The 94,364-nt window shown below is 70.4% G+C and carries 83 protein-coding genes, 2 tRNA genes and 1 pseudogene; 16 read left to right on the top strand and 70 right to left on the bottom strand.

Annotation, left to right across the window (positions count from 1 at the left end):
- Nucleotides 1–394 precede the first annotated feature (394 nt).
- The 7 genes from ABZT93_RS28170 to rpe form a co-directional block, all read right to left on the bottom strand.
- Nucleotides 395–796 carry a hypothetical protein gene (locus ABZT93_RS28170; protein WP_356109872.1) on the bottom strand — a complete coding sequence of 134 codons (402 nt, stop codon included), beginning with the start codon at nt 794–796 and terminating at the stop codon, nt 395–397.
- Between the two features lie 15 nt (nt 797–811).
- A complete protein-coding gene (locus ABZT93_RS28165; RefSeq protein ID WP_356109869.1) occupies nt 812–1,327 on the bottom strand; it encodes a GNAT family N-acetyltransferase in 516 nt (171 codons plus the stop codon).
- Nucleotides 1,328–1,395: 68 nt separating this feature from the next.
- A complete protein-coding gene (locus tag ABZT93_RS28160) occupies nt 1,396–2,838 on the bottom strand; it encodes a GuaB1 family IMP dehydrogenase-related protein (protein ID WP_356109933.1) in 1,443 nt (480 codons plus the stop codon).
- Nucleotides 2,839–2,970: 132 nt separating this feature from the next.
- Nucleotides 2,971–3,285: a barstar family protein gene (locus tag ABZT93_RS28155; protein ID WP_356109866.1), complete on the bottom strand. Its 315-nt coding sequence runs from the start codon at nt 3,283–3,285 to the stop codon at nt 2,971–2,973.
- The gene (locus ABZT93_RS28150) at nt 3,282–3,650 is read right to left on the bottom strand and encodes a ribonuclease domain-containing protein (protein WP_356109863.1); all 369 of its coding nucleotides are present in this window, start codon (nt 3,648–3,650) and stop codon (nt 3,282–3,284) included. Before ABZT93_RS28150 ends, ABZT93_RS28155 begins: the two co-directional genes overlap by 4 nt.
- Nucleotides 3,651–3,690: 40 nt before the next feature.
- On the bottom strand, nt 3,691–4,734 hold the full coding sequence (locus tag ABZT93_RS28145) for a sugar-binding domain-containing protein (protein ID WP_356109861.1): 1,044 nt from the start codon (nt 4,732–4,734) through the stop codon (nt 3,691–3,693).
- 78 nt (nt 4,735–4,812) lie between these two features.
- Nucleotides 4,813–5,499 (bottom strand): ribulose-phosphate 3-epimerase, encoded by a 687-nt coding sequence (rpe, locus tag ABZT93_RS28140; protein WP_356109858.1) that lies wholly within the window; start codon nt 5,497–5,499, stop codon nt 4,813–4,815.
- A gap of 158 nt (nt 5,500–5,657) precedes the next feature.
- On the opposite strand from rpe, the gene ABZT93_RS28135 reads away from it, so the two are divergent.
- A complete protein-coding gene (locus ABZT93_RS28135; protein WP_356109856.1) occupies nt 5,658–7,814 on the top strand; it encodes an MMPL family transporter in 2,157 nt (718 codons plus the stop codon).
- A gap of 1 nt (nt 7,815) precedes the next feature.
- Here ABZT93_RS28135 and ABZT93_RS28130 read toward each other — a convergent pair whose 3' ends face one another.
- Together ABZT93_RS28130 and fmt are read right to left on the bottom strand one after the other, a co-directional pair.
- Nucleotides 7,816–9,234, bottom strand: coding sequence for a transcription antitermination factor NusB (locus ABZT93_RS28130; protein ID WP_356109854.1), 1,419 nt, complete (start codon nt 9,232–9,234; stop codon nt 7,816–7,818).
- Between the two features lie 125 nt (nt 9,235–9,359).
- Nucleotides 9,360–10,292: a methionyl-tRNA formyltransferase gene (fmt, locus tag ABZT93_RS28125; RefSeq protein WP_356109852.1), complete on the bottom strand. Its 933-nt coding sequence runs from the start codon at nt 10,290–10,292 to the stop codon at nt 9,360–9,362.
- Nucleotides 10,293–10,561: 269 nt separating this feature from the next.
- Between fmt and ABZT93_RS28120 the strand changes: the two genes are divergently transcribed.
- Nucleotides 10,562–11,113 carry a hypothetical protein gene (locus ABZT93_RS28120; protein ID WP_356109850.1) on the top strand — a complete coding sequence of 184 codons (552 nt, stop codon included), beginning with the start codon at nt 10,562–10,564 and terminating at the stop codon, nt 11,111–11,113.
- 212 nt (nt 11,114–11,325) lie between these two features.
- On the opposite strand, the gene ABZT93_RS28115 is transcribed toward ABZT93_RS28120, so the two are convergent.
- The 14 genes from ABZT93_RS28115 to pyrR form a co-directional block, all read right to left on the bottom strand.
- The gene (locus ABZT93_RS28115; protein WP_356109847.1) at nt 11,326–13,488 is read right to left on the bottom strand and encodes a primosomal protein N'; all 2,163 of its coding nucleotides are present in this window, start codon (nt 13,486–13,488) and stop codon (nt 11,326–11,328) included.
- A gap of 127 nt (nt 13,489–13,615) precedes the next feature.
- On the bottom strand, nt 13,616–14,824 hold the full coding sequence (gene metK, locus ABZT93_RS28110) for a methionine adenosyltransferase (protein ID WP_356109845.1): 1,209 nt from the start codon (nt 14,822–14,824) through the stop codon (nt 13,616–13,618).
- Between the two features lie 240 nt (nt 14,825–15,064).
- Nucleotides 15,065–16,267, bottom strand: coding sequence for a bifunctional phosphopantothenoylcysteine decarboxylase/phosphopantothenate--cysteine ligase CoaBC (gene coaBC / locus ABZT93_RS28105; protein ID WP_356109841.1), 1,203 nt, complete (start codon nt 16,265–16,267; stop codon nt 15,065–15,067).
- A gap of 128 nt (nt 16,268–16,395) precedes the next feature.
- Nucleotides 16,396–16,668 (bottom strand): DNA-directed RNA polymerase subunit omega, encoded by a 273-nt coding sequence (rpoZ, locus tag ABZT93_RS28100; RefSeq protein WP_003988945.1) that lies wholly within the window; start codon nt 16,666–16,668, stop codon nt 16,396–16,398.
- A 65-nt stretch (nt 16,669–16,733) separates the two neighbouring features.
- Nucleotides 16,734–17,327 (bottom strand): guanylate kinase, encoded by a 594-nt coding sequence (gmk, locus tag ABZT93_RS28095; protein WP_356109838.1) that lies wholly within the window; start codon nt 17,325–17,327, stop codon nt 16,734–16,736.
- Nucleotides 17,328–17,386: 59 nt separating this feature from the next.
- A complete protein-coding gene (locus ABZT93_RS28090; protein ID WP_003977346.1) occupies nt 17,387–17,710 on the bottom strand; it encodes an integration host factor in 324 nt (107 codons plus the stop codon).
- Nucleotides 17,711–17,989: 279 nt separating this feature from the next.
- On the bottom strand, nt 17,990–18,826 hold the full coding sequence (gene pyrF / locus ABZT93_RS28085) for an orotidine-5'-phosphate decarboxylase (RefSeq protein WP_356109836.1): 837 nt from the start codon (nt 18,824–18,826) through the stop codon (nt 17,990–17,992).
- Nucleotides 18,823–19,932, bottom strand: coding sequence for a quinone-dependent dihydroorotate dehydrogenase (locus tag ABZT93_RS28080; RefSeq protein WP_356109833.1), 1,110 nt, complete (start codon nt 19,930–19,932; stop codon nt 18,823–18,825). Before ABZT93_RS28080 ends, pyrF begins: the two co-directional genes overlap by 4 nt.
- A 51-nt stretch (nt 19,933–19,983) precedes the next feature.
- The gene (carB, locus tag ABZT93_RS28075; protein WP_356109830.1) at nt 19,984–23,292 is read right to left on the bottom strand and encodes a carbamoyl-phosphate synthase large subunit; all 3,309 of its coding nucleotides are present in this window, start codon (nt 23,290–23,292) and stop codon (nt 19,984–19,986) included.
- Nucleotides 23,285–24,454, bottom strand: coding sequence for a glutamine-hydrolyzing carbamoyl-phosphate synthase small subunit (gene carA / locus ABZT93_RS28070; RefSeq protein WP_356109828.1), 1,170 nt, complete (start codon nt 24,452–24,454; stop codon nt 23,285–23,287). The genes carB and carA overlap by 8 nt, the downstream gene beginning before the upstream one ends.
- Complete coding sequence (locus ABZT93_RS28065) at nt 24,451–25,029, bottom strand: hypothetical protein (protein ID WP_356109825.1); 579 nt, start codon at nt 25,027–25,029, stop codon at nt 24,451–24,453. The genes carA and ABZT93_RS28065 overlap by 4 nt, the downstream gene beginning before the upstream one ends.
- Nucleotides 25,026–26,312 (bottom strand): dihydroorotase, encoded by a 1,287-nt coding sequence (locus ABZT93_RS28060; RefSeq protein WP_356109822.1) that lies wholly within the window; start codon nt 26,310–26,312, stop codon nt 25,026–25,028. The genes ABZT93_RS28065 and ABZT93_RS28060 overlap by 4 nt, the downstream gene beginning before the upstream one ends.
- Before the next feature lie 5 nt (nt 26,313–26,317).
- Entirely contained in the window at nt 26,318–27,295 is a 978-nt protein-coding gene (locus ABZT93_RS28055; RefSeq protein ID WP_356109820.1) for an aspartate carbamoyltransferase catalytic subunit, read from the bottom strand.
- An 81-nt stretch (nt 27,296–27,376) separates the two neighbouring features.
- The gene (pyrR, locus tag ABZT93_RS28050) at nt 27,377–27,952 is read right to left on the bottom strand and encodes a bifunctional pyr operon transcriptional regulator/uracil phosphoribosyltransferase PyrR (protein ID WP_356109817.1); all 576 of its coding nucleotides are present in this window, start codon (nt 27,950–27,952) and stop codon (nt 27,377–27,379) included.
- Between the two features lie 253 nt (nt 27,953–28,205).
- Between pyrR and bldD the strand changes: the two genes are divergently transcribed.
- A complete protein-coding gene (gene bldD / locus ABZT93_RS28045) occupies nt 28,206–28,706 on the top strand; it encodes a transcriptional regulator BldD (RefSeq protein ID WP_030607052.1) in 501 nt (166 codons plus the stop codon).
- A 193-nt stretch (nt 28,707–28,899) separates the two neighbouring features.
- Here bldD and nusB read toward each other — a convergent pair whose 3' ends face one another.
- The 16 genes from nusB to ABZT93_RS27965 all read right to left on the bottom strand — a co-directional run bounded on the left by nusB (nt 28,900) and on the right by ABZT93_RS27965 (nt 45,787).
- Nucleotides 28,900–29,334: a transcription antitermination factor NusB gene (gene nusB / locus ABZT93_RS28040; protein ID WP_356109814.1), complete on the bottom strand. Its 435-nt coding sequence runs from the start codon at nt 29,332–29,334 to the stop codon at nt 28,900–28,902.
- A 2-nt stretch (nt 29,335–29,336) separates the two neighbouring features.
- Complete coding sequence (gene efp / locus ABZT93_RS28035; RefSeq protein WP_057614159.1) at nt 29,337–29,903, bottom strand: elongation factor P; 567 nt, start codon at nt 29,901–29,903, stop codon at nt 29,337–29,339.
- 52 nt (nt 29,904–29,955) lie between these two features.
- The gene (locus ABZT93_RS28030) at nt 29,956–31,068 is read right to left on the bottom strand and encodes an aminopeptidase P family protein (RefSeq protein ID WP_356109811.1); all 1,113 of its coding nucleotides are present in this window, start codon (nt 31,066–31,068) and stop codon (nt 29,956–29,958) included.
- Between the two features lie 148 nt (nt 31,069–31,216).
- A complete protein-coding gene (locus ABZT93_RS28025) occupies nt 31,217–32,122 on the bottom strand; it encodes a Pro-rich N-terminal domain-containing protein (RefSeq protein WP_356109810.1) in 906 nt (301 codons plus the stop codon).
- Nucleotides 32,123–32,413: 291 nt separating this feature from the next.
- On the bottom strand, nt 32,414–33,505 hold the full coding sequence (gene aroB / locus ABZT93_RS28020) for a 3-dehydroquinate synthase (protein WP_356109807.1): 1,092 nt from the start codon (nt 33,503–33,505) through the stop codon (nt 32,414–32,416).
- The gene (locus tag ABZT93_RS28015; RefSeq protein ID WP_356109804.1) at nt 33,502–34,014 is read right to left on the bottom strand and encodes a shikimate kinase; all 513 of its coding nucleotides are present in this window, start codon (nt 34,012–34,014) and stop codon (nt 33,502–33,504) included. Before ABZT93_RS28015 ends, aroB begins: the two co-directional genes overlap by 4 nt.
- Nucleotides 34,011–35,195 (bottom strand): chorismate synthase, encoded by a 1,185-nt coding sequence (gene aroC / locus ABZT93_RS28010; RefSeq protein ID WP_028807670.1) that lies wholly within the window; start codon nt 35,193–35,195, stop codon nt 34,011–34,013. The genes ABZT93_RS28015 and aroC overlap by 4 nt, the downstream gene beginning before the upstream one ends.
- A gap of 229 nt (nt 35,196–35,424) precedes the next feature.
- On the bottom strand, nt 35,425–36,264 hold the full coding sequence (locus ABZT93_RS28005; protein ID WP_356109801.1) for a shikimate dehydrogenase: 840 nt from the start codon (nt 36,262–36,264) through the stop codon (nt 35,425–35,427).
- Nucleotides 36,245–37,969, bottom strand: coding sequence for an endolytic transglycosylase MltG (gene mltG, locus ABZT93_RS28000; RefSeq protein WP_356109798.1), 1,725 nt, complete (start codon nt 37,967–37,969; stop codon nt 36,245–36,247). Before mltG ends, ABZT93_RS28005 begins: the two co-directional genes overlap by 20 nt.
- A 122-nt stretch (nt 37,970–38,091) precedes the next feature.
- Complete coding sequence (ruvX, locus tag ABZT93_RS27995) at nt 38,092–38,556, bottom strand: Holliday junction resolvase RuvX (protein WP_007380695.1); 465 nt, start codon at nt 38,554–38,556, stop codon at nt 38,092–38,094.
- Nucleotides 38,556–41,228: an alanine--tRNA ligase gene (gene alaS, locus ABZT93_RS27990; protein ID WP_356109795.1), complete on the bottom strand. Its 2,673-nt coding sequence runs from the start codon at nt 41,226–41,228 to the stop codon at nt 38,556–38,558. Before alaS ends, ruvX begins: the two co-directional genes overlap by 1 nt.
- Entirely contained in the window at nt 41,228–41,554 is a 327-nt protein-coding gene (locus ABZT93_RS27985; RefSeq protein ID WP_356109793.1) for a hypothetical protein, read from the bottom strand. The genes alaS and ABZT93_RS27985 overlap by 1 nt, the downstream gene beginning before the upstream one ends.
- Before the next feature lie 8 nt (nt 41,555–41,562).
- Nucleotides 41,563–41,988 carry a DUF948 domain-containing protein gene (locus ABZT93_RS27980; protein WP_356109790.1) on the bottom strand — a complete coding sequence of 142 codons (426 nt, stop codon included), beginning with the start codon at nt 41,986–41,988 and terminating at the stop codon, nt 41,563–41,565.
- Nucleotides 41,989–42,812: 824 nt separating this feature from the next.
- On the bottom strand, nt 42,813–43,427 hold the full coding sequence (gene rpsD / locus ABZT93_RS27975; protein WP_250076706.1) for a 30S ribosomal protein S4: 615 nt from the start codon (nt 43,425–43,427) through the stop codon (nt 42,813–42,815).
- A gap of 295 nt (nt 43,428–43,722) precedes the next feature.
- The gene (locus tag ABZT93_RS27970; protein ID WP_356109788.1) at nt 43,723–45,078 is read right to left on the bottom strand and encodes a replication-associated recombination protein A; all 1,356 of its coding nucleotides are present in this window, start codon (nt 45,076–45,078) and stop codon (nt 43,723–43,725) included.
- Between the two features lie 46 nt (nt 45,079–45,124).
- Nucleotides 45,125–45,787 carry a vitamin K epoxide reductase family protein gene (locus ABZT93_RS27965; RefSeq protein WP_356109786.1) on the bottom strand — a complete coding sequence of 221 codons (663 nt, stop codon included), beginning with the start codon at nt 45,785–45,787 and terminating at the stop codon, nt 45,125–45,127.
- 145 nt (nt 45,788–45,932) lie between these two features.
- On the opposite strand from ABZT93_RS27965, the gene ABZT93_RS27960 reads away from it, so the two are divergent.
- From ABZT93_RS27960 to ABZT93_RS27945, 4 genes are read left to right on the top strand one after another with little or no spacing between them, the layout of a single operon-like run.
- Nucleotides 45,933–46,799, top strand: coding sequence for an ABC transporter ATP-binding protein (locus ABZT93_RS27960; protein WP_356109784.1), 867 nt, complete (start codon nt 45,933–45,935; stop codon nt 46,797–46,799).
- The gene (locus ABZT93_RS27955) at nt 46,796–47,641 is read left to right on the top strand and encodes an ABC transporter permease (protein WP_356109781.1); all 846 of its coding nucleotides are present in this window, start codon (nt 46,796–46,798) and stop codon (nt 47,639–47,641) included. Before ABZT93_RS27960 ends, ABZT93_RS27955 begins: the two co-directional genes overlap by 4 nt.
- Nucleotides 47,599–48,834, top strand: a complete 1,236-nt coding sequence (locus ABZT93_RS27950; RefSeq protein WP_356109778.1) for a sensor histidine kinase — start codon at nt 47,599–47,601, stop codon at nt 48,832–48,834. Before ABZT93_RS27955 ends, ABZT93_RS27950 begins: the two co-directional genes overlap by 43 nt.
- Nucleotides 48,831–49,457 carry a response regulator transcription factor gene (locus tag ABZT93_RS27945; protein WP_356109776.1) on the top strand — a complete coding sequence of 209 codons (627 nt, stop codon included), beginning with the start codon at nt 48,831–48,833 and terminating at the stop codon, nt 49,455–49,457. The genes ABZT93_RS27950 and ABZT93_RS27945 overlap by 4 nt, the downstream gene beginning before the upstream one ends.
- 244 nt (nt 49,458–49,701) lie before the next feature.
- Here ABZT93_RS27945 and hisS read toward each other — a convergent pair whose 3' ends face one another.
- Both hisS and ABZT93_RS27935 read right to left on the bottom strand, forming a co-directional pair.
- On the bottom strand, nt 49,702–50,964 hold the full coding sequence (hisS, locus tag ABZT93_RS27940; protein WP_356109774.1) for a histidine--tRNA ligase: 1,263 nt from the start codon (nt 50,962–50,964) through the stop codon (nt 49,702–49,704).
- Between the two features lie 11 nt (nt 50,965–50,975).
- Nucleotides 50,976–51,683 (bottom strand): MBL fold metallo-hydrolase, encoded by a 708-nt coding sequence (locus tag ABZT93_RS27935; protein ID WP_356109771.1) that lies wholly within the window; start codon nt 51,681–51,683, stop codon nt 50,976–50,978.
- A gap of 180 nt (nt 51,684–51,863) precedes the next feature.
- On the opposite strand from ABZT93_RS27935, the gene ABZT93_RS27930 reads away from it, so the two are divergent.
- Together ABZT93_RS27930 and ABZT93_RS27925 are read left to right on the top strand one after the other, a co-directional pair.
- Nucleotides 51,864–52,682, top strand: a complete 819-nt coding sequence (locus ABZT93_RS27930) for a peptidylprolyl isomerase (RefSeq protein ID WP_356109768.1) — start codon at nt 51,864–51,866, stop codon at nt 52,680–52,682.
- A gap of 135 nt (nt 52,683–52,817) precedes the next feature.
- Nucleotides 52,818–54,047: a DUF349 domain-containing protein gene (locus ABZT93_RS27925; RefSeq protein ID WP_356109765.1), complete on the top strand. Its 1,230-nt coding sequence runs from the start codon at nt 52,818–52,820 to the stop codon at nt 54,045–54,047.
- 92 nt (nt 54,048–54,139) lie between these two features.
- On the opposite strand, the gene ABZT93_RS27920 is transcribed toward ABZT93_RS27925, so the two are convergent.
- From ABZT93_RS27920 to pgsA, 15 genes are all read right to left on the bottom strand, one after another.
- Nucleotides 54,140–56,677 (bottom strand): bifunctional (p)ppGpp synthetase/guanosine-3',5'-bis(diphosphate) 3'-pyrophosphohydrolase, encoded by a 2,538-nt coding sequence (locus ABZT93_RS27920; protein ID WP_356109763.1) that lies wholly within the window; start codon nt 56,675–56,677, stop codon nt 54,140–54,142.
- A 224-nt stretch (nt 56,678–56,901) separates the two neighbouring features.
- A complete protein-coding gene (locus ABZT93_RS27915; RefSeq protein ID WP_356109760.1) occupies nt 56,902–57,441 on the bottom strand; it encodes an adenine phosphoribosyltransferase in 540 nt (179 codons plus the stop codon).
- Nucleotides 57,438–58,544, bottom strand: a complete 1,107-nt coding sequence (gene secF, locus ABZT93_RS27910) for a protein translocase subunit SecF (protein ID WP_356109757.1) — start codon at nt 58,542–58,544, stop codon at nt 57,438–57,440. Before secF ends, ABZT93_RS27915 begins: the two co-directional genes overlap by 4 nt.
- A 2-nt stretch (nt 58,545–58,546) precedes the next feature.
- Complete coding sequence (gene secD / locus ABZT93_RS27905; RefSeq protein ID WP_356109754.1) at nt 58,547–60,313, bottom strand: protein translocase subunit SecD; 1,767 nt, start codon at nt 60,311–60,313, stop codon at nt 58,547–58,549.
- A 131-nt stretch (nt 60,314–60,444) separates the two neighbouring features.
- Nucleotides 60,445–60,954 (bottom strand): preprotein translocase subunit YajC, encoded by a 510-nt coding sequence (yajC, locus tag ABZT93_RS27900; protein WP_356109751.1) that lies wholly within the window; start codon nt 60,952–60,954, stop codon nt 60,445–60,447.
- A 173-nt stretch (nt 60,955–61,127) separates the two neighbouring features.
- The gene (gene ruvB / locus ABZT93_RS27895; protein WP_356109749.1) at nt 61,128–62,198 is read right to left on the bottom strand and encodes a Holliday junction branch migration DNA helicase RuvB; all 1,071 of its coding nucleotides are present in this window, start codon (nt 62,196–62,198) and stop codon (nt 61,128–61,130) included.
- A 10-nt stretch (nt 62,199–62,208) separates the two neighbouring features.
- Nucleotides 62,209–62,814, bottom strand: coding sequence for a Holliday junction branch migration protein RuvA (gene ruvA, locus ABZT93_RS27890; RefSeq protein ID WP_356109746.1), 606 nt, complete (start codon nt 62,812–62,814; stop codon nt 62,209–62,211).
- Nucleotides 62,811–63,350 (bottom strand): crossover junction endodeoxyribonuclease RuvC, encoded by a 540-nt coding sequence (gene ruvC / locus ABZT93_RS27885; protein WP_356109743.1) that lies wholly within the window; start codon nt 63,348–63,350, stop codon nt 62,811–62,813. The genes ruvA and ruvC overlap by 4 nt, the downstream gene beginning before the upstream one ends.
- Nucleotides 63,351–63,481: 131 nt before the next feature.
- Nucleotides 63,482–64,234, bottom strand: a complete 753-nt coding sequence (locus ABZT93_RS27880) for a YebC/PmpR family DNA-binding transcriptional regulator (protein WP_020117485.1) — start codon at nt 64,232–64,234, stop codon at nt 63,482–63,484.
- A gap of 49 nt (nt 64,235–64,283) precedes the next feature.
- Nucleotides 64,284–64,889, bottom strand: a complete 606-nt coding sequence (gene pdxT, locus ABZT93_RS27875; protein ID WP_356109740.1) for a pyridoxal 5'-phosphate synthase glutaminase subunit PdxT — start codon at nt 64,887–64,889, stop codon at nt 64,284–64,286.
- 6 nt (nt 64,890–64,895) lie between these two features.
- A complete protein-coding gene (gene pdxS, locus ABZT93_RS27870; protein WP_352247992.1) occupies nt 64,896–65,801 on the bottom strand; it encodes a pyridoxal 5'-phosphate synthase lyase subunit PdxS in 906 nt (301 codons plus the stop codon).
- 419 nt (nt 65,802–66,220) lie between these two features.
- A complete protein-coding gene (locus tag ABZT93_RS27865) occupies nt 66,221–66,763 on the bottom strand; it encodes a hypothetical protein (RefSeq protein WP_356109737.1) in 543 nt (180 codons plus the stop codon).
- Nucleotides 66,764–66,993: 230 nt separating this feature from the next.
- Complete coding sequence (locus tag ABZT93_RS27860) at nt 66,994–68,163, bottom strand: glycosyltransferase family 4 protein (RefSeq protein WP_356109734.1); 1,170 nt, start codon at nt 68,161–68,163, stop codon at nt 66,994–66,996.
- On the bottom strand, nt 68,160–69,077 hold the full coding sequence (locus ABZT93_RS27855) for a phosphatidylinositol mannoside acyltransferase (RefSeq protein WP_356109731.1): 918 nt from the start codon (nt 69,075–69,077) through the stop codon (nt 68,160–68,162). Before ABZT93_RS27855 ends, ABZT93_RS27860 begins: the two co-directional genes overlap by 4 nt.
- A complete protein-coding gene (pgsA, locus tag ABZT93_RS27850; protein WP_356109729.1) occupies nt 69,074–69,826 on the bottom strand; it encodes a phosphatidylinositol phosphate synthase in 753 nt (250 codons plus the stop codon). Before pgsA ends, ABZT93_RS27855 begins: the two co-directional genes overlap by 4 nt.
- Nucleotides 69,827–70,099: 273 nt before the next feature.
- Between pgsA and ABZT93_RS27845 the strand changes: the two genes are divergently transcribed.
- Both ABZT93_RS27845 and ABZT93_RS27840 read left to right on the top strand, forming a co-directional pair.
- Nucleotides 70,100–72,298 carry an elongation factor G-like protein EF-G2 gene (locus ABZT93_RS27845; protein ID WP_356109931.1) on the top strand — a complete coding sequence of 733 codons (2,199 nt, stop codon included), beginning with the start codon at nt 70,100–70,102 and terminating at the stop codon, nt 72,296–72,298.
- Between the two features lie 206 nt (nt 72,299–72,504).
- Nucleotides 72,505–74,166 (top strand): hypothetical protein, encoded by a 1,662-nt coding sequence (locus ABZT93_RS27840; RefSeq protein ID WP_356109726.1) that lies wholly within the window; start codon nt 72,505–72,507, stop codon nt 74,164–74,166.
- A gap of 133 nt (nt 74,167–74,299) precedes the next feature.
- Here the strand turns inward: ABZT93_RS27840 and ABZT93_RS27835 are convergent, their stop codons facing one another.
- On the bottom strand, nt 74,300–74,860 hold the full coding sequence (locus ABZT93_RS27835; RefSeq protein ID WP_356109723.1) for an HIT domain-containing protein: 561 nt from the start codon (nt 74,858–74,860) through the stop codon (nt 74,300–74,302).
- 655 nt (nt 74,861–75,515) lie between these two features.
- Between ABZT93_RS27835 and ABZT93_RS27830 the strand changes: the two genes are divergently transcribed.
- Nucleotides 75,516–76,166: a potassium channel family protein gene (locus tag ABZT93_RS27830; RefSeq protein ID WP_356109928.1), complete on the top strand. Its 651-nt coding sequence runs from the start codon at nt 75,516–75,518 to the stop codon at nt 76,164–76,166.
- A gap of 28 nt (nt 76,167–76,194) precedes the next feature.
- Here the strand turns inward: ABZT93_RS27830 and thrS are convergent, their stop codons facing one another.
- The 3 genes from thrS to ABZT93_RS27815 all read right to left on the bottom strand — a co-directional run bounded on the left by thrS (nt 76,195) and on the right by ABZT93_RS27815 (nt 80,111).
- Entirely contained in the window at nt 76,195–78,171 is a 1,977-nt protein-coding gene (thrS, locus tag ABZT93_RS27825; protein ID WP_356109720.1) for a threonine--tRNA ligase, read from the bottom strand.
- A 90-nt stretch (nt 78,172–78,261) separates the two neighbouring features.
- A complete protein-coding gene (locus tag ABZT93_RS27820) occupies nt 78,262–79,548 on the bottom strand; it encodes a hypothetical protein (protein ID WP_356109717.1) in 1,287 nt (428 codons plus the stop codon).
- Entirely contained in the window at nt 79,545–80,111 is a 567-nt protein-coding gene (locus ABZT93_RS27815) for a DUF4365 domain-containing protein (protein ID WP_356109715.1), read from the bottom strand. Before ABZT93_RS27815 ends, ABZT93_RS27820 begins: the two co-directional genes overlap by 4 nt.
- 191 nt (nt 80,112–80,302) lie before the next feature.
- On the opposite strand from ABZT93_RS27815, the gene ABZT93_RS27810 reads away from it, so the two are divergent.
- Nucleotides 80,303–81,028: an exonuclease domain-containing protein gene (locus ABZT93_RS27810; RefSeq protein ID WP_356109713.1), complete on the top strand. Its 726-nt coding sequence runs from the start codon at nt 80,303–80,305 to the stop codon at nt 81,026–81,028.
- A gap of 33 nt (nt 81,029–81,061) precedes the next feature.
- Here ABZT93_RS27810 and ABZT93_RS27805 read toward each other — a convergent pair whose 3' ends face one another.
- The 3 genes from ABZT93_RS27805 to ABZT93_RS27795 form a co-directional block, all read right to left on the bottom strand.
- Nucleotides 81,062–82,807 (bottom strand): DUF2207 domain-containing protein, encoded by a 1,746-nt coding sequence (locus ABZT93_RS27805; RefSeq protein WP_356109711.1) that lies wholly within the window; start codon nt 82,805–82,807, stop codon nt 81,062–81,064.
- A gap of 138 nt (nt 82,808–82,945) precedes the next feature.
- Nucleotides 82,946–83,017 (bottom strand) — tRNA-Val (locus ABZT93_RS27800).
- A gap of 39 nt (nt 83,018–83,056) precedes the next feature.
- Nucleotides 83,057–83,503: an SRPBCC family protein gene (locus tag ABZT93_RS27795; RefSeq protein WP_356109708.1), complete on the bottom strand. Its 447-nt coding sequence runs from the start codon at nt 83,501–83,503 to the stop codon at nt 83,057–83,059.
- Between the two features lie 84 nt (nt 83,504–83,587).
- On the opposite strand from ABZT93_RS27795, the gene ABZT93_RS27790 reads away from it, so the two are divergent.
- Nucleotides 83,588–85,939 carry a hypothetical protein gene (locus ABZT93_RS27790; protein ID WP_356109705.1) on the top strand — a complete coding sequence of 784 codons (2,352 nt, stop codon included), beginning with the start codon at nt 83,588–83,590 and terminating at the stop codon, nt 85,937–85,939.
- A gap of 69 nt (nt 85,940–86,008) precedes the next feature.
- Here the strand turns inward: ABZT93_RS27790 and ABZT93_RS27785 are convergent, their stop codons facing one another.
- The 7 genes from ABZT93_RS27785 to ABZT93_RS27755 form a co-directional block, all read right to left on the bottom strand.
- Nucleotides 86,009–88,744: a Tat pathway signal sequence domain protein gene (locus ABZT93_RS27785; protein WP_356109702.1), complete on the bottom strand. Its 2,736-nt coding sequence runs from the start codon at nt 88,742–88,744 to the stop codon at nt 86,009–86,011.
- A gap of 92 nt (nt 88,745–88,836) precedes the next feature.
- Nucleotides 88,837–89,430, bottom strand: coding sequence for a hypothetical protein (locus ABZT93_RS27780; RefSeq protein ID WP_356109700.1), 594 nt, complete (start codon nt 89,428–89,430; stop codon nt 88,837–88,839).
- 10 nt (nt 89,431–89,440) lie between these two features.
- A complete protein-coding gene (locus ABZT93_RS27775; RefSeq protein ID WP_356109697.1) occupies nt 89,441–90,313 on the bottom strand; it encodes a carbohydrate ABC transporter permease in 873 nt (290 codons plus the stop codon).
- The gene (locus tag ABZT93_RS27770; protein ID WP_356109694.1) at nt 90,310–91,266 is read right to left on the bottom strand and encodes a sugar ABC transporter permease; all 957 of its coding nucleotides are present in this window, start codon (nt 91,264–91,266) and stop codon (nt 90,310–90,312) included. Before ABZT93_RS27770 ends, ABZT93_RS27775 begins: the two co-directional genes overlap by 4 nt.
- A 14-nt stretch (nt 91,267–91,280) precedes the next feature.
- Complete coding sequence (locus tag ABZT93_RS27765; protein ID WP_356109691.1) at nt 91,281–92,570, bottom strand: extracellular solute-binding protein; 1,290 nt, start codon at nt 92,568–92,570, stop codon at nt 91,281–91,283.
- A 383-nt stretch (nt 92,571–92,953) separates the two neighbouring features.
- Nucleotides 92,954–93,025: transfer RNA gene (locus ABZT93_RS27760), tRNA-Val, on the bottom strand.
- 77 nt (nt 93,026–93,102) lie between these two features.
- Nucleotides 93,103–93,564 (bottom strand): TIGR02611 family protein, encoded by a 462-nt coding sequence (locus ABZT93_RS27755; protein ID WP_356109688.1) that lies wholly within the window; start codon nt 93,562–93,564, stop codon nt 93,103–93,105.
- Nucleotides 93,565–93,755: 191 nt separating this feature from the next.
- On the opposite strand from ABZT93_RS27755, the gene ABZT93_RS27750 reads away from it, so the two are divergent.
- Together ABZT93_RS27750 and ABZT93_RS27745 are read left to right on the top strand one after the other, a co-directional pair.
- Nucleotides 93,756–94,169 (top strand): SsgA family sporulation/cell division regulator, encoded by a 414-nt coding sequence (locus tag ABZT93_RS27750; RefSeq protein ID WP_356109684.1) that lies wholly within the window; start codon nt 93,756–93,758, stop codon nt 94,167–94,169.
- A 92-nt stretch (nt 94,170–94,261) separates the two neighbouring features.
- A pseudogene (locus tag ABZT93_RS27745) lies at nt 94,262–94,364 on the top strand (diacylglycerol kinase); the annotation flags it as partial.

Raw genomic sequence — 94,364 nt, 5'->3', positions numbered from 1 at the left:
ACCCCCGGCCTCGGCCGTGTCCCTCTCGCCGAACCCCACCTGCCCGGCCGTGCCTCAACCCGCGCCCGGGCGCCGACGCGCACGCCCCCACCAACCCCCCTCAGCCCTCCTCCGGCTCCCCGCCACCGCCCGCGCCTCGGCCGCGTCCCTCTCAGCCGTCCCCCCGGCTCCCCCGGCCTCGGCCGTGTCCCTCTCGCCGAACCCCACCTGCCCGGCCGTGCCTCAACCCGCGCCCGGGCGCCGACGCGCACGCCCCCACCAACCTCCCTCGGCCCCCCTCAACCGTCCCCCGGCCACGACCACGTCCCTCTCACCGAACCCCACCTGCCCGACCGTGCCGGGCCGCGACCCGGCCGTCGCGACGCCCGCCCCCGCCGGCCCCCTTGAGCCCTCCTCAGCCGTCCTCCGACTCCCCCGCCACCACCCGCATCACGACCACATCCCTCTCGACGAACCCCACCTGCCCGGGCCTGCCGTGGCCGGCCGCAGCATGGGTGTCGATCCAGCGTGTGTGGGCCTCCCACGCGGCCTGCTTGCTGGTGACCAGCGCGGCCCCGATCCGGGACCAGGAGGCACCGGTCTCGCGGGCCGCGCGCACGGTCAGCTGACGGCCGTAGAACGCCTTGCGGGCCACGACCTCGCTCAGCGCGAGGAGTTCGAGCAGTTCGGCCCGGTCGGGGGCGTCCGTGGCCCCGCCCCCGCAACCGCCCATCGACTCGCGCATGCGCAGCTCGTCGAGCCGGGAGACGGCGGTCAGCGGGGTGTACCGCGGCTCGATGCTCTCCTGTGTCGTCATGCCTTCACGCTCTCGTCAAGTGGGCTTGACGTCACGACGGCCTGGCGGGAGTTCCCTGACGAGGAACACACAGGCGTCGACGCACTCACGGGTCGTGCCGTCGTGGTCCTGGTACGAGTAGCGGTCCAGGTAGTCGGTCACCGGCCGGTAGCCGAGCCGTGCGTACAGGGCGGCCGCGCGCGGGTTGTCCTTGCCGACCCCCATGCCCACGGTCGTCAGACCCCGTGACCGGGCCAGTTCCTCGGCGGCCCGGATCAGCTCGGTGCCGATGCCCCGCGAGCGCAGTTCCTCCGGCCACACGGCGAGACCGCCGATCTCGGGACAGTCCAGGGTGATCTCGGGCGCCGCGCAGCCGACCCAGCGCAGCTCCGTGTGCCCGACGGGCCGTCCGTCCAGCCACGCGACGAGGTAGGTGCACTCCCCCGTCTCCTGCCGCGCGAACCGCCGGGCGTGGAACGACGTGGCTCCGGGCGAGTCCATGTACCGGTCGAGCAGCGCGACATCGCCGCTCCGGCAGACGGTGATCTCCATACGCCGACCGTACGGTCGGGAAACGCGAACGGCCCCCGATTTTCACCGGGGGCCGCGCGGAGCAGGACTCAACTCCAGCTGGCGTGCAGCGGCTTGCCCTCCGCGTAACCGGCCGCGCTCTGGATGCCCACGACCGACTTCTCGGCGAACTCCTCCAGAGAGCCCGCGCCGGCGTAGGTGCACGAGGAGCGGACACCCGCGATGATCGAGTCGATCAGGTCCTCGACACCGGGGCGGGCCGGGTCGAGGAACATCCGGGAGGTCGAGATGCCCTCCTCGAACAGCGCCTTGCGGGCCCGGTCGTACGCCGACTCCTCCGACGTGCGGTTGCGCACCGCCCGCGCGGACGCCATGCCGAAGGACTCCTTGTAGAGCCGTCCGCTCGCGTCCTGCTGGAGGTCGCCCGGCGACTCGTAGGTGCCCGCGAACCACGACCCGATCATCACGTTGGACGCTCCGGCGGCCAGCGCCATGGCGACATCGCGCGGGTGCCGGACGCCGCCGTCGGCCCACACGTGCTTGCCGTACTTCTTCGCCTCGGCCGCGCACTCCAGGACCGCCGAGAACTGCGGCCGGCCGACACCGGTCATCATGCGGGTGGTGCACATGGCGCCGGGACCCACACCGACCTTGATGATGTCCGCGCCGGCCTCGATCAGGTCCCGCACGCCCTCGGCGGCCACGATGTTGCCCGCCACGATCGGGACCTGCGGGTCGAGCGCCCGCACCGTCCTGATCGCGGTGATCATCGACTCCTGGTGGCCGTGCGCGGTGTCGATGACGAGCGTGTCGACGCCCGCGTCGAGCAGTTGCTTGGCCTTCTCCGCGAAGTCGCCGTTGATGCCCACGGCGGCCGCGATGCGCAGCCTGCCCTGCGCGTCGACGGCAGGCGTGTACAGCGTGGCGCGCAGGGCGCCCTTGCGGGTGAGGATGCCGGCGAGACGGCCGTCCCGGTCCACGGCGGGGGCGTAGCGCCGGTTGGCCGCGTCGAGCCGGTTGAAGGCCTCACGGGGGTCGATGTCCGCGTCGAGCAGCAGCAGATCGCGCGACATGACTTCGGCGAGCTGTGTGAAACGGTCGACCCCGGACAGGTCCTGGTCGGTGACGACACCGACGGGCCGGCCCTCCTCGTCGACGACCACCCCGGCGTTGTGCGCGCGCTTGGGCAGCAGGGCCAGCGCGTCGGCGACGGTCTGGTGCGGGGCCAGCACGATCGGGGTGTCCAGGACGTGGTGGCGGCTCTTCACCCAGGAGACGACCTCGGTGACGACCTCGATCGGGATGTCCTGCGGGATGACCACGAGGCCACCGCGCCGCGCCACGGTCTCGGCCATGCGGCGCCCGGCGATCGCGGTCATGTTGGCGACGACCAGCGGGATCGTGGTGCCCGTGCCGTCCGGGGAGCTGAGGTCCACCCCCTGCCGCGAGCCCACGGCGCTGCGGCTCGGGACCATGAAGACGTCGTCGTACGTCAGGTCGTACGGGGGCTGGATGTCGTTGAGGAAACGCACGTGCTGCACATCCCAGTCGATCAGAGGTGGCCCCCGGACAGGTCAGCCAGGGGGAAAGAGCACGTACTTCATTCTCCCACGCCGGGCCGGGCGTCACCCACGGGCGGAACGTCCAGACCGGCCGCGGGGGCCCTAGGACGAAGCTCCAAGGGCGAGCGCCACGGTGAGCGCGGACGCCTCGGAGAACACCTCGCGCGCGGTCGCCCACTCCTGCGGCCGCGCCTCGGCGTACCGGTTCCAGTGCCGTACGACCACCACCGTCTCCTCGCCGACGCCGACGCCGACGCCGTCCCCGGACCACAGGTCCGGGTCGGAGAGGACGTCGGCCAGCGCGTCCCAGTTGCGGCCGAACCAGTCCGGCAGCCGCAGGTCCCGGGCACAGCGGTCCATCAGGCCCGCCTTGTCGGTGACCCCGTCGAGGTCCAGCGTGACCACGCGTGCCGTCATCTCAGTACCGCCCTGAACGAGTCGTAGTGATCATCGGTGTAGTAGATCTCCCCGCCCTGCCCGGTGACGATCCGCCGGGCCCCGCGGTCGCGCGAGCCCGGAGTGGGGACGGTGTACTCGTGGTAGTAGCCACGCTGGTGCGCGGGCAGCAGCCGCTCGAAGTTCCCGAAGACCGAGCCGTCCTTGGCGTACGGGAACGGCCCGCCCCTGTCGATGAGTTCGAGGGTCCGCCGGGCCTCGGCGGGGAGCTGCGACTCCTGGACGGTGGCCGGGCCGCCGCCCCGCGACGGATCGGTGTCGGTGGCCGAACACCCCGTCAGGACCAGCACACACAGAAGCATTCGGGAGACGAACCGCAGCAGCATGCGTTCGATGCTGCCACGGCCGCCCCCTCATGACCCTCCGTCAGGGCCCGTCCGGGTCCGCCCTGTTGAGCGCCGGCTTCGGCGGCGTCCCCGCCGTCATCAGGTAGTCCGCGGCGGAGGTGTCGGTCACCAGGCTGGTGACGAGCCCGGACCGCAGCACCGCGTCGATCGCCGCCGCCTTGCGCTGCCCGCCCGCGATCGCGACGACCTCGGGGATCCGGCGGAGCTGGTCGGCCTTGACGGTGATGCACCGCTCGCCCAGGTCCCGCCCGACCCTGCGGCCCTCCGCGTCGAAGAGGTGCGCGGACATCTCGGCGGCCACGCCGAGCGAGGCGTAGTGGCCGCGCTCCTCGTCGCTGAGCATGTCGTGCACCGTCGAGATGCCCGGCTCCCAGGAACCGATGGAGACACAGGCGACCGTGACCTTGTCGAAGTACTCGAAGGCCCGGGCGATCCCGGTCTGGTGTCGCAGCGCCTGGGCGGTGGCCGCGTCCGGCAGCAGCATCGGCGCGTAGATGGGGTGGGCGTCCCCGCCGGACACCTGGGCGGCCCGCCGCACCGCCTCAACCGATCCGCGCTCGGCGGTCCCGGCGTCGTACACCCCCGTCAACTGCACCACCGTGCACGGTGGGAGCCGGTCGAGGGCGGCCGCCATGTGGATGGTGGAACGACCCCAGGCCAGGCCCAGGATGTCGCCCTCGTCGACCAGTTCGCCGAGCAGGTCGGCGGCCACTTCTCCCAGGTTCTCGGGGTCGGGCGAGTCCTGGGCCTCGGCCGGGGACTCGACCACGACGGCGTGCCTGAGGCCGTAGCGGGCGCGGAGCGCGTCGGAGCGCTCGGCGTCCAGTTCGGCCGGCACGCGGATCTCGATGCGTACGAGGTCCCGTTCGAGGGCGGTCTCCAGGACCCGGGCCACCTTGAAGCGGCTGACGCCGAACTCCTCCGCGATCTGGATCTTGGACTTGCCCTCGAGGTAGAAGCGGCGGGCCATGGCCGCCGCCTGCACCAGCTCAGCGGGTCCCATCCGCATGGCTGACCGGCCAGCCGACATACCCGACACGGCGATCTCCTCACTGCTGTTCACACTCTGGATTCGCCGTTCATCCTTGCAGATCCGGCGCACTTGATCAGCCCTGATGGGCGCCGTTCACGTTCCTGACGCTCAGTGGTCGCACGCCCACGAAGCCTTCGCGGTCGCCCCCTCTGCTTGGTTGCGCAATGCACGTACCGCCTCGGCCGGGTCGGACGCCCCGTACACCGCCGACCCTGCGACGAACACGTCGGCGCCCGCGTCCGCGCAGCGCTCGATGGTGGCGGCCGAGACCCCGCCGTCGACCTGGAGCCACAGCTCAAGCCCGTGCTTGCTGATCAACTCGCGGGTCCGGCGAATCTTGGGGAGCATGATGTCGAGGAACGCCTGTCCCCCGAAACCGGGCTCGACCGTCATGATCAGCAGCATGTCGAGCTCGGGGAGCAGGTCCTCGTACGGCTCGATGGGCGTCGCGGGCTTCAGTGCCATGGAGGCACGGGCGCCCTTGGCCCGGATCTCCCGGGCGAGCCGGACCGGAGCGGCGGCAGCCTCCACATGGAAGGTGACGGAGGAGGCCCCCGCCTCTACGTACTGGGGAGCCCAGCGATCGGGGGCCTCGATCATCAGATGGCAGTCCAGCGGAGTGTCCGTCGCACGGGCCAGGGATTCTACGACCGGCACACCGAGCGTGAGGTTCGGGACGAAATGGTTGTCCATGACGTCGACGTGGAGCCAGTCGGCTCCCTCGACCGCCCTGGCCTCGTCCGCGAGGCGGGCGAAGTCGGCGGACAGGATGCTGGGGTTGATCTGCGCGGCCATGCCCCAAGCGTATGCGCTGCGCCGTCCTCGGGCGGCGGGGACCCCGGGGCTGGCGGCTCACTGCGACTGCGGGTTGTATGTGGCTGGTCGCGCCCACGCGGCGAAGCCGCACATCGACCCACCCCGCGCCCCTCGGGGGCAATGGTGCGGAGGTCCCCATGACAAGCAAGCGCCGAATCGCCCATCTCGTCTGCGGACGCCGTGCCAAGTGGCTGGTGCTGGCGCTGTGGCTGGTGGTGCTGTTCCTGACGGCGCCCCTCGCCTCCAAGCTCACCGACGCCCAGGACAACGACGCGGCCTCCTGGCTGCCCGGCTCCGCGGAGTCGACCCAAGTCCTCCAGCTCTCCGAGGACTTCAGGCCGGAGCAGATCCCCGCGGTCGTCGTCTACGCGCGCGAGAGCGGCCTCACGCCGCAGGAGCGGGCCACGATCGCCAAGGACGCGGCCGAGATCAGGCGGCTCACGGCACACGGCATCCGCGGCGCGGAGACCCGGGGGCCCGTCTACGACCGGCCGAGCGACCCGCGCGCGGCCCAGATCCTCGTCCCGATCACCATGGACGAGAAGGGCTGGCAGGAGATCGCCCCCGCGGTGGACTCCCTGCGTGACGTCGTGGGCAAGGGCGGCGGCGGCCTCGCCGTGCACATCACCGGCCCCGGCGGCACCTCCGCGGACTTCTCCAAGGCCTTCGAGGGCATCGACTCGACGCTGCTGCTGTCCGCGATGGCGGTCGTCGTCGTCATGCTGCTCATCACCTTCCGCAGTCCCACCCTGCTCCTGGTTCCGCTGCTCTCCGTGGTCGCCGCGCTGTTCACCGCGCAGGCCCTCATCTACCTGCTCGCCCAGCACGCCGGCCTGACGGTCAACGGCCAGAGCGCTGGCATTCTGACCGTCCTCGTCTTCGGCGCGGGGACCGACTACGCCCTGCTGCTGGTGGCCCGTTACCGGGAGGAACTTCACCACCACGAGGACCGCCACGAGGCGATGGCCCTCGCCCTGCACCGCGCGGGTCCCGCGGTGCTCGCGTCCGGCGCGACCGTCGTCCTGAGCATGCTCGTGCTGCTGGCCGCCGAGATGAACTCGACCCGCGGTCTCGGCCCGGTCGCCGCGATCGGTGTCGCGGTCGCCCTGCTGGCGATGACGACGCTGTTCCCGGCCCTGCTGGTGATCTTCGGCCGGTGGATCTTCTGGCCCGCGATCCCGCACTTCGGCGCGCCCGACCGCATCGACAGCGGCATCTGGGCCCGCACGGGCCGCCGTATCGCCCGCCGTCCCCGCATGATCTGGGGTGTCACCGCCCTGATCCTCGCGGTCTGCTCGCTCGGCCTGCTCCAGCTGCGCGCCGAGGGCATCGGCAACGCGGACGCGTTCACCGGGAAGCCGGACTCGATCGTCGGCCAGGAGGTGTCCGCGAAGTACTTCCCGGCGGGCAGCGGTGATCCCCTGGTCGTCGTGAGCAACCAGGCCCAGGCACGACAGGTCGGCGAGGCGGTCGCGGGGACCCGGGGAGTCGTACCCACGTCCCTGGGCCTGCCGCCCGGCACGAAACCGTCGTACGAGGGCAAGGTCCTCTTCGAGGCGACGATGACCGCCCCGGCCGACAGCGAGGCCGCGAAACAGACGGTGGAACGGGTCCGCGACGCCGTCCACGCGGTTCCGGACGCCGACGCCCGGGTCGGCGGCGGTACGGCCGCCCTGCTGGACATGGACAGGGCGACCACGCACGACAACATACTGATCATCCCGCTGGTGCTGGCGGTCGTCCTGCTGATCCTGTGCGCCCTGCTGCGCGCCCTGATCGCCCCGTTGCTCCTGATCGGAACGGTGATCCTGTCCTTCACCGCGGCCCTGGGCATCAGCGCCCTGGCCTTCCGCCACCTGTTCGACTACGCGGGCGAGTCGACGGACTTCCCGCTGTTCGTCTTCGTCTTCCTGGTGGCCCTCGGCATCGACTACAACATCTTCCTGACCACCCGCATCCGCGAGGAGGCGGCCCACCGGGGCACCCGCCCGGGCGTGGTCACGGGACTCGCCGCGACCGGCGCGGTCATCACCTCCGCCGGCCTGGTCCTGGCCGGCACCTTCGCCGCCCTCGGCACCCTCCCCATGGTCGCCTTCGCGGAGATCGGCTTCGCGGTGGCGCTGGGGGTCCTCATCGACACGTTCATCGTCCGCTCGGTGCTGGTCACGTCCCTGTTCCTGGACGTGGGTCCAAAGGTCTGGTGGCCGCACAGCCTGGCCACGGAGCAGGTGGCCGACTCAGGGGCACGGGGAACTGCGCGACCAGCCGAGACGGCGCGGCAGACACACGACTAGCTCACCCCGTCCTACGGATGACCGCCAGATACATCGCGTCGGTCCCATGCACATGCGGCCACAACTGAACGTCCGGCCCCTCCCCCAGCTCCGGCACACCGGGAAACAACGGCCGCGCATCGACGAGCTCGGCAGCGGGCCACTGCTTGAGCACGTCCTCCACGACGGCCCGCGTCTCCGCGAGGTGGGGCGAACAAGTGGCGTACCCGACCACCCCGCCCACCCTGACGGAGTCCAACGCGGTGCTCAACAACCCCCGCTGCAACGGCCCGAACCCCTCCAGATCCTCGGGCCGCCGCCGCCACCGGGCCTCCGGTCGCCGCCGCAACGCCCCGAGCCCCGTGCACGGCACATCCATCAGTACCCGGTCGAAGCTCCCCGGCTGCCACGGCGGCCTGGTCCCGTCCGCGGCGATGACCTGGTACGGCCCGGGATTCCCGGCGAGCGCCTTGGCCACCAACCCGGCCCGGTGCGGCTGCTTCTCCGAGGCGAGCAGCATGGCGCCCCGCTCGGCGGCGAGCGCGGCGAGCAGCGCGGCCTTGCCTCCGGGTCCCGCGCACCCGTCGAGCCACTTCTCGTCCCGCCCGTCGAGGGGCGCGTTCGCGAGGGCCAGCGCGACGAGCTGACTGCCCTCGTCCTGCACCCCGGCTCGCCCTTCCCGTACGGCGTCGACGGCCCCGGGCTCACCGCCCTCGGCCAGCCGTACGGCATAGGGCGACCAGCGCCCCGCCACGGCGGAGTCCCCGCGCAGCAGTTCCTCGGTGGTGGCGCGCCCGGGCCGGGCGACGAGGGTCACCTCGGGCCGTTCGTTGTCGGCCTCCAGCAGCCGCTCGATGCCGGCCCGGCCGCCGCCGAGGGAGTCCCACAGCGCGGAGACCACCCAGCGAGGGTGGGAGTGGACGACGGCGAGATGGTCCTCGGGGTCGTCGTCGTAGGGCGGAGCGACCTTCGCGATCCACCCGTCGAGGTCGTCCTGCGCGATCTTCCGCAGCACGGCGTTGACGAACTTGGCCCGTCCGTCCCCGAGCACGACCCGCGCGAGCTCGACAGAGGCGGAGACGGCGGCGTGCGTCGGGATGCGTGTCCCGAGGAGCTGATGCGCCCCGAGGCTCAGCACGTCGAGCACCGGCGGATCGACCTCGCGCAGCGGCCGGTCGACACACTCGGCGATGATCGCGTCGTACGTGCCCTGCCGCCGCAGTGTCCCGTACACGAGCTCGGTTGCCAGCGCCGCGTCCCGCGCCTCGAAACCACCCTTCTCCCGCGCCTTCCGCAACAGCGGCGGCAGGACGAGGTTGGCGTACGCGTCCCGCTCGTCCACGGCCCGCAGCGCCTCGAAGGCGAGGAAGCGGACGGGGTCCTTCTGGGGCCGACGGTAGGGCTTGCCGGGTTTCTGGGGCCGACGGGGCTGGTCGCTCACGAAAAAGGTGCTCCGGGTTCAAGGTCTGATGACGCCCCAAGCGTACTTCCGCCGGGAGCCGGGTGACCCCGGAGCACCCCTGTCACCGGCCGCAGGGCAGCCCCCGGCCGCTCACGCCCAGCGCGTCACCCGCCGACGGTCTCGCCGTCCGAGATCCTGACACCCCGCGCCCAGTCCGCGGCCCTCATCGGCTTCTTCCCCTGGGCCTGCACCCACAGCAGTTCCACGGCGTACGACCCGGTTCCGACGTGGACGCTGTTCTTCCCGACGGAGAGCGCGCCGGGGGCGAGTTCCGTACGGTCGGGAACCGGCTGAACCTGGATCAGCTTGAGCCGCTCGCCGCGGAAGGTCGTCCAGGCGCCGGGTGAGGGGTGGCACCCCCGCACGACCCGGTCCACCCGCAGCGCGGGCGCGGACCAGTCGACCCGCGCGTCCTCGACGGTGATCTTCGGGGCGACGGTGATGCCCTCGGAGGGCTGCGGTACGGCCTTCAGCGTGCCGTCCGCGATGCCGTCCATGGTCGCTGCGAGCAGCCCCGCACCGGCGAAGGCGAGCCGGGTCAGCAGGTCACCGCTGGTGTCGGTGTGCCGGATCTCCTCGGTGACGGTGCCGTAGACCGGCCCGGAGTCCAGCCCCTCCTCGATGAGGAAGGTCGAAGCGCCCGTGAGCTCGTCCCCCGCCATGATGGAGTGCTGCACAGGAGCGGCCCCACGCCAGGCCGGCAGCAGCGAGAAGTGCAGGTTGACCCAGCCGTGCGCGGGGATGTCGAGGGCGACACGGGGCAGGAGGGCGCCGTAGGCGACGACCGGACAGCAGTCCGGGGCGATCTCGCGAAGCCGGTCGAGGAACTCCGGATCCCGCGGCTTGACGGGCTTCAGCACCTCGATCCCCGCCTCCACGGCCCGCTCCGCGACCGGACTCGCGACCAGCCTGCGCCCCCGCCCGGCCGGCGCGTCCGGTCGCGTGACGACGGCGGCGACCTCATGCCGCCCGGAGGCGAGGAGAGCGTCCAGGGCGGGAACGGCGACCTCGGGGGTACCGGCGAAGACGAGCTTCATGGGTGGGCAGGGCCTCTCGGACGGGTGACGACGGGCAACACACAAGTCTATGGCGGGGCACACAGCCGCCGCACGGCCGGAGAGGGCCCACAGCCGAGGCCCGCCCTCCTGGCCAAGGCGCGAACCCCCCGCCCCCGGCGCACGCATATGCCGGTACGCCCCCAGTGCGTGACCAGCGGAGCGTAAACGCGTTGGTCAAGAAAGAGTTGACCACAACGGGCCGCGATCGCGGCCCCATCCTTTTCAACGCCGGTTCGAGAGGCTTGTTCATGGCCGACCACGCAACCCACGACGCCCAGGCTCGGGCCAGCCTGCACTTGCTGGTGCGGGACATCGAGCGGGTCCGCCGGCAGGTGGACGCACTGCGCACCCTGACCGCCCAGTTGGGCAACGTCTACCGCCCGCGCCGCTCCGGTCCCTCCACGGGCTTCGTCGTCTACGGACGCGCTCCCGCTCCCACGGTCCGTCTTGCGCAGGAACTGCGGGACAGCGTCGAGACCCTGGTGACGGCCGCGGTCGACTTCGACCGCTCGCTCGGCTTCTCATGGGACGCGGTGGGTTCCGCCTTGGGCGTCACCAAGCAGGCGGTCCACCGCCGTTACGGCGCCCGCCGCGCCGCGGCCCAGGCGACAGCCGACGCCGAGCGCGCCACGGAGTCGTCGGGAACCCGCACGGTCAGCGTCAACACCGGTATCCCCACGGTGCCGGCGGTCCCCACGGTCCCCGCGGCCCGTTCCATGCCGACCCAGCCCACCGCGGGCAGCCCCGCCCTCAGGGACGAGGCAAGGCCCACGGCCTTCCCCGGCCCCCGCAACGGCTGACCCGACCTCCCTCTCTGCCCTCCCACCCCACGACCGGGAGGGCAGACGCATGTCCGCACACACCTGACCGGCGCCCAGGGCACTTCGCAGCTGTCTGTGCAGTGACGCATGGCCGCACACACCCCGGACCCGCGCCCGCGGCACTTCGCGGCTGTACCTGCAGTGACGCGTGTCCGGCACCCCTCTCACAGCCGTCCCCCCGACCAGACCCGTCACCCAATGTCAGGCGGATCGATCCGCACCCACACCGCCCCCTCACCGCCGCTCCCTCCACCCCGCGCCATCCGCGAAGCCTGCGCGGCCTTGAGCGAAGCCGCCAACGCGGCTCCCCGCCCCGGCGGAACCCGCACCAGCACCCGCTCCCACCGCTCCCCGACCGGGGGCGCCCCCACCCGCCGAGGTCCCGCAGCCCCCGTCACCGGCAACGGCACGGGCCCCAACAGCTCGGCCTCAGCAGGTAGTTCCGCGGCCGCCAAGAACTCGGCGAGCGCCTCCCCGGTCCCCGACACCGCGGCCATGCGCGACACGGGCGGGAACCCCAACTCGGCCCGCTCGCCCAGCTCCCGCACCGCATGTCCCACCGGGTCCCAGCGCACCAGTGCCTGCACAGGTCGCAGCGTGGGCTCGGCGACCACCACCACGGTGCCCCCGGCTTCCTGCGCCCGCACCAGCGCCGACGCCCCGATCCACCGCCGCAGCGCATCCTCCCCGGCCCGCAGATCCGGCCGCCCGAGCATGGCCCACCCGTCCAGCAACAGCGCCGCCGCGTACCCGCCCTCGGCGACCGGCTCCGCCCCCGGCGTGCTCACGACCAGCGCCGGCGCCCCCGGCACGGTGTCCAGCACATGCTCACGCCCGGACGTCCGTACCGGAACCGCCGGAAAGGCCCGTCCCAACTCCTCCGCGGTACGCCGGGCTCCCACCACCTGCGCCCGCAACCGGAACCCTCCGCACTCCGGACAGTGCCAGGACCCCTCCTCGCGCCCGCACCACCCGCAGCGCAGCGCCGCCCCGGACTCCTGCCCCTCCAGAGGACCGGCACAGTGCCGACACCGCGCGGGTGCCCGGCAGTTGGCGCAGGCCATTCGCGGCACGTACCCCCGCCGGGGCACCTGCACGAGCACCGGTCCGTGCCGCAAGCCCTCTCTGACGGCCTGCCAGGCGAGCGTGGGCAACCGGGCCGCCCGCGCCGCCTCGTCCCGCGCGAGATCCTGGTCCCCGACGGTCCGCACCAGCGGAGCGACCGACCGCACCTGCTCCCGCGAGGCCACGAGCGGCCGGGCCCACCCGCTCTCCACGAGCTGCGCGGCCTCCACCGTGCAGCTCCAACCACCCAGCAGGAAACCGCACTTGTCCAGTGCGGCCCGCAACAGCAACACCTCGCGCGCATGTGGCTGCGGGGCATGCGGCTCACTGTGGCTGTCGTCGCCGTCGTCCCAGAGTGCGACGAGTCCCAGGTCCCGCACGGGGGCGAACATGGCGGCCCGCGTCCCGACCACGGCTCGTACGGCTCCCCGTCGCACGGCCAGCCACTCCCGATACCGCTTCTCCGGACCGGCGTCGGCGGTCAGGACCGCGTGCCGCCCCTCCCCCAGCACCGAGGTCAGCGCGGTGTCGACGCGCGCGACCGCTCGCCCGTCCGGCACGACGACGAGAGCCCCTCGCCCCGAGGCCAGGGTGGCGGCGACGGCCCGCGCCAGCTCGTCACTCCACTCCGGCCCGGGCAGGGCGTTCCACACCGCGCGCGGTGCGCCCCCCGAGGCCAGCGACTCCAGAAACGCGCTCCCCCGCTCGTAACGCCCCCAGGTTCCCGGCTCCGGCGCGGCGGGCGGCGGCAGCGGTTCCGGCGAAGGCCGCTGCTCGGCACGAGCGCTACGGGGCGGCACGGCGAGCTGGAGCACATCGGCGAGACTGCCCGCGTACCGGTCGGCGACGGCCCGCGCGAGCCCCAGAAGCTCCTCGCCGAGCACCGGCTCGGGCGAGACGACCTGGGCGAGCGCCGCCAGCGGTCCGGAGTAGTCCGACTCCGCGAGCCGCTCGACAAGAAAGCCGTCGATCAGCCCCCCGCCCTCGCGCCGCCCGTCCCGGACCCGGCCGCGCCCGGCCCCGAACCGCACCCGCACTCGCACCCCCGGCTGTGCGTCCGCGTCGAGTTCCTCGGGCACGGCATAGTCGAAGTACCGGTCGAGATGCAGGACCCCCTTGTCGACCAGCACGCGCGCGACCGGCAACTCCTTGGCCAGCGCGGCCCCCCGCCAGGTCCGCGGCTTGGCCCTTGGCACCTTGGCCTTCCGCACACTCTCCCGAATGAGCGCAAGCTGCTCGGGCTGCGCTCCCTCGGCGCCACCGTCCACCGACCCGTTCTCGCTGCTCACAGCATCATTGGTACCAGACCCCACTGACAGACGGTCGTGCTGTCCTCGATGACGGTGGGCCGGGTGCCGGACAAGCCTGAGGCCCGGCCCCCAGGAGGGGGCCGGGCCTCGACGGGTCGGGGCGGACCTACAGGCCCGCGGCCTTGCGCAGGGCGTCCACGCGGTCCGTCTTCTCCCACGTGAACTCCGGGAGCTCGCGGCCGAAGTGGCCGTACGCCGCCGTGAGGGAGTAGATCGGGCGCAGCAGGTCGAGGTCGCGGATGATGGCGGCCGGGCGGAGGTCGAAGACCTCGTCGATCGCCTTCTCGATCTTGTCTGTGTCGATCTTCGCGGTGCCGAAGGTCTCGACGAACAGGCCCACCGGCTCGGCCTTGCCGATCGCGTACGCCACCTGGACCTCACACCGGGACGCCAGACCCGCGGCGACCACGTTCTTGGCGACCCAGCGCATCGCGTACGCCGCCGAACGGTCCACCTTGGACGGGTCCTTGCCGGAGAAGGCACCGCCGCCGTGGCGGGCCATGCCGCCGTAGGTGTCGATGATGATCTTGCGGCCGGTCAGGCCCGCGTCACCCATCGGACCGCCGATCTCGAAGCGGCCGGTCGGGTTGACCAGGAGGCGGTAGTTCTCCGTTTCCAGCTTGATGCCCTCGTCCAGGAGCGCCTTCAGCTCCGGCTCCACGACGAACTCGCGGATGTCGGGGGCCAGCAGGGACTCCAGGTCGATGTCGGAGGCGTGCTGCGAGGAGACCACGACCGTGTCGAGGCGGACGGCCTTGTCGCCGTCGTACTCGATGGTGACCTGCGTCTTGCCGTCCGGACGCAGGTAGGGGATGGTGCCGTTCTTGCGGACCTCGGACAGGCGCTTGGCCAGCCGGTGCGCCAGGAAGATCGGCAGCGGCATCAGGGTGGGGGTCTCGTCCGTCGCGTAACCGAACATCAGACCCTGGTCGCCCGCGCCCTGGCGGTCCAGCTCGTCCTCGTCGCCCTCGACCCGGTTCTCGTACGCCGTGTCGACGCCCTGCGCGATGTCCGGGGACTGCGCGCCGATCGACACCGAGACACCGCAGGAGGCGCCGTCGAAGCCCTTCTTCGAGGAGTCGTAACCGATCTCCAGGATCTTGTCGCGCACCAGCTGGGCGATCGGCGCGTAGGTCTTGGTCGTGACCTCACCGGCCACATGCACCAGACCGGTCGTGATCAGGGTCTCGACGGCGACCCGGGAGGCCGGGTCCTCCTTGAGGAGCGCGTCGAGGATGGTGTCACTGATCTGGTCAGCGATCTTGTCGGGGTGGCCCTCGGTGACGGACTCCGAGGTGAACAGACGACGGGACACAACGCTCCCTGGGGTTGCAGCGGCTGCTGGCTGATCATTGGCGGACGGGCTCGGGGGCTGCGCCCGGCATCATCCGAGAACAGTTTATCGGTCGTGCTCTGCCACTGGCCCCTCTGTCTCGCCTCTCGGGAGCGCTGTGACCTGCGGCACGGGCATTGTGCCCAATTCGGAGTGGACTTGGCCAGGGGCGCCACACCTTGGCGGCAGAGGTTCCTGGGGACCGGGACGCGAATGAAACATTCAACGCAGACGCTGTGCCACCAGGTCCCAGACGGTTTCGGCCAGGAACTCCTTCGGGCCGTGCGGCACCGGAGTCTCGCTGCCGTCGGCGCCCAGCACCACCGCCTCGTTCTCCTCCGACCCGAAGGTCTTGCGTTCGCCCACCTCATTGACGACGAGGAGGTCGCAGCCCTTGCGCTGCAGCTTCGTACGGCCGTTGGCCAGCACGTCGTCGGTCTCGGCGGCGAATCCGACGATCACCTGGCCGGGGCGAGCGCGCTCGGCCGAGATCTCGGCGAGAATGTCCGGATTCCGCACCAGGACGATGGGCTCGGGGTCCTGGCCGTCCTTCTTCTTGATCTTTCCGGCCGCGTACGTCTGGGGCCTGAAGTCCGCGACCGCCGCCGCCATGACGACCGCGTCGGCGTCGGCCGCCGCCTTCAGGACCGCCTCGCGCAGCTGCACGGCCGTCCCGACGGGCACGACGTCCACGCCGGCCGGGTCCGGCATTCCGGTGTTCGCCGCGACCAGCGTGACCCGGGCGCCGCGCGCGGCCGCGGTGCGGGCGAGGGCGTAGCCCTGCTTGCCGGAGGAGCGGTTGCCGAGGAAGCGGACCGGGTCGAGGGGCTCGCGGGTACCGCCGGCGCTGACGACGACATGCCGGCCCTTGAGGTCGGGCTCGGTGACACCGCGGGCCAGCACACGGCGGCAGACCTCGAAGATCTCGGCGGGTTCCGGCAGCCGGCCCTTGCCGGTGTCGACGCCGGTCAGACGGCCGACGGCCGGTTCGATCACGAGGGCGCCGCGGCGGCGCAGGGTCGCCACGTTCTCCTGGGTGGCCGGGTGCTCCCACATCTCGGTGTGCATGGCGGGGGCGAAGACGACCGGGCAGCGGGCCGTCAGGAGGGTGTTGGTGAGCAGGTCGTCCGCCAGGCCGTGCGCCGCCTTGGCGAGCATGTCGGCGGTGGCCGGGGCCACGACCACGAGGTCGGCGTGCTGCCCGATGCGGACGTGCGGGACCTCCTGAACGTCGTCCCAGACCTCGGTCGAGACCGGATGGCCGGACAGGGCGGACCAGGTGGCGGCGCCCACGAAGTGCAGCGCGGACGCGGTGGGGACGACACGGACGTCGTGGCCGGACTCCGTGAGCCTTCTCAGCAGCTCGCAGGCCTTGTACGCGGCGATGCCGCCGCTGACCCCCAGCACGACCTTCGGCTTGTCCACCGTCTCTCCCCGGCTCGGCAACGTACGAGTGCGACGTACGGGTCCATCACACACCACAGGCCCGACAGTCGCGCTGCCGGGCCTGTGGATAAGTCAGCGAAAAGCTGAAAGTACTACTGCAACCCCTACTACTGCGCCGGGCCCTCGACGGCCTCGGACGTCAGCAGACCCGCGTTGATCTCGCGGAGGGCGATCGAGAGCGGCTTCTCGTGGACGTGGGTGTCCACCAGCGGACCGACGTACTCAAGCAGACCCTCGCCGAGCTGCGAGTAGTACGCGTTGATCTGGCGGGCCCGCTTGGCCGCGTAGATCACGAGGCTGTACTTCGAGTCAGTGGCCTCGAGGAGCTCGTCGATCGGCGGGTTGATGATGCCCTCGGGCGCGGAGATGGAAGAGGACACGCTCTACCTTCCGATGGATGGGAAAGAATCAGTGCGAATGATCAAGCCTCGATGAACAGGCACGATCACACAACATCCATCAAGGCTAGCAGCTCGCGAGCCACGTCCTCGACGGAGGTGTTGACCAAGGTCACATCGAACTCGGGTTCTGCCGCCAGTTCGATCTTCGCCGCCTCCAGGCGGCGTTCGATCACCTCGGGCGGCTCGGTGCCACGTCCGGTGAGTCTGCGCACCAGCTCCTCCCAGGAGGGAGGGGCCAGGAACACCAGCTGGGCGTCCGCCATGGACTCACGGACCTGCCGGGCACCCTGGAGGTCGATCTCCAGGAGGACGGGCTCGCCCGCCTCCAGCCGCTCCAGCACGGCCGCACGCGGCGTGCCGTAGCGGTTGCCGGCGAACTCCGCCCACTCCAGCAGCTCGCCGTTGGCGATCAGCTTGTCCATCTCCTCGTCGGTGACGAAGAAGTAGTGGACGCCGGGCTTCTCGCCGGGGCGGGGCCTACGGGTCGTCGCCGACACCGAGAGCCAGACCTCGGGGTGTTCCTTGCGCATATGGGCGACGACCGTGCTCTTGCCGACCCCTGAGGGGCCGGAGAGCACGGTCAGCCGCGGACGTACGTCCGGGGGCTCGGGGGTCGTCCCCCGGAATGTTGCAGCCATGCAGCGATTATTCCAGTAATCCCGGAGTGCCCGGGACTCCCTGTCCGGAGTGACCCGGTTCAGGAACCGGTGCTGCCGAACTCACGCTCCAGCGAAGCGATCTGGTTGGAGCCGAGGCCGCGCACACGACGGCTCTCGGAGATACCGAGTCGCTCCATGATCTGCTTGGCGCGGACCTTGCCCACGCCCGGCAGGGACTCGAGCAGGGCGGAGACCTTCATCTTGCCGATGACGTCGTTCTCCTGGCCCTGCTTGATGACCTCATGCAGGGAGGCGCCGGAGTGCTTGAGTCGATTCTTGACCTCGGCCCGCTCCCGGCGAGCCGCGGCGGCCTTTTCGAGCGCGGCTGCGCGCTGTTCAGGGGTAAGGGGCGGAAGAGCCACGCCTACGTCACCTCGGATGTCGAACTGTCGGATACGGACCGGTGAGGAACCTAGTCGCCCCACACCTGGTGAGCCACGAGCAACACGCTTGCCCGTTGACTCTGCGTCGGAGACTAGCGGCCAAGTCCGCCAGAGTCAGCGAGAACAGCGGAAAAGTCCTGGTCAGCCTCCGTCAGGCCGGACATTCCTGACATAATGCCCCGGATTTGAGGATGTATTCAGACTCAAGCGGGCCACGAACCCCTCGTCGGAGGACTCGAACGAGGGGCTCGAACACCGTCATGCGCTCGGCGCCGACCGGATCTCGTCCGCGAACCGCTCGACGACGTCGCGCAGCGCGGCGGCGTCGGGGCCGTGCCGCAGCACCCCCCGGCTGACGTTGGGGACGACATTGCGGAGCGCCGCCCCGAAGACGCGGGGAAGATCGGCCGGGGTGGCCCCCTGCGCGCCGACGCCGGGCGCGAGGAGCGGGCCGTTGATGTCGAGGTCGTACGTCGACAGATCGCCCAGCGTGGCCCCTATGACGGCACCGAAGGACCCCAGGGGCTCCTCCCCCCTGTTCTCGGCGGCCAGATGGGCCAGCATGGTCGCGCCGACGTTCCGGCCGTCCGCGCGGACGGCGTGCTGGACCTCGCCGCCCTCCGGGTTGGAGGTCAGCGCCAGCACGAACAGACCCGCGCCGCTCTCGCGCGCCAGCGCGATCGCCGGCGAGAGCGAGCCGTAGCCGAGGTAGGGCGACACGGTCAGCGCGTCCGAGAACAGCGGGGAGTCCTTGCGCAGGAAGGCCTCGGCGTACGCGGCCATGGTCGAGCCGATGTCACCGCGCTTGGCGTCCATGAGGACCAGCGCACCGGCCGCGCGGGCCTCCTGGACGGTCTTCTCCAGTACGGCGACCCCGCGCGAGCCGAAGCGCTCGAAGAACGCGCTCTGGGGCTTCAGCACGGCGACCCGGTCGGACAGCGCCTCGACGACCGTGCGGCTGAACCGCTCCAGACCGGCCACGTCGTCGTTCAGGCCCCACTCGGTGAGCAGTGAGGCGTGCGGGTCGATCCCGACGCACAGCGGGCCGCGCTCGTCCATGGCATGGCGCAGTCGGGCGCCGAAGGGCTCGGTCATACCGTGATGTTCCTCACGTCGGCGCCGACCGCGTCGGCGAGGGTGGCGTAGGGGCTCGTGCGCAGGCGCGCGGCGAGGCCCTTGTGGACGGCGCGGGCCCAGAAGGGCCCCTCGTAGACGAAGGCGCTGTAGCCCTGGACCAGCGTGGCACCGGCCAGGATGCGCTGCCAGGCGTCCTCGGCGTTCTCGACGCCCCCGACGCCCACGAGGGTGATCCGGTCGCCCACGCGCGCGTACAGGCGCCTGAGGACCTCCAGGGAGCGCTTTTTGAGGGGCGCTCCGGAGAGCCCGCCCGTCTCCTTCACCAGGGAGGGTCCGGATTTCAGACCGAGTCCCTCGCGGGCGATGGTGGTGTTGGTGGCGATGATGCCGTCCAGGCCGAGTTCGACGGCCAGGTCGGCGACCGCGTCCACGTCCTCGTCGGCGAGGTCGGGCGCGATCTTGACGAGGAGCGGGACCCGGCGGTTCGCGACGATCCGGTCGGCGGCCTCGCGGACGGCGGTCAGCAGCGGGCGCAGCGCCTCGGTGGCCTGCAGGTTGCGCAGGCCGGGTGTGTTGGGCGACGACACGTTCACGACGAGGTAGTCGGCGAAGGGCGCGAGCCGCTCCGCGGACTTCACGTAGTCGCCGATGGCCTCCGTCTCGGGGACGACCTTGGTCTTGCCGATGTTGACGCCCACGACGGTCTTGAAGACCGGCTCGCGGGACGCCAGACGGGCCGCGACGGCCAGCGAGCCCTCGTTGTTGAAGCCCATGCGGTTGATGAGCGCGCGGTCCTGCACGAGGCGGAACAGCCGCTTCTTGGGGTTGCCCGGCTGGGCCTCCCCGGTCACCGTGCCGATCTCGATGTGGTCGAAGCCGAGCATCGCCATGCCGTCGATCGCGACCGCGTTCTTGTCGAAGCCCGCGGCGAGCCCGAAGGGCCCGTGCATGCGCAGTCCGAAGGCCTCGGTGCGCAGCTCCTTGTAGCGGGGCGCGAGGGCGGCCGCGACGAAGGTGCGCAGCACGGGGACGCGGACGGCGATCCGGATCCAGCGGAAAGCGAGGTGGTGGGCCTTCTCGGGGTCCATGCGCGTGAAGACGAGATTGAAGAAGATCTTGTACATGGTGTCCTCATGAAGAGGGGGACACCGTTTCCGGTGTCCCCCTCAGGGCTGCTAGTCGCGGGCCGCGGTCAGGTGTTCGGCGTGTTCCTGGAGCGAACGCACGCCCACGTCACCGTGGTTGAGGGCGTCGATGCCCTGGACGGCGGCGGCGAGCGCCTGGACCGTCGTCAGACATGGGACCGACCGCGCCACGGCCGCCGTACGGATCTCGTAGCCGTCGAGGCGGCCGCCGGTGCCGTACGGGGTGTTGACGATCAGGTCGACCTCGCCGTCGTGGATGTACTGGACGATGGTCTTCTCGCCGTTGGGACCGGGGCCCTCGGACTGCTTGCGCACCACCGTGGCGTTGATGCCGTTGCGCTTGAGGACCTCGGCGGTGCCGGAGGTGGCGAGCAGTTCGAAGCCGTGGGCGACGAGCTCGCGGGCCGGGAAGATCATCGAGCGCTTGTCGCGGTTGGCGACCGAGATGAAGGCGCGCCCCTTGGTCGGCAGCGGGCCGTAGGCACCCGCCTGCGACTTGGCGTACGCCGTGCCGAAGACGGAGTCGATGCCCATGACCTCGCCGGTGGAGCGCATCTCCGGGCCGAGGACGGTGTCGACGCCACGGCCGTGGATGTCGCGGAAGCGCGACCACGGCATGACGGCCTCCTTGACGGAGATCGGTGCGTCCAGCGGGAGTTCACCGCCGTCGCCGTTGGCCGGGAGGAGGCCCTCGGCGCGCAGTTCGGCGACGGTCGCGCCCAGCGAGATCCGGGCGGCGGCCTTGGCGAGCGGTACCGCGGTCGCCTTCGAGGTGAAGGGGACGGTGCGGGACGCGCGCGGGTTGGCCTCGAGGACGTAGAGGATGTCGCCGGCCATCGCGAACTGGATGTTGATCAGTCCGCGCACCCCGACGCCCTTCGCGATGGCCTCCGTGGAGGCCCGCAGGCGCTTGATGTCGAAGCCGCCCAGGGTGATCGGCGGCAGCGCGCACGCCGAGTCGCCGGAGTGGATACCGGCCTCCTCGATGTGCTCCATCACACCGCCGAGGTAGAGCTCCTGGCCGTCGTAGAGGGCGTCGACGTCGATCTCGATGGCGTCGTCCAGGAAGCGGTCGACCAGGACCGGCCGCGAGGGGCTGATCTCGGTGGACTCGGCGATGTAGGACTCCAGACGGGTCTCGTCGTAGACGATCTCCATGCCCCGGCCGCCGAGGACGTAGGAGGGCCGTACGAGGACCGGGTAGCCGATCTCGTCCGCGATGGCCTTGGCGCCGGCGAAGGTGGTGGCGGTGCCGTGCTTGGGGGCCGGGAGGCCCGCCTCGGCGAGGACCCGGCCGAAGGCGCCGCGGTCCTCGGCGGCGTGGATCGCCTCGGGCGGGGTGCCCACGATCGGCACGCCGTTGTCCTTGAGCGCCTGCGCCAGGCCCAGCGGGGTCTGGCCGCCGAGCTGCACGACGACGCCCGCGATCGGGCCGGCCTGCCGCTCCGCGTGGACGATCTCCAGGACGTCCTCCAACGTGAGCGGCTCGAAGTACAGCCGGTCGGAGGTGTCGTAGTCGGTGGAGACGGTCTCCGGGTTGCAGTTGACCATCACCGTCTCGTACCCGGCGTCCGACAGCGCGAAGGACGCGTGCACGCAGGAGTAGTCGAACTCGATGCCCTGGCCGATGCGGTTCGGACCCGAACCCAGGATGATCACCGCGGGCTTGGTCCGGGGCGCGACCTCGCTCTCCTCGTCGTAGGAGGAGTAGAAGTACGGCGTCTTCGCGGCGAACTCGGCCGCGCAGGTGTCGACGGTCTTGTAGACCGGGCGTACGCCGAGTGCGTGCCGCACCTCGCGCACCACGTCCTCGCGCAGGCCGCGGATCTCGCCGATCTGCTGGTCGGAGAAGCCGTGCCGCTTGGCCTCGGCGAGCAGCTCGCGGGTCAGCTCGGGTGCCTCGGCCAGCTCGTCCGCGACCTCCTTGATCAGGAACAGCTGGTCGACGAACCAGGGGTCGATCTTGGTGTACGCGAAGACCTCCTCGGGCGTGGCGCCCGCGCGGATGGCCTGCATGACGGTGTTGATACGGCCGTCGGTGGGACGTACGGACTCCTCCAGGAGGGCCGTCTTGTCGCCGGGCTCGCCCACGAAGGTGAACTGGCTGCCCTTCTTCTCAAGCGAGCGCAGCGCCTTCTGGAAGGCCTCGGTGAAGTTGCGGCCGATCGCCATGGCCTCGCCGACCGACTTCATGGTGGTCGTCAGCGTGGAGTCGGCGGAGGGGAACTTCTCGAAGGCGAACCGCGGGGCCTTGACCACCACGTAGTCCAGCGTCGGCTCGAAGGAGGCCGGGGTCTGCTCGGTGATGTCGTTCGGGATCTCGTCGAGCGTGTAGCCGACGGCGAGCTTCGCGGCGATCTTGGCGATCGGGAAGCCGGTCGCCTTGGAGGCCAGCGCCGAGGAGCGCGACACGCGCGGGTTCATCTCGATGACGATCACGCGGCCGTCCTCGGGGTCCACCGCGAACTGGATGTTGCAGCCGCCGGTGTCGACGCCGACCTCGCGGATGATCGCGATGCCGACGTCGCGCAGGACCTGGTACTCGCGGTCGGTGAGCGTCATGGCGGGCGCGACGGTGATCGAGTCGCCGGTGTGCACGCCCATCGGGTCGAAGTTCTCGATGGAGCAGACGACCACGACGTTGTCGTTCTTGTCGCGCATCAGCTCCAGTTCGTACTCCTTCCAGCCGAGGATGGACTCCTCCAGGAGCACCTCGGTGGTCGGCGAGAGGGTCAGGCCCTGGCCGGCGATGCGGCGCAGCTCCTCCTCGTCGTGCGCGAAGCCGGAGCCGGCGCCGCCCATGGTGAAGGAGGGGCGGACGACGACCGGGTAGCCGCCGAGCGTCTCGACGCCCTTGAGGACGTCGTCCATGGAGTGGCAGATGACCGAGCGGGCGGACTCGCCGTGCCCGATCTTCTTGCGGACCTCCTCCACGACGCCCTTGAACAGGTCGCGGTCCTCGCCCTTGTTGATGGCCTCGACATTGGCGCCGATCAGCTCGACGCCGTACTTGTCGAGGGTGCCGGCCTCGTGCAGCGAGATCGCCGTGTTGAGGGCCGTCTGACCGCCCAGGGTGGGCAGCAGGGCGTCGGGGCGCTCCTTGGCGATGATCTTCTCGACGAACTCCGGGGTGATCGGCTCGACGTAGGTGGCGTCGGCGATCTCCGGGTCGGTCATGATCGTCGCCGGGTTGGAGTTGACGAGGATGACGCGCAGGCCCTCGGCCTTGAGCACGCGGCACGCCTGGGTGCCGGAGTAGTCGAACTCGGCGGCCTGGCCGATGACGATCGGGCCGGAGCCGATGACCAGGACGGACTGGATATCGGTGCGCTTAGGCACGCTGGCCCTCCATCAGAGATACGAAGCGGTCGAACAGGTAGGCGGCGTCGTGCGGGCCGGCTGCCGCTTCGGGGTGGTACTGCACGGAGAAGGCCGGCTGGTCGAGCAGCTGGAGCCCCTCCACGACGTCGTCGTTCAGGCAGACGTGGGAGACCTCGGCGCGGCCGAACTTCGTCTCGCTGACCTTGTCGAGCGGCGCGTCCACGGCGAATCCGTGGTTGTGCGCGGTGACCTCCACCTTGCCGGTCGTACGGTCCTGCACGGGCTGGTTGATGCCCCGGTGGCCGTACTTCAGCTTGTAGGTGCCGAAGCCGAGCGCCCGGCCGAGGATCTGGTTGCCGAAGCAGATGCCGAACAGCGGCGTCCTGCGCTCCAGCACGGCGGTCATGAGCGCGACGGGGCCGTCGGCGGTGGCCGGGTCGCCGGGGCCGTTGGAGAAGAACACACCGTCCGGCTCGACGGCGTAGACCTCGTCGACGCTCGCCGTGGCCGGCAGCACGTGCACCTCGATGCCCCGCTGGGCCATGCGGTGCGGGGTCATGCCCTTGATGCCGAGGTCGATCGCGGCGACGGTGAACTTCGCGGTGCCGATCGGAACGGCTTCGCCGTCGGGGCCGACCGCGGGGACGACGTACGTCTCCTTGGTGGCGACCTCCTCGTACAGCGAGGCGCCCTTCATGTGCGGCTGGGCCTGCACACGCGCGACCAGCTCGGACTCGGCGGCGATCGCCTCGCCGGAGAAGATCCCGGCACGCATGGAGCCGCGCTCGCGCAGGTGGCGGGTGAGGGCGCGGGTGTCGATGCCGGAGATCCCGACGATGTCCTGCGCAACCAGCTCGTCGTCCAGGGAGCGCTTGGCCCGCCAGTTGGACGGCACGCGCGCGGGGTCGCGCACGACGTAGCCGGAGACCCAGATGCGGCGCGACTCGTCGTCCTCGTCGTTCCAGCCGGTGTTGCCGATCTGCGGGGCGGTCGCGACGACGATCTGGCGGTCGTACGAGGGGTCGGTCAGGGTCTCCTGGTAGCCGGTCATGCCGGTGGAGAACACGGCCTCGCCGAAGGTCTCCCCCACGGCCCCGTAGGCACGGCCGCGGAAGATCCGGCCGTCCTCCAGGACGAGTACCGCGGGAGTTTTCGAGGCTCCCCTTGTGGAGGTCGTCATCGTGCGCCTTCCGTTTCCGTCTTGTTGATCATGGAGTTAATGGCGTCGACCCACTCGGTGTGCTCGGCCGCGTGGTCCGAGCGGAACCCCGAGTCGATCAGCCGCTCGCCGTGCGCCCAGGTCACCAGGAGCAGCCCGCCCTCGGTCAGGACCTTGCCGGCGATGCCCTTGCCGAGCACGGCCTCCCGCAGGGCCTCGCGCGGGATGAAGAAGTCGGTCGCTCCGGGGCGGACGACGTCCAGTCCCGCGTCCGTCAGCGTGAGCTCGACCCGGCTGCGGGTGCCGAGGCCGTGCGCCACGATCCGGTCGAGCCACTGCCCCGCGGTGGTGGAGCCGTGGTAGCGGCCGCTCATGGCCAGTCTCACCGGGCCGGGGTCGTCCGGCGCGTCGGGCAGCTCGGGCAGGTCGCCCTGGAGCGTGCCGCGCCACTTCCAGCCCTCGCGCATCAGCCAGTAGACGAGCGCGACGAAGAGGGCGAGGCCGACGAGCCAGCCGACGCGGGCGGCCCAGTCGGTGACCTCGGCCGACTTCTTCTCGGCTGCGAGACCGGCGGCCAGCAGGATTTCAGATGTCACGTGAGCTTCCCGTCGACGAGCGTGGCCTTGCCCCGGAGCCACGTGTGCGTGACGCGGCCCGGCAGCTCACGCCCCTCGTACGGAGTGTTGCGGCTGCGCGAGGCGAAGCCCGCGGGGTCCACCGACCCACGGTATTCCGTGTCGACCAGCGTGAGGTTGGCGGGCTCACCAGCCGAGACGGGACGTCCGTGTCCGGCGGCCTGCCCGATGCGGGCGGGGGTGACGGACATGCGCTCGGCGACCCCGGCCCAGTCGAGGAGCCCGGTGTCCACCATGGTCTCCTGCACCACTGACAACGCGGTCTCCAGACCCACCATGCCCATGGCGGCGGCGGCCCACTCACAGTCCTTGTCCTCGTGCGGGTGCGGGGCGTGGTCGGTGGCGACGATGTCGATCGTGCCGTCGGCGAGCGCCTCGCGCAGGGCGAGCACATCGCGCTCGGTGCGCAGCGGCGGGTTCACCTTGTAGACCGGGTTGTAGGTGCGCACCAGCTCGTCGGTGAGGAGCAGGTGGTGCGGGGTGACCTCGGCGGTGACGTCGATGCCGCGGGACTTGGCCCAGCGCACGATCTCGACGGACCCGGCGGTCGACAGGTGGCAGATGTGCACGCGGGAGCCGACGTGCTCGGCGAGCAGGACGTCCCGGGCGATGATCGATTCCTCGGCCACCGCGGGCCAGCCGCCCAGTCCCAGCTCGGCGGAGACGATGCCCTCGTTCATCTGGGCGCCCTCGGTCAGCCGCGGCTCCTGCGCGTGCTGGGCGACGACCCCGCCGAAGGCCTTAACGTACTCCAGCGCGCGCCGCATGATCACGGCGTCGTCGACGCACTTGCCGTCGTCGGAGAAGACGGTCACTCCGGCGGCCGACTCGTGCATGGCGCCCAGTTCGGCGAGCTTGCGCCCTTCCAGGCCGACGGTGACGGCTCCGATGGGCTGTACGTCGCAGTAGCCGTGCTCCTTGCCCAGCCGCCAGACCTGCTCGACCACACCGGCGGTGTCCGCGACCGGGAAGGTGTTGGCCATGGCGAACACGGCGGTGTAGCCGCCGGAGGCGGCCGCGCGCGTACCGGTCAGCACGGTCTCGGAGTCCTCGCGGCCCGGCTCGCGCAGATGGGTGTGCAGGTCGACCAGGCCCGGCAGGAGCACCTTGCCGGCCGCCTCGACGACCTCGGCGCCCTCGGCGGACAGCCCGGAGCCGACCGCCTCGATCACGTCGCCGTCGATCAGCACGTCCTGCGGCTCGCCGCCGAGGACCTTCGCACCACGGATCAGGATCTTGCTCATGTGACTTACTTCTCCTCGATACGGGTGTGGCTGACGGCAGGCTCGTTTCCACCGAGCAGCAGATACAGAACGGCCATCCGGATGGACACTCCGTTTGCGACCTGCTCGACGACGGTGCAGCGGTCGGAGTCGGCGACCTCGGCGGTGATCTCCATGCCGCGGACCATCGGCCCGGGGTGCATCACGATGGCGTGCTCCGGCATCCGCGCCATGCGGTCACCGTCGAGGCCGTAGCGCCGCGAGTACTCGCGCTCGGTGGGGAAGAACGCGGCGTTCATGCGCTCGCGCTGGACGCGCAGCATCATCACCGCGTCGGACTTGGCGAGCGTGCTGTCGAGGTCGTAGGCGACCTCGCAGGGCCAGGTCTCGACTCCGACCGGCACCAGGGTGGGCGGGGCGACGAGGGTGACCTGGGCGCCGAGGGTGTGCAGCAGGTCGACGTTGGAGCGGGCGACCCGGCTGTGCAGGATGTCCCCGACGATCGTGATGCGCTTGCCGGCGAGGTCCTGGCCGATCCCGGCGTCCCGCCCGACGAGCCGGCGGCGCATGGTGAACGCGTCCAGCAGGGCCTGGGTGGGGTGCTGGTGGGTGCCGTCCCCGGCGTTGATGACGGCCGCGTCGATCCAGCCGGAGTTGGCGAGGCGGTACGGCGCTCCGGAGGCGCCGTGGCGGATGACGACGGCGTCGACGCCCATGGCCTCCAGGGTCTGGGCGGTGTCCTTGAGGGACTCGCCCTTGGACACGCTGGAGCCCTTGGCGGTGAAGTTGATGACGTCCGCCGAGAGGCGCTTCTCGGCGGCCTCGAAGGAGATACGCGTACGCGTGGAGTCCTCGAAGAAGAGGTTGACGATCGTGCGGCCGCGCAGGGTCGGCAGCTTCTTGATCGGCCGGTCGGCCACCCGGGCCATCTCCTCGGCGGTGTCGAGGAGGAGGACGGCGTCGTCGCGGGTGAGGTCGGCGGCCGAGATGAGATGACGCTGCATCTGTCAGGCTCCGTAAGGCAGTTCAGGGGAGATTCGGGGCAAGCGAGGGCGCGCCGAGGACAGGCGTGCCCGCGGGGCTCGCTAGTGGGCCGGCTTCACACCGAGCAGCACGGTGTCGCGACCGTCCTCCTCGACGAGCTGGACCTTGACCGTCTCCCGCAACGACGTGGGGAGGTTCTTGCCGACGTAGTCGGCGCGGATGGGCAGTTCGCGGTGGCCTCTGTCGACGAGGACCGCGAGCTGCACCGCGCGGGGGCGCCCGATGTCGTTCAGGGCGTCCAGAGCGGCCCGGATGGTGCGCCCGGAGAAGAGCACGTCGTCGACGAGGACCACCAGGCGGCCGTCGATGCCGTCACCGGGGATCTCGGTGCGGGCCAGCGCTCGCGGCGGGTGCATGCGCAGATCGTCGCGGTACATGGTGATGTCGAGCGAACCGACCGGGATCGTGCGGCCGGTGATCTCCTCCAGCTTCGCGGCGAGCCGCTGGGCGAGGAAGACGCCTCGGGTGGGGATGCCGAGGAGCACCACGTCGTCGGCGCCCTTGGCGCGTTCGACGATCTCGTGGGCGATACGGGTCAGCACGCGCGCGATGTCGGGGCCTTCGAGAACGGGCCGGGCATCGGACGCTTGCATGTTGGAAGTGTCCTGCTTGTCCATACGAAACGGACCTCCTTCTCCGCCTCACGGGACGGACCTTAAAGGACGTCGGATTTGCGCCATCCACGGTAGCAGGCCGGAACGAGGCCCCCGATCACCCCCTTGGCCCAATCGGCCACCACTCTCACGGAAGAGTCGGTGTGGACCATTCGGCTTGACGCAGAAGAGTCACGCTGCGTAACCTCACAGTGAGTTACCAGACGCGCGGCTCGAAACCACTGCGGCCGCGTCGATCCAGTGTCCGGGGAGCTATATGTCCAGCGAATACGCCAAACAGCTCGGGGCCAAGCTCCGGGCCATCCGCACCCAGCAGGGCCTTTCCCTCCACGGTGTCGAGGAGAAGTCCCAGGGACGCTGGAAGGCGGTCGTGGTCGGTTCGTACGAGCGCGGCGACCGCGCGGTGACCGTGCAGCGTCTTGCCGAGTTGGCGGATTTCTACGGCGTTCCGGTGCAGGAGCTGCTGCCCGGCACCACTCCGGGCGGGGCCGCCGAGCCCCCGCCGAAGCTGGTCCTCGACCTGGAGCGGCTGGCCCACGTCCCGGCCGAGAAGGCGGGCCCCCTCCAGCGCTACGCCGCCACGATCCAGTCCCAGCGCGGTGACTACAACGGCAAGGTGCTCTCGATCCGCCAGGACGACCTGCGCACACTCGCCGTCATCTACGACCAGTCGCCCTCGGTCCTCACCGAGCAGCTGATCAGCTGGGGCGTGCTGGACGCGGACGCGCGTCGCGCGGTGGCCCACGAGGAGAGCTGAGCCGCTCCCAGCCTCAGCAGAAACGTGCCGCCGGGGTGGCCGGAACTTCACGGTTCCGGCCACCCCGGCGGCTTTCTGCGGGCCTTGCGGGGCTCACACGTACGAACGCGTACGAACCACGTACGAACACGCCTGAGGGCCCCCAGCGGTCACGCTGCGGGCCCTCAGGCGGCGCCTCGACTCACGCGTCGACTCATGCCTCGTCTCGGCGCAGCGACGGCTTCAGGTCCTTGAGCCGGCCCAGCAGCCCGTTCACGAACGAGGGCGACTCGTCCGTGGAGAAGTCCTTGGCCAGCTGCACCATCTCGTCGAGCACCACGGCGTCCGGCGTCTCGTCGGCCCAGATCAGCTCGTAGGCGCCCAGACGCAGGATGTTGCGGTCGACGACCGGCATCCGGTCCAGCGTCCAGCCGACCGAGTACTGCGCGATCAGCTCGTCGATGCGCCGCGCGTGCTCCGCGTAGCCCTCGACCAGCTGCATCGTGTACTCGCTCACCGGCGGCTGCCGGGTGTCGTTCCGGGAGTGCCGGATCCAGTCCGCGAGGACCGTCAGGACGTCGGCGCCACGCTGGTCGCCCTCGAAGAGGATCTGGAAGGCGCGCTTGCGGGCCGTGTTGCGGGCAGCCACGGTTAGCTGTTCACCCGGCCGAGGTAGTCGCTCGTGCGGGTGTCGACCTTGATCTTCTCACCGGTGGTGATGAAGAGCGGGACCTGGATCTGGTGACCGGTCTCGAGGGTCGCGGGCTTGGTGCCACCGGTGGAGCGGTCGCCCTGGAGGCCCGGCTCGGTCTCCTGCACGACGAGCTCGACGGCGGCCGGCAGCTCGACGAAGAGCACCTCGCCCTCGTGCTGCGCCACGGTGGCGGTGAAGCCCTCGATCAGGAAGTTGGCGGCGTCGCCGACCGCCTTGCGGTCGATCATGAGCTGGTCGTAGGTCTCCATGTCCATGAAGACGAAGTACTCGCCGTCCATGTACGAGAACTGCATGTCGCGCTTGTCGACAGTGGCCGTCTCGACCTTGACGCCGGCGTTGAACGTCTTGTCGACGACCTTGCCGGACAGCACGTTCTTGAGCTTGGTGCGCACGAATGCGGGGCCCTTGCCGGGCTTGACGTGCTGGAACTCGACGACGGACCAGAGCTGGCCGCCTTCGAGCTTGAGCACCAGGCCGTTCTTGAGGTCGTTCGTGGAAGCCACGGTTGCGGAATCTCCTGGACTGACGTGGACGACCCCGGCGCACGCACTTTGCCTAGAGTGCGAGCAGCTCCTTGGTCGTGATGGTGAGTAGCTCGGGTCCGCCGTCCGCCTCGGGGCGTACGACGAGCGTGTCATCGATCCGGACGCCGCCCCGTCCCGGGAGGTGGACCCCCGGTTCGACGGTGACCGGCACGCAAGCGTCCAGTTTACCCATGGCCGCGGGGGCCAACTGCGGGTCCTCGTCGATTTCCAGTCCCACCCCGTGTCCGGTGAGGGTCGGAAGCCCCTCGTGATGCCCCGCGGACTGCAGTACCTGGCGTGCCGCACGGTCCACGTCACGGTAGGCGGCGCCGGGTGCCAACGACTCCCGGCCGGCCCGCTGAGCGGCGAAGACGAGGTCGTAGAGCTCGATCTGCCAGTCGGCCGGGGACGTACCGATGACGAAGGTTCGGCCGATCTCGCAGCGGTAACCGCGGTAGTTCGCGCCCAGACAGACGGAGAGGAAGTCGCCCTCCTCGACGCGGCGGTCGGTGGGGCGGTGGGCGGGGCGGCCGGAGTTCGGGCCGGTGCCGACGGAGGTGGCGAAGGCCGGGCCGTCGGCACCGTGGTCGACGAGGCGGCGCTCCAGTTCGAGGGCGAGGTGCCGCTCGGTGCGGCCGACGAGGATGGACTCCAGGAGCTCACCGAGTGCCTGGTCGGCGATCTCGGCGCCGATGCGCAGGCAGGAGATCTCCTCCTCGTCCTTGATGACGCGGAGCTGCTCGACCGCGCTGCCGAGGTCGGCGAGGCGCAGGCGTGGGACGACCGAGCGAATGGCCCTGTGGCGGGCCACGGTGAGGTGGTGTTCCTCGACGGCGAGGGACCCCCAGCCCTGCGCTTCCGCGAGGTCGGCCGCCGCCACGGCGGGGTCGCCGCCGGCGCAGGCAAGGGTGTGGAGCCGCAGGGCCTCGTCGGGACGGCCGTCCGTGCGGTCGTTGCGGTCGTCCAGGGGGCCCGGGCAGAGCAGCACGTCCTCACCGGTGCCGAGCAGGAGGACGGCGCCGCGGGGGGCGGTGCCCGTGAGATAGCGGACGTTGGCGGGACGGGAGATCAGCGCGGACTGGCTGCCGCCGGCCTGGCAGCGGTCGCGTAGGCGGGCTCTCCGGGTGACGTACACCTCTGACATGACTTGAGCCTAGGAGTTTTACCGATATGCCGCTTTTCGGGAGAGTCCGAGTGGGGTGGGTCGCTGGTCGCCTACGGGTCCGTGACCGCTGGTCGTGCCCAGGCGGCGGAGCCGCATATCGGCACGGCCCCGCGCCCCTTCAGGGGCACTACCAGTTCGGTGGGCTTGCGACGGAGCGTGCCAGTACGTCGTCCAGGACCCTCGCCGTCTGGGGTACGTCCATCTGGGAGTTGTCGATGATCGGCAGGCCCGAGCCGTACCAGCCGGCCATCCGGCCGTGGATCCGCGCGACCTCTTCGTCGGTCAGGCGGCGGTTGCCGGAGCGTTCGGCGTTGCGCTCCAGGACGATCTCCAGGCCCGGCAGCAGAACCACCGGGAGCAGGCCGGGGCCCACATGCCGCTTCCAGCCGCCGAGGCCGACCACCGGCCGGTCCGGGAAGACCGCGTCGTCGAGGATGCAGGAGATGCCGTTGGCGAGGAAGTTGCGGGCGGCGAAGCCGCAGGTGCGTCGGGCGAGGCGGTACTGGGCCTCGGAGTGGTCGTTCCAGCCGGACTGCGGGTCGGCGAAGCCCGAGCGGACCCACTCGCGTACGTCGTCGAGGCTGATGTGGGCGGTGGGGACCCGGCGGTGGTCGGCCCAGTACTTGGCGACGCTCGTCTTTCCGGCACCCGCCGGACCGATGAGCAGCACCGCGAGGGTGGTGCCCGCGGGGTCGGGCGCAGCGACGGGCGGGGTGCCGGGGGCGTTCACGGGAGCACCGGGCGGCAGTGGCACATGGCCGGTGGTGTCCGGTACCGGCCCCGGTGAGTGCTGCGGGGCGGGCGGGAGCGGTGCGTGCTGCGGCGCCGGCGGGACCTGGGAACCTGGTGGCGTCGGCGGTACCGGAGCCGGGGAGAAGCCCGGTGCCGACGGCGGTGGGGGCACCGGGGCGGAGCCCTGGTGCGCACCCGGGTGATGCGGTCCCGGGTGGTGTGCGGCCGGTGACCAGCCGGCGGCCGGTCCGTGCCCCGGCTGATGGGGCGGCGGCAGCGGAGAACCCACTGCGTGCTGCATCCGGTGCCACTCCGTCTCGTCTTTTTCGGCTCGCTCGCCTCCGGGACGCTCACGTCGGTGCCGAAAGTCCGGCCGGGCGCGGCCCGAAGGCCTCCGCCCGCTCGTCCCCTCGTCTCCGACACGCCCCTCCGACTCACTCGCGTCAGGCTGATCGGCGCTGGTTACGGGGTGGTGCATACCCCGCTCGCCATCGAACGGTACCGCCCCCGGCCCACGTTTGGTGAAACGTCCGGGGGCTCCCCGAAGTGCCCCTGGCACAAGGCGAATCCGGCGGAACGCCCGTCGCGGGACCTACTGGCCGACCTCGCCGTACGCGGCGAGCAGAACGGCCGGGTCCGGGCCCTCCAGAACCGTGGGCTTGCCCAGCCCGTCCAGGACGATGAACCGCAGCAGGTTGCCGCGGGACTTCTTGTCGACCTTCATGGTCTCCAGGAGCTTGGGCCACTGGTCGTAGCGGTAGTGCAGCGGCAGACCGACCGACTCCAGGACCGTGCGGTGGCGGTCGGCCGTCGCGTCGTCCAACCGGCCTGCCAGACGGCCCAGTTCGGCCGCGAAGTGCATGCCTACGGCGACCGCGGCGCCGTGCCGCCACTTGTACCGCTCGTTCTTCTCGATGGCATGGGCGAGTGTGTGGCCGTAGTTGAGGATCTCCCTGAGGCCCGACTCCTTGAGGTCGGAGGAGACCACCTCGGCCTTGACCCGGATCGAGCGCTCGATGAGCTCGGCGGTGTGCGGTCCAGCCGGGGTGCGCGCGGACTCGGGGTCGGACTCGATGAGCTCCAGGATCACCGGGTCGGCGATGAAACCGGCCTTGATGATCTCGGCGAGCCCGGAGACGTAGTCGTTGACCGGCAGGGAGTCCAGCGCGGCCAGGTCGCACAGGACGCCGGCGGGCGGGTGGAAGGCACCGACGAGGTTCTTGCCCTCGGCGGTGTTGATGCCGGTCTTTCCGCCGACCGCTGCGTCGACCATCGCGAGCACGGTCGTCGGGACGGCGATCCAGCGCACCCCGCGCAGCCAGGTCGCGGCCACGAACCCGGCGAGGTCGGTGGTCGCGCCGCCGCCGACGCCGACCACGACGTCGGAGCGGGTGAAGCCGGACTGCCCGAGCGCCTTCCAGCAGTAGGCGGCGACCTCGGCGGTCTTGGCCTCCTCCGCGTTCGGGACCTGGATGGCGACGGCCTCGAAGCCCTGCTCGGCGAGGTCGGCGCGCAGTGCGTCACCGGTGTCCGCGAGCGCCTCGGGGTGGATGACCGCGACCCGCTGGGCCTTCTCCCCGACCAACGCGCCGAGTTCGCCCAGGAGTTGACGTCCCACCAGGACCTCGTACGGCTCGCTGCCCGCGGTGCCGCCGACCTGGATGCGCGTCACTGCCTCGCTCATGCTTCCTTCAACTCCAGTGCGTCCAGCGCGATGTCGGTGACTTCTTCGGGGGTTCGGCCGTCGGTGGCCACGACCGCCGTGGCGATCGACTCGTACAGGTGGCGGCGTGCCTCCATCAGCTCGCGCCACTGCTTGCGCGGGTTGACCGCGAGCAACGGGCGCGCGGCGTTCAGGCCGGTGCGCTTGACCGCCTCCTCGACGTCCATCGACAGGTACAGCACCCGCTGTCCGGCCAGCAGGGACCGGGTGTCCTCGTCGAGGACGGAGCCGCCGCCGAGCGCGAGGACGCCGTCGTGCTCGGCGAGCGCCCGCCGCACGGCGGCCTTCTCGATCGCTCGGAAGGCCGACTCACCCTCGTCGACGAAGATCTCCGCGATCGCGCGGCCCTGCTCGGCGACGATGTCGTCGTCGGTGTCCCGGTAGCCGACCCCGAGCCGCTCGCCCAGCAACTGCCCGACGGTGGACTTGCCCACGCCCATCGGACCGACGAGGACGACCACAGGGCTCATCGGATGGCCAGGTTCTCGAGGTACGACCGCACGTTGCGGCGGGTCTCCGGCACGCTGTCGCCGCCGAACTTCTCCGCCACCGCGTCGGCCAGGACGAGCGCCACCATCGCCTCGGCGACGATGCCGGCGGCCGGGACCGCGGACACGTCGGAGCGCTGGTGGTGGGCCTGCGCGGCCTCGCCGGTGGTCACGTCCACGGTCTGCAGGGCCCGCGGCACGGTCGCGATCGGCTTCATCGCGGCCCGCACCCGCAGCAGCTCACCCGTGCTCAGTCCGCCCTCGGTGCCGCCGGAGCGGCCGGAGACGCGCCGGATGCCCTCCGGCGTGTTCACGATCTCGTCGTGCGCCTTCGACCCCGGCACCCGCGCCAGCTCGAAACCGTCACCGAGCTCGACGCCCTTGATCGCCTGGATGCCCATCAGCGCACCCGCGAGGCGGGCGTCCAGCTTGCGGTCCCAGTGCACGTGGGAGCCGAGGCCCACGGGCACGCCGTACGCCAGGATCTCCACCACACCGCCAAGGGTGTCGCCGTCCTTGTGGGCCTGGTCGACCTCGGCCACCATCGCCTTCGAGGTGTCCGCGTCCAGGCAGCGCAGCGGGTCGGCGTCCAGCTTCTCGACATCGGCCGGGGTCGGGTAGACGCCCTGCGGGGCCTTCACGGAACACAGCTCGACGACGTGGCTGACGATCTCGATGCCGGCCGTCTCCTTCAGGTACGACCGGGCCACCGCGCCCAGCGCCACCCGGGCCGCCGTCTCCCGCGCGGAGGCGCGCTCCAGGATCGGCCTGGCCTCGTCGAAGCCGTACTTCTGCATGCCCGCGAGGTCGGCGTGGCCGGGTCGCGGGCGGGTCAGCGGGGCGTTGCGCGCGAGGCCCGCGAGGATCTCCGGGTCGATGGGGTCGGCCGACATGACCTGCTCCCACTTCGGCCACTCGGTGTTGCCCACCATGATCGCGACCGGGGAACCGAGGGACAGACCGTGCCGGACACCGCCGAGGAAGGTGACCTGGTCCTGCTCGAACTTCATCCGGGCACCGCGGCCGTAACCCAGCCGACGCCTCGCCAGGTGGTCCGCCACCAACTCCGTGGTGATGGGCACACCGGCGGGAAGACCCTCCAGCGTCGCCACGAGTGCGGGACCGTGGGACTCCCCCGCGGTCAGCCAGCGCAACCTGCTCAACGGTGCTCCTCAGTGCTCGCGCCCTGGTACTGCCCTGCGTACGCGCGTCCTCGCGTACGGCAACGGCGCGACCAGGTGCGCGGCCCCGGCCCGCCACCTCCGATCCTCCCACGTCCGGCGGCGACAACCGGTCACAGGTCCAGCAGACGGACGTGGACGCCCGTACCGGGAGTCCCCGGCCCACCCGCTCCGCCGCGCTCCGGATCGCCGGAACACCTGGCCAAGGAGCTCAGCGGGCCGCCAGCGCGTGCTCGCCCGCCTTGCGCATGGCCTCCACGGGCGCGGGCCCGCGCCCCGTCATCTGCTCGACCTGGAGCACCGCCTGGTGCACGAGCAGGTCGAGGCCGCTGACCACGGCCCCGCCGATCATCGACCAGCGGGCCGCCAACTCGGTCGGCCACGGGTCGTACAACACGTCGAAGAGGGCCGCGGGACGCTCCGGCACGGCGTGGGCGAGCGCGTCCGTCGCCCCGGCGGGGGTGGTGGCGATCACCAGCGGGGCATCCAGGGCCTCGGCCGCGTCCGCCCAGTCCACGGTGCGGACCTCGACGTCGAGACGCTCCCCCCACTGCCGCATCTCCGCGGCGCGGGCCTCGCTGCGCACGTAGGCGACCACCTCGCCGGTGCAGATCCGGGCCAGCGCGGCGAGCGCGGAAGAGGCGGTGGCGCCGGCCCCCAGGATCGCCGCCGAGTCGACCTGCTCGATGCCCCGCTCCCTGAGGGCGGCGACCATGCCCGGGATGTCGGTGTTGTCGCCGAGGCGGCGGCCGTCCTCGGTGAACACGACCGTGTTGACCGCCTCCACCGAGGCGGCCGTGTCGCTGATCCCGTCGAGCAGCGGGATGACGGCCCGCTTGAGCGGCATGGTCACCGACAGCCCGGCCCACTCCGGCCCGAGCTGCTCGACGAACCCGGGCAGCGCGGCCTCGTCGAGCTCGAACCGGTCGTACGACCAGCCGGTGAGCCGCAGCTCCTCGTAGGCGGCCCGATGCAGGACCGGGGAGAGGGAGTGAGCGATGGGCTTGCCGAGGACCGCGGCCCGGCGGGCGTCAACTGCCCGTGCTTGCATCGAACTTGTCCTTGAGCCTCAGGAATTCAGCGTGCGTCTTGGCGAATTCGGTGGTCTTCACGCCGTCGGTGGCGACGAAGTAGTACCAGCCCTGGTCGGTCGGATTCAGCGCCGCCTTCAGCGCGAGATCGCCCGGATTGTCGATCGGTCCGGGCGGCAGACCCTTGTTCGTGTACGTGTTGTACGGGTCCTTGTTGCTCTTGATCTCCGACTCACCGATGTGGATGTTGCTCTCGTTCTTCAGGTAATTGAAGGTCGAGTCGAACTGGAGCAGACCATAGGTCTCGGGGTTCGCGAGGTTGAGCCGGTTGTAGACCACTTCCGCCATCTTGCGGTAGTCGTCCTCGGTCTTCCCCTCCGCCTGGACAAGGCTCGCGACCGTGATGACCTGCAGCGGGCTGTCCAGCTTGAGCGCCTTGGCCTTGGCCTCCAGGTCGTACTTGGCGTACACCTCGGCGGCCTGGGTGACCATCGCCTTCAGTACCGTCTCGGGCTTCATGCCCTTCGCCGCGGGATAGGTACCGGGGGAGAGGAAGCCCTCCAGCGGGTCCTTGATGTCCTCGTTGTCGTTCGCCCAACTCGGCAGACCGAGGCTCTTGTATTTCTTCTCGGCGATCTTCTTGGTGGTGCCGGAGCCAAGATCGAGTTTCTCGTCGATCGCCTTGTAGACGTTGAGGTTCCGCACTCCCGGAACGACCAGCACGTTGTTCTGGCTCTTCGGGTCGAGCATCATCGCGACGGCACTGTCGGCGGACATCTGCTTCTTCAGCAGATAGGCGCCGGCCTGGATCGACTTCCCCTTGGAGTTCTGCTCCTGAGCGGACACGAACGCGTCGACACTCTTGACGACGCCCGCGTCCTTGAGCAGCCGGCCGATCTCGTAGCCACCCGCACCCTTGGGGATCTGGACGTTCACCGCCTCGCCGGTGCCGTCCCCGGCATAGTCCGGGGCAGCGCCGAAACGATTTTGGTAGAACTGGTAGCCGAAGTACCCGACGCCACCGATACCGCCGCCGAACACCAGCAGGACCACCAGACAGGCGCAGCCGTTCTTGCGCTTCTTGGCCCCTTTGCCGCCCCGGCCCCGCCGGTCGCCGCGACCGCCCTGCGGGTCGTCCGTATCGTCCTGGTCGTCGTCATCACCCGCGAAGAAGGCGTGTTCACCCTGGTCGGGGCCCGGGTCCCAGTCGGTCTGCTGCGGCTCCGCTTCGGTACGCCGACGGCTCGGCGGCTCCGGCGGCGGGTAGGCGTCCGGGCTGCCGTAGTAGTCCTGCTGCTCGGCGCCGTACGCGGCGGTCTGCTGACCGTAGGGATCCGACGGGTCGGCGGGGTACGGGATCTGCGCCTGGGTGTTGGTCGCCCAGCCATTGTTGTCGTACGACTGCTGCTGCTGGTCCTGATAAGCCTGCTGGCCGTACTGCTGCGGTTGACCGTACTGCTGCTGGTCGTACTGCTGGTGCTGGTCGTACTGACCGTTGTGCTGCGGGTACTGCTGCTGCGCCTGACCATAGGCGGCCTGCTGGCCATCGCCCCAGCCACCGTTGTCGTACTGCTGCTGCGGCTGCTGCGGGTAGTGCTGCGGCTGGCCGCCGTAGGGGGACTGCTGACCCGCGTGGGCCTGCTGTCCCTCCCATCCACCGTCCCCGTACAACGGGTCCTCGGGATTCCACGGTTCGGAGCCTTCGCCCCGGCCATACTCAGTCATCGATCCCCTAGAGCCGCGAGGCGGCGGTCTCCTGCTTCCACGATCCAGCTACCGTTCCGCCTCTTTCTGTGCGGTGACTGTTCGAATGTCGCCGCATCGCGCGGAACGTTACCGTATCGCGATCAGATGACCACTTCGACGCCCTCGCCGGGTGCTTTACCTGACACCCGTTCGGATTCCAGGGCCTGCTGAAGAATGATCACGGCTGCTGCCTGGTCGATGACCGATCTGCCCTTTTTGGATTTCACTCCGGATGCGCGAAGTCCCTGACTGGCCGTCACGGTGGTCATGCGCTCGTCGACGAGCCTGACCGGAACGGGCGCGATCCCCCGGGCGAGCTCCTGGACGAAGCCGCGGACCTTGACGGCGGCCGGGCCCTCGCCCCCCTTGAGGGAGCGAGGGAGGCCGACGACGACCTCGATCGGTTCGTACTCCTCGACCAGCTGCTTCAGCCGGCGGTGGGCCGCGGGGACGTCCCGGCCCGGGACCGTCTCCACCGGGGTGGCGAGGATCCCGTCGGGGTCGCACGAGGCGACCCCGATGCGGGCGTCCCCGACGTCGATCGCGAGCCTGCGGCCTCGGCGCATTACTTGGCCGTCTCCCCGACCGTGCGCTCCACCGCGTCGACGGCCTCGCCGATCGCGGCCGGGTTCTGGCCGCCGCCCTGGGCGACGTCCGGCTTGCCGCCACCGCCGCCGCCGAGGGTCTTGGCGGCCGTGCGGACCAGGTCACCGGCCTTGAGACCGCGCTCGCGGGCGGGCTCGTTGGTGGCGATGACCGTCAGCGGCTTGCCGTTGTTGACCGTGAAGAGGGCGACGACCGCGGCCCGGCCGCCCTGGATGCGGCCACGCACGTCGAGGACCAGCTTGCGCAGGTCGTCCGGGGTGGTGCCGTCCGGGACCTGACCCGTGACGACGGCGATCCCGCGGACGTCCTTGGCGGACTCGGCGAGACCGGCGGCGGCCTGGAGCACCTTCTCCGCGCGGAACTTCTCGATCTCCTTCTCGGCGTCCTTCAGCTTGCCGAGCATGGCGGAGACCTTCTCCGGAAGCTCCTCCGGGCGGCCCTTGACCAGCTCCTGGAGCTGGGCGACCACGGTGTGCTCACGGGCGAGGAAGTTGTACGCGTCCACACCGACGAGCGCCTCGATACGACGGACCCCGGAGCCGATGGACGACTCACCGAGCAGCTTGACCAGGCCGAGCTGCGAGGTGTTGTGCACATGGGTGCCGCCGCACAGCTCCTTGGAGAAGTCACCGATGGTCACGACCCGGACCCGCTCGCCGTACTTCTCGCCGAACTCGGCGATGGCGCCCTGCTTCTTGGCCTCGTCGATGCCCATGACGTCGGCGCGGACGTCGAGGTCGCGGGCGAGCACCTCGTTGATCTTCTGCTCGACGTCGGTCATCACAGCCGTGGGAACGGCGGACGGCGAACCGAAGTCGAAGCGGAAGCGGCCGGGCTGGTTCTCGGAACCGGCCTGGGCGGCCGTCGGGCCAAGAGCGTCGCGCAGGGCCTGGTGGGTGAGGTGGGTGGCCGAGTGGGCGCGGGCGATGGCCGTACGCCTGCGGTTGTCGATGGAGGCGTGGGCCTTGGCCCCGACGGTCACCTCGCCGAACTGGACGACACCCTTGTGGACGTAGACGCCCGGGACCGGCTTCTGGCAGTCCCGGATCTCGATGACGGCACCGGAGTCGACCTTGATCCTGCCGGTGTCACCGATCTGACCGCCGCCCTCGGCGTAGAAGGGGGTGCGGTCCAGGACGATCTCGACCTCGTCGCCCTCGGTGGCGGCCGGGGAGGAGGTGCCGTCGACGAGGATGCCGACGATCGTGGACTCGCTCTCGGTGTCCGAGTAGCCGAGGAACTCGGTCTCGCCCGCCTGGTCGGCGATCGCACGGTAGGCGCCCGCCCCGGCATGGCCGGTCTTCTTGCCCTGGGCGTCGGCCTTGGCGCGCTCCCGCTGCTCCTTCATCAGGCGCCGGAAGCCGTCCTCGTCCACGGACAGGCCCTGCTCGGCGGCCATCTCCAGGGTGAGGTCGATCGGGAAGCCCCAGGTGTCGTGGAGCAGGAACGCCTTGTCGCCGGCGAGGACCTTGCCGCCGGCGGCCTTGGTCTCGGTGACGGCGGTGTCGAGGATGTTGGTGCCGGCCTTCAGCGTCTTGAGGAAGGCGTTCTCCTCGGCGACGGCGACCTTCTCGATGCGCTCGCGGTCGGTGACCAGCTCCGGGTACTGCTGGCCCATCATGGCGATGACGGTGTCGACCAGGTCCAGCACGACCGGGCCGGTGGCACCGAGCAGGCGCATGTTGCGGATGGCGCGGCGCATGATGCGGCGCAGGACATAGCCGCGGCCCTCGTTGCCGGGGGTGACGCCGTCGCCGATGAGCATGACGGACGTGCGCATGTGGTCGGTGACCACGCGCAGGGAGACGTCCGAGTCGTGGGCGTCGCCGTAGGCCACGCCGGTCAGCTCGGTGGCCTTGTTGATGACGGCCATGGAGGTGTCGATCTCGTACATGTTCTGCACGCCCTGCAGGATCATCGCCAGGCGCTCGAGTCCGAGACCGGTGTCGATGTTCTTGCTGGGGAGCTCGCCGAGGATCTCGAAGTTGTCCTTGCCGATGCCCTCGCCGCGCTCGTACTGCATGAAGACGAGGTTCCAGATCTCCACGTACCGCTCGTCGTTGACGGCGGGACCGCCCTCGACGCCGAACTCGGGGCCGCGGTCGTAGTTGATCTCGGAACAGGGGCCGCAGGGTCCGGGGACGCCCATGGACCAGTAGTTGTCCTTCATGCCGAGGCGCTGGATGCGCTCCTTCGGCACGCCGACGACCTCGTGCCAGATGCGCTCGGCCTCGTCGTCGTCCTTGTAGACGGTGATCCAGAGCCTGTCCGGCTCCAGGCCGTAACCACCCTTGTCCTGGGGGCTGGTGAGCAGCTCCCAGGCGTACTTGATGGCGCCTTCCTTGAAGTAGTCGCCGAAGGAGAAGTTGCCGCACATCTGGAAGAACGTGCCGTGCCGGGTGGTCTTGCCGACCTCTTCGATGTCGGGCGTACGCACACACTTCTGCACACTGGTGGCGCGCGCGAAGGGCGGCTTGACCTCACCCAGGAAGTAGGGCTTGAAGGGCACCATGCCGGCCGGGACGAGGAGCAGAGTCGGGTCGTCCGCGATGAGCGACGCCGAAGGGACGACGGTGTGCCCGCGCTCCTCGAAGAAGCTCAGCCAGCGGCGGCGAATCTCGGCCGACTCCATCAGTGGTCCTCATTCCGGTTGTGCGAGTTCGTGGTGTACGTCGTGTTCTCGATGGCGGCGATGCGCCTGGGTGCGGGCAGTTCGGGACTCTCGCGAATGCCGAGCGCGTCCGTCAACTCGGCCTCCCGCTGGGCCATGTTGTCGCGGACGTCGAGCGCGAAGCCGACCGCGCGGTCCTTGAGGCGGGCGCCCGTCTCGATCGCCTTGTTGGCCGCCGTGACGGCGAGGTTCTCGGGGGTCAGCTGCTTCAGCTTGCGATTGACCTTGGTGGTGGCCCAGACCCCGGCGGCCACGCCCGTGCTGAACCAGAAAGTGCGGCGGAACATCTTGAGCCTCAGTCCCTCTTCCCACGGCCCCGGGAAACCGCCCGACCCACGATCACGGTACGCCGGGAGGCCTTCACGGGCACATCATCCTTGCGGCCACCGAGGGCCCGGCGCACGCCGTAGCCGAAGGCAGCGACCTTGACCAGGGGGCCGCCGAAGGTGGAGGCGACGGTGGTGGACAGCGCGGAGGCGTTCGACGTGACCTCCTGGACGTCCGAGGCGATCGCGTCGACCCGCTCGATCTGGGTCTGTGCGGAGCGCACCGCGGTGGAGGCCTCGGCCAGCAGCGGGACAGCCTGGTCGGTCACGTCCGCCACGAGCTTGGTGGTCGCCTTGAGCGTCTGGGCCAGCCTCGCCAGCGCGACGGCGAGGAAGGAGACCAGGATCGCCCAGAAGACGGCCACCAGGATCCCGGCAACCTCTCCACCGGACACTGTGCACCCGCTCCCTGAATACGTGCTGTCTATGGAAAAAGTCTTCGCCGAGCCTATCGCGCCTCGGACGGCGGTCCGCACCGGATCAACCCGCGCGCGCACGCGAGTTGTCCATGACGATTCTACGGAGCGCATACGCTTCAGCACGCTCCGTTTTCCCCGCGCGGTCATCGGTCCGACGGCACCGGCGTGAACGGCGATCTCCCGCTGGAGCTCGACGACTTCGTGGACCGGCGCGCGAACTCTCCGGGCCGCCGACACGGGCACTCGACGCCTCGCGGCCGGTGACGGTGACGAGCCCCGGCGGCATCAGCGATGCCGGCCGCCGTACCCGGCACGCGCGCGTGAGCTGCTCACCGACTGTTCCAGGGCCCGGCAGCCTCGCCGTGGCTGCCGGGCCCAAGGAACGGGTGGCGACGCGCGGTACCAGGAGTGCGTACGACAGGGCCGGGCGCTCAGCCGGAAGGCCCGCGGTGTCCCGGACACTGGGCCGCCCCCTTCCGGCTCGACGGGGGGCGGACAGGGCCCGGACGCCCAGCCAGGAAGCCGCGATGGCCCAGCCAGGAAGCCACGATGCCCCGGACACTGAGCCGTCACCCTCCCGCTCAACGGGCGACAGACAGGGCCCGGACGCCCAGCCGGGAAGCCGCGGCGTCCCGGGTGTCGGGGGCCGCGTCCGTCCACTCGACGGGCGACCGGCGCCGCGGAGCTCCGTGCGGCACAGCGACGCGACCCCCGACATGCGGCAACCCGCCGCCTCGCCCACCTGGAAGGGCGGGGAGACGGCGGGCTGAAGTGGTGCGGGTCCTACGGCCTGCCGATGATCAGCGGGCGTAGTACTCGACGACGAGCTGCTCGTCGCAGATCACCGGGATCTCCTTGCGGTTCGGCTCGCGGTCCAGGCGGAAGGCCAGGGCGCGGAGGTTCACCTGGAGGTAGCGCGGGGTCTCGCCGTCGGGGGCGAAACCGCCCTCACGGGCGATCGAGAAGAGGGTCTTCTCGCGGCTGCGCTCGCGGACCATCACGACGTCGTCGGGACGGACGCGGAAGGACGGCTTGTCGACCTTCTGACCGTTGACCTCGATGTGGCCGTGGACGACCATCTGGCGGGCCTGGTAGATCGTGCGGGCGATGCCCGAACGCAGGACCAGCGCGTCGAGACGACGCTCGAGCTCGATGATCAGGGCCTCACCGGTCTTGCCCTGAACCTTGGAGGCACGCTCGTAGGCGCGGACGAGCTGGCGCTCGGACACGTCGTACTGCGCACGCAGACGCTGCTTCTCGAGCAGACGGACCTTGTAGTCCGAGTTCTGCTTGCGGCCACGGCCGTGCTCACCCGGGGGGTAGGGACGGGCCTCGAAGTACTTGACGGCCTTCGGGGTCAGCGCGATGCCGAGGGCACGCGACTTCTTGACCTTGGGGCGGGGCTGGTTCGCCACAATCTCTCATTTCTCAGTGTTCGGCTCGTCAGAGTTATGGGAGGTCGCATCCGCAGCCGGGGAAACCCGCCGGGTCCGCGAAGGACCTGGTGGGCAGCCGCTCCCCTGGTCTGGGCACATACGTGCAGCACGCGAGTGGCCCACCGACCTTTCCCGTCGTACGACGAGTGGTGGTGGGCTGCCCGCGACACCATTCGAACGGTGCGCGACGCTCCTGGAACCCACTGGGGGTTCCGGCTGACCGTCCCGTTCTGACTGCACGGGACACAGCACTTCGAGGGATTCTACAGGGTGCTCAGGACCGCTTGCGACCGAGGTGCTTGCGGGTCCACTCCACGGCGTCCGCGTACCGGGCCTCGGCGCCGTGCCGGGTGGGCTCGTAGTACTCGCGGTCCTTGATGGCGTCCGGCGCGTACTGCTGCTCGGCGATTCCCTCGGGCAGGTCGTGCGGGTAGACGTACCCCTGCGCGTGCCCGAGCTTGGCGGCACCCTTGTAGTGCCCGTCGCGCAGATGCGGTGGCACCGGCCCGGCCAGCCCTTTGCGCACGTCCTCCATGGCGGCGCCGATCGCCATGGTCGCGGCGTTGGACTTCGGGGCCAGGGCGAGCGCGATGGTGGCGTGGCTCAGGGTCAGCGCGGCCTCCGGGAAGCCGATCATGGCGACGGCCTGGGCGGCGGCGACGGCTATGGGCAGGGCGCCCGGGTCGGCGAGGCCGATGTCCTCGCTGGCGGAGATCATCAGCCGGCGGGCGATGAAGCGCGGGTCCTCGCCGGCCTCGATCATGCGGGCCAGGTAGTGCAGGGCCGCGTCGACGTCGGAGCCCCTGATGGACTTGATGAGGGCGCTGGCCACGTCGTAGTGCTGGTCGCCGTCGCGGTCGTACTTCACGGCCGCGCGGTCGACCGTCTCCTCCAGCGTGGTGAGGGTGATCTCCGGCTCGCCCTTGTCGAGGGCGGCCCCGGCGGCGGCCTCCAGGGCGGTCAGGGCACGGCGGGCGTCGCCGCCGGCGATCCGCAGGAGGTGGTCCTCGGTGTCCTCGGGGAGGGCGACGGCGTCCTTCAGACCGCGCTCGTCGCTCAGCGCCCGCTTCAGCAGTCCTCTGACGTCGTCGTCGGTGAGGGGTTCGAGGGTCAGCAGCAGGGACCGGGACAGCAGCGGGGAGATGATCGAGAAGTACGGGTTCTCGGTGGTGGCCGCGATCAGGGTCACCCAGCGGTTCTCGACCGCGGGGAGCAGGGAGTCCTGCTGGGCCTTGCTGAAGCGGTGGATCTCGTCGAGGAAGAGGACGGTCTCCTTGCCGAAGCCGCCGGTGGCGCGGCGGGCGCCGTCGATGACCGCGCGGACCTCCTTGACGCCGGCGGTGATCGCGGAGAGCTCCACGAAACGCTTGTTGGTGGCCTTCGAGACGACGTACGCCAGGGTCGTCTTGCCGGTGCCGGGCGGGCCCCAGAGGATCACCGAGGAGGGTCCGGCAGGGCCGCCGCTGCCCTCGCCGACCAGCCGGCGCAGCGGCGATCCGGGCTTGAGCAGGTGCTGCTGGCCCACTACCTCGTCGAGGGTGCGCGGGCGCATCCGGACCGCCAGGGGACTGCCGGCCGGGTCCTTCTCCTGGCGCTCTTCCGCCGCGGCGGTGAACAGATCGGGCTCCACGTTCAAAACCCTATGTCACGCCACTGACAACGCCGTCGCCCGTCGGTCAGGCCCAGAGCTTGTCGCCCCAGCGGGTCAGGATCAGCATGGCGATGACGCCGCAGTGGGTGACCGGCAGGACCCAGGTGAACTCGGAGAGGAAGCGCTTGAGCCAGCCCGGGGACGGCAGCAGGTCGTTGCGGATGTTGAACGAGGTCACGTACCAGAACATCGTGATCGTCGCGACCCAGGCCAGCGAGCACCACAGGCACAGCGCGTTGATGCGGTACAGCGACTGGAACTGCAGCCAGGTGCAGAAGGCCACGCCGAAGAGCGTGCCGAAGTTGAAGGTGAGCCAGTACCAGCGCGGGAAGGTGGCGCGGGCCAGCAGGCTCATGCCGACGCAGATGACGATGCCGTAGCAGACGAGGCCGAGCATCGGGTTGGGGAACCCGAAGGCGGCGGCCTGCTTGCTCTCCATCACGCTGCCGCAGGAGACGATCGGGTTGAGGGAGCAGCTCGGCGTGAACGTCTTGCCGCTGACCTTCCCCTCGAGGATCTTGAACTTGTCGATCGTGATGACCCACGCGGCGAGCAGTCCGGCAGCACCGGTGATCACCAGCAGCAGTGCGAAGGCACGGCTGCCGCCCACCGTCCTGGGCGCTGCGTCGGCGCTCGCCGACGAGGGCTCGGGCTCCGTGGAGACGTCTTTCACTGTGGTCTTGCTCATCACGCCGATCCGTCTGCTTGAGAGTTGGACCTTCTTCTGGCAGGAGCCATTCTGCCGCACGCGGGGGCTTGTCCACCGTTCGGTGGACATAAGGAAGTACGCACGGTCGTCCCTGAGCGTTCGGTTCCGGCCCAGGCTCGTGGGCATGACCACACAGGCGAACGAACGCGCGGTGCACGTTCGAGGGCTGCGCAAGCGGTACGGCGACGTGAGCGCGGTCGACGGGATCGACCTCGGCATCCGCAGGGGCGAGGTCTTCGGCCTGCTCGGGCCCAATGGCGCGGGCAAGAGCACCACGGTGGAGATCCTCCAGGGCAACCGGGACCGGGACGCGGGTGAGGTGTCCGTGCTCGGCGCGGACCCGGCGCACGCCACACGCGCGTGGCGAAGTCGTGTGGGAATCGTCTGGCAGGACGAATCGGCGCCCGCCGAGTTGACGGTCGCGGAGACCGTCCGTCATTTCGCGCACTACTACCCACGGCCACGGGACCCCGAGGAGGTCATCGGGCTGGTGGGTCTGGAGGCGAAGGCGGGCAGCCGGATCAAGGCCCTGTCGGGCGGCCAGCGCAGGCGCCTGGACGTGGCGCTCGGGGTGATCGGAGGCCCCGAACTGCTGCTCCTGGACGAGCCCACGACCGGTTTCGACCCGGCGGCCCGGCGCCAGTTCTGGGACCTGATCCGCAAGCTGTCCGGCGAGGGCACGACGATCCTGCTCACCACGCACTATCTGGAGGAGGCCGAGGCGCTCGCCGACCGGCTGGCCGTGGTCTCCCGGGGCAAGGTCGTCGCCGAGGGCGAGCCGGCCGCGCTGCGGGAACGGTACGGCTCCGGCGCCACCGTCGAGTGGACCGAGCCGGACGGCACCCCGCGCGCGGAGCACACCGACACCCCGACCAGGACGGTCGCCGAGCTGATGCGCCGCTTCGACGGCGAGATCCCGGGCCTTCAGGTCAGCCGCCCCACGCTGGAGGACGTCTACCTCCGGCTCACCGGACAGGAGGACGCGCGATGACCACGACCACCGTACGGTCCCGGATTGATGCCGGCTCGGAGCGGCTGCCCGGTGTCTGGGGGCTCGGGCTGCGGCGGGGCGCCCTGGAGATCAGGCAGTTCTTCCGTCAGCGCGACCAGGTGGTGTTCACCTTCGCCTTCCCGGTGGTCTTCCTGTTCCTGTTCGCGTCGATCTTCAGCGACGACGTGGAGGGTGCGGGCATCAAGGCCTCGCAGCTGTACGTCCCGGCGATGATGGCCGCCGGCATCATGTCGACGAGCTTCCAGTCCCTCGGCGTCTCGATCGCCGTCGAGCGGGACGAGAAGGTGCTGCGCCGGCTGCGCGGGACCCCGATGCCGCCGGCGGCGTACTTCCTCGGCAAGATCTGGCTGGTTCTCGTCACCGGAGTCCTGGAGACGGCGATCCTGCTGCTCGTCGGCACCACGCTCTACGACGTCGCACTGCCGTCGGACGCCGGCAGGTGGTTCGCCTTCGCCTGGATCTTCGTGCTCGGCCTCACGGCGTGCGCCCTGCTCGGCATCGCCGTCAGTTCGGTGCCCAAGTCCAGCAAGAGCGCGAGTTCCGTGGTCGTCCTGCCCTTCCTGGTCCTCCAGTTCATCTCCGGGGTGTACATCGCGATCGACACGATCCCCGACTGGATGCTGAACATCGGCGCGCTGTTCCCGCTGAAGTGGATGTGCCAGGGGCTGCGCGGGGTGTTCCTGCCGGACTCGGCACAGGTCCTGGAGCAGGCCGGCGGCTGGGAGTTCGGGCGCACCGCCCTGGTGCTGGGGGCGTGGTGCGTCGGAGGATTGCTGCTGTGTCTGCTGACCTTCCGGTGGAAGAACCGGCGCGACGGGTGAACGGTCCGGCGGACGTGGGCGCGTACTCGTGGGACCGCTCCTTCCGGCTCTGGGACACCTACTTCGCGCTGATCTGGCTGGCCACCCTGGTGTTCGTGCTGGGCACGGCACACCCCGGGTGGCCGGTCCGCGTCACCGCGGCGGCCCTGCTGGTGCCGCTGGTCCCGCTCTTCGTACGGGTCGGGCGTCCGCTGCTCCGGCAGGATCCGCCCGACGCACGCACGACGCTCACCTACCTCGCCGCGATGATGGCGCTGTTCCTGCCCTCGGCGATCCTGGTCGGCGAGACCCGGCTGATGACCTTCGCTCTCGTGCCCCAGTGCTTCATGACGCTGCGGATGCGGTGGGCGCTGACCGCCGTGGCCGTGATCAGCCTGGCGCCCGTGGTGGGCTGGGCGCTGCTGTGGTGGCCGAGTGACCAGGACGTCTTCTTCAACGGTCTGTTCGCCGTCGTCACCCTGGTCTTCTCGGTGGCTCTCGGCAGCTATGTCATCCGGATCATCGAGCAGAGCCAGGAACGGGCGGCCCTCATCGCCGAGTTGGACTCCAGTCGGCACGAGGTCTCGCGGCTGTCGGCGGCGCACGGGGCGCTGGCCGAACGGGAGCGGATGGCCCGGGAGATCCATGACACCCTCGCGCAGGGCTTCACCAGCCTGCTCATGCTGGTCCAGGCCGTCGACGCCGAGCTCGACCGCGACGTACCGCAGGCCCGACGCCATCTGGCCCTGATGGACGAGACGGCCCGGCTGAACCTCGCCGAGGCCCGGGCCCTGGTCGCCGACGGCACTCCGGCCGACCTGGACGGCGCGACACTGCCGGACGCCCTGTTCCGGCTGGCGACCCGGCACTCCGCCGCGCTCGACGTGACCGGCCCGGTCCGTCCGCTGCCCGCCGGCCCCGAGGTCGTCGCCCTGCGTTCGTGCCAGGAGGCACTCACCAACTGCCGTAAACACGCGGGAGGTTCGGCGACGGTGGGCATCGACCTCGCCTACGCCGACGACAGCCTCACCCTCGTCGTACGGGACGACGGTCACGGCTTCGACCCGGGGACCGTCCGCGACGGCTACGGTCTTGCGGGGCTCCGCGCCCGCGCCGCCGAGGCCGGCGGGACGGTCCGGGTGCGCAGCGCGCCCGGCGGCGGCACCACGGTCACCGTCCGCCTGCCCGTACCGCCCCCGAGGAGCTGTTCATGATCCGGATCATCCTGGCCGACGACCACCCCGTCGTACGGGAGGGCCTGCGCGCCATGCTGACGGCGGAGCCGGACCTGGAGGTGATCGCGGACGCGTCCAGCGGGCCGCAGGCGGAGGCGCTGGCCGCGGCACTCCGGCCCGACATCGTGCTGATGGACCTGCGGATGCCGGGCGGCTCGGGCGTGGAGTCGATCGTGCGGATGACCGAGGCGGGGCTGCCCTGCCGGGTGATCGTCCTGACGACGTACGAGACGGACCGGGACATCCTGCGGGCCGTGGAGGCGGGCGCGGCGGGCTATCTCCTCAAGGACCTGCCTCGCGCCGAACTGGCCGAGTCCGTACGGGCCGCCGCGCGCGGCGAGACGGTCCTGGCACCCACGGTCGCCGCCCGCCTGGTCGACCAGCTGCGCACCAGGCCGGAACGGCCGCGGCTCTCGGAGCGCGAGACGGCGGTACTGCGACTGGTCGCGGAGGGCTGCACGAACGCGGAGATCGGACGCCGGCTGTTCATCGGCGAGTCCACGGTGAAGACCCATCTCCTGCGGGTGTTCGGCAAGTTGGGCGTCACCGACCGGACCGCCGCGGTGACCTGCGCGATGCGGTACGGGCTGCTCGACCAGTGAGGCATCCCGGCGGGTGGCGCCGTGGGCGGCGCGGACCGGGAACGGGTCCCGGTACCGCGGTCAGGCCCAGGAGAGCGCCGGCCAGGGCCAGTTCGGCGGCGTGGGGCCGCCGCTCGGCGGCCCGGACGGTGCGGGCAGCCGGCGTCATGCGCTGCCGCTGCGGGTGTTCGGCGCCGAAGACCCTGCGAGCCGGCGGACGACAAGGGCGCCGGCCTCACGACCGACGCCCTCCCCCGCGCCCCCGTCAGCCGTGCCTGGACTCCAGCTCCGCCACGATCTCGTTGACTCCGATCGCCGACTGCTCCCCGGACTCCATGTCCTTCAGCTGTACGACGCCCTCGGCGAGGTCGCGTTCACCGGCGACGATCGTGTAGCGGGCGCCGCTGCGGTTGGCGTTCTTCATGGCGCCCTTGAGGCCCTTGGCGCCGTAGGAGAAGTCCGCCGCGATGCCCACCTTGCGCAGTTCGGTGACCTTGGCGAACAGGACCCGGCGGGCCTCCTCGCCCAGCGGGACGGCGAACACGCTGGTCGTGGTGGGGAGTTCGAGCTCCACGCCCTCCGCCTCCAGGGCGAGGACCGTGCGGTCGACGCCGAGGGCCCAGCCGACGGACGGGAGCGCGGGGCCGCCGATCATCTCCGACAGTCCGTCGTAGCGGCCGCCGCCGCCCACCGCGGACTGGGAGCCCAGACCGTCGTGGACGAACTCGAAGGTCGTACGGGTGTAGTAGTCGAGTCCGCGCACCAGTTTCGGGTCGTCCTCGAAGGCCACGCCCGCCGCGGTGATCAGCTCACGGACCTCCTCGTGGTACGCCTTGCAGGCGTCGCAGAGGTAGTCGCGCAGCAGGGGTGCGTCCGTGAGCTGCTTCTGGACGTCAGGGCGCTTGTCGTCGAGGACACGGAGCGGGTTGATGTCCGCGCGACGCAGGGTCTCCTCGTCGAGGTCGAGACCCCTCAGGAAGGTCTGCAGCGCCTCCCGGTACACCGGCCGGCACTCCCTGTCGCCCAGGCTGTTCAGCAGAATGCGGAAGTTCCTGAGGCCCAGCGAGCGGTACGCCTGGTCGGCCAGGATGATCAGCTCGGCGTCCAGCGCCGGGTCCTCCGCACCGATCGCCTCGGCGCCGACCTGCGAGAAGTGCCTGTAGCGGCCCTTCTGCGGACGCTCGTAGCGGTAGTAGGAGCCGGAGTACCAGAGCTTGACCGGCAGGTTGCCGAGCTTGTGCAGGTTCGCCTCCAGCGCCGCGCGCAGCACGGAAGCCGTGCCCTCGGGGCGCAGGGCCAGCTTGGTACCGCCCTTGGTCTCGAAGGCGTACATCTCCTTGGTGACGATGTCGGTGGACTCACCGACCCCGCGCGCGAACAGCTCGACGCTCTCGAAGCCGGGGGTCTCGATGTAGCCGTAGCCGGAGGTGCGCAGGGGTGCGGCGATCGCCTCACGGACGGCCAGGAACTTGGCGCTGTCCGGCGGGATCAGGTCGTACGTGCCCTTGGGGGCCTGAAAGGTGCTCACGAAGTCTCTCGTCACATTCCTCGTCGGGGAGCCTCTGAGGCTCCCTGGCCGGCGGCCACGTCCCGCAGATACGGGTTGGTGGCGCGCTCCCGGCCGATGGTCGTCTGGGGGCCGTGGCCGGACAGCACCACGGTCGAGTCGTCGAGCGGCAGGCACACGCGGGCCAGCGAGTCGAGCATCTCGGCCATGTCACCGCCGGGCAGGTCGGTGCGTCCGATGGAGCCGGCGAAGAGCAGATCCCCGGAGAAGAACACGGAAGGGATCTCCGCGGTCTCGGGCATCCGGAAGGTCACCGACCCCTTGGTATGGCCGGGCGCGTGCGCGACGGACAGTTCCAGGCCCGCCAGCTCCAGCTGCACGCCGTCGGTCAGCTCCTTGACGTCGTCCGGCTCTCCCACGGTGATCTCGCCCATGAGCGGCATCCCGATGGAACGGCCGAGACCCATCGACGGGTCCTTCATCATGTAGCGGTCCTCGGGGTGGATCCACGCCGGTACTCCGTGCGCTCCGCACACCGGGACGACCGAGGCCACGTGGTCGATGTGGCCGTGGGTGAGGACGACGGCGACGGGCTTGAGCCGATGCTTCTTCAGCGCTTCCTCGACGCCTTCGGTGGCCTCGTGGCCGGGGTCGATGATCACGCACTCCTCACCGGCGGCGGGGGCGACGAGATAACAGTTCGTCCCCCAGGCCCCGGCGGGGAACCCGGCAATGAGCACGATCGTCCTCGTTTTGTGTCGGTACGGGCGGTCTTCCGGGCGGCTGCCCCAGTGGTCAGAGCCTACCGGCGCTGCCGATTCCTCAGCGAACCCATATACGGTACGGGGCACACGCAGGCGGTCGGTTCATAGGACGCGTGCGTACCGGTCGGCGTACGAGACGCATGAGGAGAGAACCCCGTGGTCACCCAGGAACAGCGGAAGCGGCAGCTCGCGCGGGAGAAGTTCTTGCGGCAGCAGCAGCGGCGCACGGCCGCGCGCCGCAAGGCCCGTGTACGCAACTCTGTGATCGCGTCGGTGCTCGGCGTGATCCTGGTGGGCAGCCTCGCGCTCTACACCTCCGGGGTCATGAAGGACGACGACAAGGCCAGTGCGAGCGCGGACACGACCCCGAGCGCGGCGCCGACCAGCAAGGCGCCGGACCCGTGCGAGAAGCCCGCCGCCGGCAAGGTCGAGACGCAGAGCTGGAAGAAGGAGCCGGCGATGTCCATCGACAAGTCGGCGAAGTACACCTTTGACCTCGCGACGACCTGCGGCAAGATCGACATAGCGCTGAAGGCGTCGGCGGCCCCGCACACCGTGAACTCGTTCGACTTCCTCGCGAACAAGGGCTTCTTCGACCACACCAAGTGCCACCGGCTCACCACCAACGGCATCTACGTCCTGCAGTGCGGCGACCCGACGGGCTCCGGCAGCGGCGGACCGGGCTACACCATCCCGGACGAGAACCTGAAGGACAAGAGCCTCAAGTCCAACGTCTACCCGGCGGGCACCGTCGCGATGGCGAACACCGGGCAGGCGCACACCGGCGGCAGCCAGTTCTTCCTCGTCTACCAGGACAGCCAGCTGCCCCCGAGCTACACCCCGTTCGGGACCATCTCGGAATCCGGTATGAAGGTGCTGAAGAAGATCGCCGCGGCCGGTGAGAGCACCGGCGCGGGCGACGGCGCGCCGAACGCGACCGTCGTGATCAACAAGGCGACTGTCACCAAATCCTGACCGTCAAGTGCGAAATTTCGGTCGCGCGGGATGCGGACAGGCAACCCGCTGGTCGCCTATGTTGGCCGTGACGAAACTGTGGACGATGCCCGGGGGCGCGGAAGCCTCCCGCGGGCATCATGTGGAGGAGGCGCTGTGAGCAGCGACCCGTGGGGCCGCGTCGACGAGACGGGGACCGTGTACGTGCGTACGGCCGACGGCGAGCAGGTCGTCGGTTCCTGGCAGGCCGGCTCCCCCGACGAAGCCCTGGCCTACTTCGAGCGCAAGTACGAGGGCCTGGTTGTCGAGATCGGCCTCCTCGAGAAGCGGGTGAAGACCACCGACCTGTCGGCGAAGGACGCTTCTGCGGCCATCGACCACATCCGCGAGCAGGTCGACGCGCATCACGCGGTCGGCGACCTGGACGCGCTCAAGGTGCGGCTCGACAAGCTCGTGGAGACCGTCGACAAGCGCCGCGAGGAGCGCAAGCAGCAGCGCGCGAAGCAGTCCGACGAGGCCCGGCACGCCAAGGAGGCGCTGGTCGTCGAGGCGGAGGAACTGGCCCAGTCCGACCAGTGGCGGGCCGCCGGTGAGCGGCTGCGCGCCCTGGTGGACACCTGGAAGGGTCTGCCGCGCCTGGACCGCAAGTCGGACGACGAGCTGTGGCACCGCTTCTCGCACGCCCGCTCGGCGTTCTCCAAGCGCCGCAAGGCCCACTTCGCCTCGCTCGACGCGCAGCGCGAGGACGCCCGCCGGACCAAGGAACGGCTGGTCGGCGAGGCCGAGGCACTGTCCGGGTCGACGGACTGGGGCCCCACGGCCGCGCGCTACCGCGAGCTGATGGCCGAGTGGAAGGCCGCGGGCCGTGCTCAGCGCGAGCACGAGGACGACCTGTGGAACCGCTTCCGCGGCGCCCAGGACGTGTTCTTCGCCGCCCGCAGCTCGGTATTCGCCGAGCGGGACGCCGAGCAGACCGAGAACCTGAAGCTCAAGGAGGAGCTGGCCGAGGAGGCCGAGAAGCTCCTGCCGATCGGCGACCTGAAGTCCGCCCGCGCCGCGTTCCGCACGCTCAACGAGCGCTGGGAGGCCATCGGCCACGTCCCGCGGGACGCCCGGCCGAAGGTCGAGGGCCGGATGCACGCCGTGGAGCGCGCTCTCCAGGAGGCCGAGGAGACCGAGTGGCGCCGGACGAACCCGGAGGCACGCGCGCGTGCCGCGGGCCTCACCGGTCAGCTCCAGGCCGCCGTGGACAAGCTCAGGGGCCAGATCGACCAGGCGCGCGCCCAGGGCAACAACGCCAGGGCCGACAAGCTGGAGCGTGAGCTGGAGGGCCGCCAGGCGCTCCTGGACCAGGCACTCAAGGGTCTCCAGGAGTTCGGCGGCTGAGACGACGCCGTACACACGAGAGGGCCCCGGTTCCCCGGGGCCCTCTCGTGTGTCTTCTACGACTGCTTCCTACGACTTCCTACGACTGTCTTCTACGACCGGCTCCGCGCCGACGTCACGCGGTACACGTCGTACACGCCCTCCACGCCCCTGACCGCCTTCAGGACGTGACCGAGGTGCTTCGGGTCGCCCATCTCGAAGGTGAAGCGGGAGGTGGCGACGCGGTCGCGGGAGGTCTGGACGGCCGCGGAGAGGATGTTGACGTGCTGGTCGGACAGGACGCGGGTGACGTCGGAGAGGAGCCGGGAGCGGTCCAGGGCCTCGACCTGGATGGCGACCAGGAAGACCGAGGACTGCGTGGGTGCCCACTCGACCTCGAGGATGCGCTCGGGCTCCCGGGACAGTGAGTCCACGTTGACGCAGTCGCTGCGGTGAACCGATACGCCACTGCCCCGGGTGACGAAGCCGATGATCGGGTCGCCCGGGACGGGGGTGCAGCAGCGGGCCAGCTTGACCCACACGTCGTCGACGCCCTTGACCACGACACCGGGGTCCTGGTTGCTCCGCCGCTTGCGACCGCGGGTGCGGGACGGCGGGACCGCCTCGTCCATCTCCTCGGTGGCCGCCTCCTCGCCACCGAGCGCCTGGACCAGCTTCTGCACGATGTTCTGCGCGGAGACATGGCCCTCGCCGATCGCCGCGTACAGCGCGGAGATGTCGGAGTACCGCATCTCGTGTGCGAGCGTGACCAGGGAGTCGCCGGTGAGGATGCGCTGGATCGGCAGGTTCTGCTTGCGCATCGCGCGGACGATGGCGTCCTTGCCCTGCTCGATGGCCTCGTCGCGGCGCTCCTTGGAGAACCAGGCGCGGATCTTGTTGCGGGCCCGCGGCGACTTCACGAAGTTCAGCCAGTCCCGGGACGGTCCGGCCCCGGGCGCCTTGGACGTGAAGACCTCGACGAGGTCGCCGTTGTCCAGGGTCGACTCCAGCGGTACGAGACGGCCGTTGACGCGGGCTCCTATGGTGCGGTGGCCCACCTCGGTGTGCACCGCGTACGAGAAGTCCACCGGTGTGGCACCGGCCGGCAGCGCTATGACGTCGCCCTTGGGGGTGAAGACGAAGACCTCGTTGCGGGAGAGGTCGAAGCGCAGGGACTCCAGGAACTCGCCGGGGTCCTCGGTCTCCTTCTGCCAGTCGAGGAGCTGGCGCAGCCACGCCATGTCGTTGAGGTGGTCGTCCTTGCCGGTGGTCCTCGGCTGGTCCGAGCGGACCTTGGAGGTGCCGGCGACGGCCTCCTGCTTGTACTTCCAGTGCGCGGCGATGCCGTACTCGGCGCGGCGATGCATGTCGAACGTGCGGATCTGGAGTTCGACCGGCTTGCCGTTCGGCCCGATGACCGTGGTGTGCAGCGACTGGTACATGTTGAACTTGGGCATCGCGATGTAGTCCTTGAACCGGCCGGGGACCGGGTTCCATCGCGCGTGCACGGTGCCGAGGGCGGCGTAGCAGTCGCGGACGGTGTCGACGAGGACTCGGATGCCGACCAGGTCGTAGATCTCCGCGAAGTCGCGGCCGCGGACGATCATCTTCTGGTAGACGCTGTAGTAGTGCTTGGGGCGGCCGGTGACAGTGGCCTTGATCCGGGCCGCGCGCAGGTCGGACTGCACCTCGTCGGTCACTATGGCCAGATACTCGTCACGCTTGGGCGCCCGCTCGGCCACCAGCCGTACGATCTCGTCGTACATCTTGGGATAGAGGATCGCGAACGCGAGGTCCTCCAGCTCCCACTTGATGGTGTTCATGCCGAGGCGGTGGGCGAGCGGCGCGTAGATCTCCAGCGTCTCGCGCGCCTTCTTCTCCTGCTTCTCGCGCTTGAGGTAGCGCATGGTGCGCATGTTGTGCAGGCGGTCGGCGAGCTTGATGACCAGGACGCGCGGGTCCTTGGCCATCGCCACGACCATCTTGCGCACGGTCTCGGCCTGCGCGGCCTCGCCGAACTTGACCTTGTCCAGCTTGGTGACGCCGTCGACGAGCAGGGCGACCGAGTCGCCGAAGTCGCGGCGGAGCTGGTCGAGGCCGTACTCGGTGTCCTCGACGGTGTCGTGCAGCAGACCGGCCATCAACGTCGCCGGATCCATGCCGAGCTCGGCGAGGATCGTGGTCACCGCGAGGGGGTGGGTGATGTACGGGTCACCGCTCTTGCGCTTCTGGCCGCGGTGCCAACGCTCGGCGACCTGATAGGCGCGCTCGATCTGGCGCAGGGTCGCGGTCTCGATCTTCGGGTCGTTGCTGCGCACTATGCGCAGCAGGGGCTCGAGGACCGGGTTGTACGGGTTGGAGCGCTGCACGCCGAGGCGGGCGAGGCGGGCGCGGACGCGGTTGGAGGAGCCGGTGCGGGCGGGCTGGCCCGTGTTCGGCCGGACCGTGGGGGCCGACTGCGCGGGGGGCTCGGCCGGGGCCGGCTTGGGCCGGGCCGACTCGGCCGGCTTGTCGACGGGCCCGGACTGGGCGTGCTCGACCGGCCCGCGGGCGTCGTTCGTCGCGCTCTTCGCGTCCGGCGCGGGCTTCGCCGCGGGCGCCGAGGCGGGCTCGGGCTTGGCGGCGGTGAGTGGCTGGGCCTCGTCTGGCAAGAGGGCTCCTCGTGCGCGATCCGAATCCCCGGTCAGGCTCCGGAGAACCCATGGTAGCGATCCAACGCCCCAGGATCGCCTTCAGGCCGATGTGAGGGACGTCTACCTCCCAAACACGAGGGGTCGCCGTCGGCATTCCGCACGGCCGCGCGCACCCTCCCGCGGGAAACGGCCGCCCCCGGAGATCCAGGGACGGCCGTCACGCGATGCACGGTTGCGGTCGGTCAGACCACCAGCAGCGCTTCCAGCGGGGCTCCGGCCAGGGCCGGCTCCAAGCGGGCCCGCCCGCCCAGGAAGCCCAGTTCCATCAACACCGCGAGGCCCGCCACCTCGGCGCCCGCGCGGCGGATCAGCTCGATCGATGCCTCCGCGGTGCCGCCCGTCGCCAGGACGTCGTCGACGATCAGGATGCGGTCGTCGGCGGACAGGTCCTCCGCGTGCACCTCGATCTCCGCCGAGCCGTACTCCAGGTCGTACGCCTGGCTGAGGGTCGCCCCGGGGAGCTTGCCCGCCTTGCGCACGGGGATGAAGCCGAGGCCCGCGCGGACGGCGACCGGGGCGCCCAGGATGAATCCCCGGGCCTCCAGACCGACGATCTTCGTGGCACCGGTGTTCGCGGCGACCGCGGCCAGCGCGTCGGTGAGCGCCGTGAAAGCCGCCGGGTCCGCCAGGAGCGGGGTGATGTCCTTGAACATCACGCCCGGCTCCGGGTAGTCGGCCACATCACGGATACGGCTGAGCAGCAGCTCCTCGATGCCCGTCATCGGCGCTTCCCCGAGGGACGGCCACGGCCCCGGCCCCGGGACGCGGGCTGGGTGCGCGGGCCGACGACCGCGTGGGCGGTGTCGTCGTCCGGCTCGTCGGAGACGGGACGCGAGTCGGCGGTCTCCTCCTCGCCGGACCCCTGGGCGCGCTTGGCCAGGACCCGCTTCTTGAGGGCCTTCATGGCCGGCTCGCGCTCCTTGAGGTCGGCGACGAGCGGCGTGGCGATGAAGATCGAGGAGTACGCACCGGCGGCGAGACCGACGAACAGCGACAGCGAGATGTCGTTGAGCGTGCCCGCGCCGAGGAAGCCGCCACCGATGAACAGCAGGCCCGCCACCGGAAGCAGCGCGACCACCGTGGTGTTGATCGAGCGGACCAGGGTGCCGTTGATCGAGCGGTTGGCGATGTCGCTGTAGGTCCAGCGGTTCTGCTTGGTGATGTCCTTCGTCTGCTCCTTGAGGGAGTCGAAGACGACCACCGTGTCGTAGAGCGAGTAACCGAGGATGGTCAGCAGACCGATCACCGTGCCCGGCGTGACCTCGAAGCCGACGAGGGCGTAGATGCCGACGGTGATGGTGATGTCGTGGATCAGGGCGACGAGCGCCGCGATGGCCATGCGCCACTCGAAGGCGATCGCCAGGTAGATCACGACGAGGACCATGAAGATCGCCAGGCCCTGCCAGGCCTTGTTGGCGATCTGGTCGCCCCAGCTGGGTCCGACCAGGTCGGCGGCGATGCTCTCCGGGTCGACCTTGAAGTCCTTGGCCAGGTCCGTCTTGATCTGGTCGGACTGCTGGGTGTCCATGCCGGCGATCTGGATGCGCAGCGTGCCGTTGCCTAGCTTCTGGACGACGGCGTCGTGGCCGGAGGCCTCCTTCGCGAAGTCCTCGGCCTGGGAGACCGAGACGCTGGTCTTCTCCGTGGTGAAGACCGCGCCGCCCTGGAAGTCGATGCCCATGTTGAGGCCGCGTACCGCGAGGCCCAGGATCGCCGTGATGGTGATCAGGATCGAGATGCCGTACCAGAGCTTGCGGTGACCGATGAAGTCGTAGCTGATCTCGCCACGGTGCAGTCGGGCGCCGAGGTTGCCGAGCTTCGACATGCTCACGCCTCCTTCGTGTGGGCGGGGGCGGCGGGACGGCGGGTGCGGCGCAGCGGCGGCTTGGCACCCAGGCTCTTCGGGTCGAGCCCGGACCACTTGCTGCCGCTGGCGAAGAACGTCCGGCGGGCCAGCAGTGTCATCAGCGGCTTGGTGAAGAAGAAGACCACGACCACGTCGAGCACGGTGGTCAGACCGAGCGTGAACGCGAAGCCCTGGACCTTGCCGACCGTGACGATGAACAGCACCGCGGCGGCGAGGAACGACACGAAGTCGGAGACCAGGATGGTGCGCCGGGCACGCGGCCAGGCCCGCTCGACGGCGGGGCGCAGCGAGCGGCCCTCGCGGATCTCGTCCCTTATGCGTTCGAAGTACACGATGAACGAGTCCGCGGTGATACCGATCGCGACGATGGCACCGCACACGGCCGGCAGGTTCAGCGCGAACCCGATGGCCGGGCCGAGCAGCGCCATGAGCACGTAGGTGAGGATGCCGGAGACGAGCAGCGAGGCCATCGCGACCAGCGAGAGACCCCGGTAGTACGCCACCAGGTAGAAGACCACCAGGAGGAGGCCGATGGCACCGGCGAGGAGACCGGCGTGCAGCTGGTCACCGCCGAGCGCCGCGGTCACCGTGGTCACGCTCTGCTCCTTGAAGGAGAGCGGGAGGGCGCCGTACGACAGCATGTTCGCGAGGTTCTGCGCCTCGTCCTGCGTGAAGCTGCCGGAGATCTGGGCGTTGCCGCCGGTGATCGCGGAGTTGACGTAGGGGCTGGAGACGACCTCGCCGTCGAGGACGATGCCGAACTCGTTCTGCGGCTGGGTGTTCTTCGAGAGCTGGCCCGTGACGTCCGCGAACTTCTTGGCGCCCTTGCTGTTGAAGGTCATGGTGACCTGCCAGCCGGAGGCGTTCTGCGTGTCGAAGACCGCCTGGGCCTTCTTGACCTCGGTGCCGTCGACGGCGGCCGGGCCGAGCAGGTACTTGTACCAGACGCCGGAGCTCTGACCGCAGCCCAGGGTGGTGTCGCCCGGCTTGGCGCCCTCGCCCGCGGTGGTGCGCTGCGCCTTCTTCGAGCAGTCCAGGGCGGTGTACTGGGCCTGGAGCTTGGCCTGGGCGTCGGACGGGGCGGTGCTCGCGGGGGCCGAGGCCGACGGGGACGCGGAGCTCGACGCGCTCGCGGACGCCGACGGCGTGGAGTCGGCCTTCAGCGCGTCGGTGACGGCGCGGCCCTGCGAGGTGGCGGAGGCCGACGGGGAGGACGACGAGGTCGCCTTCTCGCCCGTGGAACCGGACTTGCTCGCGGAGGGGCTCGGTGAGGCCTTCGAGGAGCCGCTGGCGGAGGGGCTCGGCGAGGTGGCCGCGGCGGGGCCGGTGGCCTCCTGCGCCAGGACCGGGCGGAAGTACAGCTTGGCGGTGGTGCCGACCTGGTCGCGGGCCTCCTTGGAGTTGGTGCCCTTCGGGATGTTCACGATGATGTTGCGATCACCCTGGGTCTGCACCTCCGCCTCGGAGACGCCCAGGCCGTTGACACGGCGGTTCATGATGTCGACCGCGGTGTCCATGTTGGCCTTGTTGATCGCGGACCCCTGCTCGGCCTTGGCCTCCAGCGTGATGCTGGTGCCTCCGGCAAGGTCGATGCCGAGACGCGGGGTGGTGTGTCCGGAGAGGAACATTCCACCGGTGAGCGCCACGATGGCGATCAGGATCAGGGCCAGCGTGCGCCCTGGCTTGCTCTGGGCACTCGCGCTCCGGCCCCTTTTGGGTGCTGCCACCTTCTCGTACTCCCTCTCGGGCCGCTCTCGCGCCGGATCGGCGGGCGGGCGGCCATGACTGGTGTCGGGATCCCGTGCGAGACGCGCAGGTCCGGGGCGCGTCGAGCTGGTGCGCGCGCCCCGGAGTGCGACTACTTCGCGTCGGAGTCGCCGTCGGTCTTCTTCGGCTCCTCGTCCGACTTCGCCTCGGCGGCCTCGGCGGGCGCGTCGTCGGCGGGCTCCTCGGCCGTGTCCTTCTTACCGAGGTCGACGGACTTCTCGTCGGAGGCGGCGGCAGCTTCGTCGGCGGACTCGTCGGTCTCGGTGAGGGAGGAGGCGTCGTCCGGGACGACGTCGGAGTCGGACTTCAGGTCGTGCTCGATGCCGTGGACGATGCGGTTGTACTCGTCGTCGGTCAGGACGGCACCGATGGCGTTCTTCGCGAAGAGAAGATCGATGCCGGGACCGGCGTCGAGGAGGACCGTGTCCTCGTTGACCTCCTTGACCGTGGCGTACATGCCCCCGATGGTGCGGACGCCGCTGCCGGGCTGCATGTCGTTCCGCATGCTCGCGGCCTGCTGCTGCTTCTTCTTGGCCGAGCGGGTCATCAGGAACATGGCCCCGATGAGCACGATGAACGGGAGGAGGGTCACGAGACTCACGGGTCGGTACTTCCTTCACGCGACCGCGATGTGAGCGGCCTGATGGTTGGGGGTATGTCTGCCGCCGACAAAGGCGGCATCGGCGGAGTCTAAGCGAGTCCGCGCGCAGGGAACAACGCTCAGCATCGCACCTGGGTTCCGGACCCGGCCAATGCATCGCCGTCACAAAGACATCACGTCCCGAACAGGTCCTGTTGTCCGTTTCCTGTGGACGCCGACCGGGGCGGGGTGAGGCCGAGATGTGCCCATGCCGCGGGAGTGGCGACCCGTCCGCGCGGGGTGCGGGCGAGCAGACCCTCCCGTACGAGGAAGGGCTCGGCCACTTCTTCGACGGTCTCGCGCTCCTCTCCCACCGCGACCGCGAGCGTGGACAGGCCGACGGGGCCGCCGCCGAAGAGCTTGAGCAGGGCCTCCAGGACTCCGCGGTCGAGGCGGTCGAGGCCGCGGGCGTCGACCTCGTAGACCTTCAGGGCGGCCGCGGCGATGTCGCGGGTGATGATCCCGTCGGCCTTGACCTGGGCGTAGTCGCGGACCCGGCGCAGCAGACGGTTGGCGATCCGGGGCGTGCCGCGCGAGCGGCCGGCGATCTCGGCGGCGCCGTCGGGGTTGATCTCGACGTCGAGCAGGTTGGCCGAGCGGTGGATGACGCGCTCCAGCTCGGCGGGTTCGTAGAACTCCATGTGCGCGGTGAAGCCGAAGCGGTCGCGCAGCGGAGGCGGCAGCAGACCCGCGCGCGTGGTGGCGCCGACCAGGGTGAACGGGGGCAGCTCCAGCGGGATGGCGGTGGCGCCGGGGCCCTTGCCGACGATGACGTCGACGCGGAAGTCCTCCATCGCCATGTACAGCATCTCCTCGGCGGGCCGCGACATGCGGTGGATCTCGTCGAGGAAGAGGACCTCGCCCTCCTGGAGGGAGGAGAGGATCGCCGCGAGGTCGCCGGCGTGCTGGATGGCGGGGCCGCTTGTGATCCGGATCGGGGCGTTCATCTCGGCCGCGATGATCATCGACAGGGTGGTCTTGCCGAGGCCGGGGGCGCCGGAGAGCAGCACGTGGTCGGCGGTGGCGCCCCGCGCGCGTGCGGCCCGCAGGACCAGGTCGAGCTGTTCGCGGACCTTCTCCTGGCCGATGAACTCGTCCAGGTCCTTGGGGCGCAGGGCGGCCTCGACGGCCTGGTCCTCGCGGTCGGCGGACGCACCGACGAGCCGCTCGGCGGCGGTGTCGTCGGTGGTGTCGTCCCAGTTCACTGACGTTCTCCTAGCGGGCGCGGTTCAGGGTTTGCAGGGCGGCCTTGAGCAGTTGGCCGACCTGAGGCGTGCCCTCGGACGCCTCTGCCTGCGGGGTCACGGCGGTGACGGCCTCGTCGGCCTCGCGCGTGGCGTATCCGAGGCCGATCAGGGCGGCGTGCAGCTGGTCGCGCCAGCCCTGGGTGACCGGAGCGCCGATCGTGGGGGCGCCGATCGGCTCACCGAGCCGGTCCTTGAGTTCCAGGAGCAGCTTCTGGGCGCCCTTCTTGCCGATGCCGGGCACGGCGATGAGCGCCTTCTCGTCACCGGTGGCCACCGCTCGGCGCAGCGCGTCGGGCGAGTGCACCGCCAGCATGGACTGGGCCAGCCGCGGGCCGACGCCGCTGGCGGTCTGCAGCAGTTCGAAGACCTGGCGCTCGTCGTCGTCGACGAAGCCGTAGAGGGTGAGGGAGTCCTCGCGCACGACGAGGGAGGTGGCGAGCTTGGCGGGTTTGCCGAGACGGAGCGTCGACAGCGTGTTCGGCGTGCATTGCACCGCCATGCCGACACCGCCGACCTCGACCACCGCGGTGTCGGGAGCGAGTGCGGCGATCGTGCCGCTCACGAAGGCGATCATGCCGTACGGCCTTTCCGTGCTGTGGCTGCGTGCAGGGCGACGGCCTGCTGGAGTCGGTTCTGGGCGGGCGCGCGCCAGATGTGGCAGATGGCGAGGGCGAGGGCGTCGGCGGCGTCGGCCGGCTTGGGCGGCGCGTCGAGTCGCAGCAGGCGGGTGACCATGGCGCCGACCTGGGCCTTGTCGGCACGCCCGCTGCCGGTGACGGCGGCCTTTACCTCGCTCGGGGTGTGCAGGGCGACGGGGATGCCGCGGCGGGCGGCGCACAGCATGGCGACGGCGCTGGCCTGGGCCGTGCCCATCACCGTACGGACGTTGTGCTGGCTGAACACCCGCTCCACGGCCACGAATTCGGGCCGGTGCTCGTCCAGCCACTCCTCGATGCCCTGCTCGACGGCGACGAGTCGCTGTCCCAACTCGGCGTCCGCGGGCGTGCGTACGACCCCGACGCCGATCATCGTGAGCGGCCGGCCCGCGACCCCCTCGACGACGCCCACGCCGCATCGCGTGAGACCGGGGTCCACCCCGAGTACGCGCACGCTCCCCCTCCTTCGATATCCCCAGTTCGTGCAGGCTATCGGGTGCCACCGACAACGACCGCCTGCAACGCCCGGCAAAGCGACGGGCCGACGGGTGTGTCCCGTCGGCCCGTTCGCAGCAGAGCGTCGGCTCAGGCGTCTACCTTCTCCATGACCTCGTCGCTCACGTCGAAGTTGGCGAAGACGTTCTGGACGTCGTCGCTGTCCTCGAGAGCGTCGATCAGCCTGAAGATCTTCCTGGCGCCCTCCTCGTCCAGCTCGACCTGCATGGTCGGGACGAAGTTGGCGTCGGCGGAGTCGTAGTCGATCCCGGCGTCCTGGAGGGCGGTACGGACGGCGACCAGGTCGGTGGCCTCGCTGAGGATCTCGAAGGACTCACCCAGGTCGTTGACCTCCTCGGCACCCGCGTCCAGGACGGCACCGAGCACGTCGTCCTCGGTGAGCTCGCCCTTGGGGACGATGACGACGCCCTTGCGGTTGAAGAGGTACGACACCGAACCGGGGTCGGCCATGTTGCCGCCGTTGCGGGTCATGGCGACGCGCACGTCGGAGGCGGCGCGGTTGCGGTTGTCGGTGAGGCACTCGATGAGCACCGCGACGCCGTTGGGGCCGTAGCCCTCGTACATGATCGTCTCGTAGTCGGCGCCGCCGGCCTCGAGACCGCCGCCGCGCTTGATGGCGGAGTCGATGTTCTTGTTGGGAACAGACGACTTCTTCGCCTTCTGCACGGCGTCGTAAAGCGTCGGATTGCCGTCCAGGTCCACGCCGCCCATGCGCGCCGCGACCTCGATGTTCTTGATCAGCTTCGCGAAGAGCTTGCCGCGCTTGGCGTCGATCACGGCCTTCTTGTGCTTCGTCGTGGCCCATTTAGAGTGGCCGGACATCTGCCTGTCTCCTTCGCGTAACCCATCTCTGCAACCAACGCCTGAGATCCTACAAGGACTCCCGCGTCCGGTACGCGCGCACCATGTCGACAAAGAGAGAGTGCACGCGGTGGTCGCCGGTCAGTTCCGGGTGGAACGACGTGGCGAGCGCGTTGCCCTGGCGGACCGCGACGATGTGGCCGTCGTGCTCGGCGAGCACCTCGGCCTCGGCACCGACGGACTCCACCCAGGGGGCGCGGATGAAGACGCCCTCCACCGGGGCGCCCGGAACTCCCTCGACGTCGACCGCGGCCTCGAAGGACTCGTTCTGACGTCCGAAGGCGTTGCGGCGCACGATCATGTCGATGCCGCCGATGGTCTCCTGGCCCGAGCGCGGGTCGAGGATCTTGTCGGCCAGCATGATCAGCCCCGCGCAGGTGCCGTAGACGGGCATGCCGTCCCGCACGCGCGCGCGGAGCGGCTCCATCACGCCGAACAGGACCGCCAGCTTGGAGATGGTGGTGGACTCGCCGCCGGGGATGACGAGGCCGTCCAGCTCGGCGAGTTCCTCGGGGCGCCGCACCGGCCTGGCCACGGCATCGGCCGCGGCCAGGGCCACGAGGTGCTCCCGGACGTCGCCCTGGAGGGCCAGGACGCCTATGACAGGAGTGCTCATGAGTGGTTACCAGCCGCGGTTGGCGTAGCGCTCGGTCTCGGGGAGGGTGTCGCAGTTGATGCCGACCATGGCCTCGCCGAGGTTGCGGGACGCGTCCGCGATGATCTTCGGGTCGTCGTAGAAGGTGGTGGCCTTCACGATGGCGGCGGCGCGCTTGGCCGGGTCGCCGGACTTGAAGATGCCGGAGCCGACGAAGACGCCCTCGGCGCCGAGCTGGCGCATCAGCGCGGCGTCGGCGGGAGTGGCCACGCCACCGGCGGAGAACAGCACGACCGGGAGCTTGCCGAGCTCGGCGACCTCCTTGACCAGCTCGTACGGGGCGCGCAGCTCCTTGGCGGCGGCGTACAGCTCGTGGTTGTCGTAGCCGCGCAGGCGGGCGATCTCGTTCTTGATCTGGCGCAGGTGGCGGACGGCCTCGACGACGTTGCCGGTGCCGGCCTCGCCCTTGGAGCGGATCATGGCCGCGCCCTCGGCGATGCGGCGCAGGGCCTCGCCCAGGTTGGTGGCACCGCAGACGAAGGGGGTCGTGAAGGCGAACTTGTCGCTGTGGTTGACCTCGTCGGCCGGGGTGAGGACCTCGGACTCGTCGATGTAGTCGACGCCGAGCGACTGCAGGACCTGGGCCTCGACGAAGTGGCCGATGCGGGACTTGGCCATGACCGGGATCGAGACGGCCTCGATGATGCCCTCGATCATGTCCGGGTCGGACATCCGGGCCACGCCGCCATCCTTGCGGATGTCGGCCGGGACCCGCTCCAGCGCCATGACGGCGACGGCGCCCGCGTCCTCCGCGATCTTCGCCTGCTCCGGAGTGACGACGTCCATGATCACGCCGCCCTTGAGCTGCTCCGCCATACCGCGCTTCACGCGCGCGGTGCCGGTCTCGGGAGCCTGGTTCTCGGTGCTGGACACGGGTTGACCTCGCTGAAGTGAAAGGGATTACTGCAGCACCGAGGAAACGGCACGGGAGCAGGCCACAGCAAGGGCCAATGGGGAGTCGGTGGATCGTTTTGCCTCCCGGGGGATCGTGTCGGCCGGAGTTCTCCCAGGTCAGCACGCACGCCGGGGCCGTCGGGTGTGAGGACCGACACCCGTGCCTGGTCGGAGCCAGGGGCGCGGGACATAGGTCGTCACGGTTGGCGAGCCGTGGGCGTGCAGCGCGACGGCGCCCCAGGTCCGGCCGCAGTAGCCGTACCCCTTCGGCTCGCCGACGAAGATCTCCCGAGCTCCTCGTCGAGGGCCCGTACCGGCACGGGCAGCGGACAGCCCTCCCGCTCGTAGGGGGCCCAGCCCTGACCGGCGGCCGGCCCCGCACCTCATGAACCGACGTCCTACGTGGCCCGGTCCACCAGGGCCGCGGGCGGTTCGTCGTCCATCTCGAAGGCCATCGGGAAGGGGGCGTGGCCGGCCAGCCGGAACCAGCGGACCTTGCGGTGCTGGCGGAGCCGGCGGGCGGCGCCGACCGCGTCGTTGTGGAAGCGGCGGGCCATCGGGACCCGCCGTACGGCCTCCGTGAGTTCATGGGCCGCCGCCTCTCCCCCGGGCACCTCGCGAACCGCCTCCACCTGGGCCGACTCCCCGAACACGGCCCTCAGCGCCTGGCTCAGTTCGCTCTCGGCGACCTCCCGCTGCTCCTCCTCGGCCTGCCGGGCCGCGTGCGCGGCCTCGTACAGGACGATCGACGCGGCCGGGTCGAGCACACCTGAGGTGGCCAACTCCTGGGCCACGGAGGCCCGACGGAGCAACTGCGCGTCCAAGCCCGCGCGCGTGGCGTCGATCCTGGCGTGCAGCCGGTCGAGACGGCCCGCGGTCCAGCTCAGATAAAGGCCGATCGCGACGAGCGCGACGAGAATCCAGATGAGGGTGGGAGTCACGGGCAGCAAGGCTATCGGGGCGGGTTGAGGCGGGGTGGGTCAGGCACAGGGGTGGACACGAGAGCGTGCCCGAGGAACGCCTGACCGGTACGAGGCTGTCGTCGCGAGGTCTCTCGCCCTTCGGCAGTGCCGACGTCGGCACGGGCCTGGGCAGCCGGTTCGGTGTCGGGCGGGCCGGGCCCGTGATCGGCTCACGGCATCCGGCCCCAGCTCCGACAGCCCCGCCACGGTCAGTCCCGGGCGAGTCCCAGCCTCGCCCGCAAACCCGGCCCCCGGGCGTCGTCCGCCGCTGCCACCGCCGCCGCGCCCGACGTCACCGTCTCGTACACCGACAGGATGTCCGCGCCGACCGTCGACCAGTCGAACCGGCGTACGTGCGCGCTGCCGCGTGCCCGCAGTTCGGCCAGCCTCGCCGGGTCACCGAGCAGTCGTACCGCCGCCTCGGCGAGCGCGTCCGCATCCTCGTTGGCGAACAGCTCACCCGCCGCGCCGTGGTCGAGGACCTGGGCGAAGGCGTCCAGATCCGACGCCAGTACCGGGGCCCCCGCCGACATGGCCTCGACCAGGATGATCCCGAAGCTCTCGCCGCCGGTGTTGGGGGCGACGTACAGGTCGACGCTGCGCAGGAAGCGGGCCTTGTCCTGGTCGCTGACCATGCCGAGGAATTCCACACGCGCGCGCAGCTCCTCGGGGAGCGACTCCACCGCCTCCTCCTCGTCGCCGCGCCCGGCGACCAGCAGCCGGGTCCGCGGGCGCTCGGCGAGAATCTTGGGCAGGGCCTTCATCAGCACCGGCAGGCCCTTGCGGGGCTCGTCGATGCGCCCCATGAAGCCGATCGTGTCGCCCTGCCACTCGGGCTTCGGCTCGGCCTTGGCGAAGAAGTCGACGTCGACGCCGTTGGGGATCACCACCGCGTCGCCGCCGAGGTGCTCGACGAGCGTGCGGCGGGCGTACTCGCTGACGGCGATCCGGGCGCTGATCTTCTCCAGGGCGGCCTGGAGGATCGAGTACGCGGCGACCATGACCCGGGAGCGCGGGTTCGAGGTGTGGAAGGTGGCGACGATCGGGCCCTGCGCGGCCCAGCAGGTCAGCAGGCCGAGCGACGGCGAGGACGGCTCATGGATGTGGACCACGTCGAACTCGCCATCGTGCAACCAGCGGCGCACCCGTGCCGCCGACAGGAAGCCGAAGCTCAGCCGGGCCACCGAGCCGTTGTACGGCACCGGGACCGCGCGGCCGGCCGAGACGACGTACGGGGGCAGCGGGGTGTCGTCGTCGGCCGGGGCGAGGACGGACACCTCGTGGCCGAGACGGATGAAGTACTCGGCGAGGTCGCGGATGTGGAACTGCACGCCACCCGGCACATCCCAGGAGTACGGGCAGACGATGCCGATTCTCACGGGCGGGCCCCGTCCGACGGTCGGGGTTCGAGGTCCTTCAGCCACAAACGCTGCAGCATGTGCCAGTCCTCCGGATGGTCGGCGATCCCGGTGGCGAAGGCATCGGCCAGCGCCTGTGCCATGACAGACGTCTTTTCGGCCCGCGTACCTGTCTCGGGCACCTCGACCGGGGGGTGCACCCTTCCCTGCATGACGGGCGAGTCGTCGTACCAGAGTGTCACCGGCAGCAGCAGCGCGCCCGTCTGCTGGGCCAGCAGGGCCGGGCCTGCGGGAATACGGGTCGCCTCGCCGAAGAACCGCACCTCGACCCCGGACGACGACAGGTCCCGCTCGGCGACCAGGCAGACCAGGCCGCCGTCACGCAGCCGCCGGGCCAGCGTGCCGAACGCGGTGCCGCCGCTGTGCGGGAGCACCTCCATGCCGAGGCCCTCGCGGTAGGCGACGAAACGGTCGTAGAGCGTCTCCGGCTTGAGCCGTTCGGCGACCGTGGTGAACGGCGTCTCCAGCTTGGTGGTGACCCAGGCGCCGGCGAGGTCCCAGTTGGCCATGTGCGGCAGCGCGAGGATGACGCCCTTGCCGGCCGCGAGCCCGTCGGTGAGGTGGTGCAGGCCCTTGGGATCGAAGCCTGCCTTTATGCGGTCCTTGCTCCAGGCGGGCAGCCGGAAGGACTCCATCCAGTAGCGCAGATACGACCGCATGCCCGCGCGCGAGAGCTCGGCGAGGCGCTCCGGGCTCGCGTCGGGCACCACGCGCGCGTAGTTGCTCTCCAGTCGGAGTACGCCCTTGCCGCGCTGTTTCCAGGCCAGGTCGGCGATGCTCCGGCCGAGGCGCACGGCGACCGGCTCGGGGAGCTTCTTGACCGCGCCCCAGCCGAGGCCGTACAGGGAGTCCGTCAGCCGCTCCTGGGCGCTCACTTCGCGGCCTCGCTCCCCTGCTCCTGGGCGCTCTTGTTCTCCTGGGGCTTCTCGTGGGGCTTCTCCTGGGACGCCGTCTCGACAGCGGCAGACTCCCCCGCACCCGACTCCGCCGCGGCCTCCTCGGCCTCCGCCGACTCACGACGCACCGTGACGACCCGCTGGACGAGCGTGACCAGGCTGCCCACGGCGACGATCCACAGGGCGACCGGCAGCAGGTACTGGATGCCGGGCACGCCGAACTTGTGCAGGCCCGCGAAGCCGGCCGCGACCAGGGAGATCACCAGACGCTCGGCGCGCTCCACGAGGCCGTTGACGGCGACCGGCAGCCCGATCGACTCGCCCCGGGCCTTCGTGTACGACACCACCTGGCCGCTGGCCAGGCAGAAGATGGAGACCGCGCACAGGGCGATGTCGTCGCCCCCGCCCGCGTACCAGAGGGCGAAGCCGCCGAAGATGGCGCCGTCGGCGACCCGGTCGAGCGTGGAGTCCAGGAAGGCGCCCCAGCGGCTGGAACGGCCGAGCTGACGGGCCATGTTGCCGTCGACGAGGTCGGAGAACACGAACAGCGTGATCACGACCGTGCCCCAGAAGAACTCCCCCATGGGGTAGAAGACCAGCGCGCCCGCGACCACTCCGGCGGTGCCGAGGAGCGTGACCGTGTCGGGGCTCACGCCCCTTCTGATCAGAAACGAGGCGAACGGAGTGAGAACACGCGTGAAGAATGCACGCGCGTACTTGTTCAGCATGGCCTTCCCGACGGTCGGTGTGGCCGGCTCGGCCCCTGCTGGCCACCGGCTGGCCCATCGTAGCCACGCGCGCGCGTGGTCGACGGACGGGCACCCGGAGCCCGTGTCACGGGCTCGCGGCATCGAGGTAACGGGGCGATCGCGTCCGTCGTATGGACGCGCCGTGACGGGAGTGGAAAGCTCGAAGGACCGCGGGCGTCACCGGAGCCGCACCGCACGCGGGTCCGCATGTCCGCGCCCACAGAGACCTCACCGTGCACGGGAGGCAAGGCCATGGGCGACAAGGCGAACGCACACCCCGGAGCCGCCGGCAGGGCAACAGCGGCCGACCACCCCGCGTCCGTACGGAATGTGGTGCTGGTCGGCCACTCCGGATCCGGCAAGACGACATTGGTGGAAGCTCTCGCGCTCACCGCGGGAGCAGTGAACCGGGCGGGCCGCGTGGAGGACGGCGGCACCGTCTCGGACTACGACGAGATCGAGCACCGGCAGCAGCGCTCGGTTCAGCTCTCCCTGGTGCCCGTCGAATGGGACGGGTACAAGATCAATCTTCTGGACACCCCCGGATACGCCGACTTCGTCGGGGAACTCAGGGCCGGTCTGCGAGCCGCGGACGCGGCCCTTTTCGTCGTCTCGGCCTCGGACGGGGTGGACGGCTCGACGCGCATGGTGTGGGAGGAGTGCGCGGCCGTCGGGATGCCCCGCGCGATCGTCGTCACGCATCTGGAGGCCGCGCGGGCTGACTTCGAGGAGATGACGCGGATCTGCGCGGAGGCCTTCGGCGGCGACGACCCCGATGCCGTGCTCCCGCTCTACCTCCCGCTGCGCGCCCCTCAGGGGCCCGACGGGCACGCGCCGGTGACCGGGCTGACCGGGCTGCTGTCGCAGAAGCTGTTCGACTACTCGTCCGGGGAGCGCAAGGAGTCCGAGCCGGGCGAGGACCTGCTGCCGGGGATCGAGGAGGCCCGCAACCGGCTGATCGAGGGGATCATCTCGGAGAGCGAGGACGAGACCCTCATGGACCGCTATCTGGGCGGCGAGGAGATCGACTTCAAGACGCTCGTGCAGGACCTGGAGCGGGCTGTCGCGCGCGGGGTGTTCCATCCCGTACTGGCCGCCGCCCCCGCGGCCGACGGCGCCAGGCAGGGGCTCGGCACGGTCGAGCTGCTGGAGCTGATCACGGGCGGCTTCCCGACACCGTTCGAACATCCCACACCGGGCGTCACGACCATCGACGGCAAGCCGCGCGAGATCAAGGCGTGCGACACCGAGGGACCGCTGGTCGCCGAGGTCGTGAAGACCGCGTCCGACCCGTATGTCGGCAGGGTCTCGCTGGTGCGGGTCTTCTCCGGCACCCTGCGCCCCGACGAGACGGTCCATGTCTCCGGGCACGGGCTCGCCGACCGCGGGCACGAGGACCACGACGTCGACGAGCGCATCGGCGCCCTCTCCGCCCCCTTCGGCAAGCAGCAGCGCCAGCTCTCGCACTGCATCGCGGGCGACCTCGCGTGCGTGGCCAAGCTCAGCCGCGCGGAGACCGGCGACACCCTCTCGGCCAAGGACGACCCGCTGCTCATGGAGCCGTGGGAGATGCCCGACCCACTGCTGCCGCTCGCCATCCAGGCGCACAGCAAGGCGGACGAGGACAAGCTCTCGCAGGGCCTCGCCCGGCTGGTCGCCGAGGACCCGACCATGCGGCTCGAACAGAACCAGGACACCCACCAGGTCGTCCTGTGGTGCCTGGGCGAGGCACACGCCGACGTGGCCCTGGAGCGGCTGCGCAGCCGCTACGGCGTCCAGGTGGACCTCGTACCGCACCGGGTGTCGCTGCGGGAGACGTTCGCCGACAGGTCGGCGGGGCGCGGGCGGCATGTGAAGCAGTCCGGCGGGCACGGGCAGTTCGCCATCTGCGAGATCGAGGTGGAACCGCTGCCCGGCGGCGCGGGCATCGAGTTCGTGGACAAGGTCGTCGGCGGCGCGGTCCCGCGGCAGTTCATCCCGTCCGTCGAGAAGGGCGTACGGGCACAGGCTGCCAAGGGGGTCGCCACCGGCCATCAGCTCATCGACGTCCGGGTCACGCTGCGGGACGGCAAGGCGCACTCCGTGGACTCCTCGGACGCCGCGTTCCAGACGGCCGGGGCGCTGGCCCTCAGGGAGGCGGCGGCGGAGGCGAAGATCCATCTGCTGGAGCCGGTCGCCGAGGTGTCCGTGCTGGTCGGCGACGACTATGTGGGAGCCGTGATGAGCGACCTGTCCGGGCGGCGCGGCCGGGTGCTCGGCACCGAGCAGACCAACGGCGGGCGCACGCTCATCAAGGCCGAGGTGCCCGAGATCGAGATCGGGCGGTACGCGGTCGACCTCAGGTCCCTGTCGCACGGCACCGCGCGGTTCAGCCGCTCCTACGCGCGGCACGAACCCATGCCGCCGCAGATCGCCGAAAGGATCCGTGAAGAGGCACGTGCCGCCTCGTAGTTGGGTCAGGGCGCCGCACAAGTGGCGTTCAAGGCCTCGCGGGTGACGTTTATGGAACGCTCCCCTCCGAATCGGCGGGCGGCTTCGGCCGTCCGCCGACCAATGTCAGTGTGTACGGATACGCTGATGACCTGATCAACAGGTGTGCGAAGCACGGAAGTCGGGAAGGCCGCAGTGGGTGAGTCCGGCGGCGATCGGGGGCGGGAATGACCGTTGACAGCGGCTACGCGGACTTCTTCGGTCCGCAAGTGCCGCGCACGGGCGACGAGGCGCAGACGGCGACGTTCGCCCTGGCCTCGGCGGCCTATCGGGACAATCCGGTGGAGGAGATCCTCAAGGCCAACAACGAGTGGCACGAATCGGCCGTCAAGGGCGGCCGCAAATGGGCGAAGATCTTCCGCCCCAACCTGGGTGAGGCGTTCTCCACGGCCGTGATCACCCGCATGCTCGGCGCGGGCCGCAAGCCCCTCATCCAGTCCTTCGGCGCCGAGCCGCAGGTCGTGGTCGAGCACTGCCTCGCGGCGAACAACATCCGGCGGGACCGGGACAACTGGCTGACCGCCGTGATGGTGCTGTGCGGTGTGCTGTTCCTGCCCGGACTCCTGGTCTGGCTGCTGGTCTTCACGCTGCGCACCAACGTCGCCAGGCGCGAGGACAAGCAGGCCGGAGCGATCTCCACGGTGCTCCTCGTCGCGATGGCCGGACTCGCCGTGCTCTTCCTCCTGAAGATGCCGTTCAGCGGGTTCTGGGGCCTGTACGCACGCGCGTGCGTAGTCCTCCCCGTGGTCGGCTGGTTCTGGGCCAAGCAGATCTGCGAGCGCACCGCGAGCGATCTGCGGGAGCGCTGGGCCAGTCTGCTGGCGGGCAGCAGCGTGGGCGCCAAGGTGCCCGAGGCGGTGCCGAGCAACCCCGGCGAGACCGCGGCCGAGCAGTTGCGCCAGTCCCTGGCCACGCTCAGCGCCGAGCAGCAGTCCAACTCGGTCTTCTACGCCGGTCCCAAGGGCATACTCGGCATGGGCACCCGGTGGGGCAGCTGGCAGCTGGCCGAGGACCTGGTGTCCGCCGACCCCACCCGCGAGATCCATCCCTTCCGCAGCTGGGACGTCATCCGCTCCATCCACGACCAGCTGCGCATGCTGGAACGCAACACGATCAACACAGGGGGCTTCCCGAAGCCGTCCATACGCCACTGGGTGGTCACGCCGATCGCGGAGGGCGCGAAGGAAGTGTCCCGGCCCGGGGGCACGGACGTGGACGCGTACCAGGTCAAGACGCACGCCATACAGGACATCTGCAACAAGCAGCAGTTCGGTGGCGGGGACCGGCACTACCTGGGCGTGCAGTGGACCCTGTGGGAGGGGCAGCTCGTCATCACCATGCTGATCACGGTGACCGTGCTGCACGAGACGCTGCGCATCGAGGTCACCGGGCATGCCCTGGGGCCGGTGCACGGGCTGTTCACCTCCAAGCCGGCGGCCAAGGAGAAGGAGGTCGCCAAGCAGCTCAGGTTCTGGGAGACCAAGAAGATCAAGCTCCCGCTGGTCGACGCGGACGAGGTGGTCCGCCTCACCGCCCGGGCGCCCCTGACCTGGTATCCGCCGCTGCTCAACTGGCTCGGCGGCTCGCTCGCCCTGCCCGAGCCGTTCGGTCTGCGGCACGCCTGGGCGGACAAGCCGTGGCGGCACCGCTTCATGGCCGACGACGCGCTGCGCGCCGCGACCCCCGTATTGCGGGTCGTGCACTCCGCGGCGATCCGGGTCCTGTCGGAGAACGGCGTGGACACCGAGAAGTTCGGCACGAGGGCGGGCTTCCTGAGCACGCAGGTGCAGGACGTGTCGCCGCGGAAGGCGGACGTGTACGACGCGTAGGCCTCCGGCGGTTGGGCCGCGTCGACGTGCGGGTGGGTCTGGGTGCCGGCCCTGGGGGCTGCGCCCCCAGACCCCCCTTCGGCCTGGCCGGCCTCGTCCTCGAACGCGGGAGGGCTGGTTGGTGGCGACCGGATCAGACGGTCGGCCAGGCCTCCGCCAGCATCTTGCGGGTGTCGCCCAGGAGCTGCGGGAGCACCTTCGTGTGGCCGACGACCGGCATGAAGTTCGTGTCGCCGCCCCAGCGCGGGACGATGTGCTGGTGGAGGTGGGCGGCGATACCGGCGCCGGCGACCGTTCCCTGGTTCATGCCGATGTTGAAGCCGTGCGCCCCGGAGGCCGACCGCAGCGCCGTCATCGCCTGCTTGGTCAGCGCGCCGAGTTCAGCGGTCTCCGGCTCGGTGAGGTCGGTGTAGTCGGCCACATGACGGTAGGGCACGACCATCAGATGGCCACCGGTGTAGGGGTAGAGGTTGAGGACCGCGTACACCAGCCGGCCGCGCCGGACGATCAGACCGTCCTCGTCCGACTTGGCAGGAATCGAGCAGAAGGGGCAGCCGTCGTCGGCACCCGGGCCGGTCGGCTTGTTCTCGCCCTGGATGTAGGCCATCCGGTGGGGTGTCCACAGACGCTGGAACGCGTCCTGCGTCCCCACTCCCAACTGCTGCTCCGGCTCACTCGTCATGCAAAGCAGCATATGGCTTCGCCCGTTCGCGCCGTGTCGGCGGGGTTGCGGGAAAAGCGGCCCGGGCCAAGCTGGGCGGGTGGACGACGACAGCGGCACCCGCCCTGGCAGCGACGAGCCCGAGCCGGACGACACCGACCCTCGCGGGAGCTACGGCAACGACGCTCGCGAGGGCCAGGGCAACGGCGAGCGCGAAGGCCACGGCACGCCCGGTCGCGAGGGCCACAGCGACGGCGAGCCGGAGAGCAACGGCACGGGCGAGGCCGAGAACCACGGCACGCCAGGCCGCAAGGACCACAGCCACAGCGAGCCCGAAAGCCACAGCACGGACAACCCCCGCGACCACGGCACGCCAGACCGAGCAGGTCGCGAGGGCCACAGCACCGGCGGCCCTGGGACGCACGGCACAGCAGGTCGCGAGGGCCACCACACGGGCGGGTCCGAAGACGACGGCACAGCAGGTCCCGAGGCACAGCGCACCGGGGAACCCGAGACCGAGGCCCACCACACCGACGTACCCGAGCCCCACCGCGCCGCACCTCACCAGACCCACAGCACGCCCGCCCGCCCGCCCCACCACGCCGTCCACCACCGGGCCCACCGCACCGACGCCCCCAGGCCCCACCGCGCCGCCCACTCCCGAGCCGGCAACCCCGAACCCGCCGACATCGCCCACCGCCAGGCCCGCTGGGAGCAGCACACCGAGATCCCCCTCGCCGCCGCCTCCCTGGCCTTCCTCGCCTCGTACGCGCTCCGGGTCCTGGCCCCCGGTCTCCCGCAGGCCGCGCTCGACCTCTGTCTGGCGGTGACGCTGGCCGCCTGGGCGCTCTTCGCCGTCGACTACGCGGTGCGCTGGCGCCTCAGCGGGCAACGTCACCGCTTCGTACGGAAGCATGTGCTGGACACCGTGGTGCTGCTCCTGCCGCTGCTGCGGCCGCTCAGGGTGGTGAAGGTGTACGAGGCCGTGCTGCGCCGCCGCGGCGAACCCCGACTCGCCCTGCACGCGCGCGTGATCGCGTACTCCGGTCTGTCGACCCTTCTGCTGGGCTTCGCCGGTGCCCTCGCCGTGTACCAGCAGGAACGCGACGCCCCCGGTACCACCATGCCCACCTTCGGCGACGCCGTCTGGTGGGCCTGCGCCACCCTGACCACCGTCGGCTACGGCGACGTCACCCCGGTCACCCCGCTGGGACGCCTGATCGCGGTCGGCGTGATGATGATCGGGCTGGCCCTGCTCGCCGCCGTGACCGGCACCTTCGCCTCCTGGCTGCTCCAGGTGTTCTCCCGGGAGGACGACGAGAGGCCCCCGGGAAGCTGAACTCCCCGAGGGCCCCGCCGTACGGAGATCAGACCTGCGCCCGCTCCTCCACGACCTTCACGATCTTCGCGATGGCCTCGTCGAAGGGGATGCCGTTCTCCTGCGAGCCGTCGCGATAGCGGAAGGAGACCGAGCCTCCCGCCATGTCCTCGTCGCCCGCGATGACCATGAAGGGCACCTTCTGCTTCTGGGCGTTGCGGATCTTCTTCTGCATGCGGTCGGACGAGGAGTCGACCTCGACGCGCAGGCCCTGCTTCTTGGCCGCGGCCGCGAACTTCTCCAGGTACTCGACGTGCGCGTCACCGATCGGGATGCCGACCGCCTGGACCGGGGCCAGCCACGCCGGGAAGGCGCCCGCGTAGTGCTCCAGGAGCACCGCGAAGAACCGCTCGATGGAACCGAACAACGCGCGGTGGATCATGACCGGGCGCTGCTTGGAGCCGTCCGGCGAGGTGTACTCCAACTCGAAGCGCTCCGGCAGGTTGAAGTCCAGCTGGATCGTGGACATCTGCCAGGTACGGCCGATCGCGTCCTTGGTCTGGACGGAGATCTTCGGGCCGTAGAAGGCGGCGCCACCCGGGTCGGGAACCAGCGGAAGGCCCTGCTTCTCGGCGACCTGACGCAGGGTCTCGGTCGCCTCCTCCCAGACCTCGTCCGAGCCGACGAACTTCTCCGGGTCCTTGGTGGACAGCTCCAGGTAGAAGTCGGTCAGACCGTAGTCGCGCAGCAGGCCGAGGACGAAGGTGAGCGTCTTGTCGAGCTCCTCCGACATCTGCTCACGGGTGCAGTAGATGTGCGCGTCGTCCTGCGTGAAGCCACGCGCACGCGTGAGGCCGTGCACGACGCCCGACTTCTCGTACCGGTACACCGTTCCGAACTCGAAGAGGCGCAGCGGCAGTTCGCGGTAGGAGCGTCCGCGCGCGTCGAAGATCAGGTTGTGCATCGGGCAGTTCATGGGCTTGAGGTAGTAGTCCACGCCCTCGTCGAGCTGCATGGGCGGGTACATGCCGTCGGCGTACCAGTCCAGGTGCCCGGACTGCTCGAAGAGCTTCCCCTTCGTCGCGTGCGGGGTGTAGACGAACTCGTAGCCCTCCTCCTCGTGCCTGCGGCGCGAGTAGTCCTCCATGACCCGGCGGATGATCCCGCCCTTGGGGTGGAAGACGGCGAGGCCGGAGCCGATCTGCTCCGGGATGGAGAACAGGTCGAGCTCGGAGCCCAGCTTGCGGTGGTCGCGCTTCTCGGCCTCGGCGAGGAAGTCGAGGTGCGCCTTCAGCTCGTCCTTGGTCGGCCACGCGGTGCCGTAGATGCGCTGGAGCATCGGGTTCTTCTCGCTGCCGCGCCAGTAGGCGGCCGCGTTGCGCATCAGCTTGAACGCGGGGATCGCGCGGGTCGACGGCAGGTGGGGACCGCGGCAGAGGTCCTTCCAGCACAGGTCGCCGGTCTTGGCGTCGAGGTTGTCGTAGATCGTCAGCTCACCGGAGCCGACCTCGACGTCCGCGCCGTCGTCCGAGGAGGCGGAGCCCTTGATGCCGATGAGCTCCAGCTTGTACGGCTCGGACGCCAGCTCCTCGCGAGCCGCCTCGTCGGTCACGACACGGCGGGAGAACTTCTGCCCCCGCTTCTGGATCTCCTGCATCTTCTTCTCGATGGCCTTGAGATCCTCGGGCGTGAACGGCTTCTCGACGTCGAAGTCGTAGTAGAAGCCGTCCTTGACCGGCGGGCCGATGCCCAGCTTGGCCTCGGGGAACAGCTCCTGGACGGCCTGCGCCATCACATGCGCGGTGGAGTGGCGCAGGATGTTGAGACCGTCCTCGGAGGAGATCTCGACGCCCTCGACGGCGTCGCCCTCGGACAGGATGTACGCGAGGTCCTTGAGCTCGCCTCCCACGCGCGCGGCGATGATCGAGCGCTCGCCGGCGAAGAGCTCGGCGGCCGTAGTGCCCGTCGTCACCACGCGCTCTTCCCGCTCGGAATCGCGTTGGATGATCACACGGACGTCTGACACCGGTCTCTCCTGACTGAAGGTGGGTGCGGCGCCATACCGGGAGCGCGCGCAATAGGGGATCGTACCGACCCGGCACCCACCTCCGCGAAATCAGTCCCCCTCGGCGGACTCCTCGCACGACTCTTCGTAGGGCTCCTCGCACGACTCCTCGCGGGATTCCTCGTACGACCCTTCGCAGGCCTCCTCGAAGAAGTCGAGATTCTCCTGGAGGGACTTCATCAGCCGGTCCCGCTCGGCCTCGTCCACCTGCACGGGCACCACGCCCGTGGCCCCGGTGAGCCTGCGGAAGCCGCCGCGGCTCTCCAGCCTGCCGTGCACCCGGACCGGGAGCCCGACGAGGTGGGCGTGCCCGGCGATGCGGTACGCCTCCTCGTCCAGGGTCAGCCGGACGTGCGGTATCTCGGCGCCGGCGATCACCCGCAGCCGTACCGACCCGTCCCCGCGCGGCCCCGACCTGCGCATCCGCTCCACGGTGCCGGTGAGCCGCACCGCGACGGAGGGCTCCTCGCGCAGGAAGCGGGCCCCTGCCTCGCGCAGCACGGGCAGGTCGCCGGGCGAGAACTCGACGGCCTCCGAGGACGCCGCACATCCTTCGGGGACCCCGGCCGCGGGCGCCCACTCGACGGCGATACGGGCGCCCTCCGTACCGCGGACGAGGGCGATCAGCGCCTCGGTGAGCTCGCGGCTGACGCCGGCCTCCACGGCGCCGTCGAAGGCGTCCATGCCACCGGTGGCCCGCCGGTAGTCGATGGCCTCGCGGGTGGCGTAGAGAGCCTGGTGGAGGCGGACGGCGAGCGGGCGGCCGGTGCCGACGGGCACGAAGGCGGTGAGCCGACGGCCACCGGCGGCGGAGCCGACCAGGACGGTGTCGAGGGACGCGGCCGCCGTACGACGGTGACGGGCGCCGTAGTAGCCGGCACGCGCGCGTGTGGCGAGCGCGGCGGCGAGGAGGGTCTGGCGGGCGGCGGCGCGCAGTTGCTCCTCGACGGTCCAGGGCGTGGCGTCGGCGGGGCCGGTCGGGACGTCACGCCACCAGCGGATCTCGTCGCTGGGCACGGCGAGGCCGAGGAGCACCTCGCGCGCGGAGGGCGTGCCGCTGCGGGACAGGGCGACGAGGGCCTCGCCGAGGAGGTCGTCGCTGTCGGGGAAGGCGCGGCTCTCGGGCACGAGCAGGCTGGTTCCGCCGCTGCCCGGTCCTGGCGGGGTCCAGCGGCCGTAGCGGCCGGGGGCGCCGCCGCGCCGCTGCCAGCCGTGCCGGTGCAGCAGGGCGCTCAGGACGGCGGGGTCGACCTCGTCGGGGGTGGGCGGACGGTCCCAGTGGGCCTCCGGGTGGGGGCGTACCGCGCGCAGTGGCTCCTCCAGCGGGCGGTGGGTCATGGTCTGCCTCCCGTCCCGACCCGCGTCATGATCTCGCACAGCGCCCGGTCGTCGAAGATGCGGTTGGTGGGGATCCGCACGGTGGTCCGGGTCCGGCCGGTGATGGGGTGGCCGGCCAGGTTGACCCAGTAGCAGCAGTGCCTGAGATCCAGGCGGTCGTGGCCGGCGCGCAGCCAGTCGTCCTGGGTTCTCGGCACCAGCATCACCACCAGGATCTTGTGCACGGACACCGGTGTGCGGGCGAGTTTGCGCAGATGGTCGTTGTCGAGCGTGAAGGAGAAGAAGCGTCCCGGTGGGTTGGGCGCGACCTGGTAGGTGCATTTGAGCTGCACCTTGATGGTGACCTCGTCGTCGACGGTGTGTCCGGGCGAGCCGTGACTGACGTGCCAGTCGATGCCGTTGTCCGGAAAGGGCTGCGACAACGAGCAGCCGGCCGCCGCCGCGACGGCGTGCAGATAGCCCACCTGCAGTGTCTCCATGCAGGCGGTGGTGGCGAGCGTGCCGCGAAGGGGGCCCGTGCGCTCGGGCAGCAGCCCGCCCCGCTCGGGCTGCGCTATCGCCATGACCAACAGCCTTCCAAGCCAAGTGCCATGCCCTCACAAGGGCCACAGGAATCCCACACCGGGTCGCTGAACTGCAAAGACCCGCACTCCTGTTGTGTCCTTCCGGCGTACGGCGCAAACAGCCCGGGTATCACCAAACGGGCAGAAGACGGTGCGTCAGCTGCCGTGGGTGAACGAGGGGTTGTGTTGCTATGACGTGCTGGTACGAAGGGCCCCTGGCCGCTTTCGACACCGAGACCACCGGCGTGGACGTCGAGACCGACCGGATCGTGTCGGCCGCCGTCGTCGTCCAGGACGCGGCGGGCACCCGGCCACGGGTGAGCCGGTGGCTGGTCAATCCGGGTGTGCCGGTGCCCGCCGGGGCGACGGCGGTGCACGGGCTGACGGACGAGCATCTCCAGCGCAACGGCCGTTGGCCGGCGCCGGTGATGTTCGAGATAGCCGAGGCACTGGCGGAGCAGGCGGCCGCGCGCCGTCCACTGGTGGTGATGAACGCGCCGTTCGATCTGACGATCCTGGACCGGGAGTTGCGCCGCCATCGCGCCTCGTCGCTGGACCGCTGGCTGGATTCCTCGCCGCTGCTGGTGCTGGATCCGCGGGTCCTCGACAAGCACCTGGACCGCTACCGCAAGGGCCGCCGCACCCTCACCGACCTGTGCGAGCACTACGGCGTCACCCTGGACGGCGCACACGACGCCGCGGCCGACGCCCAGGCGGCGCTGGAGGTCGTACGGGCGGTAGGGCGCCGTTTCGCCACCCGGCTGGAGCGGCTGGAACCGCCGGAGCTGCACAACCTCCAGGCGGTGTGGCACGCGGCCCAGGCGCGGGGCCTGCAGGCCTGGTTCGCGCGCAGCGGGTCGGAGGAGTCGGTGGACCCGGCCTGGCCGCTGCGTCCGGATCTGCCCGCGGCGGCATGACGGAACGGGGCGCCGCAGCCGACGCCCCGGACCTCACCAGGAGCCGCCACCTCCGCCGCCGGCGCCACCACCGACGTCCCCGGATGTGGAACCCCCGCCTCCCGAGCTGCTGGATCCGCTTGAGCTGGAGGGCGGACTCGCGGCGGACAGCACGACCGCGACGAGCAGGACGTCGGTGACATCGAGCGAGAAGCGCCGCCTCCCGGCCGGCCTCGTGGTCGAGGCCCTGACCGCTTGTTCCCAGGCGGACTCGACGCCCAGGGCCACCGCCCAGGCCGCGTAGCGGTCCGCCTGCTCACCGACGGGCAGGGCGTCGGGACGGCTGCTCGGGTCGGCCAGGTAACGCCGGAACGCCTCGACCCGGAGCCAGAGTTCGGTGCCGCGCGGGGTGCGCCGGTCCAGCTCCCAGGACCGGGCCGCGACGGCGATGCCGAGGCCGGCGACGACGGCGCCCGCGAGCATGACGGGCGTTCCGGCCGCGATCCTGTGGCCGTTCAGGATGCCGCCGGTGATCGCGAGGACGAAGCCCAGCGCCAGCGCGGCCACGTCCACCAGCCCCCACGCGAGCAGACGCTGTTTGGCGGACATGTCCCACAGGCCACTCGTCGTGCGCCACTGCTCCAGATTCCGCGAGAGATCGTCCCAGGCCCGCCGGAACCAGAGGTCACTCGATCCGAGGGCGAGGCTGCTGCGTCCGGAGAACATCGCGTGCAGGACGCCCTTGGCCTCCGGGTCCATCCGCTCCCCTGAGTTGCGCCGTCGCAGGACCGGGTGCCGATCGTCCCCCTGGATGGTGAGGTGGCCGTCCGCGGCGGCGGTGAGCAGCCAGGCCACCTTGTGCCGTCCGTCGACTCTGTCGGTGAGCAGGATGCCGCCCTGGGCCGGTGTCAGGTCCTCGGGCGGGGTCGCGGACGGGGTCACGTCCCGGCCGAGCCGCTCGATCTCGACGCGCCGCTCACGTCCGCCGTCCTCCGCGACCCGGTCGCGTCCGAGGAACCGCAACGCGCAGACGGTCAGTCCGGCGCAGGCGAGCGCGACGGCGAGGAAGATGCCGCCGTTGCGCAGAGGATGCGGAAGGGTCGTACCGACGGCCTTGCCGGAAGGCGCCGCGGGCAGTGCCGCCACGTCGGCGAGCCTGGTCTTCGCCGCCGTGGCGTACAGCGTGAGTCCCTCGCTGCCGTTGAGCTTGTCGAGCGCGATCACGAGATGGCCCGGCTCGCTCTGCTCGGCCGTGCAGGGCTTCCCCTTGTCCCAACTGCCGTGGCGGCAGCGCAGACCGGTGAACCCGTGGGCGTCCACGACATGGATCTCCACGTGCGAGCGGTCGACCTTCCAGCCGGTGCCGACCGCGTCCCACGCGAGCCTGCCGCTCTTCACCACCTCGGGGAGCGTGTACTGGATGCGGTAGCGGTGGACTCCGCTGACCAGACGGTCGGGGTCGCCCACCTTGAGCCGGTCGGCGAGCTGCTGCTCACCTGTCACATCCCGGTAATAGTCGCCGTACGTGTCCTTCCAGGGCACCTTGTGGCCGTCCAGGCTGACGCGCACGTCGTCCCCCTCGAACGGCGAACCCGGCACATCCCGGAAGATGCCGTGCGAGTCGCCGGAGTGCCCGAAGTCGTAGTCAATGACCTCGGTGATCCGGGCGCTGCCGTCGGCGCGTATCTGGGCACCGACCCACATCGAGGTGACCCGCTCCGTGTTCGCGAGGGTCTGCGCGAGAGCGGCGATCCCACCGAACACGGCCAGGACGACGAGCATGACGATCAGGGACCGCACCCTGCGCCGTCGTACCGAAACCGCCTTCCGCGACCCTCGTCTGCCCGCCCCACCACTCATGCCGCCCCCACAAGACACACAACTGGACACACTGGACACAAAAAACCGGTCTGCGGATGCAGACCGGCCTTTTCCGGGTGGGCGATACTGGGTTCGAACCAGTGACCTCTTCGGTGTGAACGAAGCGCTCTCCCACTGAGCTAATCGCCCGGGAACGCACTGAACAATACAGGTCCCCGCGGCTTTCCTTCAAACCGCTTCCAAGTAGGCGACGAGCCCCCGTCGCCCGGCGTGCATCATCCACCGGTGGTTGGCCAGGAAGACCGGCCGCCCGGGCACGGCGAAGCGCCGGAGCAGCGGTTTGCGCACCTCGGTGAACTGGTCGTAGCGGGCGAGGCTGCCTTCGCCGTCCGCGGTGATCGTCCAGCGCGCCCAGCCGTCGAGATCGCCCTCCATCGCGATCTCCAGCACCCCGGCAGCCCGGTCGCTCCGCACCTCGCGCGCGGTGAAGACCAGGTCGTACGGCAGCACGGCGCGGATCGTGATCACCCCGGTGGTGCCGTCGAGCCGTCGCACCTCGCGCACCTGGGGCCACCAGCGCGGATAGTCCTCTGCGCGCTCCAGCACGTCGTGGACGACGGTCGGCTTCGCGGGCAGGGACCACAGGCTGCGGAAGCGGTATCGGGTCCAGTCCATGCGGAGAGTCTGGCATCGGATCCGAGTACGTTTTGAGTACGTGTACTCATGTCTCGCCGCGTGACGCAGCACACACTTCAGGGCATGACGCATATCCCGCCTCCGGCCGAGGAACTGCGGCTCCTCGACGCCGAGCTGTGGCAACTGGACGCCCGCCGGGCTCAGTTGCTGGCCCGTCGGGCCTGGCTTGTCGCCGCGCTCCAGCCGAAGTGGCCGGCGCCGCAGCCGACCGGTCCGACGCCCGACGCACCCCCTCGCCCCGAGGCGAGCGCACCGAGCGTGCAGAACGTCCTCCTGGTGCTCGGGGGTGTCCTGCTCACCGTCGCGGCGATGGTGTTCACGCTGGTCAGCTGGGGCCACCTGGGGATCACCGGCCGAGCCCTGGTGCTCGGCGCCGTCACGGTGGCCGCGCTCGCCGCGCCGCTCCCGCTGCTGAAGCGCGGGCTGCGCTCGACGGCCGAGTCGGTGGCGGGCCTGGGACTGGCTCTGACGGTCCTGGACGCGGTCGCGCTGCACGGGGCCGTGTTCCTGGAGAGCGCCGGCGCGCCGTACACGGCGGTCTCCTCCGCCCTGCTGGCGGGAGTCTGGGCGGCGTACGGTCTCCTGCCGCGCGTCCGCGAACTGCGCCTGCCCCGCCCGGCCGCCCTGGTCGCGGCGCAACTCCCGCTCTTCTTCTGGGCGATCGCGGCCAACGCGGGCTCCTACGGCCTTACGGCCGCGCTCCTGGTGACGGCCGGATTCGACACGGCTGTGGCGCTCCGGGTGACGCCCAGGTCCGTACGCGTGGTCGCCGCGATCGGCGCGTACGGAGTGGGCGCCTTGGGCGTACTGGCGGCCGGCTGGCTGACCTGGACAGCCTCCGGTCCGAGCGCCGCCGCCCGTGCGGCGGCGCTCCTTCTCCTCGCATCGGCGATCGCCCTGGGGGCGGCCTGGCAGAAGCGGTGGCTCGGCCTGGTCGTCGCCTCCGGGCTGCTGACGGTGGCGGCCCTCGGTGGCGCCGCCCGACCCGCACTGCCCGAGCTGTGGACGGTCCCGGTCCATCTGGCCTTCGGCATCGCCCTGTTGGCGGCACTCCGCCTCGATCGCCTGCCGGACGCGGTACGACGAGGTCTCATCTGGGCCTCCGCCGCCGTACAGGCACTGGCCCTGCTGTGGGCCCTGCCGGTCGTCGGTGCCGTCGTGGTGGGTCCGCTCGCCTGGGCCTCACAGGCCTGGACCGGCGCCCCGTCGGACGCCCGCGCCGCCGTGACCGTCGGCATGACCTGGCCGCCGCACGCGGAGGCCGTTCCGGTCGTCCTGGCCGCCGTCGCGGGCGTGCTCGCCCTGGCGGTACGGGACACGACCTGGCGTCCTCGGGCCCTGGCCGGGGCCCTGGGCCTGAGCGGGGCCACCGCACTCACGCTCCCGGCCGAGCTCGAACTCTCCTACGCCGCAGGCCTGTTGGTCCAAGGCGCCGTGACGATCGGGGCCCTCACGGCAGCCGTGTTCCTGCGCCGGCACCGCACAGCCCTCGTCCTCGCACTGGTGACCTCCGCGAGCCTTGCTCTGCTCGCCCTCGCGTCCCAGACCGCGACCCTCATCGTGCTGTCCGGCCTGGTCGCACTGTTCACAGCGGCCTCCTGGCGCCTCGCCCCGTTCACGGCCCCGACCGCCCTGGTCTACGGCACCGCGCTCGCCGGTGCGACCGGTGCCGTCACCAACTGGTCACCGGCGCACACCGCCCTCCTGGTGCTGGTGATCCCGGCGGCCGCGGCCCTGCTGGCCCCGCGACTCGCTGACCCGAAGGCCATCGTGCCGGTCGAGGCGGCCGGGGCGGCGGCCGGACTGCTCGCCATCGCGCTGGCGGCGACCGACGTCCCCCTGCTCGCCACGGTCCTGGCCCTGTGCGGGGTCATCACCGCGGGCACGGCGATCCGCACGGACCGCCGCCCGGTCGGGTACGCGGCCGCCGCCCTGTTCCTCGCGGCCACCTGGGTCCGCCTCGCGGCCTGGGACGTGGGCACCCCGGAGGCGTACACGCTTCCGGTGACGATTCCCGCGCTGCTGGTCGGCGTCCTGCGTCACCGCCGTGACCCGCGGATCTCGTCCTGGACGGCGTACGCCCCCGGACTGGCCGTCACCCTCGTGCCGAGCCTCGTCGCGGCATGGAGCGATCCCCACTGGGAGCGCCCACTGCTGCTGGGCATGGCGGCCCTGTCGGTCACCCTGGCAGGCGCCGGCCACCGCCTGCAGGCCCCGCTCCTGCTGGGCGGCGCGGTCCTGCTCCTGGACGCCCTGCACGAACTGGCCCCGTACATCGTCCAGGTGACCGACGCCCTCCCCCGCTGGGTGCCCCCGGCTCTGGCCGGCGTCCTCCTGCTCGCACTGGGAGCCACGTACGAACACCGCCTGAGGGACGCCCGACGAGTACGGAACATCCTGACAAGGATGCACTGAAACGCCCCCGCAAGCAGCGTGGGGAACTGCGCGACCAGCCACCACGGACGCGCAGTTCCCCACGGATCGTTACGGCATCTTGTCCCCGAGAAGCGCCAGGTTCTCGATGGCGGCCAGCCCGTACAGCGCGGTGTCGTTGCTCGACACCCACGCCGCCTCACTACCCGCCACCAACGAAACCGGCCCGCTCAACGCCTCCGTCTTCCAGGGCGCCGACTCCTTGTACCCGTCGGAGTTGTAGAACTTGTCCCACGCGCGCGTGGCCAGCTTCGCGTCACCGGTCTTCACGGCCGCGTACGCGTCGAGCCGCGAGTGCCCCTGGAACAGCAGCAGCGAGCCGAAGTTGGAGCCGTAGCGCGCCGCCTGCTCGGCCTTGGTCGCGTTGAAGTAGCGGCAGTAGTCGAAGTACGCCTCGTTGAACTTGGGCATGTCGACGAGATCGATGAGCTCGGCGCACAGCTCGTTGAGCCCGAACACCGCGGACAGGTGCGAGACCCCGACCACCGGCGTCGAAGCGACGGCGAACTTGCCCGTGTCGAGGTCGTACAGGCCGCTGCCCTGTACGAACCCGTTGGGCTGGGCGGCGATGCCCTCCATCGTCGAAAGGACGCGGGCCTTGGCCTTCTCCCACTTGGGGCCCTTGCGCTCCCACTCCGTCAGCCAGGCCGACACGAGCCCGCTCCAGTCCGTGCCGAACCCGATCGACAGGGCGTGCCGGTCGGGTGTGTACGGGTCGGTGCGGACCTTGCGCAGGGGGTCCAGTACGAGGAACGTCTCGTCGGAGTCGACGTTGGCGTGCATGAGGTCGCCGACCCGCTCGTCCGCGGTGAGGAAGTAGTAGTAGCGGCGGTACGTCGTGTTGGCGATGCGCTGCTGCTTGGCGCTGTCGGCGTAGTGCTGAACCCCGTGCCGGGTGCCGAGTCCGGCCCACTTGCCGAGGTGGTAGACGTCGACCTCACCGGTGTGCCGGGTCATCGCCTCGGCGAACCGGAAGATGTCGGTTCGACCAGACCTGATGTACGCCATCCACAGCCAGATGTCCGGCGACAGCTCGGAGTTGTCCCAGGCGTAGCCGCCGATGTCGTACCGCCACTGGTGCCTGACGGTGTCATAGGTGTGCATGATGTCGCCGTGGTCCCAGAAGCCGTACCAACGGCGTTGCTCCACCTGGTCCTTGTAGTAGGTGAAGAGGAAGTCGAGGTGGTCCTCGATCTTCGCCTTGGCGGGCGTGGAGCGGTCGGGCTCGGAGTACAGGCCCGGCCCGAAGACCTTCGCCTTGATGAGCTGCTTGGGCGGGGCGGCGAGCTGAGGCAGCACCCGTACGGCCTCGACCTGTTCGGCCAGCGCCTCCGGGGACGGCGTCGACTCGTTGGCCCAGAACAGCAGTTCCGAGGTGCGGGCGATGCCGTAGGGGGTGCCGAACTCCGGCTCGTAGTCCTCGTAGGTGATGTTGAGGCCTTCGAGCTGTTCGGCGAAGGTGTCCTGGCCCATGCCGTCGTGGTAGAAGCGCAGGTCCATGGGCTGGGCCTCGGGCGACCAGAGCCAGAGGGTGACCTCGGCCTCGTCGGTCTGGGCATCGCGGATGTCGAGCTGGGAGGGGTGCCGCTCCCAGAAGTCCCGCAGGCCGAAGGAGAATCCGCCGCTCGCGCCACCGACGTAGCCGAACCCGGAGGCCCGCCTGCCGCCGCCGGCGCCGACCCAGCCGTGCCCCTTCTTGGTGCGCTTGCGCAGGGTGAAGCCGTCGGCGGAGAGCTGGGAGAGGGTGTAGTCGCCCCACTCGGGGATGTACTGGAGCCGGGTGGTGACCCGCTGGTCCCAGGTGGCCGGGTCGGGCAGCTTCTTGCCGGCGTACTGGGCCTCCTGCACGGCGATGCCGGGGTCGCGGCGCAGCCCGGTGATGCCCTTGACGGCCTCCCGCAGCAGACCGGTGCCCTCGCCGCCGATGCGGATGTGGCGGTCGTAGGACTGGTCGCGCATCGGCACGGTGAAGCGGACGCCGAGGCCGCGGATGAAGTCGCCGCTCGCCTTGCCGGGCTCCTGGGTGCCGTCGAAGGTGATGGTGTGCACCATGCGGAAGGAGTCGGCGCCCGCGTAGAAGTAGAGGCGGATCGAGAAGGGCAGCCAGCTCCGGTTGCCCTTGCGGTGCTTGCCGTCGATCTTGACGACCGCGCGGACCGGGCCCGACTGCTCGACGGTGACCTCGGAGATGGCCCCCTCGAAGCGCTCGGTTCTGACCGCGCCCTGGTCCTCGTCCTCGATCTCGGGCTGGCGGATCAGCACGAGCCGCCCGTTCTTGGCGATCTCCGTCGACCCGCGGGTGACCGACTTGATGAGGGTCGCGCCCGACTTGCCGATCTTCGCGGTGATGACGCCGGTGGAGACGGTGATGGTGCCGCCGCTCTGGTCGACGGTGACCTTCTTGTCGGGTACGGCGGCGTCACCGGCGTTCAGCGTCAGCTTGCCGTTGCCCGAACTGACCGCGTGCGCGGTCCACTTGAGAGAGCCGTCGGGCCAGTAGGCGATCGGCCAGGACTGGACCGGCACGGCCTTGCCGTCCGCGTCCGTGACCGCGAACTTCTGGTCCTCCTGATAAGTACCCCTGGGCCAGGGGACACCGACGGTGGAGCCGGGCGCGGCGCCGAGCCCGCCCTCCTCCAGCCAGTCCAGGGGCACGGGAGAGTCGTCGGCCTCGGCGGCTCTCGGCGCGGCCTGCGCGTCCTTGGCTCCTAGCGCCCAGCTGAACTGCGCGGCGGCACCGGCGACGGCGGCCGCCTTGAGGATGGACCTGCGGGGGATGGGGGACATGGCCATTCCTTTCCATGGAACAGGCTGGACAGGGGCATGACAGAGGCAGGTGCGACGCCGAGGCGCCGACCTTTGTTGTGGGGCGCCGCTCGTCAGCGGCGCCGGTAGCGCTCCTCCACGGCGACGGCCGCCGCCGCGACGGCCCCGAGGACCGGGACCGCCAGCGGCGCGATGAACCCCGCGGTCAGGGCTACGATGGCCAGGCCGGCAATGATCAGGAAGGACCCGGCGGGGTCGCGCAGGGTCCGGCGTACGGCGTCCGCGAGCAGCGTGCGCCAGGAGGCACCCGGAGCCCAGACCGCCGCCGCGCGCAGCCCGGCCACCGCGAGGCCGATCAGCGCGAACAGTCCGACGGCCCCGACGAGCGGGCCGCCGGGGATCCCGGCCCGCGCGGCCTGGACGTCCACCCAGACCGCGGCCGCCGCGACCCACCCGGCGACCCCTACGAGCCACCCGCGGCGCACGGCCGTACGGAAGTCCGCGACGAACTCCCGCCAGCCGCCGCCCTCATGGCCGGTACGACGCCGCAGATGCCGGGCCCCGGCGGCGAAGGCCGCCGGGTAGGTGACGAGTCCGAGACAGGCCACCGCGATCCACACGCCGGTGAGGAGCGTCTCGGCGAAGAGAGCGAAGCGCTCGCCGCCGAACACGGACGCCCTGCGGGCCTTCACACGCGCTTGCGCCATGGTGACCGCCTCACTTCAGTCCGGACGTCGCCATGCCGTCGATGAGATAGCGCTGGAAGGCCATGAAGAAGGCGATGACCGGCACCAGCGCCACCAGCGACATCGCGATCATGCTGCCGTAGTTGGAGATGCCCTCCTGGTCGCGGAACATCATCAGGCCGAGCGAGACGGTGTACTTGGAGGGGGTGTTGAGGTAGATCAACGGCCCCATGAAGTCGTTCCACGCGTTGATGAAGGTGAAGATCGCGCTGGTGATGAGGGCGGGGCGGCACAACGGCAGCACGATCGACCAGTAGGTCCGCAGGTGCCCGCAGCCGTCGAGCTTGGCGGCCTCGTCCAGTTCGCGCGGCAGCCCGCGCATGAACTGCACCATCAGGAAGACGAAGAACGCCTCCGTCGCCAGGAACTTGCCGGCCACGAGCGGCACCAGCGTGTCGACGAGCTCCAGCTTGCGGAACATCACGTACTGCGGGATGAGCAGCACGTGGTACGGCAGCAGCAGGGTGCCGATCATGAGCGTGAACAGCAGGTTCCGCCCGGCGAAGCGGATCTTGGCGAAGGCGTACGCGGTCAGCGAGCTGGAGATCACGACACCGGCCACGGCAAGACCCGCGTACATCAGCGAGTTCACGAAGAAGCTGCTGATGGAGATGCCGGAGATGCCGTCGGCGAGCCCGGAGAAGTTCGCCCAGACCGGCTTGGCGGGCAGCAGGTCGATGCTGGCGACGATGTCCTTGCTCGGCTTGAACGAGGCTCCGAAAACCCAGATCACGGGGTACAGGACGACCGCGAGGACGGCGAGCGCGCCCACGTGCCAGGCAATCGATCCGGTGCGCCGCCGCTCACTCGCGGTACGCACCGCGGGGGTGCTGACAGTGGTCACTTGGCGGCCTCCTCGTAGTGCACCCACTTCTTCTGCGACCAGAACAGGACCGCCGTGACCAGCGCCACCGCGACCACCAGCGACCAGGCCATCGCCGAGGCGAAGCCCATCTGGGCCTCCTTGAAGCCCTTCTGGTAGAGGTAACAGGTGTAGACGAGGGTGGCGTCGGCTGGCCCGCAGCGGGTGTCGGAGACGACGTAGGCGGAGCCGAACACCTGGAACGCGTGGATGGACTCCAGCAGCACGTTGAAGAAGAGCACCGGGGAGATCATCGGCAGCGTGATGTTCCAGAACCTGCGGAAGGGACCGGCCCCGTCCACCTGGGCCGCCTCGTACAGCTCCCGCGGGACCTGCTTGAGACCTGCCAGGAAGATGACCATCGGCGCACCGAACTGCCAGATGCTGAGGGCCACCAGGGAGTAGAGGACGTAGTCGGGGTTGCCGATCCAGCCGCCCACGTCGACGCCGAAGATCTTCTGGGTACGGTCCACGATCGCGTCGTCGGAGAACAGCGCCCGCCACACGAAGCCGACGGAGACGCTGGCGCCGATCAGGGAGGGCATGTAGAACGCGGCCCGGTACAGGCCCTGGCCGCGGCGGCTCTGCGCGAGCAGCAGCGCGACGCCGAGCGCGAGCAGCAGTTTGAGCGGGGTGGCCACGACGACGTACTTGAGCGTGACCTCCACCGACTTCTGCCAGCGCGGGTCGTGGAACATCGTGGTGAAGTTGTCGAAGCCCACCCACTCGGGCGGCGTGAACAGGTTGTACCGGGTGAACGCGTAGTACAGCGACGCGATCATCGGCCCCGCCGTGAGCAGCAGGAAACCCGCGATCCACGGCGACATGAAGAGATAGCCGGCGAGGTTCTCGCGGCGCCGCCCGCGCCGCCCGGCGGCGGGAGCGGCGGGCCGCTTCCCGGCCGGGCGCACGGGCGCTTCCTTGACGAGCGTCATGGTGGTACGTCCCCTCAGCCCGCGAACGCGGCCTTCGCCTCGCTGAACAGCGCCTTGGCGGCGTCGGCCGGCTTGGACTTGCCCTGGGCGACCTCACCGCCGAGGCGCAGGAACGCCGCCTCGATGACGTCGGCGCCGGACGGGTGCGGGGTGATCTTCCCGAGTACGCCCGCCTTGGCGACCTCGTCCTCGTAGGCCGCGACACCCTTGTTCTGGGCGTCGGCCGGCTTGAACGCGTCGTACTGCTCGGTGGTGGCGAGGATGCCGCGGTCGTAGCCCATGATCTTGCCGACCTCGGGGTCGTGGACCATGAAGCTGATGAACTGGGCGACTTCCTTGGGGTGCTTGGTCCCGGAGAAGCCGCTGAGCATCAGCGATCCGAGGTACTGGCCGGTCTGCTTGCCGTCCGTGGTGGGGATGGGCGCGAGCCCGTAGTCCGAATCGCCCTCGCCCTCGTAGCGGATGGAGAAGTTGTCCCAGGTGAACTCGGACGCCGCGAGGCCGGCCGAGAGACCGGACTTGGGCTTGACCTGCTCGATCTTCTTCGGGTCGGCGACGAGCCCGGACTTGACGCGCTTGTAGCCGTCCGTCCACCACTGCGTCAGGTCGTCCTCGGTGAAGCCGAGATCGGAGTCGGTGAAGAACGCTTTCCCGTTCTGACGCAGATACAGGTCGTAGAGGTACATGATGGCGAAGTAGCCGGTGTCGCCGGAGATCTTCAGCTTGTCCTGGATGGTCTGGAGCGCGGCGAAGTATTCGTCCCAGGTCCAGCCGAACTTCGCCTCGACGCCCGCCTTCTTGAAGGCCTTGAGGTCGATGACGAGCGCCATGGTGTTGGCGCCGACCGGAATGGCGATCTGCTTGCCGTCGACCTGACCGTTCGCCAGAACGCCGTTGCGGAAGTTGTCCAGGCTCAGATTCCCGGCGTCCGCCTGGGACTTGAGATCCAGCAGAACACCGCGCTTGTCGTACTTGCGCAGGAAACCGACCGCATTCTGGAAAACGTCCGGGGGATTCCCGCCGGAGGCCTGGGTCTGGAACTTCTCCCAGAACGCCTCGTAGTCGGTGAATTCCGGCTTGATCTTGATCTTCGGGTACTTCTTCTCGAAGAGCGCGATCGTCTTCTTGATGGCGATGGTGCGCGGCTCGCCACCCCACCACGCGTAACGCAGTGTCACCGTTCCGTCCGCGGAACTGTCACTGTCGCCACCGCACCCGGTGGTCGCGGCCAGCCCCAGCGTCGCCGCTGTAGCCCCGGCCGCCTTCAGGATGGTTCGCCTCTCGACATTCCTGTTGGTTCCCACAGTCGGGCCCCTCCCCGCAGCGTCGTCGCCTGCATGAATCGTTTCAAGTAAGCGCTTGCTGGCACAAGTTACGGAGGCCCTGGAGGTGCGTCAATGATTCGGACAGGAATTTATTGTGACTGTGGTGAGAGAGCGGAGCGCCTCCAACCGGCGCGCGGCACGGGCGAACTGACGATGCCCCAGGTGAGAGGCGCGGGGTCGACCGGTCGAACGGCAGGCAGGGCGTCGCGGGAAATCGACGGGCGGCCGAAAAAGGACGGGCGCCGACAAGGGGCGCCGCTGACCGTCGCGCGAAGCGGAGGCGGCGGTCCCCCGCCCTCGCTGCGGGCCGCGCACACGCCGACGGCCCGTCCGCGATCTCGCAGACGGGCCGTCGGTCCGGGTGGGCGATACTGGGTTCGAACCAGTGACCTCTTCGGTGTGAACGAAGCGCTCTCCCACTGAGCTAATCGCCCGGACGCAGGAAGAAGATTACCCCATGTCAGGGGGTGCCTGTGACCAGCGGTGACAGGCAGGGCACCCCCCGCGCGGCTCACTGGTCCTTGATGTTCCAGGGCATCTCGAAGCCGAACTTCCACAGGTAGACCCCGAGAATCGCGCCGATGACCACCAGGCCGATCGAGGTCAGGATGATGTTGCGCCGGCGCACCCGGGGATCGAGGGCTCGGTGGGCCGCCTCGGTCACCTTGCGTTTGGTCCAGCGCAGGACGAGCTGGGCCCAGACGAACTCGGTCGCCCAGATCGCCATACCGCCGAAGATCACTACCCAGCCGGGCCCGGGCAGCGGCAGCATGATGATGCCGGCCACCACGACCGCCAGGCCGATGACGAAGACCAGGACCTGCCAGCTCAGGTGCAGCAGCCGCCGCGACTTGATGAATTCCGGCGCCCTGGAACCGAGCCCCTGCTCGTCCTGCGCCTCGTCCGACTTCTCGCCGGCCTGCTCGTCAGGTACCACGGCAACCTCGCGTGGCTCGTCACTCCCCGTATTCATACAGCCGAACCCTACCGGAGAGAAACCCGTCACCGGAATGGTCGTACCTCCCCAAGGGACCCTCGGCCGGAAGAGTTACGTAAAGGCACGCAAAACACTCAGAGGGGTTTACAACGGCACCGTAGGTGGCATGTCGATTTCGCCGACGTGCGAATCCCCGAGCGCACACTGAGCGAAAGGCCCTGGCGCTTATGAACACCACGGTCAGCTGCGAGCTGCACCTGCGCCTCGTTGTGTCGAGCGAGTCCTCACTGCCTGTCCCCGCAGGCCTGCGGTACGACACGGCCGATCCCTACGCCGTGCACGCCACCTTCCACACCGGAGCCGAGGAGACCGTCGAGTGGGTGTTCGCCCGCGACCTCCTCGCGCAGGGCCTGCACCGGCCCACCGGAACCGGCGACGTCCGAGTCTGGCCGTCGCGCAGTCACGGTCAGGGCGTCGTCTGCATCGCCCTGAGCTCTCCGGAGGGCGAGGCACTGCTCGAGGCCCCGGCGCGGGCCCTGGAGTCCTTCCTGAAGCGGACGGACGCCGCCGTGCCCCCGGGCACGGAGCACCGTCACTTCGATCTGGATCAGGAGCTCTCCCACATCCTGGCGGAAAGTTAGGGGCGACCACGCACAGAGCCGCCCGGCGCCGTCCACTCGGGGAGACGGCGCGGGCACGTACAACCGCATAGGGAACGACGGGTGCCGTGGCTGCGGAGCGGCGGCTGGACATGCTGGTGGACGACAGCGACGGGGTGGTCCTCGGGGCTCTGCGGATTCCGGCGCTGGCTGGAAGGCGAGCGAGGTCGCCGAACT

The organism is Streptomyces sp. NPDC005303, from assembly GCF_040607335.1.
Lineage (GTDB): Bacteria > Actinomycetota > Actinomycetes > Streptomycetales > Streptomycetaceae > Streptomyces.
Note: the sequence above shows the minus strand (reverse complement) of the source record. Positions and strands in the feature narration are given on the sequence as shown.

Excerpts from the sequence above, each read along its gene's own strand:
- ABZT93_RS27770 (WP_356109694.1), bottom strand. The coding sequence starts at position 91,266 with ATGACGCTCGTCAAGGAAGCGCCCGTGCGCCCGGCCGGGAAGCGGCCC.
- ruvA (WP_356109746.1), bottom strand. The coding sequence starts at position 62,814 with ATGATCGCCTTCGTGAGCGGCACGATCGCCGCACTCGCTCCCGACACC.
- ABZT93_RS27955 (WP_356109781.1), top strand. The coding sequence starts at position 46,796 with ATGACCACGACCACCGTACGGTCCCGGATTGATGCCGGCTCGGAGCGG.
- ABZT93_RS27820 (WP_356109717.1), bottom strand. The coding sequence starts at position 79,548 with ATGACCCACCGCCCGCTGGAGGAGCCACTGCGCGCGGTACGCCCCCAC.
- ABZT93_RS27945 (WP_356109776.1), top strand. The coding sequence starts at position 48,831 with ATGATCCGGATCATCCTGGCCGACGACCACCCCGTCGTACGGGAGGGC.
- bldD (WP_030607052.1), top strand. The coding sequence starts at position 28,206 with ATGTCCAGCGAATACGCCAAACAGCTCGGGGCCAAGCTCCGGGCCATC.
- ABZT93_RS28005 (WP_356109801.1), bottom strand. The coding sequence starts at position 36,264 with ATGCAAGCACGGGCAGTTGACGCCCGCCGGGCCGCGGTCCTCGGCAAG.
- pgsA (WP_356109729.1), bottom strand. The coding sequence starts at position 69,826 with ATGCTGAACAAGTACGCGCGTGCATTCTTCACGCGTGTTCTCACTCCG.
- ABZT93_RS28025 (WP_356109810.1), bottom strand. The coding sequence starts at position 32,122 with ATGCAGCACGCAGTGGGTTCTCCGCTGCCGCCGCCCCATCAGCCGGGG.
- ABZT93_RS28135 (WP_356109856.1), top strand. The coding sequence starts at position 5,658 with ATGACAAGCAAGCGCCGAATCGCCCATCTCGTCTGCGGACGCCGTGCC.
- ABZT93_RS27840 (WP_356109726.1), top strand. The coding sequence starts at position 72,505 with ATGACCGTTGACAGCGGCTACGCGGACTTCTTCGGTCCGCAAGTGCCG.
- ABZT93_RS28165 (WP_356109869.1), bottom strand. The coding sequence starts at position 1,327 with ATGGAGATCACCGTCTGCCGGAGCGGCGATGTCGCGCTGCTCGACCGG.
- fmt (WP_356109852.1), bottom strand. The coding sequence starts at position 10,292 with ATGAAGCTCGTCTTCGCCGGTACCCCCGAGGTCGCCGTTCCCGCCCTG.
- ABZT93_RS27810 (WP_356109713.1), top strand. The coding sequence starts at position 80,303 with ATGACGTGCTGGTACGAAGGGCCCCTGGCCGCTTTCGACACCGAGACC.
- ABZT93_RS27915 (WP_356109760.1), bottom strand. The coding sequence starts at position 57,441 with ATGACGGGCATCGAGGAGCTGCTGCTCAGCCGTATCCGTGATGTGGCC.
- ABZT93_RS28055 (WP_356109820.1), bottom strand. The coding sequence starts at position 27,295 with ATGCAGCGTCATCTCATCTCGGCCGCCGACCTCACCCGCGACGACGCC.
- secF (WP_356109757.1), bottom strand. The coding sequence starts at position 58,544 with ATGTCGAAGCTCGGCAACCTCGGCGCCCGACTGCACCGTGGCGAGATC.
- rpe (WP_356109858.1), bottom strand. The coding sequence starts at position 5,499 with ATGGCCGCGCAGATCAACCCCAGCATCCTGTCCGCCGACTTCGCCCGC.
- pdxT (WP_356109740.1), bottom strand. The coding sequence starts at position 64,889 with ATGAGCACTCCTGTCATAGGCGTCCTGGCCCTCCAGGGCGACGTCCGG.
- ruvX (WP_007380695.1), bottom strand. The coding sequence starts at position 38,556 with ATGCGCCGAGGCCGCAGGCTCGCGATCGACGTCGGGGACGCCCGCATC.
- ABZT93_RS27960 (WP_356109784.1), top strand. The coding sequence starts at position 45,933 with ATGACCACACAGGCGAACGAACGCGCGGTGCACGTTCGAGGGCTGCGC.
- aroB (WP_356109807.1), bottom strand. The coding sequence starts at position 33,505 with ATGAGCGAGGCAGTGACGCGCATCCAGGTCGGCGGCACCGCGGGCAGC.
- ABZT93_RS27790 (WP_356109705.1), top strand. The coding sequence starts at position 83,588 with ATGACGCATATCCCGCCTCCGGCCGAGGAACTGCGGCTCCTCGACGCC.
- ABZT93_RS27815 (WP_356109715.1), bottom strand. The coding sequence starts at position 80,111 with ATGGCGATAGCGCAGCCCGAGCGGGGCGGGCTGCTGCCCGAGCGCACG.
- ABZT93_RS27780 (WP_356109700.1), bottom strand. The coding sequence starts at position 89,430 with ATGGCGCAAGCGCGTGTGAAGGCCCGCAGGGCGTCCGTGTTCGGCGGC.
- ABZT93_RS27835 (WP_356109723.1), bottom strand. The coding sequence starts at position 74,860 with ATGCTGCTTTGCATGACGAGTGAGCCGGAGCAGCAGTTGGGAGTGGGG.
- carA (WP_356109828.1), bottom strand. The coding sequence starts at position 24,454 with ATGACGACCTCCACAAGGGGAGCCTCGAAAACTCCCGCGGTACTCGTC.
- mltG (WP_356109798.1), bottom strand. The coding sequence starts at position 37,969 with ATGACTGAGTATGGCCGGGGCGAAGGCTCCGAACCGTGGAATCCCGAG.
- ABZT93_RS28155 (WP_356109866.1), bottom strand. The coding sequence starts at position 3,285 with ATGACGGCACGCGTGGTCACGCTGGACCTCGACGGGGTCACCGACAAG.
- ABZT93_RS27965 (WP_356109786.1), bottom strand. The coding sequence starts at position 45,787 with ATGAGCAAGACCACAGTGAAAGACGTCTCCACGGAGCCCGAGCCCTCG.
- ABZT93_RS28030 (WP_356109811.1), bottom strand. The coding sequence starts at position 31,068 with ATGTCAGAGGTGTACGTCACCCGGAGAGCCCGCCTACGCGACCGCTGC.
- ABZT93_RS27880 (WP_020117485.1), bottom strand. The coding sequence starts at position 64,234 with ATGTCCGGCCACTCTAAATGGGCCACGACGAAGCACAAGAAGGCCGTG.
- ABZT93_RS27755 (WP_356109688.1), bottom strand. The coding sequence starts at position 93,564 with ATGAATACGGGGAGTGACGAGCCACGCGAGGTTGCCGTGGTACCTGAC.
- alaS (WP_356109795.1), bottom strand. The coding sequence starts at position 41,228 with ATGGAGTCGGCCGAGATTCGCCGCCGCTGGCTGAGCTTCTTCGAGGAG.
- ABZT93_RS27785 (WP_356109702.1), bottom strand. The coding sequence starts at position 88,744 with ATGTCCCCCATCCCCCGCAGGTCCATCCTCAAGGCGGCCGCCGTCGCC.
- ABZT93_RS28015 (WP_356109804.1), bottom strand. The coding sequence starts at position 34,014 with ATGAGCCCTGTGGTCGTCCTCGTCGGTCCGATGGGCGTGGGCAAGTCC.
- ABZT93_RS28120 (WP_356109850.1), top strand. The coding sequence starts at position 10,562 with ATGGCCGACCACGCAACCCACGACGCCCAGGCTCGGGCCAGCCTGCAC.
- ABZT93_RS28060 (WP_356109822.1), bottom strand. The coding sequence starts at position 26,312 with ATGAGCAAGATCCTGATCCGTGGTGCGAAGGTCCTCGGCGGCGAGCCG.
- ABZT93_RS27750 (WP_356109684.1), top strand. The coding sequence starts at position 93,756 with ATGAACACCACGGTCAGCTGCGAGCTGCACCTGCGCCTCGTTGTGTCG.
- ABZT93_RS28170 (WP_356109872.1), bottom strand. The coding sequence starts at position 796 with ATGACGACACAGGAGAGCATCGAGCCGCGGTACACCCCGCTGACCGCC.
- pyrR (WP_356109817.1), bottom strand. The coding sequence starts at position 27,952 with ATGGACAAGCAGGACACTTCCAACATGCAAGCGTCCGATGCCCGGCCC.
- ABZT93_RS28150 (WP_356109863.1), bottom strand. The coding sequence starts at position 3,650 with ATGCTGCTGCGGTTCGTCTCCCGAATGCTTCTGTGTGTGCTGGTCCTG.
- gmk (WP_356109838.1), bottom strand. The coding sequence starts at position 17,327 with ATGGCTGCAACATTCCGGGGGACGACCCCCGAGCCCCCGGACGTACGT.
- ABZT93_RS28080 (WP_356109833.1), bottom strand. The coding sequence starts at position 19,932 with ATGTACAAGATCTTCTTCAATCTCGTCTTCACGCGCATGGACCCCGAG.
- pyrF (WP_356109836.1), bottom strand. The coding sequence starts at position 18,826 with ATGACCGAGCCCTTCGGCGCCCGACTGCGCCATGCCATGGACGAGCGC.
- ABZT93_RS27795 (WP_356109708.1), bottom strand. The coding sequence starts at position 83,503 with ATGGACTGGACCCGATACCGCTTCCGCAGCCTGTGGTCCCTGCCCGCG.
- ABZT93_RS27985 (WP_356109793.1), bottom strand. The coding sequence starts at position 41,554 with ATGTTCCGCCGCACTTTCTGGTTCAGCACGGGCGTGGCCGCCGGGGTC.
- ABZT93_RS27845 (WP_356109931.1), top strand. The coding sequence starts at position 70,100 with ATGGGCGACAAGGCGAACGCACACCCCGGAGCCGCCGGCAGGGCAACA.